The sequence below is a fragment of the Sulfoacidibacillus thermotolerans genome (assembly GCF_003144315.1).
GTDB lineage: Bacteria > Bacillota > Bacilli > Alicyclobacillales > SLC66 > Sulfoacidibacillus > Sulfoacidibacillus thermotolerans.
Map to the genome: position 1 here is coordinate 1 of NZ_MPDK01000006.1, position 115,343 is coordinate 115,343.

114 protein-coding genes, 1 tRNA gene and 4 pseudogenes (1 of these 119 running past the window's edge) are annotated in these 115,343 nt (G+C 46.9%); 29 read left to right on the plus strand and 90 right to left on the minus strand.

Going from position 1 to position 115,343, the window contains the following annotated elements:
• Positions 1-140: 140 nt before the first annotated feature.
• The 5 genes from BM613_RS04970 to BM613_RS15645 all read right to left on the minus strand — a co-directional run bounded on the left by BM613_RS04970 (position 141) and on the right by BM613_RS15645 (position 5,411).
• On the minus strand, positions 141-1,799 hold the full coding sequence (locus BM613_RS04970; protein ID WP_109430068.1) for a glycerol-3-phosphate dehydrogenase/oxidase: 1,659 nt from the start codon (positions 1,797-1,799) through the stop codon (positions 141-143).
• Positions 1,800-1,906: 107 nt separating this feature from the next.
• Positions 1,907-3,400, minus strand: coding sequence for a glycerol kinase GlpK (glpK, locus tag BM613_RS04975; protein WP_109430069.1), 1,494 nt, complete (start codon positions 3,398-3,400; stop codon positions 1,907-1,909).
• Between the two features lie 20 nt (positions 3,401-3,420).
• Positions 3,421-4,164, minus strand: a complete 744-nt coding sequence (locus BM613_RS04980) for an ABC transporter permease (protein ID WP_109430070.1) — start codon at positions 4,162-4,164, stop codon at positions 3,421-3,423.
• Complete coding sequence (locus tag BM613_RS04985) at positions 4,161-5,045, minus strand: ABC transporter ATP-binding protein (protein WP_245926256.1); 885 nt, start codon at positions 5,043-5,045, stop codon at positions 4,161-4,163. The genes BM613_RS04980 and BM613_RS04985 overlap by 4 nt, the downstream gene beginning before the upstream one ends.
• Positions 5,046-5,276: 231 nt before the next feature.
• Positions 5,277-5,411 carry a hypothetical protein gene (locus BM613_RS15645; RefSeq protein WP_281267820.1) on the minus strand — a complete coding sequence of 45 codons (135 nt, stop codon included), beginning with the start codon at positions 5,409-5,411 and terminating at the stop codon, positions 5,277-5,279.
• 257 nt (positions 5,412-5,668) lie between these two features.
• Between BM613_RS15645 and BM613_RS14975 the strand changes: the two genes are divergently transcribed.
• Genes BM613_RS14975 through BM613_RS04995 form a run of 3 tightly spaced genes read left to right on the plus strand, consistent with a single transcriptional unit; the run spans position 5,669 to position 7,799 of the window.
• On the plus strand, positions 5,669-5,839 hold the full coding sequence (locus BM613_RS14975) for a hypothetical protein (protein ID WP_181362896.1): 171 nt from the start codon (positions 5,669-5,671) through the stop codon (positions 5,837-5,839).
• Positions 5,836-6,177, plus strand: coding sequence for an ABC transporter permease (locus BM613_RS04990; protein ID WP_109430071.1), 342 nt, complete (start codon positions 5,836-5,838; stop codon positions 6,175-6,177). Before BM613_RS14975 ends, BM613_RS04990 begins: the two co-directional genes overlap by 4 nt.
• 14 nt (positions 6,178-6,191) lie before the next feature.
• Positions 6,192-7,799: a gamma-glutamyltransferase family protein gene (locus BM613_RS04995; protein WP_109430072.1), complete on the plus strand. Its 1,608-nt coding sequence runs from the start codon at positions 6,192-6,194 to the stop codon at positions 7,797-7,799.
• An 89-nt stretch (positions 7,800-7,888) separates the two neighbouring features.
• Here the strand turns inward: BM613_RS04995 and BM613_RS05000 are convergent, their stop codons facing one another.
• The 3 genes and pseudogenes from BM613_RS05000 to BM613_RS05010 form a co-directional block, all read right to left on the minus strand.
• Positions 7,889-9,157 (minus strand): sensor histidine kinase, encoded by a 1,269-nt coding sequence (locus BM613_RS05000; RefSeq protein WP_109430073.1) that lies wholly within the window; start codon positions 9,155-9,157, stop codon positions 7,889-7,891.
• A 91-nt stretch (positions 9,158-9,248) separates the two neighbouring features.
• Positions 9,249-9,926 (minus strand): annotated as a pseudogene (locus BM613_RS15760) (response regulator transcription factor).
• An 85-nt stretch (positions 9,927-10,011) separates the two neighbouring features.
• Positions 10,012-10,359: a hypothetical protein gene (locus BM613_RS05010; protein ID WP_109430074.1), complete on the minus strand. Its 348-nt coding sequence runs from the start codon at positions 10,357-10,359 to the stop codon at positions 10,012-10,014.
• Positions 10,360-10,607: 248 nt separating this feature from the next.
• Between BM613_RS05010 and asnB the strand changes: the two genes are divergently transcribed.
• From asnB to BM613_RS05030, 5 genes are all read left to right on the plus strand, one after another.
• Positions 10,608-11,996 carry an asparagine synthase (glutamine-hydrolyzing) gene (gene asnB, locus BM613_RS05015; RefSeq protein ID WP_181362897.1) on the plus strand — a complete coding sequence of 463 codons (1,389 nt, stop codon included), beginning with the start codon at positions 10,608-10,610 and terminating at the stop codon, positions 11,994-11,996.
• Positions 11,997-12,048: 52 nt separating this feature from the next.
• Positions 12,049-12,357, plus strand: a complete 309-nt coding sequence (locus BM613_RS05020; RefSeq protein WP_109430076.1) for a transposase — start codon at positions 12,049-12,051, stop codon at positions 12,355-12,357.
• Positions 12,358-12,598: 241 nt separating this feature from the next.
• Positions 12,599-12,841, plus strand: a complete 243-nt coding sequence (locus BM613_RS15495) for a hypothetical protein (RefSeq protein WP_245926257.1) — start codon at positions 12,599-12,601, stop codon at positions 12,839-12,841.
• Positions 12,825-13,844, plus strand: coding sequence for an IS110 family RNA-guided transposase (locus BM613_RS05025; protein WP_245926263.1), 1,020 nt, complete (start codon positions 12,825-12,827; stop codon positions 13,842-13,844). Before BM613_RS15495 ends, BM613_RS05025 begins: the two co-directional genes overlap by 17 nt.
• 135 nt (positions 13,845-13,979) lie before the next feature.
• Complete coding sequence (locus BM613_RS05030; RefSeq protein ID WP_181362898.1) at positions 13,980-14,702, plus strand: IS3 family transposase; 723 nt, start codon at positions 13,980-13,982, stop codon at positions 14,700-14,702.
• Positions 14,703-14,744: 42 nt separating this feature from the next.
• Here the strand turns inward: BM613_RS05030 and BM613_RS05035 are convergent, their stop codons facing one another.
• From BM613_RS05035 to BM613_RS05065, 7 genes are read right to left on the minus strand one after another with little or no spacing between them, the layout of a single operon-like run.
• The gene (locus BM613_RS05035) at positions 14,745-15,089 is read right to left on the minus strand and encodes an ArsR/SmtB family transcription factor (protein ID WP_281267825.1); all 345 of its coding nucleotides are present in this window, start codon (positions 15,087-15,089) and stop codon (positions 14,745-14,747) included.
• A gap of 17 nt (positions 15,090-15,106) precedes the next feature.
• Positions 15,107-15,769, minus strand: coding sequence for a formylmethanofuran dehydrogenase subunit E family protein (locus tag BM613_RS05040; RefSeq protein ID WP_245926264.1), 663 nt, complete (start codon positions 15,767-15,769; stop codon positions 15,107-15,109).
• 59 nt (positions 15,770-15,828) lie between these two features.
• Positions 15,829-16,182: a hypothetical protein gene (locus BM613_RS05045; RefSeq protein WP_109430080.1), complete on the minus strand. Its 354-nt coding sequence runs from the start codon at positions 16,180-16,182 to the stop codon at positions 15,829-15,831.
• Positions 16,179-17,108 carry an ArsA family ATPase gene (locus BM613_RS05050; protein WP_181362899.1) on the minus strand — a complete coding sequence of 310 codons (930 nt, stop codon included), beginning with the start codon at positions 17,106-17,108 and terminating at the stop codon, positions 16,179-16,181. Before BM613_RS05050 ends, BM613_RS05045 begins: the two co-directional genes overlap by 4 nt.
• The gene (locus BM613_RS05055; RefSeq protein WP_219930637.1) at positions 17,092-17,967 is read right to left on the minus strand and encodes an ArsA family ATPase; all 876 of its coding nucleotides are present in this window, start codon (positions 17,965-17,967) and stop codon (positions 17,092-17,094) included. The genes BM613_RS05050 and BM613_RS05055 overlap by 17 nt, the downstream gene beginning before the upstream one ends.
• Complete coding sequence (arsD, locus tag BM613_RS05060) at positions 17,964-18,269, minus strand: arsenite efflux transporter metallochaperone ArsD (protein ID WP_109430083.1); 306 nt, start codon at positions 18,267-18,269, stop codon at positions 17,964-17,966. The genes BM613_RS05055 and arsD overlap by 4 nt, the downstream gene beginning before the upstream one ends.
• 30 nt (positions 18,270-18,299) lie before the next feature.
• A complete protein-coding gene (locus BM613_RS05065) occupies positions 18,300-18,575 on the minus strand; it encodes a carboxymuconolactone decarboxylase family protein (RefSeq protein WP_181362900.1) in 276 nt (91 codons plus the stop codon).
• Between the two features lie 790 nt (positions 18,576-19,365).
• Here BM613_RS05065 and BM613_RS05075 point away from each other — a divergent pair.
• The gene (locus tag BM613_RS05075; protein ID WP_109430086.1) at positions 19,366-19,728 is read left to right on the plus strand and encodes a carboxymuconolactone decarboxylase family protein; all 363 of its coding nucleotides are present in this window, start codon (positions 19,366-19,368) and stop codon (positions 19,726-19,728) included.
• Between the two features lie 39 nt (positions 19,729-19,767).
• A complete protein-coding gene (locus BM613_RS05080; RefSeq protein ID WP_109430087.1) occupies positions 19,768-20,514 on the plus strand; it encodes a TSUP family transporter in 747 nt (248 codons plus the stop codon).
• A gap of 474 nt (positions 20,515-20,988) precedes the next feature.
• On the opposite strand, the gene BM613_RS05085 is transcribed toward BM613_RS05080, so the two are convergent.
• The 9 genes from BM613_RS05085 to BM613_RS05120 form a co-directional block, all read right to left on the minus strand.
• On the minus strand, positions 20,989-21,438 hold the full coding sequence (locus tag BM613_RS05085) for a tyrosine-type recombinase/integrase (protein WP_342767155.1): 450 nt from the start codon (positions 21,436-21,438) through the stop codon (positions 20,989-20,991).
• Between the two features lie 103 nt (positions 21,439-21,541).
• Positions 21,542-21,626, minus strand: a tRNA-Leu gene (locus BM613_RS05090).
• Entirely contained in the window at positions 21,591-21,716 is a 126-nt protein-coding gene (locus BM613_RS15650) for a hypothetical protein (RefSeq protein WP_281267822.1), read from the minus strand. The genes BM613_RS05090 and BM613_RS15650 overlap by 36 nt, the downstream gene beginning before the upstream one ends.
• A gap of 66 nt (positions 21,717-21,782) precedes the next feature.
• A complete protein-coding gene (locus tag BM613_RS05095) occupies positions 21,783-22,358 on the minus strand; it encodes a lytic transglycosylase domain-containing protein (RefSeq protein ID WP_245926258.1) in 576 nt (191 codons plus the stop codon).
• Positions 22,359-22,410: 52 nt separating this feature from the next.
• Positions 22,411-23,076 carry a dephospho-CoA kinase gene (gene coaE / locus BM613_RS05100; RefSeq protein ID WP_181362901.1) on the minus strand — a complete coding sequence of 222 codons (666 nt, stop codon included), beginning with the start codon at positions 23,074-23,076 and terminating at the stop codon, positions 22,411-22,413.
• 51 nt (positions 23,077-23,127) lie between these two features.
• Positions 23,128-23,985, minus strand: a complete 858-nt coding sequence (gene mutM / locus BM613_RS05105; protein ID WP_109430090.1) for a DNA-formamidopyrimidine glycosylase — start codon at positions 23,983-23,985, stop codon at positions 23,128-23,130.
• Between the two features lie 18 nt (positions 23,986-24,003).
• On the minus strand, positions 24,004-26,748 hold the full coding sequence (gene polA, locus BM613_RS05110; RefSeq protein ID WP_245926259.1) for a DNA polymerase I: 2,745 nt from the start codon (positions 26,746-26,748) through the stop codon (positions 24,004-24,006).
• A gap of 130 nt (positions 26,749-26,878) precedes the next feature.
• Positions 26,879-28,231, minus strand: coding sequence for an aspartate aminotransferase family protein (locus BM613_RS05115; RefSeq protein WP_281267823.1), 1,353 nt, complete (start codon positions 28,229-28,231; stop codon positions 26,879-26,881).
• A 72-nt stretch (positions 28,232-28,303) separates the two neighbouring features.
• Positions 28,304-29,932: a sodium:solute symporter family protein gene (locus BM613_RS05120; protein ID WP_109430092.1), complete on the minus strand. Its 1,629-nt coding sequence runs from the start codon at positions 29,930-29,932 to the stop codon at positions 28,304-28,306.
• A 119-nt stretch (positions 29,933-30,051) separates the two neighbouring features.
• Here BM613_RS05120 and BM613_RS05125 point away from each other — a divergent pair, with 119 nt between their 5' ends.
• The gene (locus BM613_RS05125; protein WP_181362902.1) at positions 30,052-30,981 is read left to right on the plus strand and encodes a LysR family transcriptional regulator; all 930 of its coding nucleotides are present in this window, start codon (positions 30,052-30,054) and stop codon (positions 30,979-30,981) included.
• A 56-nt stretch (positions 30,982-31,037) separates the two neighbouring features.
• On the opposite strand, the gene icd is transcribed toward BM613_RS05125, so the two are convergent.
• The 26 genes from icd to BM613_RS05255 form a co-directional block, all read right to left on the minus strand.
• The gene (icd, locus tag BM613_RS05130) at positions 31,038-32,333 is read right to left on the minus strand and encodes an NADP-dependent isocitrate dehydrogenase (protein WP_425450686.1); all 1,296 of its coding nucleotides are present in this window, start codon (positions 32,331-32,333) and stop codon (positions 31,038-31,040) included.
• Between the two features lie 128 nt (positions 32,334-32,461).
• Positions 32,462-33,364 carry a DMT family transporter gene (locus BM613_RS05135; RefSeq protein ID WP_109430094.1) on the minus strand — a complete coding sequence of 301 codons (903 nt, stop codon included), beginning with the start codon at positions 33,362-33,364 and terminating at the stop codon, positions 32,462-32,464.
• A 22-nt stretch (positions 33,365-33,386) separates the two neighbouring features.
• Positions 33,387-33,800 (minus strand): acyl-CoA thioesterase, encoded by a 414-nt coding sequence (locus BM613_RS05140; protein ID WP_109430095.1) that lies wholly within the window; start codon positions 33,798-33,800, stop codon positions 33,387-33,389.
• Between the two features lie 74 nt (positions 33,801-33,874).
• Positions 33,875-35,626, minus strand: a complete 1,752-nt coding sequence (gene pyk / locus BM613_RS05145; protein ID WP_109430096.1) for a pyruvate kinase — start codon at positions 35,624-35,626, stop codon at positions 33,875-33,877.
• 26 nt (positions 35,627-35,652) lie between these two features.
• The gene (gene pfkA, locus BM613_RS05150; RefSeq protein WP_109430186.1) at positions 35,653-36,648 is read right to left on the minus strand and encodes a 6-phosphofructokinase; all 996 of its coding nucleotides are present in this window, start codon (positions 36,646-36,648) and stop codon (positions 35,653-35,655) included.
• Between the two features lie 159 nt (positions 36,649-36,807).
• A complete protein-coding gene (locus BM613_RS05155) occupies positions 36,808-37,827 on the minus strand; it encodes an acetyl-CoA carboxylase carboxyltransferase subunit alpha (RefSeq protein ID WP_109430097.1) in 1,020 nt (339 codons plus the stop codon).
• The gene (gene accD, locus BM613_RS05160) at positions 37,817-38,686 is read right to left on the minus strand and encodes an acetyl-CoA carboxylase, carboxyltransferase subunit beta (protein WP_109430098.1); all 870 of its coding nucleotides are present in this window, start codon (positions 38,684-38,686) and stop codon (positions 37,817-37,819) included. Before accD ends, BM613_RS05155 begins: the two co-directional genes overlap by 11 nt.
• Positions 38,687-38,712: 26 nt before the next feature.
• Positions 38,713-38,913 carry a glutamate decarboxylase gene (locus tag BM613_RS05165; protein ID WP_109430099.1) on the minus strand — a complete coding sequence of 67 codons (201 nt, stop codon included), beginning with the start codon at positions 38,911-38,913 and terminating at the stop codon, positions 38,713-38,715.
• A gap of 80 nt (positions 38,914-38,993) precedes the next feature.
• Complete coding sequence (locus BM613_RS05170) at positions 38,994-40,223, minus strand: NAD(P)-dependent malic enzyme (RefSeq protein ID WP_109430100.1); 1,230 nt, start codon at positions 40,221-40,223, stop codon at positions 38,994-38,996.
• Positions 40,224-40,334: 111 nt separating this feature from the next.
• Entirely contained in the window at positions 40,335-43,754 is a 3,420-nt protein-coding gene (gene dnaE / locus BM613_RS05175; RefSeq protein ID WP_181362903.1) for a DNA polymerase III subunit alpha, read from the minus strand.
• A gap of 5 nt (positions 43,755-43,759) precedes the next feature.
• Entirely contained in the window at positions 43,760-45,148 is a 1,389-nt protein-coding gene (locus tag BM613_RS05180) for a sensor histidine kinase (RefSeq protein ID WP_109430102.1), read from the minus strand.
• Positions 45,145-45,843: a response regulator transcription factor gene (locus BM613_RS05185; RefSeq protein ID WP_109430103.1), complete on the minus strand. Its 699-nt coding sequence runs from the start codon at positions 45,841-45,843 to the stop codon at positions 45,145-45,147. The genes BM613_RS05180 and BM613_RS05185 overlap by 4 nt, the downstream gene beginning before the upstream one ends.
• A 2-nt stretch (positions 45,844-45,845) precedes the next feature.
• On the minus strand, positions 45,846-47,150 hold the full coding sequence (locus BM613_RS05190; RefSeq protein WP_109430104.1) for a DRTGG domain-containing protein: 1,305 nt from the start codon (positions 47,148-47,150) through the stop codon (positions 45,846-45,848).
• Between the two features lie 119 nt (positions 47,151-47,269).
• Positions 47,270-49,183, minus strand: a complete 1,914-nt coding sequence (locus BM613_RS05195) for a bifunctional homocysteine S-methyltransferase/methylenetetrahydrofolate reductase (RefSeq protein ID WP_109430105.1) — start codon at positions 49,181-49,183, stop codon at positions 47,270-47,272.
• A 45-nt stretch (positions 49,184-49,228) separates the two neighbouring features.
• Positions 49,229-49,981 (minus strand): TSUP family transporter, encoded by a 753-nt coding sequence (locus BM613_RS05200; protein ID WP_109430187.1) that lies wholly within the window; start codon positions 49,979-49,981, stop codon positions 49,229-49,231.
• Between the two features lie 59 nt (positions 49,982-50,040).
• On the minus strand, positions 50,041-50,493 hold the full coding sequence (locus tag BM613_RS05205) for a hypothetical protein (protein ID WP_181362904.1): 453 nt from the start codon (positions 50,491-50,493) through the stop codon (positions 50,041-50,043).
• Positions 50,494-50,535: 42 nt separating this feature from the next.
• Positions 50,536-51,003 (minus strand): helix-turn-helix domain-containing protein, encoded by a 468-nt coding sequence (locus BM613_RS05210; protein WP_109430107.1) that lies wholly within the window; start codon positions 51,001-51,003, stop codon positions 50,536-50,538.
• Between the two features lie 132 nt (positions 51,004-51,135).
• Positions 51,136-52,866 carry a phospho-sugar mutase gene (locus BM613_RS05215; protein WP_109430108.1) on the minus strand — a complete coding sequence of 577 codons (1,731 nt, stop codon included), beginning with the start codon at positions 52,864-52,866 and terminating at the stop codon, positions 51,136-51,138.
• 48 nt (positions 52,867-52,914) lie between these two features.
• Positions 52,915-54,303 carry an amidase gene (locus BM613_RS05220; protein WP_109430109.1) on the minus strand — a complete coding sequence of 463 codons (1,389 nt, stop codon included), beginning with the start codon at positions 54,301-54,303 and terminating at the stop codon, positions 52,915-52,917.
• Between the two features lie 102 nt (positions 54,304-54,405).
• A complete protein-coding gene (locus BM613_RS05225; protein WP_109430110.1) occupies positions 54,406-55,611 on the minus strand; it encodes an aspartate kinase in 1,206 nt (401 codons plus the stop codon).
• Positions 55,612-55,747: 136 nt separating this feature from the next.
• The gene (locus BM613_RS05230) at positions 55,748-56,356 is read right to left on the minus strand and encodes a PspA/IM30 family protein (RefSeq protein WP_109430111.1); all 609 of its coding nucleotides are present in this window, start codon (positions 56,354-56,356) and stop codon (positions 55,748-55,750) included.
• A gap of 59 nt (positions 56,357-56,415) precedes the next feature.
• On the minus strand, positions 56,416-57,231 hold the full coding sequence (locus tag BM613_RS05235) for a heavy metal-binding domain-containing protein (RefSeq protein ID WP_109430112.1): 816 nt from the start codon (positions 57,229-57,231) through the stop codon (positions 56,416-56,418).
• A gap of 30 nt (positions 57,232-57,261) precedes the next feature.
• On the minus strand, positions 57,262-58,254 hold the full coding sequence (locus BM613_RS05240; protein WP_109430113.1) for a heavy metal-binding domain-containing protein: 993 nt from the start codon (positions 58,252-58,254) through the stop codon (positions 57,262-57,264).
• Positions 58,255-58,300: 46 nt separating this feature from the next.
• Positions 58,301-58,681, minus strand: a complete 381-nt coding sequence (locus tag BM613_RS05245) for a hypothetical protein (protein ID WP_109430114.1) — start codon at positions 58,679-58,681, stop codon at positions 58,301-58,303.
• Between the two features lie 98 nt (positions 58,682-58,779).
• A complete protein-coding gene (locus tag BM613_RS05250) occupies positions 58,780-59,610 on the minus strand; it encodes a ferritin-like domain-containing protein (RefSeq protein WP_109430115.1) in 831 nt (276 codons plus the stop codon).
• Between the two features lie 118 nt (positions 59,611-59,728).
• Positions 59,729-60,031, minus strand: a complete 303-nt coding sequence (locus BM613_RS05255) for a hypothetical protein (protein ID WP_109430116.1) — start codon at positions 60,029-60,031, stop codon at positions 59,729-59,731.
• 178 nt (positions 60,032-60,209) lie between these two features.
• Between BM613_RS05255 and BM613_RS05260 the strand changes: the two genes are divergently transcribed.
• The gene (locus BM613_RS05260) at positions 60,210-60,527 is read left to right on the plus strand and encodes a DUF3243 domain-containing protein (protein WP_109430117.1); all 318 of its coding nucleotides are present in this window, start codon (positions 60,210-60,212) and stop codon (positions 60,525-60,527) included.
• 112 nt (positions 60,528-60,639) lie between these two features.
• Here BM613_RS05260 and BM613_RS05265 read toward each other — a convergent pair whose 3' ends face one another.
• Both BM613_RS05265 and BM613_RS05270 read right to left on the minus strand, forming a co-directional pair.
• Positions 60,640-61,323 (minus strand): metal-dependent hydrolase, encoded by a 684-nt coding sequence (locus BM613_RS05265; RefSeq protein ID WP_109430118.1) that lies wholly within the window; start codon positions 61,321-61,323, stop codon positions 60,640-60,642.
• A 33-nt stretch (positions 61,324-61,356) separates the two neighbouring features.
• A complete protein-coding gene (locus BM613_RS05270) occupies positions 61,357-61,701 on the minus strand; it encodes a YlbF/YmcA family competence regulator (protein ID WP_109430119.1) in 345 nt (114 codons plus the stop codon).
• Positions 61,702-61,928: 227 nt separating this feature from the next.
• On the opposite strand from BM613_RS05270, the gene tkt reads away from it, so the two are divergent.
• Positions 61,929-63,944: a transketolase gene (gene tkt, locus BM613_RS05275; RefSeq protein WP_109430188.1), complete on the plus strand. Its 2,016-nt coding sequence runs from the start codon at positions 61,929-61,931 to the stop codon at positions 63,942-63,944.
• Positions 63,941-65,035 carry a transaldolase gene (tal, locus tag BM613_RS05280; protein WP_109430120.1) on the plus strand — a complete coding sequence of 365 codons (1,095 nt, stop codon included), beginning with the start codon at positions 63,941-63,943 and terminating at the stop codon, positions 65,033-65,035. The genes tkt and tal overlap by 4 nt, the downstream gene beginning before the upstream one ends.
• Positions 65,036-65,118: 83 nt before the next feature.
• Here the strand turns inward: tal and BM613_RS05285 are convergent, their stop codons facing one another.
• Positions 65,119-66,525, minus strand: coding sequence for a purine-cytosine permease family protein (locus BM613_RS05285; RefSeq protein WP_109430121.1), 1,407 nt, complete (start codon positions 66,523-66,525; stop codon positions 65,119-65,121).
• A gap of 183 nt (positions 66,526-66,708) precedes the next feature.
• Between BM613_RS05285 and BM613_RS05290 the strand changes: the two genes are divergently transcribed.
• Both BM613_RS05290 and BM613_RS05295 read left to right on the plus strand, forming a co-directional pair.
• The gene (locus BM613_RS05290; RefSeq protein ID WP_109430122.1) at positions 66,709-67,134 is read left to right on the plus strand and encodes an Hsp20/alpha crystallin family protein; all 426 of its coding nucleotides are present in this window, start codon (positions 66,709-66,711) and stop codon (positions 67,132-67,134) included.
• A gap of 62 nt (positions 67,135-67,196) precedes the next feature.
• The gene (locus BM613_RS05295; RefSeq protein ID WP_109430189.1) at positions 67,197-67,373 is read left to right on the plus strand and encodes a DUF1540 domain-containing protein; all 177 of its coding nucleotides are present in this window, start codon (positions 67,197-67,199) and stop codon (positions 67,371-67,373) included.
• Between the two features lie 57 nt (positions 67,374-67,430).
• Here BM613_RS05295 and BM613_RS05300 read toward each other — a convergent pair.
• A pseudogene (locus BM613_RS05300) lies at positions 67,431-68,069 on the minus strand (SpoVR family protein); the annotation flags it as partial.
• A gap of 116 nt (positions 68,070-68,185) precedes the next feature.
• Here BM613_RS05300 and BM613_RS05305 point away from each other — a divergent pair.
• Positions 68,186-69,583: a cytochrome ubiquinol oxidase subunit I gene (locus BM613_RS05305; RefSeq protein ID WP_109430123.1), complete on the plus strand. Its 1,398-nt coding sequence runs from the start codon at positions 68,186-68,188 to the stop codon at positions 69,581-69,583.
• Between the two features lie 47 nt (positions 69,584-69,630).
• Entirely contained in the window at positions 69,631-70,644 is a 1,014-nt protein-coding gene (cydB, locus tag BM613_RS05310) for a cytochrome d ubiquinol oxidase subunit II (protein WP_109430124.1), read from the plus strand.
• A gap of 101 nt (positions 70,645-70,745) precedes the next feature.
• Here cydB and BM613_RS05315 read toward each other — a convergent pair whose 3' ends face one another.
• From BM613_RS05315 to BM613_RS05325, 3 genes are all read right to left on the minus strand, one after another.
• Positions 70,746-71,870, minus strand: a complete 1,125-nt coding sequence (locus tag BM613_RS05315; protein WP_245926260.1) for an MBL fold metallo-hydrolase — start codon at positions 71,868-71,870, stop codon at positions 70,746-70,748.
• Between the two features lie 134 nt (positions 71,871-72,004).
• Positions 72,005-73,228, minus strand: coding sequence for an NAD(P)/FAD-dependent oxidoreductase (locus BM613_RS05320; protein WP_109430126.1), 1,224 nt, complete (start codon positions 73,226-73,228; stop codon positions 72,005-72,007).
• A gap of 53 nt (positions 73,229-73,281) precedes the next feature.
• Positions 73,282-74,790, minus strand: a complete 1,509-nt coding sequence (locus BM613_RS05325; protein ID WP_109430127.1) for a recombinase family protein — start codon at positions 74,788-74,790, stop codon at positions 73,282-73,284.
• 131 nt (positions 74,791-74,921) lie between these two features.
• On the opposite strand from BM613_RS05325, the gene BM613_RS14865 reads away from it, so the two are divergent.
• Positions 74,922-75,179, plus strand: a complete 258-nt coding sequence (locus BM613_RS14865) for a hypothetical protein (RefSeq protein WP_146192766.1) — start codon at positions 74,922-74,924, stop codon at positions 75,177-75,179.
• A gap of 25 nt (positions 75,180-75,204) precedes the next feature.
• Here the strand turns inward: BM613_RS14865 and BM613_RS05330 are convergent.
• The 7 genes and pseudogenes from BM613_RS05330 to BM613_RS05360 all read right to left on the minus strand — a co-directional run.
• Positions 75,205-76,020: pseudogene (locus BM613_RS05330) on the minus strand (SpoVR family protein); the annotation flags it as partial.
• Positions 76,017-76,175 (minus strand): annotated as a pseudogene (locus BM613_RS15500) (sporulation protein YhbH); the annotation flags it as partial. The pseudogenes BM613_RS15500 and BM613_RS05330, both read right to left, overlap by 4 nt.
• Positions 76,176-76,198: 23 nt before the next feature.
• Positions 76,199-78,331: a PASTA domain-containing penicillin-binding protein gene (locus BM613_RS05340; protein ID WP_109430129.1), complete on the minus strand. Its 2,133-nt coding sequence runs from the start codon at positions 78,329-78,331 to the stop codon at positions 76,199-76,201.
• A 171-nt stretch (positions 78,332-78,502) separates the two neighbouring features.
• Positions 78,503-79,852: a bifunctional folylpolyglutamate synthase/dihydrofolate synthase gene (locus BM613_RS05345; protein ID WP_109430130.1), complete on the minus strand. Its 1,350-nt coding sequence runs from the start codon at positions 79,850-79,852 to the stop codon at positions 78,503-78,505.
• A 90-nt stretch (positions 79,853-79,942) separates the two neighbouring features.
• A complete protein-coding gene (locus BM613_RS05350) occupies positions 79,943-81,841 on the minus strand; it encodes a penicillin-binding transpeptidase domain-containing protein (protein WP_181362905.1) in 1,899 nt (632 codons plus the stop codon).
• Between the two features lie 133 nt (positions 81,842-81,974).
• Positions 81,975-83,156: an MFS transporter gene (locus tag BM613_RS05355; protein WP_109430132.1), complete on the minus strand. Its 1,182-nt coding sequence runs from the start codon at positions 83,154-83,156 to the stop codon at positions 81,975-81,977.
• Between the two features lie 56 nt (positions 83,157-83,212).
• Entirely contained in the window at positions 83,213-83,419 is a 207-nt protein-coding gene (locus BM613_RS05360) for a hypothetical protein (RefSeq protein WP_109430133.1), read from the minus strand.
• A gap of 104 nt (positions 83,420-83,523) precedes the next feature.
• On the opposite strand from BM613_RS05360, the gene BM613_RS05365 reads away from it, so the two are divergent.
• A complete protein-coding gene (locus BM613_RS05365; protein ID WP_109430134.1) occupies positions 83,524-85,071 on the plus strand; it encodes a recombinase family protein in 1,548 nt (515 codons plus the stop codon).
• Here BM613_RS05365 and yhbH read toward each other — a convergent pair.
• Both yhbH and BM613_RS05375 read right to left on the minus strand, forming a co-directional pair.
• Complete coding sequence (yhbH, locus tag BM613_RS05370) at positions 85,048-86,160, minus strand: sporulation protein YhbH (protein WP_109430135.1); 1,113 nt, start codon at positions 86,158-86,160, stop codon at positions 85,048-85,050. The genes BM613_RS05365 and yhbH overlap by 24 nt on opposite strands.
• A 119-nt stretch (positions 86,161-86,279) precedes the next feature.
• On the minus strand, positions 86,280-88,178 hold the full coding sequence (locus tag BM613_RS05375) for a PrkA family serine protein kinase (protein ID WP_109430136.1): 1,899 nt from the start codon (positions 88,176-88,178) through the stop codon (positions 86,280-86,282).
• Positions 88,179-88,285: 107 nt separating this feature from the next.
• Between BM613_RS05375 and BM613_RS05380 the strand changes: the two genes are divergently transcribed.
• Positions 88,286-89,053 (plus strand): TetR/AcrR family transcriptional regulator, encoded by a 768-nt coding sequence (locus BM613_RS05380; protein ID WP_109430137.1) that lies wholly within the window; start codon positions 88,286-88,288, stop codon positions 89,051-89,053.
• On the opposite strand, the gene trmL is transcribed toward BM613_RS05380, so the two are convergent.
• Both trmL and BM613_RS05390 read right to left on the minus strand, forming a co-directional pair.
• Positions 89,030-89,503 (minus strand): tRNA (uridine(34)/cytosine(34)/5-carboxymethylaminomethyluridine(34)-2'-O)-methyltransferase TrmL, encoded by a 474-nt coding sequence (gene trmL / locus BM613_RS05385; RefSeq protein WP_219930639.1) that lies wholly within the window; start codon positions 89,501-89,503, stop codon positions 89,030-89,032. The two genes, BM613_RS05380 and trmL, sit on opposite strands and share 24 nt — an antisense overlap.
• 42 nt (positions 89,504-89,545) lie before the next feature.
• Positions 89,546-90,490, minus strand: a complete 945-nt coding sequence (locus tag BM613_RS05390) for an amidase domain-containing protein (RefSeq protein WP_109430139.1) — start codon at positions 90,488-90,490, stop codon at positions 89,546-89,548.
• 127 nt (positions 90,491-90,617) lie between these two features.
• On the opposite strand from BM613_RS05390, the gene BM613_RS05395 reads away from it, so the two are divergent.
• Both BM613_RS05395 and BM613_RS05400 read left to right on the plus strand, forming a co-directional pair.
• Positions 90,618-91,388 (plus strand): IclR family transcriptional regulator, encoded by a 771-nt coding sequence (locus tag BM613_RS05395; protein ID WP_109430140.1) that lies wholly within the window; start codon positions 90,618-90,620, stop codon positions 91,386-91,388.
• A gap of 94 nt (positions 91,389-91,482) precedes the next feature.
• Positions 91,483-92,946, plus strand: a complete 1,464-nt coding sequence (locus tag BM613_RS05400; RefSeq protein WP_109430141.1) for a CotS family spore coat protein — start codon at positions 91,483-91,485, stop codon at positions 92,944-92,946.
• A gap of 3 nt (positions 92,947-92,949) precedes the next feature.
• Here BM613_RS05400 and queG read toward each other — a convergent pair whose 3' ends face one another.
• Together queG and rnhA are read right to left on the minus strand one after the other, a co-directional pair.
• Entirely contained in the window at positions 92,950-94,086 is a 1,137-nt protein-coding gene (gene queG / locus BM613_RS05405; protein WP_109430142.1) for a tRNA epoxyqueuosine(34) reductase QueG, read from the minus strand.
• 26 nt (positions 94,087-94,112) lie between these two features.
• The gene (rnhA, locus tag BM613_RS05410; protein ID WP_425450687.1) at positions 94,113-94,556 is read right to left on the minus strand and encodes a ribonuclease HI; all 444 of its coding nucleotides are present in this window, start codon (positions 94,554-94,556) and stop codon (positions 94,113-94,115) included.
• 143 nt (positions 94,557-94,699) lie between these two features.
• On the opposite strand from rnhA, the gene BM613_RS05415 reads away from it, so the two are divergent.
• On the plus strand, positions 94,700-95,536 hold the full coding sequence (locus BM613_RS05415; protein ID WP_181362906.1) for a polysaccharide deacetylase family protein: 837 nt from the start codon (positions 94,700-94,702) through the stop codon (positions 95,534-95,536).
• Here BM613_RS05415 and BM613_RS05420 read toward each other — a convergent pair.
• The 9 genes from BM613_RS05420 to bioB form a co-directional block, all read right to left on the minus strand.
• The gene (locus BM613_RS05420; protein ID WP_109430144.1) at positions 95,525-95,707 is read right to left on the minus strand and encodes a hypothetical protein; all 183 of its coding nucleotides are present in this window, start codon (positions 95,705-95,707) and stop codon (positions 95,525-95,527) included. The two genes, BM613_RS05415 and BM613_RS05420, sit on opposite strands and share 12 nt — an antisense overlap.
• A gap of 13 nt (positions 95,708-95,720) precedes the next feature.
• Positions 95,721-96,917 (minus strand): GerAB/ArcD/ProY family transporter, encoded by a 1,197-nt coding sequence (locus tag BM613_RS05425; RefSeq protein WP_181362907.1) that lies wholly within the window; start codon positions 96,915-96,917, stop codon positions 95,721-95,723.
• 32 nt (positions 96,918-96,949) lie between these two features.
• Complete coding sequence (locus tag BM613_RS05430; RefSeq protein ID WP_109430146.1) at positions 96,950-98,839, minus strand: spore germination protein; 1,890 nt, start codon at positions 98,837-98,839, stop codon at positions 96,950-96,952.
• Between the two features lie 149 nt (positions 98,840-98,988).
• A complete protein-coding gene (gene nth, locus BM613_RS05435; protein WP_109430147.1) occupies positions 98,989-99,711 on the minus strand; it encodes an endonuclease III in 723 nt (240 codons plus the stop codon).
• Between the two features lie 27 nt (positions 99,712-99,738).
• On the minus strand, positions 99,739-101,175 hold the full coding sequence (locus tag BM613_RS05440) for a bifunctional metallophosphatase/5'-nucleotidase (RefSeq protein WP_109430148.1): 1,437 nt from the start codon (positions 101,173-101,175) through the stop codon (positions 99,739-99,741).
• Positions 101,176-101,205: 30 nt separating this feature from the next.
• Positions 101,206-101,781, minus strand: coding sequence for an HDIG domain-containing metalloprotein (locus BM613_RS05445; RefSeq protein ID WP_109430149.1), 576 nt, complete (start codon positions 101,779-101,781; stop codon positions 101,206-101,208).
• Positions 101,782-101,794: 13 nt separating this feature from the next.
• Positions 101,795-102,442, minus strand: coding sequence for a DUF1054 domain-containing protein (locus BM613_RS05450; RefSeq protein WP_109430150.1), 648 nt, complete (start codon positions 102,440-102,442; stop codon positions 101,795-101,797).
• An 18-nt stretch (positions 102,443-102,460) separates the two neighbouring features.
• The gene (locus BM613_RS05455; RefSeq protein WP_109430151.1) at positions 102,461-102,814 is read right to left on the minus strand and encodes an ANTAR domain-containing protein; all 354 of its coding nucleotides are present in this window, start codon (positions 102,812-102,814) and stop codon (positions 102,461-102,463) included.
• A gap of 65 nt (positions 102,815-102,879) precedes the next feature.
• Positions 102,880-103,875, minus strand: a complete 996-nt coding sequence (gene bioB / locus BM613_RS05460) for a biotin synthase BioB (RefSeq protein WP_109430152.1) — start codon at positions 103,873-103,875, stop codon at positions 102,880-102,882.
• Between the two features lie 189 nt (positions 103,876-104,064).
• Here bioB and BM613_RS05465 point away from each other — a divergent pair, with 189 nt between their 5' ends.
• Positions 104,065-104,355: a Dabb family protein gene (locus BM613_RS05465; RefSeq protein WP_181362908.1), complete on the plus strand. Its 291-nt coding sequence runs from the start codon at positions 104,065-104,067 to the stop codon at positions 104,353-104,355.
• 63 nt (positions 104,356-104,418) lie between these two features.
• Here the strand turns inward: BM613_RS05465 and BM613_RS05470 are convergent, their stop codons facing one another.
• Positions 104,419-105,246: a Cof-type HAD-IIB family hydrolase gene (locus tag BM613_RS05470; RefSeq protein ID WP_109430154.1), complete on the minus strand. Its 828-nt coding sequence runs from the start codon at positions 105,244-105,246 to the stop codon at positions 104,419-104,421.
• Between the two features lie 137 nt (positions 105,247-105,383).
• Between BM613_RS05470 and BM613_RS05475 the strand changes: the two genes are divergently transcribed.
• The gene (locus tag BM613_RS05475) at positions 105,384-106,004 is read left to right on the plus strand and encodes an RsfA family transcriptional regulator (RefSeq protein WP_109430155.1); all 621 of its coding nucleotides are present in this window, start codon (positions 105,384-105,386) and stop codon (positions 106,002-106,004) included.
• Positions 106,005-106,018: 14 nt separating this feature from the next.
• Here the strand turns inward: BM613_RS05475 and BM613_RS05480 are convergent, their stop codons facing one another.
• From BM613_RS05480 to mutY, 9 genes are all read right to left on the minus strand, one after another.
• Positions 106,019-106,579, minus strand: a complete 561-nt coding sequence (locus BM613_RS05480; RefSeq protein WP_109430156.1) for a DUF402 domain-containing protein — start codon at positions 106,577-106,579, stop codon at positions 106,019-106,021.
• 57 nt (positions 106,580-106,636) lie between these two features.
• Entirely contained in the window at positions 106,637-107,761 is a 1,125-nt protein-coding gene (gene ytvI / locus BM613_RS05485; protein WP_109430157.1) for a sporulation integral membrane protein YtvI, read from the minus strand.
• A 14-nt stretch (positions 107,762-107,775) separates the two neighbouring features.
• Positions 107,776-109,161, minus strand: a complete 1,386-nt coding sequence (locus BM613_RS05490; RefSeq protein WP_146192767.1) for a sensor histidine kinase — start codon at positions 109,159-109,161, stop codon at positions 107,776-107,778.
• Positions 109,162-109,231: 70 nt separating this feature from the next.
• The gene (locus BM613_RS05495; RefSeq protein WP_109430159.1) at positions 109,232-109,951 is read right to left on the minus strand and encodes a response regulator transcription factor; all 720 of its coding nucleotides are present in this window, start codon (positions 109,949-109,951) and stop codon (positions 109,232-109,234) included.
• Between the two features lie 54 nt (positions 109,952-110,005).
• Positions 110,006-110,185, minus strand: a complete 180-nt coding sequence (locus tag BM613_RS05500; protein WP_109430160.1) for a hypothetical protein — start codon at positions 110,183-110,185, stop codon at positions 110,006-110,008.
• Positions 110,178-110,924: a FadR/GntR family transcriptional regulator gene (locus BM613_RS05505; protein ID WP_109430161.1), complete on the minus strand. Its 747-nt coding sequence runs from the start codon at positions 110,922-110,924 to the stop codon at positions 110,178-110,180. The genes BM613_RS05500 and BM613_RS05505 overlap by 8 nt, the downstream gene beginning before the upstream one ends.
• A gap of 7 nt (positions 110,925-110,931) precedes the next feature.
• Positions 110,932-111,582 (minus strand): Bax inhibitor-1/YccA family protein, encoded by a 651-nt coding sequence (locus BM613_RS05510; RefSeq protein WP_109430162.1) that lies wholly within the window; start codon positions 111,580-111,582, stop codon positions 110,932-110,934.
• 100 nt (positions 111,583-111,682) lie between these two features.
• Entirely contained in the window at positions 111,683-111,859 is a 177-nt protein-coding gene (locus BM613_RS14980) for a hypothetical protein (protein WP_181362909.1), read from the minus strand.
• Between the two features lie 133 nt (positions 111,860-111,992).
• The gene (mutY, locus tag BM613_RS05515; protein WP_109430163.1) at positions 111,993-113,087 is read right to left on the minus strand and encodes an A/G-specific adenine glycosylase; all 1,095 of its coding nucleotides are present in this window, start codon (positions 113,085-113,087) and stop codon (positions 111,993-111,995) included.
• Between the two features lie 90 nt (positions 113,088-113,177).
• On the opposite strand from mutY, the gene BM613_RS05520 reads away from it, so the two are divergent.
• Positions 113,178-113,357: a hypothetical protein gene (locus BM613_RS05520; RefSeq protein WP_109430164.1), complete on the plus strand. Its 180-nt coding sequence runs from the start codon at positions 113,178-113,180 to the stop codon at positions 113,355-113,357.
• Between the two features lie 71 nt (positions 113,358-113,428).
• On the opposite strand, the gene BM613_RS05525 is transcribed toward BM613_RS05520, so the two are convergent.
• Positions 113,429-114,547 carry an aminopeptidase gene (locus BM613_RS05525; RefSeq protein WP_109430165.1) on the minus strand — a complete coding sequence of 373 codons (1,119 nt, stop codon included), beginning with the start codon at positions 114,545-114,547 and terminating at the stop codon, positions 113,429-113,431.
• Between the two features lie 36 nt (positions 114,548-114,583).
• Here BM613_RS05525 and BM613_RS14870 point away from each other — a divergent pair, with 36 nt between their 5' ends.
• Both BM613_RS14870 and BM613_RS15655 read left to right on the plus strand, forming a co-directional pair.
• Positions 114,584-114,946 (plus strand): hypothetical protein, encoded by a 363-nt coding sequence (locus tag BM613_RS14870; protein ID WP_181362910.1) that lies wholly within the window; start codon positions 114,584-114,586, stop codon positions 114,944-114,946.
• A 152-nt stretch (positions 114,947-115,098) separates the two neighbouring features.
• Positions 115,099-115,343, plus strand: partial view of a GntR family transcriptional regulator gene (locus tag BM613_RS15655; protein ID WP_109430167.1) — the 5' portion only. It continues 493 nt past the right edge of the window; only the first 245 of its 738 coding nucleotides appear in the window; the start codon lies at positions 115,099-115,101; its stop codon lies beyond the right edge, outside the window.

Consider the following 115,343-nt stretch of genomic DNA (forward strand, 5'->3'; position numbering starts at 1 on the left):
ACGGTAGGTTTGTCGCCAACCCCCGTTCGGGACTTACACCCTAAAGATTCCGCCCATGCCGGGCGTACAATCGAAACGGGCGGATGCGACGATTGTCAAATCCGCCCTTTCACATGCAAGAAACTGCGCATTTTCCTTTGCTACACCACTTCTGTGGCTTCACGAATATGCTGCTGTAGCTGATTGCGAAAATGTGCCACCTGCTCCTCCGACCATTCAAAAAAATGGGCCATATACTTCATAACTGGATCTTGCCACTGTTTGACCCATTGGATATTAAAATACATCGCCCCTGTGCGCCGAATAAAGAAATCAGAGGGTGTGACCACCATCTCATAGAGCAGTCCGTATAAAAGCGCGCCAAATACTTCTGCTGGAAGTTGAAATTGTTGTGCCTCTTCGCCCCGCTCTTGCAGAAGTTCATATATTTTCTCAATGTTTGTCCCATAGCGATGGACCAGTTTCTCAGCTTCACTAGCTGATACCCCTAGTTGTACACCTCTTTGAACATTCCCTTGAATAAAGTCAGCGAAATGTTCGGACCCGCCAAAATCTCCTCCTGAAAGAGAGATTTTATCTGTATTGCAAGCCTTAAACTGCACGGTTTTATCAATAAGCGCCTTTTCTACAATCCTCGTGACCACTTTCTCCGCCATTTTGCGATATCCAGTCAATTTTCCACCCGCAATTGTAATCAACCCACTTTGTGAAACAAAGATCTCATCTTTTCGAGAAATCTCCGAAGCCTTCTTCCCCTCTTCTTGAATCAAAGGTCGGATTCCTGCCCATAAACTTTCGACATCTTTTGCGGTAAGCGCAACAGATGGAAACACGGAATTGACACAAGAAAGCAGATACGCACGATCTTCTTGGGTCACTCTCGGTGCCAACAAATCTCCTTCATAGTCCGTATCTGTCGTTCCAATGTACGTTTTTCCGTCCCGGGGAATCGCAAAAATCATGCGACCATCAGGAACGTCAAAATATACTGGTTTTTTCAGGGGAAAACGTTGGCCATCAACGACAAGATGAACTCCTTTTGTCAGATGAAGGGTTTTGCCAAATTTAGAATGATCCCAGTCGCGCAATCGATCGACCCATGGTCCTGTCGCATTAATTACATACTGCGCTCGCAGGGAAAAAGTTGTACCCGTAAGCAAATCGTTAACTTTTGCCCCAGCAATCTGATTGTTTTCATAAATCCACGCATCTGCTTGAGTATAATTTAGCGCATAAGCTCCACGTTCTACCGCTGCCTTTACAATCTCCAAGGTAAGCCGCGCATCATCTGTTCGATACTCCACATAGTATCCTGCTCCTCTTAGACCTTCTTGACGCAATAAAGGTTCGAGTTCCATCACTTCAGATATAGACAGCATCTTACGACGTTCGCTCGACTTGACACCTGCTAGTCGGTCATAAAGGGAAAGGCCAAGTGAACTGGTAAGTCTTCCAAAACTTCCATCACGGTAAATAGGTAGAAGCATCCAAAGAGGAGTAGTTACATGAGGCGCATTTTCATATACAATCGCTCTTTCCCGGCCAACTTCCGCGACCAAGGCGACCGCCCCCTGTTTCAAATATCGCAATCCCCCATGAACGAGTTTTGTTGAACGACTCGACGTCCCTGCTGCAAAGTCCTGCATTTCAACAAGTGCCGCTGTCATTCCCCGCGCTTTGGCATCAAGTAAAATCCCCGCTCCCGTTACACCTCCCCCAACAATCAGGAGATCCAACTTCTCTTTTTGCAACTGCTCAATCCATGAATTTCGCTGCCTCATAGAGAACTGTACCGCCATTTAATTCACTCCTTCACATAAAAACCACAAGCCCATTCCCAAACGAGGAAGACTTGTGGTTGCTTGCACTTTCTATCTCGCAACACGCATAAAATGATACCCATCGCTTATTTAAATGCTCGCGTGGCAAAAACAGCCTTTTGCCATCCTAAGTATAGGCGACTTCGAACTTCATTGTCCATTGTATTTAGAAACGTTTGATCCAACATCCAATTATCGGAAATTTGCATCCTGTCAGTCCAAAATCCCACAGCTAACCCAGCAAGATACGCTGCGCCTAATGCGGTGGTCTCAAGCACCAATGGACGTTCTACAGGTACTCCAAGAAGATCACTTTGAAATTGCATCAAAAATTGATTTGCCGCCGCTCCGCCATCAACGCGCAATTTTTTTAGAGAAATCCCCGAATCCGCTTCCATTACAGCGAGAACATCCTTCGTTTGATACGCGATTGATTCCACAGTCGCCCGTACAAAATGTTCTTTTTGCGTCCCTCTCGTGAGTCCAAAAACCGCACCTCGTGCTTCACTATCCCAATACGGCGTTCCTAGGCCAACAAAAGCTGGCACAACGTACACTCCTTCTGTTGAATCCACACGTTGCGCATACGCCTCACTCTCTGCAGCAGTAGTCAACATCTTTAATCCATCGCGCAACCACTGAATGGCTGATCCCGCAACAAATATACTCCCTTCTAAGGCATACTCAATCTTCCCAGAAATTCCCCAGGCGATCGTTGTCAGTAAACCATGAGTTGAACGCACAGGTTGCTCCCCAGTATTCATGAGCATAAAACATCCCGTTCCATACGTATTTTTCACCATCCCTGGCTCAAAACACGCTTGCCCAAAGAGTGCTGCCTGCTGATCTCCAGCGATCCCTGAGATTGGTATCGCTGCACCGAAAAATAGAGTTGGGTCTGTATATGCATAAATCTCCGATGAAGAGTGGACCGTTGGCAACATCGACCTTGGGACCGTCAATAGTTCGAGCAAATCATCATCCCACTGTAGATCATAAATGTTAAACATGAGGGTACGAGAGGCATTCGTATAATCTGTGATATGCACTTGTTCGCCCGACAACTTCCACAAAAGCCATGTATCAATCGTGCCAAACAAAAGTTGTCCTTGCTCAGCCTTTGCTCTTGTTCCCTCTACATGATCCAAAATCCACTTGACTTTTGTACCCGAGAAGTATGCGTCGATCAGTAAACCTGTCTTCGCTCGCACAACATCAGAATAACCAGCTGCTTTGAGTTCTTCACAAAGATCAGCCGTTTGGCGCGATTGCCATACAATTGCGAAATAGACAGGCTCTCCCGTCACACGATCCCAAACAACCGTCGTTTCACGTTGATTGGTAATACCGATTGCCGCAATTTGCTCAACACGAATCCCTTGATTTACAATTACTTGTGCAATAACATTTTGCACTGACTCCCATATTTCCATCGCATCATGCAAAACCCAACCATCTTGTGGGAAATATTGCGGGAACTCTTTTTGTGCCACCCCACGAATAGTCCCAGCTTGATCAAACAAAATCGCCCGTGAACTCGTTGTCCCTTGGTCTATGGCCAGAATAAATCGCTCACTCATTCGATCGCTCCCTCTCCCAATTACTCTTGCTGATGAGCGTCCCCTTTGCGTTCAATCCATGCCGCGAGTCCACTAAAGATCCCTGCATAACCAAGTAAAATCGCGACACTCACCCAACTAATGGGACGCTCCGCCAATAACTCCCACGCTGGTTGTGCAAAGCGATAGGTCGGCATCCATTGGGCTACCTCCTGCAGTGCACGAGGTAATGCTTGAATGGGAGTCCAAAGTCCTCCAAGCATCGAGAGCACGAGATAGACAAGCGTCCCTAGTACTTGCGCTGCATTCCCAGCCATGCCAATGAACACACCTAGCGCTGCAAATGGGATCGAGCCGATCCACAGCCATAAAAAGATCTCGAACCAACGCATAGGTGGCATCGTAACATGCGCTGAAAATTGCGCGACAAAAAATACTACAAAAATAATGAAGAAGGATAAAGACAATTGAGTGAGAATTTTCGCTAGCGTGTAGCCTGCACTCGATAAAGGAGTTGTTCGTAAAAAGCGTACCCATCCACTCTTACGTTCCGTAGCAAGTCGCACTGCAAGGGTATTGACAGACGATCCAACAACGCCAAATGCCGCCATTGAGACCATAAAATACGCATTCCAAAATGTACCTGAAATGCGCGCGTGAGTTCCCACTTGATTCATAAAGACAAAATAAAAGATAATAGGCATCCCGAGTGTCAACGTGAAAAACCTGCGGTCTCGCACGGTGCGTAGCAACTCAGCTTTCCATAGTGACCACATTGCATTCATACGAAGGTACCTTCCGTTTCTGTAGTTAAGCGCATAAATGCCTCCTCAAGTCCTCCACCCGTCACTTGAATATCGCTTATTTCCCATTGTTCCATAATCAATGTGCGCAAAAGCCCATCTGAATTATTTGTACGAATTGTGACCTGTCTGCCTGCCGTCTTGATTTCAATCACATCAGGAAGTTTAGTGAGTTTTTGAAGATCGAGATGCACACCAGCAACGAATGAAATCTGTCGTCCAGCAAACTGCATCTTAATACTTTCTGGAGCTGCATCAGCGATGATTCTCCCCTTATTCATGACGATCACTCGGTCAGCGACCAAATCCGCTTCTTGTAAATCGTGTGTTGTGAGCAGTAACGTTTTCCCCGACGCGATAAATCGGCGCAACTCATCCCAAAAGTGGCGCCTTGCCGTAACATCCATCCCCACAGTAGGCTCGTCCAAAAACAGCACCTCTGGATTTCCTGCAAGCGCTAAGGCGAACTGTAAGCGGCGCATTTTACCACCCGAAAGCCGGTTAGCCATAACGCGGGCATCCTCTTCAAGTCCAGCAGCAGTAAGCAAGCGATCGATTGCTAAAGGCTTCTTATAAAATCCGCGAAAAAGCTGAATCGTCTCGACAACCGTCAACCGATCAGGCACACTCACACCTTGGAGCATGACGCCAATGTGTGCATGTTGTTCGGAAGCAAGAGGATCACCCCCAAACAATGTCACTACTCCACGCGTCGGACGAATAAGACCTAGCATCATTGCAATACTGGTCGTTTTCCCAGCCCCATTTGGTCCTAGTAATGCAACGGCACTTCCCTTTGCAATCTTCATTGTCACGTCGCGCACTGCCGTTTTTTGACCAAACTGTTTTGTAACGTCCTTCATTTCAACTATCGCCTCAATAGGATCCACTTCCCTTCACTAACTGTGAATTACTCTGTAAAAAGGCGCTCCCTTGATAATTTTCATCCCTTTCCCATTCTACCAAAGGAAGGCTTGTCGTGTCAGCGCTGACAATCCCCATTCGCAAACCCACAAATTCTTCATAACCAAACAGCACAAAAGCGTTCCGCCGCAACGGTGACGCCTTTGTGCCACAGGTTGGTTACAGGAAATTTAATATGCGACTGCAGAAGCAGAAGCTGCTGGTGCAGAGCCATAACCATACCCAGGAACAAGTAAGAAGAATAAGACGAAAATGATCAAGAACACAACAGCCCAACGTGTGTAACCCCCAAAGACTCCGTACATCTCTATGACCTCCTCTCTCTTCGTCGTACATTTTTAATACATGCAGTGAACGAGAAGAAGGTATGGATAGATGCCTTATCTTTTCAAGAAAAAGTACACGTGGAGATTCCGCTTATTATCAAATCCTTTATGAAATTTTCTACCGCATAAAAAAGTTATATTGCATGTGTTATTTGCCTAAAATGGAACGAATGAATGCAAAAGATAGAGAACTGTAAACCAACTTTTGCATGATATGCTGAATAAGGAGATAGCACATGGAGAAAAAAGATCACCAAAAACCGAAAAATCAAGAACTAGACCGCCTCGCCCCTGGGCTCGATGGAGTAGAAGGACTTGAAGAGGAGGCCAGTTCAGAGGAAATTGCAAAAGGTGATTCAACAACTGTAACTAAACTTGTATGGGATGAATACGAACCGAGCGAATGAACGGGCAGGGGCCAGTCCCCTTCCCAGCAGTTGCGATTGGAATTGGCTATATTCCGATATTTGTCTGCACTGTACGAGGACAAGTGTTAACAGAAAAAAACAAAGAATATATTGAATCAGCACGCATGATCGGTTGTCGTCCAATACGTTTAATGGTAAAGTACATTTTTCCTAATGTAATGATGCCATTGTTCGTGCAAGCCACCCTTGCAATTGCCAATGGAATTGTTACAGAAGCTTCACTCGGCTGTTTAGGATTAAGTGCCCAACCTCCCACACCGAGTTTCGGATCCATGTTACAGGTGGACCAAGGATATATTTCTCCAAATCCACTATAATTAAGGAGGATTTTATGAATTTCAACATACACGAGTATCCGTATTCCTCAAAACGTTCTGTGGTGGTTGCAAAACGAGGGATGGTGGCAACTGGTCAACCACTAGCTGCACAAGCAGGTCTAGCGGTGCTTCGACGTGGCGGCAATGCAGTTGACGCTGCCATCGCCGCAGCGGCCTGCCTCACAGTAGTCGAACCCACAGCAAACGGCATTGGAAGTGACTTGTTCGCAATCGTCCACTCAGCAGGTAAACTGTATGGATTAAATGCGAGTGGTCCAGCTCCTGCAGGATTGACTGCAGAAAAAGTGAGGCAAGCTGGTCACCTTGAAATGCCGCGATTTGGTGTATTCCCTGTCACTGTACCTGGGACACCACTTGGCTTAGCAACACTTTCTCAACGTTTCGGGAAATTACCGCTTTCAGATGTCATGGCAGATGCGATTTTTTATGCAGAACACGGATTTCCTCTTTCGCCCGTTCTTGCGCAGATGTGGAGTCATGCATTTTCAACCTATAAGACTCATTTGCAAGGTGCAGAATTTGCGGAATGGTTTCGTACGTTTGCCCCTTTAGGAAGAGCACCACAAGCTGGTGAAGTCTGGAAATCCCCCAATCACGCTCGAACATTACAAGCAATCGCAGAGACGAACGCTCGAGCTTTTTACGAAGGAGATTTGGCGGAACGCATCGAAGATTTTTTTCACAAACATCATGGATATCTAACTGGTGACGATCTTGCAACGTATCAACCAGAGTGGGTCGAACCCATCCATGTGTCATATCGCGGATATGAGGTGTGGGAACTCCCTCCAAATGGTCAAGGCCTGATCGCCTTACTCGCGCTGAACCTCCTACGAACCGACGAGTTTCCTACAAAAGAGTCGATAACTACATATCATCATCAGATTGAAGCGATGAAGCTAGCTTTTGCTGATGGATTTGCCTATATTACTGATCCGCGACACATGTCGGCAGACATTTCAGAACTATTGTCCTTAACATATGCGCACCTACGCCGGAAAGAAATCGCGGAATATGCACGTGAACCTGTTGCTGGGTCCCCTGTAAAAGGAGGAACTGTATATCTCGCCACGGCAGATGAAGAAGGGATGATGGTCTCCCTCATTCAGAGTAACTATATGGGATTTGGATCAGGAATCGTCATTCCAGGTACCGGAATTAGCATGCAGAATCGAGGGCACTTATTTTCTTTAGACTCACAACACGTAAATTTCTTACAACCAGGAAAGCGTACGTTTCATACGATTATTCCCGGGTTCCTCACACAAAATGGACGCGCCATAGGACCTTTTGGCATTATGGGCGGCTACATGCAACCACAGGGCCACCTGCAAGTCATCATGAATTTACTGCAGTTTCAGATGAATCCACAAGCTGCATTAGACGCACCGCGTTGGCAGTGGATCAAAAGCAAGACCATCGAGGTAGAGCGGTCCGTTCCCGAAACCGTTATACAAGGGTTACAAGCGCGTGGACACGATGTACGGATCGCGACCTCCTCCACCTCATTTGGACGCGGTGAGATGATTTTACGCGATGAGCATGGTGTGCTGTTTGGAGCCACGGAACCCCGCACTGATGGTTCGATTGCTTCCTTTTGACCTATGCATCAATATCTCTCACTGAAACTTCAAGCGCTTTACGAAAATGATCAATTCATATTCATTTAACAAGTCATAACATCAATCGGTTAGTAACGCTTAAATTGTACACTGATCTCTGTACCTTTATCTACGGTGCTTGAAACTGTTAGCGATCCCTTATATAAATCCACCATCTCCTTCGCGATAGCCAAACCTAAACCTGCCCCCTTTTTACGATCACGCGAGGAATCTACGCGATAAAACCGCTCAAAAATGTGGGGTAAGTTTTCTTTTGGAATGCCATTTCCTTCATCTTGTACAGTAATAATGACTGAAGTTGTAGTTACCCTCAGTTTAATAAAAATCCTATCTTCCTTTGTTGTATGTTTAACCGCATTGTCAAGAAAAATCATAAGCAATTGCTGTAAATGTTCCGCATGCATGGCAATGGACGCTTTCTGTTCACACCCAACTGAAATAATAGGATGTTGATATGCCACTTCGATATTAGAAATTACATCTTGTATAACTTCGCCAATCTCAATAATAGGCGCTGGAACCGTAAGAGTCTGTAAACTAGCCAATTGAAGCAAATCGTTTGTCAGATGTCGCAACCGGGAGGATTCTTTCTTTATCGCTAATAAAGCGCGCTCCATGACTGCTTGATCACTCTTTCCCCAACGATCAAGCAGGTTTACATACCCCTCAATCACAGTAAGAGGAGAGCGTAATTCATGCGATGCATCTTCAATGAACTGATTTTGCCTTTCCATCGTAAATTCGATTCGCTCCAGCATCTTATTAAAAGATTCAGTGAGCTCGGCAATCTCCTTCGTGTTGTGCAATTCAGGTAAGCGATAAGAAAGTCGATTCGGATCCACTTTACGAATCGATTGAATAATACGATCGAGCGGCCCAAGAGCTGTCCATGCCACCGCATATCCACTAATACCTGCTAGCGCAATTGCACCAAAGGAACTGAGAAGTAAAATTTGAATGAGTGTATTAATATAGGCGAAAACCGTATCAACTGAAGAGTACAGAATGACCCAACCTAGTAGCCTCTTCCCTTCACTGACGCTCGGATAAACCGTGCGAATATAGCTGTGGCCCTGAATGGAAATGATGCTCGCCCCTTCGCGTAAAGGACCTACCTGCAAACCAAAATTTATTGATTGCGGAATAGTAAGTGAGGTGATTCTAATCCCTTGACGATTGATCAATTCTACACCTTGATCCTTTGCCAAATATGCTTGTAGCCACCGAAAGTTTTGCTCACCTTTGCCTTCCTGTATATTATTTGAATAGGCTGCTGCAATTTGTTTTGCTTGGGTCAGAATGGATAATCGTTCACGAGCAATCAGCCAATTGGACAAAAAAAGTACACAAAGATCGTGAACAATAACAAAATTGCCGACAAAGAAAGAATGGACAGAAATGAGATTTTTGCCTTGAATGTCCGTTGTCTCATACGTCTTTTACGATATATCCCATACCACGAACTGTTTGAATGAAGGAAGGTGAGTCACCATGGTCAATTTTTGAGCGGAGATAGCGAATATAGACATCAACTATATTCGTATCTCCAACAAAATCATATCCCCAGACGTGTCGAACAATCAGATCGCGCGATAGCACATGGTTTTTATTTTCTAGCAAGTATTGTAGTAACGCAAATTCTTTCGCTGTCAAATTAATTGGTTGTTGTCCCCGCATTACTTCCCTTGTTGTTAAAGACAACTCCAGGTCTCCTACTGTCAATGTTGCCTCTTTAACTTCTCCATAGGCAGCACGCCGAATCAATCGACGAATACGCGCCAATAACTCTTCAATTGCAAAAGGCTTGACTACATAATCGTCCGCCCCATAATAACCCTGCGATGCGGTCTGGAATTGAGCCGCGGACAGTAATGATCAAAATGGGAACCTGGCTCTCTGCGCGCAACCTTCTGCATAATTCAAACCCATTGATCCCAGGAAGCATCACATCAAGTAAAACGATATCCCATTCCTGCATAGTCGCCTGTTCTCGGTACGCCCATCTCCATTCACGGTGACAATGTACCCTTCATGTTCTAATTCAAGTTGCAAGAAACCAGCAATATCCTCATCGTCTTCAATTAACAATAGCTTGTAGGGTTCCATCGAACCCATCTCCTGACAACCGTATCATACGATACGCATTACACTGATAACAACCCATCTTAGCCAAGAGGATTGTGTATACAGATTATTCTTGTTGCCCAGAATCTAGTGTGTTGTTGTCAGTTCCACTCGTATTCTGACTCCCCGATTGCACTTGCAGATTCGGTCCAAGATCGCCCGTTGTCGCGGAACGTTCCTTTGTTAATTGATTATTTTCTGTTTCCGGAAGCTCTGATGCAGTAGATTCATGATCTCCTCTCCCGTACTTAAGCTCACTGCCAAATTGATATTGAACGTTCGGGCCTACATCATGCATAGAAGGCGCTGAAGAAACCGTTGGCTTTGTTGCTGCAAATACAGCCGAAGACCCAAGCATTGCGATACCTCCAGTTAAAACCAATGCAGCTGTTGTTCCAAATAAATACTTTTTCATACGAAAACCTCCTTTGGTTGTATGCGTTCAATATAGCCTTCCATTCTGAGAAGGACTTTGGATGAGCATTAGAAAGTCGTCATATTCTCCTGTGAACGCTCTCACCAAAAGATTGATCTCCATTTTTACACATTAATTTTTTCTAATCTAATTTTCATGCACTCTTCATTCTATCCGCACTCTGATCTCAGTTAACTCTTTTATACTAACTATCATTTGCTGCACGTTACTTAGGAGGCTAAATGACGATGTGCGGGATTGCAATTCTCGTATCAAAATCAAATTCTTTATCTACTAATGATGCACTGTTGACGCATATGCTTGATACAATGCAGCATCGAGGGCCTGATGATCGAGGAACTCTGATTCAAGCAGGCATTCAAATGGGAATGGTTCGCTTATCCATCGTCGATATATCTTCTGGAGCGCAGCCAATATACAATGAAGACAATTCACTGGCCATCGTTTGCAATGGAGAAATCTACAATGCAAACTACTTACGCAATCATTTACTTGAAAAGGGACATATCTTTAAAACACAGTCAGATGTTGAAGTCATTCTTCATCTCTATGAAGATATGGGAGAGCAATGCGTATCACAGATTGAAGGTATTTTCGCATTTGCAATTTGGAATAGACATAAAAATAAATTGTTTTTGGCCCATGATCGAGTTGGAGTAAAACCATTATATTACTCCGATTTAGGGACTCACTTTGCCTTTGCGTCTGAATTGCGGGCTTTGAGTTGGATATCGGAAATAGATACAAACATTCACCCAACCGCGTTTTCAGATTACCATACATTTCGCTATATCCCCGGGGAAAAAACGATATTTACCGGTATTCAACGACTGCTTCCGGGACATTTTGCTGAAGTTACCCGAGGAACGATCCATATTCATCGTTACTGGTCACCTCACCCTCACTCAATTCATTTAAAGAATGATAGAAATCCTGCTTATGAGCTGCAAAAATTAATGGATGCTTCCGTTAAAAGGCAATTATCTACAGAAGTTGATAGTGCAGTACTGTTAAGCGGCGGACTTGATTCAACTGGTCTACTTGCACTACGGAATCGCTATGTAAAAACAGATCAAGCAATAACCATTGCCTTTGAAGCGCCAAGCGATGAGACCCCACAAGTAGAATATTCAGAACTAACTCATGCCAAACAAGTTGCAGACCACTTTCATATCGAACATGCTGTGCAAGTTGTCAGTGCAGATGAGGCATTAGAAGCACTCCCCCAAATTATTGCCGATCTGGACGAACCAATAGCAGATCCAACCTCAATCCCATTGTGGTTTGCCTCTCGTTTCGCACATTCTAAAAACATAAAAGTTGTCTATAGTGGGGAAGGGCTTGACGAATTATTTGCTGGTTATGAAGTCTACGGACATACGCGATGGCTTAACCAATTAGTTAAGCTACCCATATCATGGCGCCTATTTCTACGTGATCAGATCGCTCGTCACCATTTACGAGGAGCTGGCTTATTGCAGCGATCCCTCAGTCCTATTGAAGATTGGTATCAAGGGGTCGGAGGATTATTTACACCATCTGAATTACCCACGATCTTACGAGTACCTCCAGACCATCATGCCATCTCAGCTCTTAAGCCCCAAAATTGTATTTGAGTCTTTATCCCATATCTATTAATCTTAAATTATTAGTAAAGGGGATTTGTTTATGCAGAGAAAACAATACACCTTGGAATTCAAACAACAGGTGCTTCGGGAAGTACATGAAGTGGGCAATGCCGCCCAAGTTGCACGCCGCCACAGTCTTACCCCGAAGATGGTCTATAACTGGATGGAAAGATCCAAACACCATGACTGGCAAACCACATCTCCTGAGGCAAAGAAAGTTGCCAGTTATATTGCCTCTTATGCTGAGTTTAAGGAGCTTGAGACAGAGAACGATAAGCTCAAGAAAATCTTAGGCGACAAAGATCTAGAGATTGCAATCCTGCGTGACATGTTAAAAAAACCGTCATGACCGGATTTGGACACAAGCTATGATGAAAATGAATGGACTGTACCCTCCATGTTCCGGTTCCGTCATAATGAGACTGAACCCGATCAGTTCGTAACTGCTTTGTGGTGGTTCGACCCCGATAAAAAAACTGAAAGGACAATCCTCGAAGCACAAGATATTGGACTGCGAGTCCGTGTAAAAAATTTTTATATGTCGGGTTGTCTTCGGGTTCATCATTCTGTGAACGGAGGCATGAAAGACGATGATGGAGGCGATTTTGGAACGGTGTGCCGGACTTGACGTTCACCAAGAGACGGTTGTGGCCTGTGTATTGGTTGACCCGCTGGATCGCACCCCAAAGTCAGAGACCCGGACGTTTGGAACGATGATGAAGGATTTGCTGGCCTTGGGGGACTGGCTTGTTGAATTGGGATGTACGCATGTCGCTATGGAAAGCACAGGGGTAATATTGGAAACCTGTGTGGAATGTGTTGAAAGGCTTTGACCTCGAGTTACTCCTCGCGAATGCACACCATATGAAGAATCTCCCTGGCCGTAAAACCGACATGAAAGATGCGGAGTGGCTAGCAAAATTGCTCCGAAGCGGACTGGTCGATGCAAGTTTTGTTCCACATCAAGAGACCCGAGAACTGAGAGACCTGACACGTTATCGAAAGAAGCTTGTCCAAGAAGCAACTGCAGAGAAAAACCGCATTTATCGACTTTTGCAGGATGCAAATATCAACTCACCTCCTACATGTCCGACCTTTTTTGGCGTATCTGGTCGGCGTCTCCTCGAACAAATCATCAACGGTGAAGTGATTACTGAAGAATTCCTGCAAGCAGAAATGCGTGGTGCGTTGCGACGCAAGTCGACTGAACTTCTGCTCGCCCTGGAAGGACGCCTCCACCGACATCATCGAGACATGATTCGACTGTCGTATGAGCACATACAGTTCATCGAACAGATGATTCTGGAAGTTGAGCAAGAGATTGAGAGGCATTTAGCGGATCGACAAGAGGCTGTGGAACTGCTTACAACCATTCCAGGCATCAACATGAATGCTGCGGCGATTATTTTAGCTGAAATCGGAACAGACATTGAGCAGTTTGGCAGTGATAGTCAACTTGCTGCGTGGGCAGGTCTCAGTCCTGGCAACCACGAGAGCGCGGGCAAGAAAAAGAAAGTTAGTTCTCGAAGTGGGAATAAGGCCCTAAGGACCGTACTGGTCGAATGTGCATGGGCTGCAGCCAGAAGTAGACAAACCCGCTTGTCATCACGGTACTGGTTGTGGGTCCGCAGAATGGGCATCAAAAAGGCACTTGTCGCACTTGCGCATACAATGCTCCGTATTGTGTATCATGTGCTTCACCGCAGACAACCGTATGAAGAGTTGGGTGCAGACTATCTCGAGAGGTTTCGAAAAGATAGTGAACAAGGTCGGGAAGCCGACATGATTCGCAAGCTTGCAGCCAAGGGCTACATGATCTCGCAACCAACCATCTAGCCTGCTATTAGATACTTCCAGTGAAGCTCGAGACTCTCGAAGCTTTATTCCTGCCTGCCCATTAATCGCCTCAATGAATCCATTTTCGTAAAAAAGCGAACCCCGCTCAGTGATGAATAGATAAAAGAATGGCTGTTGGAAGCGATAAGCAAAGAGGAATCGAGCTATGGCTACAGAAAACTGTCTATATATCTGAGACGGCACCATCATCTCGTCGTGAACAAGAAGAAGGTGTACCGACTTTGTGCAGAGCTGTATATTCTAAAGCCGCAGCGTAGAAAAAGAATTCAGCATCCGAGGCGATTGGCGAACAATCGGGAGATCTCGGGATCAAACCAACTCTGGGAAATGGACATCAAGTACGTTTACATCACTGGTGAACATCGATTCTTCTTCCTGATGAGCATGATCGATGTGTATGACCGTGCCATCGTAGACTATCACATCGGACCTTCCTGTGAGGGGCAGCATGCGGCACAGATATTGCAACGTGCTTTGTGGAAGAGGCAGCTGTTTGAGAACGATAGCCGACCTGTCATCCGAACGGATAACGGACCGCAATGTATTAGCCATGCCTTTGAGGAGGGCTATGAGCGGCTAGGTGTGACACATGAGCGCATTCCACCGAAGACACCAAACAAGAATGCACACATTGAATCGTTCCATTCACAGTTAGAAAGCGACAGACTGTCTGCTGCAGAGTTTGAGAACTATCAAGCAGCGTACGCAGTCGTGACAGAATATATTTCTCTTTACACCCAGCGCCGAATTCACGGCAGTCTGTATGATCTTGCACCTGAGCAGTTCATTCGTGCAATCGCAAATCATGAAGGTAATCCATTCGTTGTTAAAGTCTGACCAAGCAATCTTGCGATTGAGTGAGATTAAGGGGGCAAGACTCTAAAATTGAGGGGTTAAACCGCACTGCACCCGTAATCCTTTCGATTTTAAGAGCTCAATCTCATTCTCTACATCGGGCAAAGTGTCTACAATGTTCTGCAGTAACGAGAACTTCGAGTTGTCCAAGGAGTAGTAGACCCATTGTGCCGTTTTGCGTTCTTTGACCAGTCCTGCTTGTTTCAGTTTGCGCAGGTGTTGTGAGATCGCCGGTTGAGACATGTCAAAAATGGCGACTAATTCACATACACATAGCTCTTCAAGCGCCAACAGCGCGAGCATGTGTAGCCTGGACTTATCTGCAAGGGCCTTGTAGACTTCTGCTAATTTTTCAAATGTGCTAGTCAGTGGTTGTTCACCTCTGTTTACGGAACATCTTTATATAGAACATCTGTCCGTGTGCCTTTGTGTGAATAAGGCACGTCTTCCCATACAAAATCAATCTCTTGAACCATATAGTGTTCCTCTGGATGCGACGGAAACAAGCTGTTTCGTAGCCAGTCCTCTTGCATTTGTTTGAGAGTCGTCACGGCTTCACTTTTTTCCTGTTGCGAAATGTGGGAAAGTCGTGCCTCCATGTCCATAATCTCGTGCGGAAAAAATCCCTCTTCTTCCACAACTTCAACGGTCTTTCCTGTGGAAACCCGTTGGACGATGTACCATACTCCCGGTCGATTGCGCACATCTTGCGTTCCAAAACGCACCCGTCCTCCCGTGAGATAGGCCCCTACATCCCCGAGACAGGGGCTATTTCGAGACAGAAATCGCAAGTCTGTTCGGTCCACCACTCCGTCAGGAAAAAGAAATTGTAAAGCGAGTGACATGGCATACATTCCGCGAAAGAGACCATCACAGGCGTGGCCGTGAAACCGAACGAGGTCGATGCCGTGAATTTGCTTGATTCCTTTAGCGTATCGGCCATGGCTCGATTCCGTATCTCGCACTTGAAAAACCGGGAGATAGGGTGCGGTCTGCGCGTCTACACTCCAATACCATAATTCATCATCCATTTGCGTCATTCCATCCACACTCTCCAAGATCTTTGTTGGACAAAAGGCCCGACCACTTCAGTCGGGCCTTATTCGCCTTAGAACGTTAAGACGGTATATCCTTCCCGAGCGTAACGGGAGAAGGCATCACGAGCAAATTCCAGGTTAATGCTGTACTTGGTGGCGGGATCCGTCAGTTTCCAGTTGTTCACTTGATTCGAGCAAGCGCCAACCATAAGACCCGCTTCCCTTAGTTCGGTCAAAGTCTTGTCTACTTCTGGTGGAACGGATTCGAGTAACTTTACGGCCCCCGTAAACAAGAAGACCTCCACGGCATCAATCTGATTTTCTTCCCTCGCGTCAAAAATCCGTTTGGCTACATGCATTCCGGACGTTACCTTATCCTTTTGGTCCCATCCAGAGTTAATCACAATCGCAATTTTCCCACTCATCGTATCGTCTCCTTCGATGTTACAATCATTTCATTCGCGAATCGTTTCAACAGATCGGCTCCGATGATTTCATCGTCTTGCAAGGTCGCAACAGCAATGGTTCGGTTCGTGTTGCGTTCTGTCAGTCGGTTAATATGTCCCATTTGTAATTCCAGACGCTTACCAAATAGTCGACTCGTTGCAGCTTCTTGCGGAAGCACCTGATTCACTACAATGCCTTGCGTATAAATGTGAGTTCGTTCCAAGTCCGCAATCGCACGCTCCATTTCCGCAATGGGTGTCGATTCCGGCAACGTAACGAACAACATCGCCGTTTCTTCTTTATCCTGTAACGTACGGATTGCTGCATTCATCCGAGCCAATTGCGCATCGTTCAGGGCTGCGGTTTCCGCCGTAAAGGCATCCTTATGCTCTAGCTCTTCTTCGTAATCCCAAGACAACTGCAAAAGGCGGACGGTGTGGCCCGTCGGGGCGGTATCAAACACGGTCACATCAAACTCGTTGGAGAGTACGTAGTCAAGGAACTCCTGAAAAACGGCCACTTCTTCCGTGCACGGGGAGTTCAATTCTTCACTGACACGTTCAACGGTCTCAGTGTCTTGAAACTGATCTTCCAGAGAGCCCAATACTTGATTCCGATAGGCATCAAACGCCACCTTTGGGTCAATTCGCACCAGCCATAGATTCGAGCCGGAAATTTGACGTGGGACTGAGGTAACCGTTTCACCGAATACATTCCCAATATGAGCTGCTGGATCTGTGGTAACAAGTAGTGTCTTGAACCCTTGTTCCGCTGCAAACAACGCAGTTGTAGACGCAAGCGTCGTTTTACCGACGCCCCCTTTTCCCGCCAGGAAAATTCTCCGGCGCTTACCGCCCCGAGGAAGCAGTAGGTCGGCAGGCAGCTTATCATAGTTGAATGGCATTTTGTAAATCCCTCCCGACTTGCTCCAGCATCGCAATCCCTTTGACCTCATCTGCATACAGAGGCATGTACCCAATTGGGCCCTCAAAGCGAGATTTCAGGTCTTGAATATACGGCTTTTGCTTCTGCCACCTGCGACTAGAATAGGGATGAGTGCGCTCGTCTTCCGGAATGACCCCGTTCACAATCGCGACTTGATTTGAAATCTCCAGTTTCTGTAGTTCATTCGCTGAGCGCAGCATCTCATCCATTGGCAGTCGTGCGGGTTGTGTGACAAACACAAACGTGGTTCTTTGCGGATCTTGCAGCGCCCGCACCGCATTATCATATTGTTCTTTAGAAGCAGCAAGTGCATCCACACTGCCGATGCAGGTTTGGCCGCTTCCTTGTGCACTTTCTTCGATGTGCAAACTCCAACTGCTCGGCAATTCCAGTAATCGTAACGTGTGGCCCGTCGGTGCTGTATCGAACACCACCCATTCATAATCAGGCTGATGCATACACGCGATGAACTGATCAAAGGTTGCGATTTCCTCAGTGCAAGGCCCATTCATCTTTTCTTCTGCGGCCTCTACGAATTCTTCTGGGAACAATTCCCGCAGCGGAGCCAATGCCCGGTCTTTGTAGGATTGCAGGGCTTGGTCTGGGTTTATCTCCTGAATGAACAGATTAGCAACACCTTGGACGGCTCGTGCGTCCAGTCCGACTTCTTGCCCAAACACGTCTCCTAAGTTCGAAGCCGGATCCGTGGTGACCAGCAAGGTTCTCGCACCACGTTTAGCTAACATGACGGCTGCTGCCGAAGAGAGGGAAGTCTTGCCAACTCCTCCTTTCCCAGAAAAGAAAAGATACTTAGTCATGATTCGGACTCCTTTGCTGCAAACAATTCGTCCATCTGCGGATAACGACCCTTAGTTCGAATCTCCCCATCCACGGTTACAATCGGCAATACTTTCATGCCTTGCTTCAACATGATTTCATATACGTGCTTGTTCGAAGTGAACGCCGTCGAATCCCGGCTCAGCATGTGACGGGCCACGGTATGTCCTTCTGTCTTAAGCTTCTCTACCATTTCCCCTACACGAATCAATTCCGGGTCTGGAGAGGTCCCGCACACACCCGTCGAGCAGCACATTTCCGGATCAAAAAAGTCGATTTTCATCCCCAATTCCTCCTCTTTCAAACATCCTTATTAGGAGCAACAGCTTCCCGAGCCACATCCGCAAGACGAGCCTTCCGAAACCACGTTCAATTCCGTTTCCCGAGAACGAAACATGTCCTCCGCAAATTCGTCCACCTTCATGGTCGCGATGAGTTTGACCGGGCGAACCAGAGCAAGGACCTCTTGCAAATCTGCGTCACTCGCTCCAAGCTCCCTCGCTTTGGGTACGTGATACTCCATACAGGAAGTACATCCCACAGCCACCGCTGCCGCCACCTGAATCAGTTCCTTTGTAAGTTCATTCACTCCGAACGCCATCCTTTAAACGTAATATAAAAATATACTTATATACTATGCGACTCGAATTTGGTTTGCAAGACCCTTCGGAAAAAAATTTCTTTCTTGTCGGGACTATTTCTGAAATCGTCCGAGGTACACATTGAGCAAGAGTTTTGCGAATTATGAGGGCATCTTCCATTTGAACTTCTCCATGTATGGATCGAACAACGACTTCATAAGGATGAGGGACCTCTTTATCTTTGACACGTGTCCCGGAGGGGATTGGTCCAGATCCAATCAAAATGTTCGCTTGCTCGAATTTCTCTATGGCCTTGAACAGACGCAGGGCGAGAATATCCGTACAAACAGGAATAGCCGTATTCTATGAAACCCGGTACCGACTCAAAATCCTTCTTTCCACCCAATGCAATCACGAGAAAATCATACGGCACACTTATTTCATCGTCTAAATACACCAGATATCATTTTTTATGTATTTAAATGGGTTTTTATAGAAAAAATCAAATGTATATGCTGATCGTCAATAGTCCAAACGTACTATCGAGAAAATGGTTCATTTTATGACTATAAAACTAGAAATATAGTTGTATAATGGACCACGAAAGGAGGAGACACGTATCCCAAATGATCGATTCCAACCAAGACGATCAATCACCACTTGAGGATCCTAGAGCGAGGAAGTTGATAAAAGGACTGCGGGAAGAGAAATATATAGTCTATTCCCTTGACGAAACCAAATTGGATCGGATTCCATTAGTTCACTATGAGGACAACGAATTTTTAGGAGGAAATGAAAATGAAGATTGAAGAATTGCTTTCCGCGATGGAAAAAGAGGGCGGATCACGCCCAGTGACGATGGAACTGCTTAGTCAGTTGGACGAGAGTGCCGTGTTTGAGCATGCCAGTAATAAGCAGTGGTTATTTAGCAAGACAGCGGTTCCAAATAAATACAAGCTCTTGATGAGCATCACGGCAGCGGCAGCAGTCGGACAAGAGAACTGTATTAAAACCTATGTGAAGAGTGCTTTACGACAAGGGATACAGAAAGATGAAATCATGGAAGCCTTACTTGTAGCACGATTTGTGAACGCAACAACCGTAATTTCCGCTTCCGTAGACGCCATGAAACTTCTCGTCGAAGACGGTCAAACGAGTTAGTAAAAATAAAAAATAGCAGTCTTCTGGGGGTTCAGCATTATGACACATGGGTTATTAGTCATCTTAATCTCCTTAATCGTGGGATTGGTAACGACCTACCTTAAAATTACCATCGATCGTATTTTCTTGGTATTGCTGTTGGTGCTTTGGATGGGATTCGGCATTCAACAAGCTGTCGTGATCAACGCACTCGTCATGCTCTTGGCCTCGTTACTGTTCTTTCGCGGAGCGAGAGCACAGCTATCCAAGTTACCTGGCGCAGTGAGATGGAGCGTTGTGATTCTCTCCTTCGTCGGTGGGATCGTTGGACGATGGCTCGGATTGCATACGTCCAGTCGCGGCTTACTCCTCATTCTCGGCATCTATGCCGTTTTCGTTGGGCTGCGTCTCTTGATGATCAAACCTAAGATGGTCCCGGATGGAAAGATACATGCAGGAGTCAGCATCGTTACATTCATATTTAGTATCCTCACAGGGCTGATTAGTGCCGGTGGGAAACCGTTGCAAATTCCTATTTTTGTTAAATGGTTTAAGTTGTCGATGCCCCAAGCCTATTTAGTGGCATCACTGGGTAATATTTTTTCGACCGTTGGTTTTCTCGTCGGAGAACTCTGGTTTGCTAAAGCAATCCCACTATCGAATCTTGCCTGGTCCTGGATATATTTCGTGGGAATAAGCTTGGTCATGTTCATCTTTGAACCAATGTGGAGTCAGAAAATCCAGAAGTGGGTGACTTTGCTCGTAGGCATTTTGTTAACTGCAGTGGGCATTAAACTCATGATATGATTGTCAACTACTACAACTGGAGCATAATATCACAACGCTATTGGAATTTAGGCCCAACCCCGCCTCCTAACGAAAATGGATCGGGGTTGGACCTTAGTTTCAACGCAGAGGTACCTGGACCAAGGATTTCGGAGCACGATAGTTAGAGCAATACGCACCTCCAGTTATCCCCATATATTCTCTGGTTAACCTCAGTTAACTTAATAATAGTAATTAAATATAATTTTTTAATATATAATAATATGAATAACCCGTTGCCAACTCTATTGATAGGAAATTGCAACTCCAGAATAAAGCCCATATCTGTACCAGTGTCCTTGGTTAGCTTGTGGGTTGGGTTGTGTTAACGACTGGGAATCTTTGAACATCCTACAGCATTAGCATTTTGGACATTATGAGGTACTAAATCGTCCAGATACTCGAATCAGAGAACACAGAGGATCGGAAACATTTTGCCGACCATCTGTTCATGAGTCAACTCAGCCGATGCTCCACGAAGCTAAACTTGCTGTGTTGCAAGTTCACATCGTGCGAGAACATCTCTACATATATGCGAACCGTCTCCATACTGCTATGACCAAGAATCCGCTGAAGTGAAAAGATGTCTCCACCCGCCAAGATGTAATATTTATCCATCGTATGTCTGAAAGTATGAGGTGACACGCGAACATTTACAATCCGCGCTTGTTCCCCATATTGCTTGATGAGCTTTTGAATCGTGCCAATGGCAATGGGCTCGTTGTCGATGGTCACGAACAAGGCATCTGCCAACGAAATGATCCGCTCTTCCGGTACAGCCACCTCTTCCACAAAATCAACCGTATTTTTTCTCCGTTTCGCCATTACCCACACGTCTCCTTTTCCGAGACGTGTGGGGGACTCCGGCCCATTTGCCCGCACTGTTGCGGACGTGTGTGCCCACACGCTCCTGCAAAATCCTGACCAAAATATCCCCCCAAAATGGAAACAGGGTTCTTGAGCTCAAAGGCTCAAAAACCCTGCGACACTGCCGAATATTAGACTCTTCTGGTGTCGAGAGCGGGACTTGAACCCGCACGGGTTACCCCACACGCCCCTCAAACGTGCGCGTCTGCCAATTCCGCCATCCCGACATGCTGGTTTACATCGACTTTCATAATATATCCGATTTTAACCGCTAAGTCAAGCATCGTGTTCGGTTTATCCACGACATCTGTACTCAAAAACGACGGCTTTTGACTTCATGAAAAAATCTAAAAGTAATCCCTATCTGTTTGATTGCATTGCATTTACTTGCGATAAAAACGACTAAACGTTTCATATGTGTAGAGTACACGCGCAACAAAATGTCTGGTTTCGCGAACGGGTATGTCGTTAATCGTCATTTCTTCTCCCGACCAAACACCTTTGCGCAACCAGCGACGAACCCGATTGGGGCCTGCATTATAGGCGGCAAGCGCCTCCGGTAAGTTCCCGTGAAACATGCGCAGCAAGTAAGCCATATACCACGATCCCAGACGAATATTGATGGATGGAAGCGCTAAATCTGCACGAGTATATTTCTTCATGCCTATTTTTTGTGCTGCCCATGAAGCTGTATCTGGCATCAATTGCATCAGTCCAATCGCACCCGCGTGAGAGATATCATCTTCTCGAAAATGACTCTCTACGCGAACGAGCGCTGCAATAAGGAAAGGGTCAACTTGTGCAACCTGCGCCTCTCGTTGAATGACCGGATAATAATAGATGGGATAAACAAGGTTCCAGAAGGAGGGGATAAAAGTGATACTCACGACGCCTACGAGTAGAGCTGCCGCCACAAGCGTTCGCATGCGAATCGCTAGAATTAAATTGCGCCCTATCACGAGTTCGTCGTCTCCTTTCCACAGTACATCACATGCTTCTAGTTCAACTCATTCATTGTATAACAAATGGCTGAACAACGCTGCGGTCAAATTTCCCATCTACTTGCGCACCTTTTTTTGCTAAATATTTTAAATGTTGATAGAGCGTGTGGGCGAGTCTCGGCACCTCCCGCTCTTCTCCTTGATTGTTCACTAGGATATCGGCGTACGCACGCTTTTCTTCTATCGAAATTTGTGCTGCAATGCGGCGGCTCGCATTTACCTCATCTAACCCATTGCGTTTCATCAACCTTTTCAACTGCTCTACTGCCGATGCATAGACAAGTACGGTCACATCGACTTGCCGATGTGTTCCCCCTTCGATTAACAAGGGTACGTCAAGAATCGCGATTCGAGATGCATCTTTTCCTACATAATCGCGCGCGCGTCGCCACATCTCCGCGCGCACCAAAGGATGAACAATCTCATTTAATTTGTTACGAGCTTCCTCATCTTGAAAGACCAATTGACCAAGTCGATCTCGATGTAAGCTTCCGTCACGCTGTACATACATAGCTCCAAAAGTGTTCACAATTTGCCGTAACCCCTCTGTTCCCGGTGCCACGACTTCGCGCGCGATGACATCCGCGTCAATGAGGTACGCCCCTAGCTCTACAAGTGCAGCAGAGATTGAACTTTTTCCTGTGGCAATTCCACCTGTAAGACCTACAATCACCACAATGTCCCCCCTTCCATTCTTGCAGACCCCCTCCAATCAATTGTAGGGCCTCTACAATCGCATTTTACTCTTTGTACAACTGTATGGGGGGCGCTGACACTTCGTACACACATGTGTCCCTCTTCCAGCCACACGCAACTTTACAATCGGTGCTCCACAGACTGTACATGGTTGTGCAGTCCGACCATATACATGAAGGGCAAGCTGATACTGTCCCTCTTCTCCAAAGCCGTTCACATAGGATCGCACCGAACTCCCACCATGCGCAATCGCTTGCCTCAAAATCTCGCGCATCGCCACGACAATCCGTCTAGCTGCATGAAGAGAAAGATCTTGTGCATACTCCGCAGGGTGAATGCGCGCGCGAAAGAGAATCTCATCGACATAAATATTCCCAAGACCTGCAATGACGCGCTGATCTAGTAATACCGCTTTGACAGAAGTTTTACGATGTTGAAAGATCGCCTGTAGATATTTCGCTGTCAATCGTTTGTCAAACGGCTCAGGACCTAACTGCAAAAGCGGAGAAAATTTCTCCAATGCAAAAGACGGAATCAAATCCATCGTTCCAAATTGACGTACGTCCTGGTAACGCAGTTCTTGCCCTTGATCCAGATGGAAAATGACATGCGTATGAGGAAGCTGCGCTTCCTCTGCTCTATAGAGACCGTAGCGCCCTTCCATGCGCAGATGAGTGATCAACGTCTGCGCGCCCAAATCGAACAAGAGATACTTCCCACGCCGCCGCACCTCATGGATCGTCACTCCCAAAAGCTCCTGTGTAAACTCATCAACACTTGGCGTTCGCACAATGCGGGGCAAACGCACTTCTGCTCGCATAATCTTTCGTCCCGCAACTAAGCTTTGCAATCCCCGCCGCACAGTCTCCACTTCGGGTAATTCCGGCATATAAACGTTCACCTTCAATTATTTTGCATCATACCATGTTGATCCATAATGAACATCTACCTTCAGCGGGACAGACATTACAACGGCATGTTCCATCTGTTCTCGCACAAGTTCAGAGAGCAAAGTGAGTTCTTCCATAGGACATTCCAAAATCAACTCATCATGTACCTGCAGCAGCATCTTTCCTTGAAACCCTCTCACTTTTAGCTCCTGGGCCAACTTAACCATCGCAAGTTTGATCACATCCGCCGCTGTTCCTTGAATCGGCGTATTCATTGCTGTACGCTCCGCAAAACTGCGCTCATTGAAATTCCGACTGTGAATCTGCGGCAAATAACGTCTTCTCCCAAGCAATGTCTCCGTGTAGCCAAGTTCACGTGCCTTTTGTATCGATTCTTCCATATAACGCTTTACCCCTGGGAACTTTGCAAAGTATTGCGCAATAAACTCCCCAGCCTGTGCGCGTGAGATGTTCAGATTTTGCGACAACCCATAATCGCTGATTCCGTAGACGATGCCAAAGTTCACGGCTTTTGCCTGCCTGCGCATAAGAGAAGTCACCTGATCTAACGGCACTTCAAATACATCGCTCGCGGTGCGCGTATGAATATCCATATCTGCTAAGAACGCATCAATCAAGGCTTGATCTTGCGACAAATGTGCGAGAATGCGCAACTCTACTTGCGAATAATCCGCTGAGACGATCACCCACTCACGATAAGTAGGTACAAACGCGAGTCGTAGTTTTCTGCCCTCTTCCATGCGAATTGGGATGTTTTGCAGATTGGGATCTGCGCTTGATAGTCTTCCCGTCGCGGTCATCGCTTGGTGAAATGAAGTGTGAACACGCGATTGCGGCTGCCGCACGACACGCAAGAGCCCTTCGACATAAGTCGATTGCAGCTTTGTCAACTGCCGATACTGTAGAATGTGTGTCACAATCTCACTGTGTGGCGCCAATTTTTCTAACACGTCGGCGCTGGTAGAGTACCCTGTTTTTGTCTTTTTCACAGGTGGCAAGCCCATTTTATCGAATAGAATTTCACCTAATTGTTTAGGTGAATTTATATTAAATTCGGTCCCCGCAAGCAAATAGATTTGTTTTGTCAATTGATCGATTCCCTCAGCTAATTCCTTGCCGATCTGACGCAATCGCTCCGTGTCCACCTTCACTCCGTATAACTCAAGTTCCGCCAAGACAGCTGCGAGCGGCAATTCTAGATCTTCATACAGTGACTGCAGTTGATACTGCACAAGATCCGCTTGTAAGGCAGAAAAGCGATTGAACAGCTGAGCGGCACAGTAAATAAGCGCACGCGATCGATTTTCCCCACCTTTTTCAATCGCTTGACGAACCCACGAAGGAACCAAACGATCAGCATCTGCCGCCGAACTCTCAGTCGCTTTTTCGATCACATCAAGTAAACTTGGCTCTCCCTCTGATGTATGAATCAAATAGGTCGCTAAAAGTGTGTCAAACAAAGGGCCAACCACATTCGTCACATCACTTGCAAGCCCTAAAGAGACACCGTGCACCATGATCGCTTTCGCATCGTACACAATTTTTGTCACCCGTTCATGCCTTAAAAATGTCATCAATTGTGCGCGAATCTGCTCGTTCTGCAAATTCTGTTCAGACAGCGGTACATAAAATGCGGCATGCGCACCCGCAACGGCCATACCTCTCCATTCACCCGTCTGATAATCTCCTTGTAAATCAAATAACAATGCACAACGCTCCCCAAGCTGTGGCAGAAGATCTTGTAGATGGGAGAGTTCCACGATCTGCTCCTTCTCTATTTGTGCAAAAACGGTAGGGGAGGATGTATTTTGTGCTTCCTGCACCATTTGCTGTTCATTCGCAGCCCCTTGATCCACACCCTCTACTCGACTGAGCAGAGAGCGAAATTCGTACATACGAAATGCTTCTCGCACGCTTGCCACATCATATCCCTCATACAACAGCTCATCGAGCGTCACATCAAGAGGCACCGCGCGATCAATCGTCGCGAGTCGTTTCGACAATAGTGCTAACTCACGGTGTTCCCGTAAGCGCTCTTGCAGTTTTGCGCCAGTTACATCGCCAATATGCTCAAATACTTCTTCTAACGTACCAAATTGCGCAAGCAATTTAATCGCCGTCTTTTCCCCCACTCCAGGAACTCCTGGGATGTTGTCTGAGGAATCGCCCATAAGTCCTTTTAGATCGATCATTTGCTGCGGCGATAAATGGTAACGATCTCGCACCGCAGCAGGATCATACCTCACGATGTCCGTCGTGCCTTTACGCGTCATGCCAGCAGTAACTTGTTCGGAGACGAGTTGAAATAAATCTTTATCCCCTGAGACAGCAAATACTTCAAAACCTGCCATGCTTGCCTTTGTCGCTAGTGTTCCAATAATATCATCCGCTTCATATTGTTCCTTTTCGAGAGTTACAATTCCAAAAGAGCGCAGCAGTTCGCGCGCCATCGGAAATTGCCCAATTAATTCAGGAGGCGTACTCTGACGCTTCCCTTTATACTCTTCAAAGAAAGCGTGACGAAAAGTCTCTTTTCCCTTGTCAAACGCAACAGCAACATGACTGGGTTGTTCATCTTGGAGCAATTTTAATAACATCATTGAAAACCCATAAATCGCATTTGTATATTGACCAGATGAGGTCGATAAGAGCGGAACCCCATAAAATGCACGATACAAAACACTATTTCCATCAATTAGTAAAAGCTTGTGTTTGGGCGCCTGTTCGTCCAGTACAGCCAAAATTCCCCACTCCATTTCGACTCATCGAATCCCGTTCGACATTTCTTACGCCATTTTAGCACATTGCGTTTCCCGAAAAAAAAGAAGCCGCAAACGGCCCCTTCTCTTTCTCTCACACCTTCTTAAAATCTCAGGAACCCACTTCCGTCAACGCTTGCACCACGGCATCGACGATAAGATGTAATTCTTCTTCCTGAATCACAAACGGCGGGCACAACATCACTACATTGTTATAACCTGCCACCGTATCCCCATTTTTCCCAACCAGTACACCTTGTCGTTTACAGGCCGCTACAACTTTGCTCACAAACTCTGAAGAGGCTGGCGCTTTTGTCTTTTTGTCTTCCACCAGCTCAATTCCAGCTAAAAAGCCAAAAAAGCGCAAATCTCCGACATTCGGATGCTCCCGTAAGGCAGCTATCAGTTTTTCTTGTAACTTCTCACCAAGTTGTGCAGAGCGAACAATCAGGTCACGCTCCTCCATCAACTCGAGTGTCCTTACAGCTACGGCGCAAGCTGCCGGATTCCCGCCAAATGTATTGACGTGACGAAAGTGCACATATTCACGATCATCTCGAAAGACTTCAAATAAGTCTGCACGCACTGCCGTGGCAGAAAGCGGTAAATATCCGCTCGTTATCCCTTTAGCCATCGTAACGATGTCTGGTTGCACCCCGAATTTCTGATAGCCAAACGGTTGCCCAGATCTGCCAAACCCGCAGATTACCTCGTCCATAATCAGCAGCACACCATACCGATCGCAAATCTCGCGTACCTGTTGTACATATTCTAACGGGGGTACAATCATCCCTCCGCCCGTAATGACCGGCTCCATGATCACAGCCGCCACTGTCTCAGGTGTTTCCCAGTTGATCACCTGCTCATACATCGCCGCACACTCAAGATGACAAGATGCACGCTCCTGCCCAAAGGGGCAGCGATAGCAATCTGGCGGTGGCACGTGTAAAAATCCTGGCGCGAGTGGTTCGTACTTATATTTACGCTGGAATTGCCCTGTCGCAGCCAAAGCGCCCATTGAGTTCCCGTGGTATGCGCGATAGCGGGAGATGACTTTCCAGCGCATCGGTTCACCATTTTGCGCATGGTATTGCCGAGCGATCTTAAACGCAGTTTCATTGGCTTCTGATCCGCTATTGGAATAAAAAATGCGATAATTCCCATGAAGCCATTGATTTAACTTTTCCCCTAGTGCAATTGCTGGTTTATGCGCATGGCTCAGTGGATAATACGGCATCTGCCGCAATTGCGAAGCTGCGGCATCCGCCAATTCAGATTCTGAATATCCAAGATTTACACACCACAACCCAGACATCGCATCGAGATAGCGATTCCCCTCTTCATCGATGATCCAAGCTCCTTCGCCCCCGCTGACTAACATCGGGTTTTGACTTGGCGTATAGGGCATCATATGATGCCACATATATTCCCTATCTTTTTGCAGCCACTCTTCGCGCGTCGACACCCTACCGCCTCCATGACACTTGTTTCATGAAAGCAATTCTACACTCGTTTTTTCGGCTTTGCTACGGTTTTTTCATAGAATTCCTACATTCTCGACGATTCTTTGTTCGGAGTGTGATTGCGAAGTACGCGTGTCAATAAGTGCAATTGCTGCAAAGAATTCGATGAAAACCGCGGTGAAAAGTAAAACACCCAAAAGCGAATGCCCCCCGTGCTCATTGAGCCACAGTGCCATTCCGAATAGCAACGCACCAAGTACGGCCATCTGAATGCCTCTTTGACGTTTACGCGGTGCCTGTGTGAGGATAAGTAGTGCACGGTTCTCAATCAGTGTGCCTGCGACAATCACGAGCAATGAGCACCCTGTCCCAACCCACATCGGGTTAATTCCAAAAGGAAAGCGACTAGCCGAAAATGCTGTCAACGCATTCCACAAAAAACCGCTAAGAACACCGACGCCCATCGAAACATAGATCGTACGCTCTTTCACCAAAGGCCACAGCAAAAAAGTCAAAGTAGGGCCAACAATTGCCGCGTTGCGCAGTGTCAAGCCAAAAACTGCCCACCATGCCAAATGATCAGGGCGCAATAAAGCGTAAAGCACAATCATGGCCCCTTGGATACACATCGAGAAGCGTGTAAAACGGCGAATCGCATGTGCGCCCCGCGCCTGATCTGGCTTGCAAAAGAGATCCAACCCAAAACTAGCAGCGCCAGAAAACATCAGGGGTGCACACCAAATCAACGCGGCTGACCAAAACCCGAGTCCGACTAGCAAGACGGCAGCAGGGGGTGCGACCATTTCTAAATAGCGCGGAAAAGCGACGAGTCCAGTCCATGTACCCACCATATGTTCTCGAGCTGCCATTCCAAGTAATGTAGGCACCACTGCGAAAGCGACAAGCACCACAGCAGAAAGATACACACCCCACTTGCCGGCACGATCGGTTTTCGCTGCGGCAATCGTCTGAAATTCCGCCTGCGCACTCACAGAATTTAAAAGACTCATGCCAAACCACACGAGAATTGTTGAAATCCCTACTCCTGACAAACTATAAAATCCTGTTGCAGTAGGAACTGGCGATGTCACTGGCACAGGGAAAACAGGGGATTTCCGCAACACATAATATGCTGCTACGGCCAACCCGAGCGTAAAAACGCCTAGATTCAAAAGCTGTACGTAAGCAAGTGACCATAATCCTCCAAGAGACACATACAAAATCACGATCAGCGTCGTCACGATTAGCAAAACAGGCAGACTCCAGCCCAAAACCACATGCAAATAAGCAGCAGCAGCTAACACATTTTTCATTGCAAAGATGGGAAACGTCAACCCGATCACAAGCGCTGAAAAATTTCGAGCTTTTGCCCCATAGCGACGCCCAATGAGATTAGAATTCGTAAGATAACCGATCTTGCGAAACGGACTAAGCAAAAACATCGCAATAAACACCGTGGATACGACAGTGGAAATGCCAAACCACACTGCAGAGACACCGCTTGTATAGGCCGTATCAATTTCTACAGAAAACATCGAGGCTCCCCACATCGCTGTCATTAGATAAAAAACCGTCCATAGACTAAACTGACGTCCCCCGTCCAAAAATTGACCCGCCTCATTCGAACGGCGACGTGATCGGTGACTCAATAGCAACAACAAGATCGTATACCCACCAAGCAATCCAGCAAAGAGAACTTGCATTTCCCGACCCCTTTCTTATTTGATACAGTTGCATCGTGCCATAATTCACATCTATAATTCCAATATCAATTTTTATATGTATGCATAACATTTTTGTTATCAGTGGAGGGTCGGTCCGCATGAATACTAGACACCTGGCACTCTTTCGCGAGGTTGCATTGACCGGGAATTTGACGCAGGTGGCACAGCGGCTACACATCAGTCAACCTGCTGTTTCTATGCAGCTCCATCGACTAGAAGAAGAAGTTGGTGTCCCATTATTTGCATTACTTGGGCGACAAATGACGCTCACAGATGCTGGACGAGCTTTTTTAGAATATACAGAAGAAATCTTATCGCTTGAGGAACAATTGACGCGGGTCATGGATGAATTTAATGAAGGGCGCAGAGGACGCGTGGTCGTTGGGACATCTCTTGGAGTTGGGACTTATCTGCTTCCACAGGTTATCCAGGAGTTTGCCCAATCTTATCCAAAAATCGTGATTGACCTGCAAGTTTGTGCAGAAGAGGAAATTGAGAAATTTGTGCGAAATGGCCATTTTGATCTTGGATTTACGATGCGGATGCCAATGGAACATTTCTCCTTACGGGTTACAAAATTTACAACAGACCAGTTCATTGGAATCCGATCTCCTGCAATCACCCCACAAACGAAGCTCTGGATTCCAAAAGATATCGCAGGATTATGTCCAGCCTTTCACGAGATGCGAAAAACTGCGGATGAACTCCCTAACAAATTCGCTGCAACCACAAATCGCCATACTTCTCCTCTATCCACTGGGCTCATCGAACGTCATATAGAGATCGGCTGTTTAGAGTCCATGGAACTTGTAAAACGCTATGTGGCAGCAGGTCTTGGTTATGGCCTAGTCCTACGATCAGCCGCGGCAAAAGATTTGGAACAAGGCCAACTGAGCCTGTGGACAGGATATGTTGAGCAGGCAATTACAATCAATATGGTCACGCGCCCTGCCGAGCATCTTGCGCGCAGTACATGGATTTTTCTCCACCATGTCCGGACACGATCTACCCATAAAGAAAAAGCATGAGCACTCAGCGCTAGACTCACGCAAGAGATCTCATGCTTTTTCAAATAATTTAACCTCTAGAGGTTTTTAATGACAGCGTCTGCAAATTGCGAAGTTTTCACTTCTGTCGCACCTTCCATTAAGCGCGCAAAATCATAAGTGACGATCTTTTGTTCAATCGTTTTTTGCAGTGCATTGACGATCGCGTCTGCTGCCTCTTGCCAACCAAGATGTTCTAACATCATGACCCCAGACAGAATTACAGAACCTGGATTCACTTTGTCGAGATTTGCATACTTAGGTGCCGTTCCGTGAGTCGCTTCAAATACCGCATGTCCCGTCACATAGTTAATATTTGCCCCAGGAGCAATGCCAATCCCACCCACTTGTGCCGCCAACGCATCTGAGAAGTAGTCGCCGTTTAGATTCATTGTCGCAACCACATCAAATTCTGCAGGTCGTGTCAACACTTGTTGTAAGAAAATATCTGCGATCGTATCTTTTACAATAATCTTGCCAGCCTCTTCTGCCGCTTTTTGCGCTTTATCTGCCTCAGCTGCCCCAGATTGCTCTTTGATCCGATCGTACTCTGCCCAAGTAAATGTCTGCTCTGGAAATTCTCTCTCTGCCAGCGCATAGCCCCAATTTTTAAAGGCTCCTTCTGTAAATTTCATAATATTTCCTTTGTGGACCAAGGTAACACTCTTGCGCTTATGTGAAATCGCATATTGAATTGCCGCACGCACAAGCCGTTCGGTACCTTCCTTGGAAACAGGTTTGATGCCTATTCCTGATGTTTCTGGAAAACGGATCTTCTTCACGCCCATCTCATTTTGCAAGAAGTCAATGACTTTCTTGACTTCTGGTGTGCCTTCAGCCCACTCAATTCCCGCATAAATGTCTTCCGCATTCTCACGGAAAATCACCATATCGACCAGTTCGGGATGCTTCACCGGAGACGGAACTCCATGAAAGTAACGAACGGGTCGCAGACAGACATAAAGATCTAGCTCTTGGCGCAACGCCACATTTAAACTGCGAATCCCTCCACCAATGGGTGTAGTTAAGGGTCCCTTGATGCTCACGAGATATTCACGCAATGCGACAAGCGTATCATCAGGCAACCATTCACCAAATTTGTGAAACGCTTTTTCCCCCGCATACACTTCAAACCACTCTAGTTTTCGTTTCCCACCATATAACTTTTCTACCGCCGCATCAAATACGCGAACAGAGGCGCGCCAAATATCCGGACCTGTTCCATCACCTTCGATAAATGGGATAATTGGGTGATCAGGGACATGCAATCCCGTATCTTGCATTTCAATTTTCTCACCGCGAGTTGGCATATCCAGTTTTTTAAACAAGGACATCCCGAACAACCCCTTTCTATGTAAAAGATATAAGCACGTTGCAGCTATACCGTTGTTCCTCGACAAATCCAGTGATCATCATACCACACTGACTACTGCCAGGCAACGATTTTTCCCGTACTACGAACCTATGTTTCACTTGGTGGTACATTCGTAGAGTGCATAGATCGTAAAAAGAGTACCACGCCCCCCACAACAAAAACAGCGCCGACATACCACAGCAATGGAATCGACGCGTGCAAAAGAAAATAGGATAGTACCGTAGCACCAATTGGCTCCCCTACAATCCCCATCGCAATCGTGGAGGCGGGAAGATATTTTAGGAGTGTATTAAACAACGTATGTCCAAAAACTGTAGGAATAAGCGTCAACAATACAAATACTTCCCAATCCGCACGAGAATAATCCACAAAAGAATAGCCTTTCCACACACTGTATCCGGCTAATAACACACCAGAGACCAGATAAACGAGAAAACTGTAGTGTACAGAAGACACTTTACGTCGCAAACTTTGCCCAGCAATGAAGTAGATCGAAACAGCCACCGTGCCAAAAACCGCGAGCAAATCGCCTAAAAGTGCAGTTTTTCCCCCATAGAGATCATGCCACCCAATCACCGCGGTGCCAAAAATCGCAATCCACGCATACAGCCATGTTCGAACCTTTACACGCACGCCAAAAAAAATGCGATCGAGGAGAAGAACAAAAATTGGCTGCAGCGCTAACACAAGCGTTGAACTAGCAACTGATGTATAAAAGAGTGACTGGATCCAAAAAATAAAATGGATGGTTAATGCCACACCACTCAAAACAAAAAGCCATCTTTCACGGTACGTTAAACGCATAACCGCGTCACGTAACCCCCTAAAAGCAAAAGGACTGAGCAGTACGGCGGTCATAACCATCCGATAAAACGCCGTGATCGCTGCCGGCGCGGTCGTCATCTTAATGAAAATCGCAGCAAATGAAATGGCGACAATTCCAATACAGAGCCATATGTACGCAACAATCGGCCGCGCCGAGGAAGACATATGCCCCCTCCTCCCAAGCGCTTTATCCCAACAACAACCGATGAAGATACGGTGCAGATCGAGCTAAACGAATCGGTTTTAAATTGCGATCTGTAAAGACGTGCTCCGTCTCTCCCTTTGCTAATAGCTTCCCTTCTCCAGACAACCAAACCGTATAGCGAAATGTTAAGCGCAGCCCATTATATTCTTTGAGCGCTGCATCCACATACAAAAGCTCATCATAATGGGCGGACTGAACATATTCGCATCCCACACGCAGCACAGGCAACATGATTCCCTGCTCTTCCAGTTCACGATAGGATAAATCCGCTGTGCGTAACCAATCTGTACGCGCCACTTCAAACCACTCGATATAATTCCCATGCCAAGCGACGCGCATTTGATCAGTCTCTTGATAGCGCACGCGGATCTCTGAGCGAGAAGTCATCTGATTCATGAGTTCGTCCCCCCAAGACCAATTGTATCATGCGCTACAGTCTAATGAGCAGAATCTCTTGAGAAAACATAAAGTTATAAAACCTGTGTCTTCCCGCGATAGATAAACCCACGCGCCGTATCCACAGTGATAATTTCCCCGTCTGACACCACTTGTGTGACACCAGCAGCTCCAACAATAACGGGTATACCAAGGGATAAACCGACAACTGCTGCGTGGGAAGTCAGTCCCCCTTCCTCTGTAATGACTGCTGAAGCCCGTTCAAACGCAGGCATCATATCGCGATCTGTCATCACAGTGACCAAAACATCCCCTTCTTTGACTCGCTGCAAAATCTCCTCCGCCTTTTTGGCAACCACTGCGCGGCCTACGACACTCTTCGTACCTACACCAACTCCGCGCGCCAAAACATCACCAATCGTATGAATCTTCAACAGATTCGTTGTCCCCGCTTCTCCAACTGGAACGCCAGCCGTGATTACGATAAGATCACCACTGCTCACAATTCCGCTAGCTAATGCCCCGTCCACGGCAACTGCGAGCATTTCATCTGTCGAGCGCGTTGGCTTGACTAAAACTGGGTATACACCCCAACACAAAGTGAGTCGCCTTGCGACAGCCGCGTGCGGCGTTACCGCGATAATTGCGCTTTGCGGCCGATGTTTTGAAACCATCCGCGCTGTAAAGCCGCTCTCTGTCGAAGTGACAACGGCGCGCGCTTCTAGTTCTTCTGCAATACTGCGCACAGCATTGCTAATCGCATCCGTTTGTGTGCGTTCCACCGCATCACGATGGCGCCCCATGACTTCTCTTGTTTTGATCGCCTGTTCAGCACGCACGGCAATTTGCGCCATCGTCGTAACCGCTTCAACTGGATATTTGCCTGCGGCAGTTTCGCCACTAAGCATAATTGCATCCGTACCGTCAAAAATGGCATTCGCTACATCCGTTGCCTCGGCACGTGTTGGTCGAGGATTGCGTTGCATCGAATCCAACATTTGCGTCGCTGTAATCACGACTTTCCCCGCTTTATTGCAGCGCTCAATCAACAACTTTTGTACAATCGGAACCTCTTCTGTTGGTATCTCTACCCCAAGATCACCGCGAGCAACCATCAGCCCATCAGACACCGCAATGATTTCATCGATCAAATCTAATCCTTCTTGTGCTTCGATTTTTGAGATAATATCACACTTTGCTTGATGATCCTCGAGCAACTTGCGAATTTCAAGCACATCAGCGGCTTTTCGAACGAAAGAAGCTGCAATAATATCCACACCCTGTTCAATGCCAAAGAGGATGTCTTCCATATCCTTTTCTGTCACGCCAGGCAAGCGCAACCGCACACCTGGGGCATTGATTCCCTTGCGATTTTTTAACACCCCACCATTTGTTACCACACAATGAATTTCCCGATTTTCTATCTTTACGACGCGCAATCCGATTAATCCATCATCAATACGAATCACAGACCCCACACTCACATCTTCTGGGAGTCCCTCATAGCTAATCGAAATCCGTTCCTTCGTCCCTACTATGTTTTCTGTTGTCAAGATAAGTGAATCGCCATCATGAAGTTCCACTGCATCATTCTCAATTAAGCCAGTACGAATTTTGGGTCCTTTAATGTCGAGCATAATTCCAACAATTTTATGTTCTAGACGAGCGGCCTCGCGAATCGTTTCAATCATCTTCCGATGATCCTCATGCGTCCCATGTGAAAAATTAAGTCTTGCCACGTCCATGCCCGCACGCACAATCTGCCGCATGACCGACAAGTCACTCGTTGCAGGACCCATTGTACAAACAATTTTCGTTTTCCTCATATACCCATTCCCCCAAATACAAAAAATTATATGGATAGTACACCCGCCAATTCATAAATTGAAAGATCAATCTCGTGCGCCGTATCGAGCGCCTCGTCGATATCGGTCGCAATCAATTTCGTCCCTCTAATTCCAACCATCTTGCTGGTTTCGCCACGAATTAATAAATCCACAGCCATTGCTCCCATTCGGGAAGCCAAGGCACGATCAAATGCAGTCGGCGATCCTCCGCGTTGTAAGTGGCCAAGTACAATTACACGAACTTCCCACCCAGTACGCTGAGCGATCTGTTCGCCAATCTTCATCCCCTTACCTACACCCTCTGCGACAAGAATAATGCTATGACGCTTTCCACGCTCCATCCCGCGTTCCAGTTTTTCTAAAACTTGCTCCATGTTAAAGGGAGCTTCAGGAATCAAGATCGATTCGGCCCCTCCGGCAAGCCCAGCAATCATCGCAATATCTCCCGCATTTCGCCCCATCACTTCGATGACAAATGTACGCTCGTGGGAAGTCGCTGTATCGCGGATCTTGTCAATCGCATCAATCGCCGTGTTGATCGCAGTATCAAATCCAATTGTATAATCGGTGCATGGCAAATCATTATCAATGGTTCCAGGCACCCCAATTGTGCGCACTCCGCGATGAGAAAGCGCTCGGGCCCCGCGAAATGAACCGTCTCCACCGATCACGACTAGTCCATCAATGTGGTGCTGGCGCAACATCTCAACCGCTTTTTCCTGTCCTTCAGAAGTTTGAAACTCGGGACAGCGAGCCGTATACAACTTGGTCCCGCCACGTTGAATGATATCAGCAACAGAACCTACATCTAATTCTTCAATTTCTCCTGCAATCAATCCTGCATATCCGTGTCGAATCCCGGAAACTTTAAGTCCATGATAAACGCTTTTTCGCACGACTGCGCGTATAGCCGCATTCATACCAGGAGCGTCCCCACCACTTGTCAACACCGCAATATGTCTAACTGCACCCCTTGCAACTTCATTTTCCGCTGTCGTCATCTCTTTTTTCATCGATTAACCCTCCATTCCATGACAAGCATTGCATATTAGTGACCCTTATGGACATTTTATGTCCCGCCGCATGTATAGGACTGCTATATCCTTATATAGCGGGCATCCTATCGTTAAATTGCAAAGAAAACACAAGACTCCTCTGCATTAACGCGTCACGATGTTTGAACTTGCATTCGCACGCTCTTGTCCTTCAGCCAAGAGTGGAGCTTCACTCTCTGTAAAAACGCCTATCTTGCGATATTTTTCATACCTTAGAGCTGGTAATTCATATCGAGAAACTGCCTTAAGTTCAATCAAGGCGCGCAAAACAGCCTCTTTCACTGTGACGATCATCTGAGCAGGATCGCGTTGCGCACCGCCAAACGGCTCTTCGAGTATCTCGTCAACAATCCCAAAGCGATACAGGTCCTGAGCCGTGATACTCATCGCATCCGCCGCACGCTGTCCTTGTGAAGCATCTTTCCACAGCAACGCCGCCGCCGATTCGGGAGCGATCACAGAATAGTAAGCGTGTTCGAGCATCAACAAACGGTCACCCACACCGAGCCCGAGTGCCCCACCGCTGCCACCCTCTCCTGTCACAACACACACAATAGGGACCGTCAACGCCGCCATTTCAATTAAGTTGCGCGCTATCGCTTCGCCTTGCCCGCGTTCTTCCGCCGCTGCTCCCGGATATGCACCCGCTGTATCAATAAACGTAACAATCGGACGCCCAAACTTTTCAGCCTGCTTCATCAGACGCAAGGCCTTACGGTAGCCCTCTGGATGAGCCATGCCAAAATTGCGAAAAATATTCTCCTTGGTGTCTCGCCCTTTTTGCGTACCGATCAAAGTGAGCGGGATTCCCTCCATGCGGCCGATCCCACCCACGATTGCAGCATCATCGCGAAAAGAGCGATCCCCATGCAGCTCGATAAAATCGTCACATAGGCCACGAATGTAATCAAGCGTTGTGGGGCGTTCTGGATGCCTTGCAATTTGCACCTTTTGCCAGGGAGTCAAATCGCGATAAATCGCCTCAGCAAGCGCTTTTACCTTTGCTTCTAGCGTTGCTACCTCTTCACTCATATCAATTCCCTTTTCTTCTGTAAAGCGCTTTAACTCTTCTATTTTCAGTCGCAATTCGACAAGCGGCTTCTCAAAAGGCAATTCAACGGCCACTCCATTCTCCTCCTTTCGCGTGCAGTGAGAGAAGCGTCGCGAGCAATGCTCGCAAGTCTTTACGATGAACCACTTGGTCGATCATCCCATGCTCAAGCACAAATTCAGCAGTCTGAAATTCATCCGGTAATTTCTGCCGTATTGTTTGCTCAATAATCCGACGCCCTGCAAAGCCAATTGTCGCACCAGGTTCAGAGATATTCACGTCTCCTTGCATCGCAAAACTCGCAGTCACTCCCCCTGTCGTCGGATGCGTGAGCACTGAGATATAAAGCAACCGCGACTGTGCCAAGCGCGCTAACGCAGTAGAGATCTTCGCCATCTGCATAAGGGAAAAGATGCCTTCTTGCATGCGCGCTCCACCAGAAACTGAAAAAATAATGACTGGAACAGAGCGTTCAATTGCTTGTTCGATTGCGCGCGTAAGCTTTTCACCCACTACGGACCCCATACTTCCCATAATAAAACGCGAATCCATCACGCCCACAACGACAGGAAATCCGCCAATTGTACCTGCCCCCGTAACAACAGCATCCGCCAAACCTGTAGCCTGACGACTGCGTTCCACGCGCGCTGAGTAGTCTGGAAAGTGGAGTGGATCACCCGATACAAGATTTGCATCAAATTCCTCAAATGACCCTTCATCTAGAGTGACCTGGATGCGCTCTTGTGCGGTTAACGTAAAATGATAACCACAATGCGGGCAAGTCTTCACTTGCTTATCTAGTTCTTTTGCAAATAAAATTTGCCCACACTGCTTACACTTCTCCATTAAACCTTCCGGAACCTTGTCCCGCGCGCTTGGATTCGGCGCAACTGTTGCGTACCGCTTTTTCTTTGGAAATAAGTCCTTTAACACTCCGTCACCCCAAAGTTTCTAAAACTTCAATTCGACAGGGAAGAATGCAAGATCACGTTCCATGATTCGCGCACATCTTCGAGTTCCGACTCGGGCACCAAAATCTCATATTGCTGTTTCGAGGCGTCTGACTGTCTATACTTGACTAAGAATCCTTGCGCCGCCAATTGCTCGCAAATCTTTTCCGCTAGCCGCAAACTAGGTGCTATGTAGATAACCGTCCACATATCGTACAAATAACCTCCTAGTGGGCCCCATTCAATGTATCCATCTTAACACTAAGAATTGAATAGGCGCAACCAAGACACTAATCGCGCACACTCGCCATTTGTCTCGTCCGCTCTGCCACGTCGCGCGGATTTACGCGCACTCGCGCAACTCCGCTAACGAGTGCCGCCTCGGCCACCGCTTGCGCAACCGCTGGCGCTACTCGCGTGTCAAACGGTCTGGGTATGACGTAATCAGGTTGTAATTCGTCATCTGCAATTAAATTTGCAATGGCATATGCCGCCGCAACTTTCATCGCCTCATTGATGGTCGTAGCGCGTGTATCGAGTGCGCCGCGAAAAATCCCCGGAAACGCCAACACATTATTTACTTGATTGGGATAATCAGAACGCCCTGTGCCAATCACCATGGCACCAGCCGCTTTTGCATCCTGCGGCAGAATTTCCGGATCAGGATTCGCCATTGCGAGGATAATCGGGTCACTCGCCATCTCTTGCACCATTGCCTGAGTCACCGTATTGCCTACGGAGACACCTACAAACACATCTGCGCCCTGCATAACTTGTGCAAGAGTACCTGTGCGATGCTCGCGATTTGTATTTTTTGCAATCCAATCTTTCAGAGGGTTCATGTGGTCGCGTCCTTCGTAAATCGCCCCTTTTGTATCGCACATCACAACATCGCGCACGCCGCAAGAAAGCAATAACTTGACAGTGGCAATCCCTGCTGCACCTGCCCCGCTAACTACGACACGCACCTCAGACAGCGTTTTGCCAACGACTTTCACCGCGTTGATCAAGGCGGCCAGTGTGACAATCGCCGTCCCATGTTGATCATCATGAAATACAGGAATAGACAATTCCTTCTTTAATCGCTCCTCAATTTCAAAACAGGCAGGAGCCGCAATGTCTTCCAAATTGATTCCGCCAAACGAAGGCGCCACCATACGTACAAAATCGACGATGCGATCGACTTCATTTGCCGCAATACATAATGGCCACGCATCAACACCAGCAAAACTCTTAAATAAGATGGCCTTACCTTCCATCACAGGCAATCCCGCTTTTGGCCCAATATTTCCAAGTCCTAGAACGGCCGTGCCATTTGAGATCACCGCAACCGTGTTGCTTTTTGCGGTGTACTCATAGACTAAGTCCTCATCACGATGGATTTCTTTGCACGGCTCGGCCACACCTGGGGAATAAGCTAAACTCAAATCTTTTGCGTTCGCAACGGCCACTTTTGCTTGCAGTGCGACCTTTCCCCGATGTTCACGATGTAACTGTAACGCTTCCTCGTACAAATCCATACGCTTCATCCTTTCCCCTTTGCCGTTCCAAAACAGCGTTTTCACATTTGCGTGTATTTTGTCATTATATCACGAGAGATTTAGACCCGTAGATACAAATTGCAGACACTGTTACGCTTCACCCGATGCGCCATAAACGCTTATCCCCTCGCGACCTACGAACGTCGTTACTGCGTCAAGTAATTCAGCAGTTAAAGCTACTTTTACCACATCTAGCGTTCGCTGCTTTCCAGATGCATAGATCAGTGTAACTGGCACGTTTCCCGGGTGCTTGAGCAACGTCTGACGCAAAGCAATCAGACGTTGCCGATCGCGTTCTAAATCGGCACTGATTCGGATAAATAACTGCGGTTTTCTAGCAGCAACTGAAGAAGGTGGGATTTCCTGAAATTTAACTGCAATAAACACATTCTCCCGATTCGGATCACGTCTAGCTGCCACTTGCAAAAGATCCTCGCCTTGTTGAAACCGCATCCAATCCTGAAATAATACAGGAAATATGACAAGTTCAACCCGGGCTGTGTGATCCTCTAGTGTAAGAAAGCCCATCGGATCCCCTTTTTTTGTTGCAACTTGACGCATCACTGCAACTTTTCCTATCATCTGAACTTCTGTGCGAACGCCTTTTTCCTCTATAATTTGTTGGATCGACGGCAGATGCAGGCGCTGCTGTGCCTCGCGAACCGCTTGAAAAGGATCATAGGAAACGATAAATCCAATCAATTCTTGCTCCCACAGCGCACACTGTTTCGGATCATCTGGCAATGCTTCCCCTTGTATCATTTCTACTGAAGACTGGGTTGGTTCATCAAATAGCGTGCGCATCGTCAACTGTCCACCTTGCATCTTTGCTTTGACAGAACCTACCAATCGGTCGAGTTCAAGTAGCAATTTCCGACGGGAGATTCCAAATGAATCGAAAGCTCCGCTCTGAATCAAACTTTCAATCACCCTGCGCGTCAACGCGCGCGCATCGACACGTTCATAAAGATCCTGCAAGGAAGAAAATGCCCCACCTTGTTCCCGCGCATGTACGATTTGCTCAACAGCCGCCACCCCAACATGTTTAACCGCAGCGAGACCTAATCGAATCGCCACTTCCCCATTAGCTCTTCGCTCTGGTACACAGGCTGCTTGACTGCGATTGAGATCGGGACCTAAGACAGCAATTCCCGCCCGTGCGCACGCCCGCGCATATTGCTCCAACTTGTCAGGGCGCGACACAGCGTCAGTCATTAAGGCAGCCATGTATTCCGGTCGGTAATTTGCCTTTAAATAAGCCGTTCGATGTGCGAGCATAGTATAAGCAGCCGCATGTGAACGATTAAAGCCATAATCTGCGAAACGGACGATCAGATCATAGACCTGATTACCTAATGACTCAGAATAACCATTTGCCAAACAACCTGCGACAAATGACGCTCGCGCCTGATCCAGTACATCGCGCTGTTTCTTGCTCACGGCTCTCCGTAGGACATCTGCTTCCCCTAAAGAAAATCCAGCAAGTGTCGCTGCAATCTGCATGATTTGCTCTTGATAAACGAGAATCCCATATGTTGATCGCAAAATCGGCTCTAATTCAGGGACTTCATAGACGACAGGAAGTTCCCCTCTGCGCACTTTGATGAACGTTCCAATCTGTTCCATTGGACCAGGTCGATACAGCGAGATAACCGCAATCAGATCTTCCAATGTCGTAGGGGCTAACTCTCGCAAAACCTGTTTGACCCCAGCAGATTCTAGTTGAAAACAGCCATCCGTATCTCCCGCTGCGAGCAATGCGATTGTGTTCTGATCCATCGGCAACTTGTCAAATCGCACCTCAATTTGACGAATCGCTTGGATATATTCTCGTGCACGATCACAAATCGTCAGTGTCCGCAGACCCAGAAAATCCATTTTAAGCAGACCAATCGCTGCAATGTCATCCATCCCATACTGTGTTGCAACTACTTCTTCACTACCTCGCATCAGTGGAACGAGCTTTGCTAAGGGTTCTTTGCTAATGACAATCCCTGCCGCATGCAAAGAAGCATGACGCGGCAATCCCTCTATACGCAAAGCGAGATCTACGACACGTTGCAAATGCGGGAATTTCGTCAATAACCTCTTTAGTTCTGGCTCTGCGGCTATCGCAGCTTGTAACGTTATGCCAGGAGTCGCTGGAATCGCGCGCGCCAGTCGATCAATCTCCACTTGCGCAGTACCAAGTACTCTCCCAACATCACGAACCGCTGCTCGCGCAGCGAATGTCCCGAGTGTTCCAATGTGCCCCACACACTCTTTGCCGTACTTCTGTGCGACATAGGCGATTACTTCGTGTCGGCGCTCAGCCTCAAAATCGATATCAATATCAGGCCATGACACGCGTTCTGGATTTAAAAACCGTTCAAATAAAAGGTGATTTGCAATCGGATCAACATCTGTAATCTGCAGAACAAAAGAAACAAGACTACCCGCTGCTGACCCTCGGCCAGGGCCTGTAGAGATCCCTTGCTCATGTGCAAATTTCATAAAATCCCAAACAATTAAAAAGTAGCCCGAAAACCCCATCCGCGTAATCACGCGCAACTCATTTTCTAGACGTTCTTGATAGACTGGTTGATCTGCCAGTTGGCGCGCGATTAACCCTTGTTTTGCCTGAAAAGCTAGTTCTTCTTCCTCTGATCGCCCCTCAGGCAAAGGGAAGCGCGGCATGGACCATTGTTGAAGCGGAAGTTCAAACTGTGCCTGCCTGGCAATATCGACCGTGGCACGCAAAGCATCCGGAAATTCAGCGAAGAGTTCGCGCATTTCTGCCGGCGAACGCAGATCATACGTCGCTCCTTTTGCACGCAGTCGCATCGCCGCCTCGCTGCTTATCCCTTCACGAATCCCTGTCAGCACATCGAGCACTTGTAAGTCCGTTTTTTGTACATACCGAACTTCACTTGTTGCTACAAGAGGAAGTTGTGCAGTCTTTGCCAGCTCAGCAAGAAAACGATGTTCCTTTACTTCCTCTAATAATCCCTGACCTTGTAATTCAACATAAACACGTTCTGTGCCAAAGATCCGCATAAGTCCCTGAAGTATTTTTTGCCCACGTGTTATATCTTGTCGCTGTACGGCCTCCTGTAATGGACCTTTTATCCCGCCAGTTAGACACAAAAGTCCAGTACTATGCGCAGCGAGTTCATCCCATGTGTTATATTGCAACCCATCTTCTTCCTGTAGTGTGGCTAAGGAAGACAATTTCGTGAGTGAACGATACCCTTCCATAGAAGTCGCGATCAACACGAGTTCAAAAAGCGACTGCTCTGCTCGCACGAGGCGTTCCTTTCCTACTTGAATGGTTTGTCCAATGATCGGCAGCAGACCCGCCTCATGAATTGCTTGGTAACAGGTAAGCGCTCCATACATACCCCGCCGGTCTGCCACACCAAGCGCCGACATCCCATGCTGCTTGACTCGCTGTACAACTTCTGTGATGCGGGCAGAACTGTATAGTAAGCTGTACTCAGAGCAAACGCGCAGATGTACGATCTCGTCCACCATGTTCACTCCTTCTTCAAAACATAGGCAGGGAACATCATTTCTACTTCTGTGCCTTGTCCCTGTGTGACACTACGCACTGTAAACCGTCCGCGATAATGTTCTACAATTTCCCGACAGATCGCAAGGCCAAGTCCCACACTTCCCTCTTGTCGACTGCGCGCTTTGTCTGCACGATAAAACCGCTCTGTGACATGAGGTAAATCCTCTGGCAAGATTCCTTCTCCTTCATCTCGTATCCGCACATACACCTGATCCTCCATCCGCCAAACGGCCACAGCAATGCCTTTTTCGTCTGGCGTATACTTACAAGCATTATCGAGCAGTGCACGAAGAACCTGTTCTAAACGGACTTCATTCATCTGCACCAACGTCTCTTCTGGCATCGCATTCTCAAACTCCCAACGATGGCTTGAATGAATCCGTTGCCATTTACGCACAACGCGTTTTGCAACATTCGCCACAGCAATCACTCCACTATCAGCAAGTGATTCTTGATCAATCGCCGCTAGTGTAAGTAATTGATTGGTCATGTTGCGTAGATGACTCACTTCTTCCTCAATCGCAGTCACAGCTTCTTGACGTATTTCCTCATCCTCCCAGCCCCAGCGACGCAACAACTGCACATACCCCTCGAGTACAGACAAAGGGGTGCGCAATTCATGAGAGGCATCCGCGACAAATTGACGCTCACGCAAGAAGCCTAAAAAAATGCGATCCAACATCGCATTGTACGTATCGGCAAGTTCTGTGAGTTCGTCTTTGCGACGCGGTACTTCGATGCGACTGCTTAAATCCCCGGGTGTAATTGCACGCGCTGTGGCGATCATCTCGCGAATCGGCAACAAGGAGTAACGCGCCAAAAAATAGCTACTTACAGCAGCTAAGGCCAGTCCACCAATGGACCCTGTCAATAACAGATAAAAGACAAACGCGATGCTGTGATCAAGCGAAGCCACATTCTCCAACCATTGCAACGTCACATCGCCATTTTTCAGATGCAAATAAACGCTCGCCACCAAGATGCGATGGTTTTCGTAATCATAAAGCGTCACCCCAGGCCCCAACGTCTGACTCGCATCAAATTGCGTAGGAATCCACTGTGCTCGGAAATACGTAGACGACGCAGTCATCACTTGTCCATGCGGGCCCAGTACCCGAACCATCTGCCGCGGATCCGGGACAATCTGTTTGACGCGCATGATCGCCTCTTCAACCGTACCTTCGTCTAGACGCCGCACCAAATCAGACAACCGCGCCACCACGATTTGCTTTTCATTTTCGATCGTGACATTCATAAATTCAAGGTAAACAAATGCGTTAAATAGAAAGAAGATAATCGCGACGACAAGCGTAGATAAGGCCACGAACCGAGCGGTAATCGTCAGTTTCATGGCCTTCGCAACACATATCCAACGCCTCGTATCGTATGAATGAGAGGGACGGCAAAAGGCTCATCGACTTTCATTCGCAAATATCGAATATAAACGTCGACCACGTTGGTCTCTCCTTCAAAATCATATCCCCAAACGCGCCGCAAAATGACATCGCGGGATAGCACTTTATCGACATTGCGCAATAAAAATTGCAATAGATCAAATTCGCGCGTCGTAAGTTCGAGGGTTTTCCCCGCGCGAATCGCCCGTCGTTCCTCTGGATAGAGTTTCAGGTCCGCCGCTGCTAACTCCTCCCGAGCAGTACCGCGGCGTAAGGCTGCGCGCACACGAGCCAGCAACTCCTCCGTCACAAAAGGCTTCGTAACGTAATCATCTGCCCCTGCATCAAGTCCTGCAACCTTATCATCTGTACTATCTCTAGCTGTGAGAATGATAATCGGGGTTTGCTTATGCTTGCGCAACATTCTACAAACCTCAAGACCGCTCATCCCAGGAAGCATCACATCAAGTAAAATTACGCCGAAATCTTTTTCTAATGCGAGGCGTAGCCCTTGCACACCATCAGATGCAATCTCTACATGAAAGCCCTCATGCACAAGTTCTAACTCAATCAACCGCGCAATGCGCCTTTCATCTTCCACAACGAGCACCGAAGATGTTGTCACAGGCACGTCCAACCTTGCCACTCCCATCTTTAGCGCTCCAATACCTGAATTGTGACAAGCGCTTTCCCTACCAGTTCATTGCCCCGATATAATTCCACGTCCACCTTGCCCATTTTGCGCCCCGAATCAATGACGCGCGCGCGCGCATCAATTCTCTGATCAATTTGCACCGGTTTAAGAAAATAGAGCGTACTATTCTCAATGAGCATATTCGCATCTTTGATTTTGCGTAAAGCTTGCATCGCAGCTTCGCCAATAATGGTTGTAAAGGCGCCAATTGACAATGAGCCGTGTGGCGTGGACATTTGCGGAGTCACTTCACCAGAGAGCAAAACTGCCTTATCCTCTACATTAGCCACGAAGCGTCCAAGCACGATGTCTTCGATCGTATCGCCAATTTGCGGCTGCTTTTGATTGTACTGAAGTGCCTTGATCACATCTTGACGACTAATGACACCCACAAGTCGCTTATACTCAATGACCGGGAGCAGTTCGAGACCCTCCCAGACCATCATGTGCGCGGCTGCAGCAACTGATGTTTTTGGCGTCACTGAGATGGGTTGTTTCGTCATCACTTTTTCAATTACCGTATCTGAATCTTGCCCATACCCGTCCCGTGCCGCAATGACCCCAACAAGTTTCCCGTCTTCTTGCAATACTGGGAAACGGGAATGCCCTGTCTGCTTAACGAGCTCTCGATAGTCACCAATCGTTCGATCTGCAGTTAAAATAGCTGGCGGCTCCTGACTGAGCAAATCTTCGACCAGTAACACTTCTTTTTTAATCAACCGGTCATAGATCGCCCGATTGATTAAAGATGCTACAGAAAATGTATCATACGCTGAGGAAATAATCGGTAAATCTAAACGATCCGCGAGGTGAATCACCGCGGCATTCGTCGTAAATCCTCCCGTAATCAGCACGGCAGCCCCATGCTCTAAAGCAGCCATATGCACCGCTTCACGGTTGCCCACGATCACCAGTAACCCAGGATCTACGTATTTGACCATGTCTTGAATTTCCATTGCCGCAATCACGAACTTTTGCAATGTCTTGTGCAATCCACTTCGTCCGCCAAGGACAGAGCCATCAATGATGTTCACGACTTCAGCAAACGTCAGGCGATCAATATCGCGCCGCTGCTTCTTTTCAATGCGCACCGTGCCCACTCGTTCAATCGTTGTAACGAGTCCTTGACCTTCCGCTTCTTTAATCGCGCGGTAGGCTGTTCCTTCACTTACTTGTAGTTGTTTAGCAATCTGCCGCACCGAAATCTTGTGGCCGATCGGCAAATCTTCAATGTGTTTCAATATTTGATCGTGTTTTGTCGACATACTGTTCCTCGCCCTCAGGTCGCTGTGTCTATTATACAACAGACAGAAAAAAAGTGCCCTTTTCATAAAAAGGCACCTTCTGTCTTTGTACCTCTATGACGCAGTGGTACAGGGATTCACTAGTGATCATTGTGCATCATTTTTGCTTTTTCTTTTACATAACGCGTTAAATCTGCTGTCATTTCATAGCGCAACAACGGAGTAATGAGATAAATGCCATGAAAGTGTTCCATAGCTGCATCAATGAGTTCGCGCGCAATTGCGACACCTTCTTCGCGCGCCCTCGCACCCTGAAATAAAGACATGCGCCGCCTTGCTTCTTGCGACAACGAGATTCCTGGGACTTCATTGTGCAGGAACTCCGCATTGCGTTGGCTTAAAAGTGGCATGACACCTACAAAGATTGGCACCGCAAGATGCTTTGTCGCATCGTATAACACCGCAAAAAAGTCAGGATCAAAAATCGGCTGTGTCATAATAAAATCGGCTCCCGCCTCCACCTTGCGTTCAAGCCGTTTGATCGCTTTATCAAAGTGCCGTACATGTGGATTAAATGCGGCTCCCACAACAAACGTGGCAGTTTCTTCGAGTGTTTTCCCCGAAAACGCAATTCCCTGATTTAATTGTTTCACCATACGAATCATATCAAATGACGAAACATCAAAGACTGACGTTGCACCCGGCAAATCGCCAAACCGAGAAGGATCTCCTGTCACGACGAGGATCTGCGAAATCCCAAGCGCATGCAATCCCATTAAGTGCGACTGCTGACCAATCAAATTGCGATCACGACAAGAAATATGCAACAATGGTTCAACCCCACGTTGTTTCATAAGCGCCCCGAGCGCCATATTGCTCATGCGCGTCATGGCAAGGGAATTGTCTGCCAGTGTCACTGCATCTGCACCAGCATCCCGCAATGCTTGCGCCCCCACTAAAAATTTTTCAGCAAAAAGGTCTTTAGGCGGATCAAGTTCTACAATAACTGTATACTCCCTGCGCACCTTTTCTGAAACGGGTTCTATCCCGACATGGGCGCCATCGTTACGAAAAATGGTTTGCACTGGCTGTGAACGCGTTACTTCTGCTGTGACTATGGGCTCAACTTGCTGAATTCGCTTTTCAGTCAAGACCTTCTTTGCAGCAGGAGCAAGCGGGGACAATTGCCCGACAGCCTGCGCCATAGCCCGCACATGATCCGGTGTAGTACCACAGCACCCCCCAATGATGCGCACCCCAAGAGCGCGAAACTGTACCGCTGCTGCTGCAAAATATTCCGGTTCTGAAGGATAGGCATATTCTCCATCTGTCATACTGAGCAACCCTGCATTAGGGTATACAGAGAGTGCCGCGTGTTCTGGCACCGTAATCGCTTGTAAAACACGCTGCATATCGGCCGGTCCAAAACGGCAATTCAAACCAATTACATCTGCCCCTTGTGCATATAACCTGCGAAACGCTTCTTCCACCGCCACTCCATCGCGCGTGACGTGCAAATCGAGTAAAGCAAGCTGCGCCATGATGGGCTTATCTGTCAAATTGCGAACCACGCGCAATGCTGTTTGCAACTCGCGAAAATCTAAAAAAGTCTCTAGCAAAATCGCATCAGGGTCTTCTTCTAACAGTGCACTCGCTTGTTCTGCATATGCTCGTTGCAAATCAATTGGCGGAGCTAGTGTTCGCCTCGCGCCCGTAACCGATCCGATCGTACCCACAACAAAGGCGTCGTCTTTTGCTGCAGCACGCGCTAAACGGACAGCAGCGCGGTTAATCTCTTTGAGTTGTCCTTCCAAGCCATAGCGCTCAAGACCTGCTCGATGGGCGCCAAACGTATTGGTCTCAATCAACTGCGCCCCTGCTTCAACATAGGAACGGTGAACCGTTGCAACCACTTCAGGTTTTAGCACACTGAGTTCCTCATAGCACACACCTACAGGAACACCCAAGCGATAGAGTTGAGTGGCCATGGCTCCATCGCCAATCACGAGATGGTCTTTTATAAAATCACGTAGTGATTGTTTCCCCGTTCCCATAGCTCTCCCCTTCTTGCGAAAATCCCTTTGTTCTCGAAGATTTATCTAAAATATAGAGACTGCCATCTTGATCGATAAAACCACTGCCGCCGCAATAAACAGAGGTCGGATCAAGCGCGCTCCTCGTTTGATCGCCATGCGGGAACCAACCCGTGCACCCAACATCATCGCGAAACCCATGGGCAGCCCAAACATGTACATGACTTTGCCTCGCGTAGCAAACAGCAAGAGTGCCGCCACATTACTTGTAAAATTAAGGACACGCCCATTACCTGCTGCTGATAGAAAATCAAAGCGAAAGAGCGAAAGAAACGCAAACAGCAAAAACGAACCCGTTCCTGGCCCGACAAATCCGTCATAAAAACCCAGCCCAAAGGCTACGACAATTGCAAGAACAATTCTTTTTCCAGTCAATCCGCGAAATGTATTCGAAGCACCTAAATGCCTTTTCCAAAGTGTAATTGTCGTGATCAAAACAATAGCTATAAAAATGATCAATTTTAGATAGGTCTCATTGACTTGTAACACCGTGTTTGCACCGATAAGAGCTCCAATAAAAGTAAATGGAATCATCCAACGCAATAACGGAAAGTACAGATTCTGCGAGCGCAAATACGTAAATGAGCTCGTAGATGAGGCAAACGTCCCAGCCAATTTATTTGTCCCAAGCGCAAAGTACGGCGGCATCCCTGTCCACAGCAAGGTAGGTAAAGTAATGACACCCCCACCCCCCACCACTGAATCAAACAATCCAGCGATAAAACCGCCGAAGATCAGCGCAAGGAACACAAGCACCATTTGATGCACGATCCGTCCCCCTTCACCGCACTACAAGCATTGAAATGCTCCCATTTTGCTTAGTGAAGCGGCACGCGGACATCTTCGCCAATTAACGTTACACAACCATCTTCTAGCGTCAAGGTGGCAACAGACAGCGCAAAAAGCGGCTGCAAAACTTGCACGAGATCAATCAAGACGACCGTCCCTACTACCTGAACCGCAGACCCAAACGGAGCTGTAACATGCTGCAGTGCACGAGTCAGCAAAGGACGCGGTACACGGACCCATTTTGATACGGCCACATCAAAGGCAACCACGCTCCCGCCCATGCGCACAAGCGCATCAGCGAGAGCCTCTTGGTTTCGTGCAAGCCACTCCGACAAATCCACTTTTTGCAGGGTAACATCAAAATCGAGCCAACTCGTTTGTAAGGTCGCATAGATGCTGTGTGTGAAGACATGCACGTGCGCCAACGCATAACCGTCCTCCAACTGCTCATTTAGCGCATCTTGCAAGTCTTCTTGATTCATCGACAAGGAGATCGAGCGAAATCTCAAACGAATCCCCTCCGTCTATGGGCGAAGCAATTTTTCGCGAATCTCTTTTAATTCACTGATCCCAGATTCGATCTTCTCTTTTTGCTCTAGAATAATCTGTAGATTTTCTTGTAAGCTGCTAATGCTCTTATCAATCTCATCGATCATGACAGACAATTCATCCGCACCAACCGTTTCAATCCCAGATAACACTTTATACAGTTTCAATCCGGAAAGTGCAGCTGTCGTCGCTAGATTGGACGCTGCATACGCAACTCCCGGCGCTGCCGCACGCACACCCGCTCCCCCGATGCTCGCAAGCCAACTAACCGCTTTGCCAGTTCGTGAGCCACGGCGGCTTAAAAACGCCTGTAGATCTTCTTCCTTAACCAGGTATTTTCCACTCGAATCGTCTGCTTTAAGTTGCCCGGTGCGAATCCACCGACGCACGGACTCTTCTGAAACATTTAGGCGATACGCAATTTCATAAGTCGTAAATTCCATTTGTGCAACACCCCTATGCGAAAATTTACGCAGCAGCGAGCTTTTTTAAAGAAGAGAATCGGTCTCCCTGTTCCGTCTAACACACATTATACACCACATACATGTGTGCGCATACGGGCGTGTGCACAGATTTCATTGTAAATATCGACTTACGCGTTCTTCTACTGCATATAACAAGCGTTGGCGCTTATCCTCTGCCTCTTTTTCAGACTCTGCACGAACACCGATGTACACTTTTAGCTTCGGCTCCGTACCAGACGGTCGTATGGCCACCCAATCTCCCGAGACAAATCGAAACTTAACAACATCTGACGTAGGCAAATCCAATGAAGTCGCTTGTTTTGTCGCTACTTCTGTACAGACCAGGGAAAGGTAGTCTTCCAGAAATTCTAATTGAAATCCCTCTACTTGCAACCCCTGCTCCCGAAACTCACTCATCAAAGCCTGCATGCGCATTTGTCCATCAAGTCCCGAAAACTGATACCCAGCAAGATGGTCTTTAAAGAACCCAAATTGCTGGTACAGATTCTTCAGTCGCAAAAGCACACTGCCTTCTATACGTTTGCACGCAGCAGCCATATTCGCAATCGCGACAGCACCCTGCACCCCGTCTTTATCACGAACAAACGGCAATAAGAGATACCCGACACTCTCTTCATACCCAAAGACAAAGGTGTGCTCGTTTGTCTTCTCATACTGCGAAATTTTATCACCAATATATTTAAACCCTGTTAAAACCCGCTCAGTCGCCACGCCATAAGAGGCAGCCACCACTTCCCCAAAGGTAGAAGTAACAATTGTCGTAATGGCAGTTTGTTTTATCCCTTGATCCACCTGTGCAGGGTGAACAGAAAACAAGTCATGCAACAACAATGCTCCAACTTCATTCCCAGTTAGCAAAGTATAAGATCCCTCATCCCCACGCACCATCATTCCTACTCGATCACAATCTGGATCTGTCGCGAGAATGATGTCCGCGTCCACCGCTTGCGCTACTGTAAGGGCTTCCGTAAACGCGACTTGCTCTTCTGGGTTTGGACTTTGCACATGAGTAAACGCTGCATCTAAGGACATCTGCGACTGCACAGGAATGACTTGCGAGAATCCAGCGAGGGCTAACGCTGTCGCAACAGGCTCCGCACCCGTACCGTGTAAGGGAGTATAAACAATTTTAAGCGCTGCTTTACTCTCTTTGGGTTCAACCTCAAAAAGAGGCGATAATTCGAGATAATAACGGGCTTCAAGCTCTGGCGAGATGTCGTGAATAAAAGGAGATTCCTCGACTTCTTGCAAAGTCATAACAGGGATCGCAAACAAGTCTGAGATATGCTCCATCTCAGCGACAATTTGCTGCGCATCCGCCTCTAATATCTGCCCACCCTTGCTGTTGTAAACTTTATATCCATTATACACAGGGGGATTATGGCTTGCAGTCACCATGACACCACCCCCACAGTCGAGTTCACGAACCGCATAGGAAAGAAATGGTGTCGGACGTGCAGTTTGAAAGATATGAGCGTGAACCCCGCATGCAGCAAATACCCGAGCAGCCTCTTTTGCAAAGTGTTTTGAATTACGTCGACCATCATAGCCAATCGCCGCACTCCACTTTTGTTCTGGATGCGTTTTTTTTATCCACTGGGCGACCCCATAAGACGCCCTGCGCACCGTGTATCTATTCATGCGATTTGTGCCTGGTCCCATTTTTTCGCGCATGCCGCCTGTACCAAACTGCAAATTCTTTGCAAAGCTATCTAGCAATTCATCCTGTCGTTCCGATGCAATCAAAATCTCTAATTGATTGCGCAAATCCGGATCTAATCTCTCATTTTGCATCCAGGCCATCCACAATGGCTCATTCAAAAAAAAAACCTCCCTACAAAGAGCCCGAGTTTCCCTTAAGCTGAGCTGTCAAGAAAAAAGCGGTGGGACGTGCAACGGAAATGCTTGCTCCAAGTAAGACCCGACTTGAAATAAGCGTGCTTCTGAAAATGGCGCACCAACAAGTTGAACGCCTATTGGCAAACCTTGTTCTGAATGCCCACACGGTAGAGATAAGGCAGGTAATCCTGACAGATTAAACGGATTAGTAAAACGCGTCAAGTTTGGACGAATCGCTTGCGGTTCCTCTCCTACGAGCACTTCATAATCACCAATCGGCGTGGCTGTAAAAGGAATCGTAGGTGTGATCAATACATCGATCTGCAAGAACAGCTGTGTCATTGCTCGTCGAAAACGATCGCGAAATTCCATTGCCCGCGCATAATCGACAGCCGTATATTGTTGACCAGTCGCTAATCGCTGCCGCACATCTTCCCCATACAATACGGCTGACTCTGCCAACCACTTTTCATGAACGAGTAGCGCTTCTGACGAGATAACAATCGCCTGATAGGTTGCCACTTCATAAATCATCGGAACATCAACCATTTCGAGCATTGCTCCCGCTTCCTCGCATAACTTTAGCACTGCACGTACACGTTGTTTCACTTGCTCGTCAGTCTGCGCAAAGAAAAAAGATTCGTCGTAACCAATCCGCAATCCGCGTAAAGAAGTTCCCAAAAGACGATCGTATTGCTCTTTTTCCCGTTGCACGGTCGAGGGATCCTCCACATCGTACCCTGCGATCAATTGTAAAAGTAACGCTGCATCGCGAATAGACCGCGTCATTGGACCAACGTGATCAAGAGAATAAGCGAGCGGGAGCACACCGCGTTTGCTGACCAATCCATAAGTTGGTTTTACCCCCACAACACCCGAACAAGCTGCTGGGATACGAATTGATCCCCCAGTATCTGTACCAAGGGCGGCTGGCGCTAAATCTGCAGCCACCGCCGCCGCGCTGCCTCCACTCGATCCTCCTGCAATGCGCATCAGATCCCAAGGATTATGAACAGCCCCATAATGCGGATTCTCCGTCGTAGTCCCATAAGCAAACTCATGTAAGTTTGTTTTCCCAAGCAGCAAAGCACCTGCATCCTTTAACCGCTTCCACACCACGGCATCCTCTTGTGGAAAGGAATCCTGCAATACTTTTGAACCGGCTGTCGTGGGGGCTTCCCGTGTGAAAAATAAATCTTTGAGCGCGATGGGTATGCCCTGCAAAACCCCTTTTGCTTGCCCAGACGCCAATTGCTGATCCGCTGTTTTTGCCGCTTCCAGCACGTCATCTGCACATATTGTAATATATGCATTTAAGACCGGATCATAGGACGCAATGCGTTCTAAATAACGTTGTGTCACTTCAACACTTGAAAGTTTCTTTGCGTAGATCAGTGAACTCAATTCTGTCAGGTCCATGCTCGTTTCAACCTCCCAGACTGTTATCAGCTGCTACAATGCATGGGGCCATATTCGAAATGATTACACTCCTATCATATCGCAATCCTCATGTTTCAACTACTAAAGTTCAAACGCCTGATGTACCTGATTGACCGCTGCATGAAGATGACTCTTTGGAATGATACAAGAAACCTTAATTTCTGAAGTGCTCACCATTTTCACATCTGCTTGGGCAGCCTCTAGTGCAGCAAACATTTGTGCGGCGACACCCGGATTTGTGATCATGCCTGCACCAACAATTGAAACTTTAGACAATCCAAGTTCCTGTAAAACTTCGCGATATCCTAACAACGGCTGTAACTGTTCACAGATTTGAATTGCGCGTTCTACATCGGCTTCGGAGACTGTAAAAGAAACATCCACTTCCCCCGTCTTTACGACACTCTGCACGATCACGTCCACATTCACTTGTTCTTTTGCGAGCGCAGTAAACATTTCGCTTAAATGTTGTTTCATCGTCGGAATTCCGAGCACTGCGATACGAGCTACTTCTTTTTCCGTAGCTACACCTGTAACGATCCGCATTCCTTCCATTGTTTCCATATCCCGAATCACCGTTCCCTCTGTTTGAGTAAAGCTCGATCGTACGACCAGTTGTACACCATGTTGTTTCGCTGTCTCGACGGCACGCGGATGAAGTACTTGCGAGCCAAGTGTTGCAAGTTCTAACATTTCTTCATAAGAAATCATAGACAGTTTTCGTGCCTTGGGTACTATTCTCGGATCTGCCGTATAGACACCTTCTACATCTGTATAAATCTCGCACTGTTGTGCTTGCAACGCAGCGGCAACGGCCACCGCCGTCGTATCAGACCCTCCGCGCCCAAGCGTCGTAATCTCACCCTCGTGAATACCTTGAAACCCTGCAATAACAGGAACGATATCTGCTTCTAACAGCGCCAACAAACGCGTCGTGTCGATCGCCTCGATGCGCGCGGCGCCATGCACAGGTTCCGTGTAGATCCCTGCTTGCCAACCTGTCATCGATTGCGCTTGCACCCCTCGCTCCTGTAATGCCATCGCGACAAGCGCAATGGAAACTTGTTCGCCCGTGGCTAGTAAAGCGTCCATTTCGCGGCGATTCGGAACACGCGCGACTTTATTTGCGAGCGTCACAAGCTCATCTGTCGAATGCCCCATCGCTGACACAACAACTGCTACGCGATCTCCTTTGCGCACGGTCGCCGCCACGCGATCAGCGACTGCGCCAATACGTTCTGGAGAACCCACAGAGGTCCCACCATACTTTTGCACAATTACTGCCATGATTCCACTCCTATCTCTCTTGCATGGAACTGCATAGTTATGCAAAACATCCTATCATATTTTTATCTATACGCTAACCCAGTTTTTCATTATAAAAAATAACAGCAGGCCTCCATTCAGCCTGCTTGTCAGATCTCTACGGTTTCCTTTGTGTCTCTCGCAACAATCGATCAAATTCCTGATCGATCGATTCTGTTACTTCGATTCGCGCTTCCGCTACTCGCGCTTCATCTTGAATCTGTTCCAACGCGTGGGATTTTGCATCATTTGCAAGTGTCAGAGCCGTTTGAATAGCAAGTGCGCCATTTGCCGCAGCGAGTCGCATCTGCGCTTCATCGCGCGCCTCGCGAAACGCTTGTACCTGCTCACTTAGCTCATTTTTAGCATCGCGCAATTGCTCAAGTTTGCGCCTGATCATTTGTTCTTGTTGGCTGGTTGCCGCAAATTTGTTTTTTACACTCTGGCGCTTTCGCAAATGTTCACGCGCGCGTGGTTCATCTCCTTGTTCAAGCGCCTCTTTCGCCTGTGTTTCATAATCGGCCATGCTCTCTTCTAAACGCTTCAATTCATGTTCTAAGCGTACTTGATAGGCGGCAACCTCCCCGATCAATCGCTTGACTTCCCCTACTTGAACGAGCATATCTTGAAACACTGCTTGCAACTGGTCACGTGGATCACTCTGCTGCAGATTTCGCTCCTCCACACTTGCCTGCACAATTTTTGCCACCCGCTTAAATAATCCCATCCCACACGCCTCCAAGTCCTGTAGTCAGAACCAGATGCCCATCTTACCCTATCACTTCATCAATCATTTAATGAAAGTACAATTTGCGGCGTGGGAATGCTGTGATCACTTGACGTGGGGACAACCGCAGTTCCTACAGCAAAAAATTCAATAACATGACTTCCCCAGCCGTGACTCTTCTCATGCAAATGAACACCTACAATTCCTTCTGCCTTTGCACTATGCGCTTCCATCTGCATCCGCTCCATTGCAAGTTCTCGCGCATCGTATAACGCCTGTGTGTAATTGGTCATCTCACAATTTTGCCCAACTGTTCGCAAGAACTGACGGAATCCTTGATGGGCTACATGATATACACAACTTCCCATCACAAGCGAGAGTGGACGATACCCCGCGCGCAATAGCGCCCAAAAATCCTGTCCCGACAAGTCACTTGTAAAGGGCTTCCCATTTGCCATCCGATAATTCCCTTTTGTGCGTGCGGCGACTGCTGTTCCGATCGCGATGAATTCGGCGAGATCTTCCCCCCACTCATAGCGCCCTACTTCCAACCTGACTCCAACAACACCATCCGCACCAAGCGCCTGTGCTTCTTCTTCCATACGCGACATCGCCAACTCGCGCGCATGGTACATCGCCTGACTGAGCACCTGAAGCTCTTCATTATTGCGGTAATTCGCTTGTTGAAACCCAATATGGTAAATAGAACTCCCCACTACCATCCCAATCGGCTCAAAGCCGGCTTCTCGCACAAGCAAAAATTCATTGACTGTCAAGTCACTTGTAAAAACACCACCTGGATGATTTGCATCACGCAATCCGGCAAGGCGCTCCAATGCATGTTTCGGTAAATCATTTAGCTGTTGATCTGCCATCGTTCGACCTCCTGCTCTCACAAGCATCATTTATGAATTCAGATCAAATACGGGGGTGATCGCAATCCGCTTCGCGAACGAGGCATCAACTTGCAAAACAGCCGTCCCCAACATCACAACTTCAAGAATGTGATCCACAATCTCCTCACCTTCCTCCGTTGCGATTCCGCGCGCAACTTCTTCCACACGAAGCGTAAAATCGGCGCCTACAACCCCTGTTGCCCCGAGGCGCGCCATATCTTCTCGCATTTTCCTCGCCGCAAGATGGCGCGCTTGATATACCCCTTGTGTAAACCCTTGCATCTCTTGATTATACCAACTGTGTTCTTGTTGCAAATCATACCAATCCGTCTGCAAATAATAGACTGTTGCCCCTAAAGCTAATCCTACTGGCAACTGCCCTGCAGCAAGTAGACGAACAAAATCCTGGCCCGATACAGAACAGATCACGGGTACATCCGACTTTGGCAACCCGTCTACACGCACCGCAGTCCCATAACAAACAAACTCGATCAATCCGTCTTTGGGTTCATATCCTTTTTCATCCATTCGAAAGCCAACTACAGCATTTGCCCCAAGCATCGCTGCTTCTTGCAACAAACGCGCAATTGCGCGCTCTCGACCTTCATACAGGGCGAGTGTAGGCGCCTGTAATTCCCGTGAAGCAGAGGAATATCCGCTAAAACCCGCATTCACGGGAATCTGCACATAACCAATTTGATAATATGAACTCCCCATCACTTGACCTACAGGTTGTAACTTATAGCGTTTCAATGACAGCCACTCGTTGACACTCAAGTCACTTGTCCAGGGGAGTTGGCCTTTGCCTTGACTCGTTAACCGTTCGATGACATTTGGTGGCAACTGTCCGCGCTCGAGTGCATCCAAAGAACGAGCTGCGCGTTCTAGGCCTTGCTGTCGTAATCGTTCTAGATCCAACTTAGGCGCAAGTGAAACCTGAGCAACCTCTGATTGCGCCCCTTTTTCCCGATCTTTACGTAAGCCAAATGGCCAACGGAACATCTACCCATCACCTCCAGCGAATCTTTGCAATGCCAATTCCCCTGTGTTAGAGCAAAAAATCCTCCAGTGTTTGCCGCGTCTCCTCGTGTTCATTTGCAAAGCGGCTTAGTGCCCGTGAGAGTTCATCGAGCCACTCCTTTAACGACATCACTTCGCTAGAAAGTGCAATTCCGCGCACGACCTTCGCTTTGCGAGCAAGAAAACGAGCGCCTTCGCGAGCCAATAAAAACGTATCCGACCCCAGCGAAAGTTCAATTTTTACGACATGATGCACTTTGCTAAACCATTTTCGATCGCGTGTCACCACAACCAAATCCGGAAGCGATCTTTCTAAGCGAGTCGCAAGTGCTTCAATATATGCGAGTTCATCTTCATGATTATGACGCCATGAAGCGGCGTTTAGATCAAACTGAAGATCGTCCTCCATCCCATCTCACCACCCCGACTCCTGTGATATCTAATAGAAATTTCCACTTTGTAGAATAAAATCGCAGCGCCCCGAATCCAATATAGCGCAATTTTTACTTAAGAGCTGGTATTTTTCGCCTCGATCTCCCTTAATAAGCGATGCTCCTCTTCTTCTTCTGCACGAAGTGAGAGTTCGCGTTCTTCTTTATCCAACCCCATAATATGTACTTTTTTCTCTATATCATGTGTCAATTCTTGCAAAATCCCATACCCGTCAATTCCCACAATACTCGCGTCATCCTGTAACTTCTTAAGCATAGCATGCATAATAAAAAGTAAATCATCACGCATTTCGAGCAGACGGTCTCGCACTTCATGAGGCATTTCATCGCGTAAAGCGCCGATATAGTGTTCAGCAAATGCTTGATGGCGCGCTTCATCCAAGATAATCCGCGTAGATAATTTTCCAAATAGCGTATCAGGAAACGTTTTGCGAAACGCGCCATAAAAATTTTTCGCAAATAAATCACTAATTAAGATGCCAAAAAGCCAATCGAGTCGATTTTTTGATTTAAGTAAACGATAATGGTATCGGAACATTTCCCGCAAATCGCGCAATTCCAGTGGCTTACGCCCTAATAAACGATATACCTTCGTCAACATTTCAAAATGCCGAGCTTCATCCAGCATAAATGTCGTGATATAGAGTTGAGCACTCGTTTCATGTGCTTGCACAAAATGGGGCAGAATCGTCGAGGCACCGAGCATCGCAGTTTGCTCACCGAGGTATACGGGGGTCAAGACACGTGCAAATGCATTTGCTTCCGACTCATCCAGATGAAACGGGATTTCCCAATCAAATTCACTGGAGGACCACTGGCCTTTTACCCCCTTATGGAAGAGCTGCAAGATCGGATCGTCTTCTTTTAGATCAGGATAAATGCGCAACGTGACCGTCCCCCTCACAGAATCTAAATCTTGTCATTTCATTGTACTCTGTGGACGGTTGACAAACAACATCGCCATAGAACAAAGTCCTTTGGGCACGTTGAAAGAATCATGAATTTTAACCTCTCAACGTTCGCTGCTCTTTTGACGGTTCTGATCTCTTCACTCGCATATTCAGCAGTTTATGCCCTTTGCTTATCCTCTGACGCTGAACTTTGCGCTCTTTGTCCGCTCCTACAACAAACCACAAGTTAGCCCCTACGATAAGCAGCGCAAAAATAATCCATAAAGCAGAAAACATTCCTGACTTTCCCCAAACAAAGCGCGGCAATTTCGGAATCATTAAATATAGCATGCCAATGACCCCAACTACATATAAACTCGATACCCCTGTTTTTGCTTTTTTCGTTGGACGAAACATCACAATCCCCCATTTTCTCAACAAACATGTTCTTGGAAGATACTTATGCGTAAACTTCCTCACTTGAGACCTCAAAAGTGCTCTTGCTGTGACGCACACAACAGGTGCGCATAAAGACCACCAGCGCCGCAAACACTAGCACAGAACCTGAGCATGAAGTTTGAGGAGGGTAACTTGGATGAATCAACCTACGGAAAGCAGTATCAAAAATTCTGTTGAGCAAGCGGTCAACTCCGGTGCCGTCCTAGATGATTTTAGCACCTGGCGTGAATTCCTTGGGGATCATGTAAAACATGCGGAAAGTTTAGGGATCTCTGAGGAACGTATTGATGACGCCGCTTTCAGACTGGGAAACTATCTTGCCGACAAGATCGATCCCAAAAATCCACAGCAACGCCTTCTAAAGCAAATGTGGGATGCCAGTCCGAAAGAAGATCAACGGGCATTGGCACGAATTATGGTCAATATGGTGTCCAAACAACCTACCACGCATTAACCGACGTTGCGAATCGTCTTACTTTTTCACTTCTTTACTTCGCAGCGATTACAACACGATGGGCAGAGAGATGCAAGCCCCCTCTGCCCGTTGTTTTGCAGTTTTAAACGATTTAAAAAGACAGAGATTGGCCTGGTGCTAAGACCTGACCCTTTATTCCTTTATGTGCTAACTGACGCACAAAAGCAGTTGCATCTTGGCTGATCAACGGGAAAGTATCATAGTGCATCGGAATCACCATCTTCGCTTTAACCCATTCCGCCGCGAGTACTGCATCCTCTGGACCCATTGTAAAATTATCACCGATCGGCAGTGCTGCCACATCGATGCGATTCAATTCCCCGATGAGCTTCATATCTCCAAAAAGCGCAGTATCCCCGGAATGGTAAAACGTCTTTCCTTGCGCCGTAAATAAAATGCCTGCTGGATTTCCTCCATACACCAACCCTGCAGGAGTCTCAATCCCGGCCCCATGAAATGCAAGGGTAAACTTCACGCGTCCAAACGGAAAATCGTGCGCTCCACCTAGATGCATGGGATGAGTGCTCACTCCTTGAGCCGCAAGCCACTGTGCCAATTCATAGACCGCTACAACAAGTGCACCCGTGCGCTTTGCGATCGCAATCGTGTCGCCCACGTGATCGGAGTGTGCATGTGTCAATAAAATGGCATCAGCTTGTACTTCATCTGCTCGAATCGATGCCTTCGGATTTCCTGTGAGAAAAGGATCAATCAGCACATGATGCGTTGCAGTCTCAAGCATAAAGCTGGCATGGCCTAAGTATGTCACCTTCACCCTATCAGCGCCTCCTCTTGTCCGCAGATGCCCTCATTGCGGATCAAGCGTCACTTCTTGTAATGCATCTGCAATGATTTTTTGTATATCTTGCACGATGACGCCAAACTGATACTCCGCTCGCAGATAATCGCGCACTGCAGTATGCAACTGCAGGACGTCGTATAATTTTTGTAAATCCGCTTGATCCTGTTGCGAAGTTTCTTCACCGAGCAAGCGCTTGCGTTCAAATTCCAACTGTTTCATGTGGAAATCTAAAATCATACGCTTCGCCTGCTCGTCACTCCCTACTTGCTCCACAGCTTTTTTCATTGCACGAAACTCCTCTGATTCGCGCAGTGCGCGAACGAGTTCATGCGCTTTATCGTAAGGATTCATCAAATGCCCCCTCACAGTCTTACTCTTTCGTCAATACGAGTATAATCCATGTCTCGTTTACAACAAAGTGCACAAACTTCCCTTCTATTGTTCAGTTTCACATAATTCCTGTGTCAAAATCACGCGATCGACTTTGTCCCGCCCTTTATTTCTGGCATAATGGAAGCAATGTGGCGAAGTATCGCCTTGGAGGAGGACGACAAAAATTTATGTCAAATCACTTAGCGATGACATCCATTGATGAATTAACTGTGTCTACCCTACGCACACTGTGTATCGACAGTGTTGAACAAGCAAATTCCGGGCACCCAGGACTTCCCATGGGCGCTGCCCCGATGGCTTATACGTTGTGGAGCCGCTTCCTCCGGCATAATCCAAAGAACCCATCCTTTGCAAACCGAGATCGATTTATTTTATCTGCTGGGCATGGTTCGACACTTCTCTATAGCTTACTCCATCTATTTGGTTATGATCTAACGCTCGATGATTTAAAGCAGTTTCGCCAATGGGGAAGTAAAACACCTGGACATCCCGAACGCGGGCATACACCAGGCGTTGAAACCACGACAGGCCCGCTTGGCCAAGGGATCGCTAATGCCGTGGGTATGGCCATGGTCGAACGGTTTCTCGCCACAAAATACAATCGCCCGGAATTCCCTTTATTCGACCATCGCACCTATGCATTAGTGGGCGACGGCGATCTTATGGAGGGAATTTCTTACGAAGCTGCTTCACTTGCTGGACACCTTGCCCTTGACAAACTGATCGTATTGTATGATTCAAATGATATTTCACTGGATGGACCGACCGAAAACGCATTTACTGAAGACATCGTACAAAGGTTCACAGCCGCCAACTGGAACGTGCTGCGCGTCGAGGATGGCAATGACCTAAACGCAATTGCACAGGCTCTGCAGACCGCTCAAGAACAAACTGGTCGCCCCACACTCATTGAGGTGCGCACGACCATCGGATACGGAAGTCCAGGGCGCCAAGGAACTGCAAAAGCGCACGGTATGCCACTTGGCAGCGAAGAAGCGCGTTTGGCAAAAGCTGCATATGGTTGGCATTATGAAGAAGCATATACGGTGCCTAAAGAAGTTCGTCAGCACCTCGCTCCATGGATTGAACAAGGTGAACGCATAGAGCGTGCCTGGAATGAGCAATTCAACCGCTATAAAGCAACTTATCCTGAGCTTGGTGAAGAAGTCGAAAAAGTTTTGTACGGCCAACTGACAGACAACTGGGATGCTGAACTCCCAACTTTCACGCCGCAGTCCGGCGAATTTGCCACACGCCAAGCCTCCGGTCAAACGATCAATGCACTGGCAAAGCAGATCCCAAACCTGTTAGGTGGTTCTGCAGACCTCGCTTCTTCCAATGAAACAACCATAAAGACAGAAGCCACCTTTTCTCGCCACAATTACGCGGGTAGAAATTTGTGGTTTGGAGTGCGTGAACACGCCATGGGAGCTATTTTAAACGGGATGGCAGCACATGGCGGCGTCCGCGTCTACGGGGCTACCTTTCTTGTCTTTTCAGACTATCTGCGACCTGCAATTCGTCTTGCCGGGCTCATGAAATTGCCAGTGACCTACGTCTTTACCCATGACAGCATTGGAGTAGGCGAAGATGGTCCAACCCATCAACCGATTGAACATTTAGCGTCTTTGCGCATCATCCCAAACGTCGTGCTCATTCGCCCCGCAGACGCCAATGAAACTGTCGCTGCATGGCGCTATAGCATAGGTCAAAATGAACATCCAGTAGCGCTCGCCTTAACTCGCCAAAAACTACCAGTTCTTCCCGGAACAGATCAATTGGCGCAAACAGGTGTCGCTCGAGGTGCTTATATCCTGAGTAAAGAAGCTACTGAACGGATTGACGCAATCCTACTTGCCTCAGGCTCTGAAGTCAGTCTTGCCTATCGAGCAAAACAGCGCTTAGAAGCGCAGGGACTCTCCATTCGCCTTGTGAGTATCCCGTCTTTTGCACTCTTTGACATGCAGGATCAAGCATATCGTGACGAGATCCTCCCTCCACACATCACCGCTCGTGTGGGTGTAGAAATGGCACATCCTTTTGGGTGGGATCGCTATCTTGGAAATGCTGGAGAAATGGTCGGCATTGATCACTTTGGCGCGTCTGCCCCAGCGCCAGAACTCATGAAACACTTTGGCTTTACAGAAGACGCTGTGATCAGCGCAACCCTGCGTAGCATCGAAAGGAGTCATCAAGCATGAATCACCGCTTGCAAGAACTGATCGCACTAGGTCAAAGTCCTTGGCTTGACTATATTCGAAAAGACATGTTGAACAACGGTGATCTGGAGAGACAAGTCGCGTCTGGCCTGCGCGGCGTCACCTCCAACCCCGCCATTTTTGAAAATGCCATTGCAAAAAGTGATCTCTATAAAGAAGCAATCCAACAACTCGCCAAGTCGGGTGCTTCAACTGAAGCAATCTATGAAGCATTGACAACATCTGATATTGCGCAAGCGGCAGATATTTTGTCGCCTGTATTTAAAGCGACTGAAGGTGCAGACGGATATGTGAGCCTCGAAGTGCCCCCTGATTTGTGCGACGACCATGAACAGACTCTCATCGAAGCGCGACGTTTATGGCACATGATTAAGAAGCCTAATTTAATGATTAAAGTGCCGGCAACCGCTGAAGGTCTCATCGCTATCGAACAGCTGATCAGTGAAGGGATCTCCGTAAATGTCACATTGATGTTTACGATGACAGACTATCAACAAGTCGCAGAGGCCTATTTACGCGGACTTGAACGCCGCGCAGTAAATGGCCTACCCCTTTCGACCGTCGCATCGGTTGCAAGTATTTTTGTCAGCCGTATAGATAGTGCAATCGAGACGCTCGCGCCACGCATCGATGTTTCTACCCTCATTGGAAAAGTAGCTGTAGCAAACAGCCGAATGATTTACCGCGAATTTACTCGAATCTTTACGAGCGAGCGATTTGCTAAGTTACAAGCTCTCGGCGCTCGTGTACAACGCCCTCTTTTTGCGTCGACTGGGACAAAAAACAAACAACTTTCTGACGTGCTTTATGTCAATGAGCTGATTGGACCTAATACGGTGAATACGATGCCACCTGCAACACTTGAGGCATTCCTAGATCACGGAGTCGCTTCACGCACTGTCGATCAACATCAAACAGAGGATGCAGCGATTTTGAATCAATGTGCAAGCCTTGGCATCGATCTCGAAGCAATTGGACAAGATTTAAAACAAAAAGGACTTGTACAATTCAAAGAAGCTTTCACCCGCTTACTGGCAGCTATTGAACATGAGGTTGCCAAAGTAAACTCATAAATAGAAGAAAGGTCGAGCGGCATCAAGATGATTGAATGCCACTCGACCTTTTCACTGTAAAATCGAATTCTAGAATGAAAAAACTAAGCTACCCTTGCTGCTTGCTTCACTTGCGTCTTTTGCCCTAACTTCGTGAACAAGATATACAGCACAGCCGCCACTACAAACCCTACATAATATGAGATATCACCTAACTGTGGGAGTTTTGCGGCAATCAAACCCGTAAAAAGCGTCTGATTAAAGAAGAAACTTGACGCTGCAATCGCTAAGACAAATGCCCATAACCCCGCTTTAATACGTCCACTTCCCTCATAGAAGTCGGCAATCCGTTGACTGTGACGCCGATACAGAACATAATCCACTAAAACAATCGCCAGCCAAGGACTGACCCAGTAGCCCAACAACAACAAGAAATTATTATAACTATTATAGTATCCTTCCGCGCCTGCAAGATACGACAGCACGCCTCCTAAAATCCCTAACAGCATCGCCGCGACCCAACGTTTCGGAGCCAGCGTGCGCACCCATTTCACATCAATGGCCAACAACGAGAGTGATCCGGAGTAGATGTTCAATACATTTGCCGTAACAGTGCCTAAGATGATCGCTAACATCGCAAATACGACAAGAACGTGCGGCATCAAACCCGTCACGAGATCTGTCGGGGTCGTGATGTTCTTTACCGTCGCCAATCCAGCCCCCAACAATTCAAGCCAAACTGCTGGTATGACATTCCCCCAGAATGCCGAATGAAACGCTTTTTTAAATGATGTACTCTGAGGGAGATAGCGACTATAGTCTGAACTAAATGTCAACCAGCCCATCATATAAGATAAAGAAGTGCCCATCGCAAGAACAAATGATCCAAAGAGTCCACTATAGAGAGGGGCTTTCATATTTACAGCAATACCAAAATGAATATGGCCAAGTGCATAAACACTTACGATTAAAAAAATCACAGCTAAAAAAACTGCAGAAATACGCTCGACAAAATGAATTAAATTATGTCCATAAATACTGACCACTGCCTGGATCACAATCATAATCAGCAAATCGCCAACAAATCCAACGGGCAATAACCATTGTAGAGCATATACACCAAGAACTGTATTTACTGCATACCAGCCAATCCCCGAAATAAAATTAAAAAAGGCAGGTACAAAATTCCCATAGAAGCCAAATGCTCCGCGAGATTGAATCAACTGCGGAATTCCCCATTTATAGCCAAACATTGTGAGAAATCCAATCGCCGCTGCTCCGAGCGCTGTCCCCACAATGATTGAAAGGGCTGCTTGTGCCAAATTGAGACCAAACAATCCGACAGACAGTGCGCCAAGAGTTAATGTCGCAAATTCCAAATTGGCGCTAAACCATAAGGTAAATAGGTTGCGCGGCTTCCCGTGCCGCTCTTCTGTGGAGATCGGATCAATGCCGTGGGGCTCAACATGTAAAACCTCATCCCCATAATAGTTTACCTCTGTTGACTCCATGAGAACCTCCCTCATCTACTTTTCAATCAGTGCATGATGCTACTTATTATGATACGGAACTATACGATTCAGTCAATAGAAAACACGAACATATCCCAACAAAATTTCCTAAATGTTCGTATCCGCATGTGCCCACACTTCGTGCTAAAAATGCCATAAGACATAAAGGAGGAGGGCGATTTTATGCGGAAATTACGTGACAGTGATGGCCAGCCTAGTCCATGGCAAGATTTTCTCCAATTCCCCTTCGATCCGAGTATTAAAAAATGGTTAGCGTGGCTCGACCCCAAACGTCTCGATGCATTCTTTGCTGAATTTGAACAACAAGTCGTTGTAACAGAGACGAAAGATCATTATGACATTATTGTAAATTTGCCAGGGGTGAAAAATCCGGAGGACATTACTGCGACCCTGCAGGGGCAAGTGATCCATTTAAAACGTCAAGTACAGCGAGAAACACGCGTAGATCGCGATCATAGCACAATATCTTCTTTTTATTACCATCATTTCGAACGAGCTGTACACCTTGAAAAAGCGGTTCGCTGGCGCGATCGCACCATCACCTGTACATCTGGCCGTTGGCAATTGCGGCTACCTAAAAAGAACTAGGCCCACTTCGTATAATGAACCCGTCACTTGTAGAATCTATCGCTAGGGGAGGTGATTCAGTGATGTTGAGTGGAGTAAAATGTCTTGTCGACCAGTGTGTATACAACCAATCCCTGCATTGCACGGCTGCATCCATTTTAATTAAATCGCAAGGGAATGACGTTGTGGGAACAACTCGTGGGACATTGTGTGATACATTCTCCTATCGTAATCCGAATCACCCCAAAACCCAATCTTAAGTAAAAGAGCGCCAAAGCTTTTGTCCCCTTTGGCGCTCGAACTTACAGCACTAAAATTTATAGAAATTTCCTCGTCATCTTTTTCCCATCATAGGTAAAAAGAACTGATCTCCCTTCCACAACCGTCTCTAAATGGATCGACCTGCCCCACAATCGATATACATAAGGGAGCGTCTTTTCCGTATACTTCACATCCAGTTCAACCCCTTCATAGGCATGTCGCAAATAGAGTTCCCCTGTCAATTGGTAATCCCCATCTTGCACCAAAATCACTGGATATCCACCATTCACGCGTGATGCACAGAGTTTATCACGCACCTTTTCCCAATCTTTTTCGACGATCCGCCACTCATTCCCAACTTTTTGATAGAGATATAAGTCCAACTCTTCGACTAAATCTCTTGTCAAATAGTTGCGAATAAAAGAAGCATCACTTTCCGTTTCACGTACCTCAAAAATCTTCGCACGCCCCTGACCAGGTTGTAAGCCAAATCGCTTTTGCTCTTCTGCGCTTGGGTGATCGTAGTGTTTTTCAATCGCTTCCCACAATTTTACACCCAGTAAATACGGGTTGAGACTAGTGCGCGAGGGTAAGACGACGCCTGAATGTGTGTGTGCAAAGTCTAATGCTTCTGCATCGGTCAATTCCATTTCACGCATGATTCGTAAATGCCAATACGTAGCCCAGCCTTCGTATCGCAAAAGAACTTCCTGCAAAAAGTCCACCCCATATGAACGGAGGAGTATAAATACAGGACAACCGCACACAATAAGTTTGTATTGAATTAAATTTCAACACTGGTGGTGTGAAGGTGGAAACGATCTGGCTTGACCGATGGCAATTTGGCATCACAACCGTCTATCACTTTTTCTTTGTCCCTTTGACCATTGGACTTGCGTTCCTCATCAGTATTATGGAGACCCTCTACGTCGTCAAAAAAGATACCATGTATCGGCGCATGGCGCAGTTTTGGGCAAAACTATTTCTCATCAATTTCGCCACAGGCGTTATTACAGGGATTATGCAAGAATTTCAATTTGGGATGAACTGGGCTTCTTATTCACGTTTCGTTGGAGATATTTTCGGTCCTCCACTTGCGATTGAAGCACTGGCCGCCTTTTTTTTAGAGTCCGCGTTTGTGGGAGCATGGCTATTTGGGTGGGATAAATTACCCCCTAAAGTGCATCTCTTTACGATCTGGATGGTCACGGTCGGTACCAGTCTTTCTGCCTTCTGGATTCTCGCCGCCAATTCCTTTATGCAAGAGCCAGTAGGTTACGTTCTGGCTCATGGACGTGCAGAAATGAGAAGCTTTGGAGCGGTCATTGTCAATCCACAACTACGCCTTGAATTTCCGCATGTTTGGCTTGGTGCCATCACAACCGGAGCCTTCTTTGTCGCTGGCGTAAGTGCTTACTATTTGCTGCGCAAGCGCGAAGTCGCTCTGTTTGCTCAATCATTTCGACTCTCTATTTTTACAGCAGTGATCTCAAGTGTATTAGTACTTGTCGTGGGACATGCTCAAGCACAACACCTGATGAAAGCTCAACCCATGAAAATGGCTGCCGCTGAGGCGCTCTGGCACACGAGTCCCTACCACGCTCCTTGGACATTGGTAGCTTGGATTGACTCGAAACACCATAGCGATCCATTTACGATCAAAATTCCCTACGTGCTAAGTATTCTTTCCTATAATCACACATACGGCAAGGTTCCTGGCATCGATGAACTACAAGCTAAATATCAGAAACAATACGGGCCAGGGAACTATGTGCCTTCCGTATGGGTCGAATTCTGGACATTTCGCATCATGGTGTTTGCAGGTACGATCATGATTTTCCTACCATTATACGGAACATTTTATGGACTGCGCCGCGATGAACTATTTGTGACGCGACGAACCTATCTGCGATGGATGCCATGGGCGATTAGCTTGCCGTACCTTGCGAATACCACAGGTTGGATTATGACCGAAATGGGAAGGCAACCATGGGTTGTTTACGGATTGTTAAAAACTAATCATGGGATTTCTCCAACTGTTGGTTCACCCCTCATTTGGATGTCAATCTTAGGGTTTGGCGCAATCTATACGGTCTTTGCGGTAATTGATGTATTTCTTTTCGTCAAATTTATCCGCAAAGGGCCCGATCCAGAATTCGCATCTGATGAAATGGACGCAAAGTCGGTTCGTCCGTTATTTGAATCTTGACCTTGCGATTACCAAGACCTATGACGTCTTTTACGAGGTGAACCTTGATGGATCTAAACACATTGTGGTTTATTTTAATCGCTGTACTGTTTATCGGTTTTTTCATCTTAGAAGGATTTGATTATGGTGTTGGGATGATTACACCTTTCTTAGGGAAAACAGATGAAGAACGCCGATTGCTGATCAACAGTATTGGTCCCTTTTGGGATGCGAACGAAGTGTGGTTTATCACAGCAGGTGGGGCACTATTTGCCGCCTTTCCAAATTGGTATGCCACTTTATTTAGCGGCTTTTATGTTGCGCTGTTTCTGCTGTTAATTGCGCTCATGATGCGCGGGGTCGCATTTGAATTTCGCAGCAAATTGAGTCATCCAAGCTGGCGTAGCTTATGGGATTGGGCAGCCTTCACTGGGAGTTTGTTGCCCCCGTTTCTTTGGGGTGTGGCCCTGGCAAACTTTATGCATGGCGTACCAATCGATCAACACATGAACTTCACAGGATCTTTCTGGGATTTGCTAAACCCCTATGCCCTGCTTGGCGGGATTAGTTTAACTCTGATGTGTCTTTTGCACGGCGCCTTATTTCTCACCTTGCGATTTCATGGAGAACTTCAGGAACGAGCAAGAAACGCAGCAAAGCGCATTGGAATTTGGACCACTCTGACCATGTTTTTCTTTGTGATTTACAGTTACTACGAAACAGACATCTTCCAAAAAGTCGGTTTGGATCCCGGAAGTTTACCTGTCTTTGCCGGAATGTCTATTCTCTCTGTCCCCTTTTTGATTTTTACAAAACACGATGGCTGGGCATTTTTATTTAGCTCCTCCACCATCGCCTTTTCCGTGGCTACTGTCTTTTTTGACTTGTTCCCACGTGTGATGATCAGTTCTCTGAATCCTGCATGGGATTTAACCATTTACAACGCCGCAGGCAGTCACTATTCTCTAACCATTATGTCAATTGTAGCAGTAACCATTCTCCCCATTGTGATCCTCTACCAAGCTTGGACTTACTGGGTTTTTCGACACCGCCTACAACCAGGTGGACATCTGGATTACTAATTACAAACACTCACCAAAAGATCGAGGCCTACAATACCAGTACGATTTGGTATAGGCCTCGATCTTTTGGTGCGATCAAAATGAGTGAAACGTGAGATTTGCTATGCGAGATGTTTCACTGCACAGCGATTCGGGCCAATCTCGAGTTCTGTCGCCTCTTCATCTCCTACCGAAACTTCACCGCGATTAATCTTCACAATGGTTTCATAGTTTGGCGGCGTGGCTGCCCCTGTTTGGCCTGCAACAGCTTCCGTAAAAACGGACTCTTCTCCACCTCTGACGAGTTCATTTGTAGCACGCAGTTCACCAAGTGTTGCCCCAATATAACCAGCTTTTGAAACCTCTCGAAAATCCGAATAATGCGCTGGCAGCACGATCACATCGTCGGATAGCTTGTTAATGCGCTGAATCACTGTTTCATAAAGCATTTTTGCCCATTCCCTTGCTTTTCCCCCAAGATCAGGTCGACCTAAGCCGCTGACAAAAACCGTATCTCCAGATAGCAGAAACTTCCCATTTACTAAAAAGGAGGTACTCCCGGGTGTATGACCAGGCGTCGGGATCGCAAGAACCTCTAACGAAGATTCCCCAAATTTCAGCACAAGACCATCCGTTAAGGCTTCAAAGGGAATTTCGCCCCCCTGCATCTCACTGGCTGCAATCCAATATTTCCCCCCAGTGCGAACAGACAATGCATGCCCTCCTGAAATATGATCTGCATGAAGATGCGTATCTAGAATATGTCGAATCTGTACTCCTTTTGCTTTCGCTAACTCCAAATACTCTTCAATGTGACGAGCAGGATCAACAACCAGCGCTTCCCCTTGAGAGTATAAAAAATAAGACAAACACCCTTTAGCTGGTCGAATCACTTGTAACATCTCAAGAGCGGCTGACGATGTGACTTGAACTTTACGATAAAATTCACTCCACGCCTCCATTCCGCCTTGTAAATACACGACAGCGTAACCTTTTCCTTTTAGAAAATGCGTAACCTCCTGCGCGGACTTCCCTTTTGCACAAACGACTACAATTTCTCTATTTTTAGGTAATTGACCTTCTGGAATGCCTTTTTGAAGGATTGAACCAGCAATATTTACAGATTCCACTCCATAATCTTCAATATGCCATTCTAAATAATCACTTGCTGACCTCACATCTAAAATAAAGACACCGCCAGGTGACTGAATTCTGCGATTCAATTCTTCAACTGTTATAAAACTCAACATAGACGCCTCCTATCATGTAAATTCCCACAAGTCATCCATCGACTCGCGCTTTATTCTCCCCCTTTACAAAAAGAACAATTCCACGCGCAACACCGCGGAATTGTCCTTTTCCTTCTCCTTTTCTCGTTTATCTACCGACTCTCAAAGCGACCTAAATACACGTTTAACAATCGCTGTGCAATCTGTGGCGGCATCTTCCCTTTAAATTTAACCATGTAGTTATCAAAAGACGTTTTCATCATGTGTGACATCGTGCTATGGTACGAAATATCCATCGTACCTCCCCACAACGTATTCGAACGAATGAGCATGGCTTTTCTGTGTCCCATATTCATGATACAAAATACTTCAGGCTCATAATCATAACGAGATCCTTCTCCTGTAATACGCTGGCGAAGAATACTCGCCACAAGGTTCCCTTGTTCTACTGCCAAATGCCCGAGTTTTGGGACGGTGCGTGATGCGACATCGCCAATTGCATAGATATTGTCATAATCGAGATGCTGAAAATCCTCATTTGTGGGAACAAATCCCGCTTCATCCCCAAGACCCGACTCTAGGATGATATCGGGTCCCCGATATGTAGGGATAAGGATGGTCAGTGCAGATGAGATTGTCGTGCCATCTTTAAAACGTATCTGATCTTGTTCAATACTTGAAATCACTTTATTCGTCATGACTTCTACTTCATGTTTGCGTGCCAATTGCTCAAATGCTTCATGTACTTTGTCCCCCACATCTTCAAAGAAAATCTCCGCAGGACTGAAACAAATAATACGCGATTGATCCCTTGTTCCACGTTTGCGCAACTCGCTATCGATCATAAAAGCCACTTCACCAACAGGTCCCTCACAAGCCGTCTCTAAATGGGGGACGTCCTTTAGCCGCGTCCCGGACAGCATTGGGCCTGAACCAATTAAAATATTCCCCTTCTCAAATTTTTCAATCGCTTCCCACATGCGCGGGGCCAAAATATCTGTACAAACGGAATAGCCATAACGGTCAAAACCAGGAACAACCGAAAAGTCTTTCTTCCCTCCCAATGCAATAATGAGAAAATCATAGGTGATCCGTGTCTCATCTTCGAGGTAAACGATTTGTTCCTTAGGATCAATTTTCAGTACTCTGCTGCGAATGAAGCGCCCGTAATTTTCGATCACGGGCCGCAGAGCAAATGTTACATCACGAATATCCTTTTCTCCAAGCGCAACCTCAGGGAGAGAAGGTTTTAACAAAAATGTTTCCCGCTCATCGATCACCGTCATTTGAACATCGCGTGCACTCGCCCATGTAGCAAGATGATAAAAAACAGTCAGGCCGCCAAAGCCCGCACCAACAATCACGATGTGTTTCATCTGCTTCCCTCCATTGCCCACTTGATTCTCTTAGGTTTCGTATTAAAAAAGGATTATATACGCATAGAACGGTGATTCTGCTCGTTTCCACGCAAGACGAGATGTAAGTGAATTTCCATTTCTTCGCGTCCCAAGAGAACCACCTTATCAATGAAAGTTCGTAACTTTGCCTTTGCTACGTCCATAGGAAGTTGTTCTAGGGCACAAATAGCATTTCTTGCCTTCTGTTCCAAGATGCGCGCGAATGTCCCATCTTCTAAGGTGTCTAGTCGCTTTTCCTGTAGTTCATGAGCTTCAGCTTCATAGCGCTCTAACGCGATCTTCTCGCGCTGAAGATCGGCTAATTCAATCAATCCTGCTGTATAAGCTTCTACTTGTCTTTGATAGCGCCGTTTTGCCGCTTCCATCTGCTGCTTGCGTCGTGCCTCTGCGGCATCGCAAACTTTTTTTATTTCTACCTGTATATACGTCCGATCAACATCTTGTAAAAGTTGGTCAATCCCTTCCTTAAACCACTTCTCTACCTCATCTGCCCGATAAGACGTGCTTTGACAGGTTCCTTTATTTGCATATCCTGAACAACGATATACACGATAACGCGTAGCGCCACCAGACCATCCGATGGCCATCGAAGACCCACACTGCCCACAAAAAAGGAATCCCCCTAACAAATGAGGACTCGTTTTTGCTCGGGGGGCTGTCGGGGAGACCTGATTGTGAAGAATGCGCTGCTGCACATGATCCCATAATTCTTGATCAATGAGCGCTGGATGTGAATTAGGAAGTACAACCCAGTCTTCTTCATCGCGCACTCGTCGCGTTTTCGTACTCGAATCGACGCGGTTCCACACTAAAGTGCCGCGATAGGCTGGATTCGTTAAGAGTAACTTGATGGCGCGAACAGACCACTGTTTATTCTGACGGGATGGAATCGCTTCTTTGTTTAATTGTTTCGCAATTGCGAGATACCCGAGTCCTTGCTCCCAAAACATGCGAAAGACCCGACGCACGACTTGTGCCTCTGGTTCGTACACCACCAGTTGTTTCTCTACTAAACGGTAGCCATAAGGATGCTGTGTCAACCAACGGCCAGATTTTGCAGCATGTAGCATATTCTCAAACACGCGCTCACGAATGCGCTCACGTTCAAATTCTGCAACAGCGCCAAGTACCTGCAATGTCAGACGACCTGCCGGCGTATCTGTATCAAACGCTTCACTTGTCGATACAAATGCAACCTGATGATCATGAAAAAGGTCAATAAGGGTAAGTAAATCGAGTAACCTTCTACTGAGTCGATCCAGTTTCGTCACCATCAACTTCTCGATGGTTCCTGCCCGTACTTCACGCAAAAGTCTTGTTAGAGCTGGGCGATCTAGATCTTTAGCCGAATATCCATCATCAATAAACTCCACGATTTCGACATTCCATCCCATCGCGCGACAGTATGCAATCAATCGTGTACGTTGTTCTTCAAGTGAAACTCCTTCTTTCGCCTGCTCATCCGTTGAAACTCGGCAATAGATCGCGACACGTGTAAGTCGTTGTTCTTGTAGTGCCAACGAATCGCCTCCTCGTCCACCCCTCTCAAAATGTATATGAGCAATACCTCAACACGAGTAGGAATCAATTGCAAAATGGAAGGTCGATCTCTTCTGTATCGCTCATAGACTAGACTCGAGGAGGGACGATTATGAGTTTGAACATACGCTTTACTACATTTTATAAAGGAGAACAAGTATCCTTTACTACGCTTGACCAAATCACCAATCCCTCACTGCACGACATCCTGCAACAAGAGTTGCTGACCTTTAGCCAATCACTGCGCGAAATGGCCCTGCGTTCACTGATTTCTGACACCGCTGGCGAATCCCTAGCACAAATGGCCCATATCTCTTTTTTCTCTACAACCCCAGCTCCCATTTCGAGCGAGCACGATCCGGATGCATGACAAAAACCCCTATAGCACTTTTGCGATACGAAGGCCAGCCTTCGTTCATGATTTTCGTTTCCACCTGTGGCCAGAAGTAAAGCATTTCTTCTCGAATCACCGTCAAAATATCGCGTTGCCAGTCTTCTAAGATTTTACTATGCGTGATCAGAAAAAGTACGAGGTCTTTGTCTGCTTGCGCAAACACCTCTTTTCTCGATTTGTTTACTGTCTGTGCACCTGTTTCCTGTCCACTTAATCTCTCATCAAGTGCAAACAAATCTGCATATGGGTCGGCGAACTCTCTTTTTTCTGCTAGCTCGCGTCTCTGATCGCGCAAACGCTGGCGGCGCAGCGTAGTTCGTGAAGCGTCCACATGCTCTTGAATCGCCAGCGCCGCATCAAGAATTTGTTCCACCGCCTCTTTGCCGTATTCCATTTCATATGCGCGAAAGCGTTCTGCACTCGCTGCCATTGAATCGACGACATTGCGCGCAGTATGGGCAAAGAGTGCGTTATTTTTAAAGAAATCACAATGAGCCAATACGTGTGCGCTCACCAATTTATTTTGGACTAACGAGTTACTGTCAAGCAAAAATGCATAGCAGGGGTCGGAATTAATCACAAGTTCATAAATGCGACTCAGACCCAAATCGTAATCGAGCTTCATTCTATGGTAAGCTTTACCGAAAGACCAATGTGAAAACCGTGTGGGCATTCCTTGATACGCACCAAATGTGTAGAGTACATCCGCTGGAACAATCTCAAAGCGCATGTCGTAAAAATCAAGCCCAAAACGCCTGGCGATATCCGTCATTTCCTCAATCGCCCGCTCAAGTTCGCGCACTTCCTCAGGACTCATGCCGTTTCACCACCTTCGCGCCCCGGCTCTGTACTAAAAAACGTTCGCAGAGCTTTATAAACTTCACTTTTTTCGTGAATTAAAGCATTGCGAAAACGGGGTGTACGAAAATGCCGATAGGCGCTCATGAGCGTGGAACTACGATTGTATTGATTGAACTACACACTCTATCCCCACATTAGTTCACCTCAGCTGCAAAATCCACTTTCACACTTGTCCCAAGCGGCACAAACCGCCCCGGTGCAAGACTTTGATTTACCGCAAAGCCAACTCCTGAGGGGATGAGCCGCAGTCCCAGAGAGGAGCATAGTTTCATCACTTCCGTCATTAACATCCCTTGGAAATTCGGCAGACGCACCTGTGCAACCTCTTTCCTTTGTACTTCGACAGCAACAGTTGTTCCAAACGGCACACGTACACCAGCATGTGGCCACTGATCGATAATTGTCCCACTTCCCCCAATCACTTGTTCCTTTAATCCTATATGATGTAAAAACTGAGCAGAACGCCCGGTGTCTGAACCGATAAGCGAGGGTACAGAAACATATTGTATCGCAGGATGGGACGCTAAGTTCCCTGATTGTCCATGTAGTTGCGCTGTCACATGGGGAGGAATCCCTAGATAGCGAAGTGTACGTAACAAGACATATCGGGCCGCCGGCGTCGCGACCCAATCCCCCCACTGGGCTGTATGATGAGGTTCATTGACCGTGACATAGATTTCAACGGCAGGATGATCGGCTGGGGCGAATCCAATAAATGATAAGTTATATAAATCTTTATAGTATCCGCCGCCTGGTTTAGGAATTTCCGCCGTCCCTGTTTTGCCTGCAACCCTGTAGCCAGGAATCATCCCAACATTCCCTTGGGGGTCATCATCCACCACTTTTACCATCACATTCGTCACTTTTTTCATAATCGAACGCGGTGCGACCCTGTGCACAATATGCACGTGGTGTTCATAAATAACCGCACCCGACGGAGAAACAATTTTCTGTACTACATACGGAGTAAGTAGGTCCCCGCCGTTGGCAATGGCTCCAATCGCCGCAATTTGTTGAATTGGAGTCACAGCGAGTCCTTGCCCAAATGTCATGGTTGCAAAGTCTACAGGGTTTATATTTTTTTCTGGAAATATAATCGAGTGTCCTTCTCCGGGTAAATCAATCCCCGTGCGGTGATTAAAGCCAAAGAGATCTAAGTAATGATAAAAATTTTTAACTCCCTCTGCTTGTCCAATATGAATCAACCCCACATTGCTCGAATAAATGAGAGCTTGTTCATAGGTAAGGCGTCCCCAGCCGTAAATATTCCAATCATGGATGGGTACACCGTCCACAACATCCACACCTGACATATACGTTTGATTGAGTCGTATGCTGTGCGTGGCAAGCGCCCCCGTCAATACTTCCGGTTTAAATGTCGACCCTGGTTCAAATGGATCGCTAATCGCCCAATTGGTATAGAGCGTGGACGCTGGATACTTCCAGTATTCATTTGGGTTGAAGGTTGGCAGTGTGGCCATCGCGAGAATCGCACCCGTGTTCGGATCAGCAACAAGAATTGCAGCCCTTTTTGGCGTAAAACGTTTTTGAATGATCGCCAAGGCCTTTTCCGCATATCGTTCAATGACAGGATTTATCGTGAGGTAGACATTATCGCCATTTTGTACGGGTTTTGTCTGAATTGGATAAAACGGAATCGGATTCCCTGAGGTATCTTGAATAAATTCGCGATAACCGGGTTTCCCAGCGAGATACTGATTATAGCTACGTTCAATTCCCGTCGCCCCTTGGCCGTGTTCATCAGTAAATCCTATGACGTGACAAGCCAAAGTTTGGTCTGGATAAACGCGGACATACGCCTTGTAAATTGTATAGGCATTCGAAAGCCCCAAATGTTGAAATAACTGGACTACGCGCTCTTTCGTAAAAAGCGAAACGTGAATTAAATACGGATAGAGTTGTAACCAGATCACATGTGGACGTTGTAAATCTGCCGCTAAACTCGTTTGATTTACATGTAAAATACTAGACAAGCCACTCGCCACTTTAGCTAATTTATCCTGATTGCGAATGGCTTGTAAATTGATATCGACCGTATACGCAGGGGCGCTATAAGCTAAAATCCCACCTGTCGCATCATAAATCGTTCCGCGAATCGGCTCAATCACATCGTCTGCATCCCACTCAGCTGTTGCGCGCGAAGCGAGAAACGCATCTGCAGTTTGCACGTACCCGATCCGCGCGAGCACCACGAGAACCGCCACCACAAAACCTATTTGTAAACCACGCACGCGCAATTTCCGCACAGATCATCTTACCTGCCTTTTTATGGATATCGTGTTCACAATTGTGCCACAACAGCTCCACTATAGGCCATGCAGATCGTCCTATGCTCATAAAGCACTCTATCATAAATGAACTTTAATAAAAACATATAACAGGTACTATATCCATTTTAAGGATTTCGTTTTTGCTGCTTATCGATTTCTCGTATCGATCGCAAAGTACGCGAGCGCTTCCGCAACGAGTGACTGGGTCCCAACAATCGCCACTAGCCCGTCATCCCCTACCGTCGCCATTGCCTGAGCAATTGCGTCATCGACCGTTGCCGCCTCATGTACCCTAGCAAACTGAGCAGCAAACGCATTCGCATCTTGCGGAAATGACAAGTGCGGATTTTTCAACTGTGGAAGCCACAATTCTTGACAAAGTGGCGCTAGCACTTCAAGCAAACCACGATAATCCTTATCTTTTGGAACTGCCACGATGAGGTGAAGGCGGGCATACTGCATCAGTTCGAGCAGTTCACGCACATATTGTGCGCTCTCACGGTTGATCGCCCCATCGATGAAAATGCGAGGCGGCCCAGAGAGCACTTGACAACGACCCGGAATTTGAACTTCTTGCAGTGCCTGTCGCACTTTTTCTGGATCTAAAGCCCCCCCGACAAACCACTCGGCAGTAGCCATTGCAACAGCTGCATTATCCGCTTGATGCCGTCCGAGCACACGCATATGTAGTGCACTATACTCCCGACGTCTTGTCTGTACTGTAAAATGCGTTCCCATTTCCATCGCACGAATGTCACGAACAAAAAAATCATCATCTAAACTTTGCATCAAAACGCCTTGATTGCGACTCTCCTCACGTAAAATCTGCGCAGCCACTGACTGTTGCCGACCCACCACAACTCCTGTCAATTCTGCAGTCACAATGCCTGCTTTATTGTAAGCAATATCTGATAAATGTGGTCCGAGCTGTTCTGGATGTTCAAACAATACAGGAGTTATCACCGCAAATTCCCCTTGTACTGCATTCACATCATCATAGCGAGCGCCCCGCCCAAGCTCAATCACATTCACATCTGTCTGCTCTTGTGCAAAATACAACATCGCAACTGCGGCAGTAACCCCGACAGGGCCAAAATATTCATGTGGTGCCATACGCTTTTCCAACTCGACAAGTGGCACCTGAACCTGTGCTAACAAACGCATGAAATCCTTCTCCGAGATCGCTTGGCCGTTGACGCGAATGCGCTCTGTAAAGTCAATCAGGTGGGGACTTGTAAAAAGCCCCACCCGGTAACCATGCTGTTCTAATACTTGCGCAATCATCCGGGAAGTAGACCCTTTCCCCTTACTTCCAGTCACTTTGATATTACGCTGATGCCGATCCGGACTCCCTAATGCATCAAGCAAGCGGCGTGTATGTGCAGGATTACGTGTATCCCGATCTAGCCCTTGACTTCGGTAAGGCTTCGATCGTGTATAGCTAGAAAACACAAAAGAGACTGCATCATAAAAGCGAGTGAACACTCGACTCCCCAAATCCTTTCTTCATCCATATTCCATCACCCTAAAATATGGATCTATTAGTAAAGAGAAAAACGAGGGTTTGACGCAAATTAAAAAAAAATTTTAGGGGTGCTTCGTCACGGTTTGTGCTGCATGTTGCGCCTGCTCAGCAAAATAAGCATCAATGACGGTCTTAGACATCGGAGCTGCAGCGCGGAAACCTTCTCCCGTAACATTCGGAATGACAGCAGCAACCGCAATTTGCGGATTGTTATAAGGAGCAAATCCGATAAACACAGAGTTGTTGCGCCCCGGTATTCCACTCTCTGCTGTCCCCGTCTTTGCCGCCACATTGATCGGATCATTGCCAAAAAAGTAGGTTGCAGTGCCAAGTGTCCCATGTGTAGCAAGTTCCATACCTTGTTTAATCAATTGTAAATAATACGGGTTCACATTCACTTTATCAATTACATGCGGTTGAATGACTTTAATCACCTTCCCAGACGGCGAGGTAATCTCATGCACGACTTCAGGCTGATAACGATACCCCCCGTTTGCAATCGCTGCTACATACGTGGCGAGCCCAATCGTCGAATACGCTTCCTCTTGACCAATCGCCGCAGCGGGAAGATCGTAGAGCGTCGGTGGATTCGCGATTGTGACATACCCTGTCGCTTCATCCGGAAGGTCGATGCCTGTAGGGCTTGTAAGGCCAAACTCTTTGCCCATCGCGTCAATTTGCTTTAACGCCGCAACCCGCGGCCCAGTCAACCAGCCTTCAATATTTTGCGGAGGGTTATTTACATTAAAGTGCCCCATGTCAAGACCCACTTGATAAAAATACGTGTCGTCCGAAACTTCAAGTGCCTCGCGCAACCCGATGACACCGAATCCTGCCTGATTCCAGTTGCGCATATAATAGGTTCCAATTTGTAGCCCACCTGTATCGTCGACTTTTAACGTAGGGGACATTTCATGATTCATCAGTGCAGCAAACGCGGTGAGCGGTTTTTCTGTCGAACCCGGCATATATAGGCCTGACACTGCTCGATTTAATCCTGCGTCATTTTGCAGAAAGTCTTGGTAGTGTTGTGGTGAAATTCCACCAATCCACCATTCTGGCTTATACGAAGGATAACTTGCCATCGCTAGGACAGCACCTGTATGCACGTTCATCACGACAATCGTACCCGAATCGACATTCGTTTCTCCGATGGAACGCAAAAATTGGATTCTGTGTATCAGCGCCTGCTCTGCCACTTGCTCAAGCTGTCCATCGAGATTCAACACAAGATTGTCTCCAGCCTTTGCGGGCAAGCGAATCGTTCCTCCCGACAAGGGCACACCCGCTGGATCAACCGGAATTTTCTCAGCCCCTGCCTTTCCCCGCAGAACACTTTGATATTGCTCTTCAAGCCCAGCTAATCCAACGAGAGAACTCGGATTATAACCTTGTTTTTCATATTGCGCCACATCCTGAGAAGGAATGGGCCCGATGTAACCGATCTCATGAGCTGCCAGATAGCCATCTGGATATACACGCACAGGAGTAGTGATCATCGTAATGCCCGGAAGGGAATTGCGATGTTCTGCAACATAAGCAAGTTCAACTGGTGTAGCATTTTGCACGAGCGTCACGGTTGCAAAACCGGGCTTTGCCGTTGTCATGTCATAAAGTAAGGTGCTAGCCTTTATATTCAATACAGGTGATAATCTTTTCGCAATCAGAGAAGCAGAGGCAAGATCGTTCGGATAGCGAATAAAAACAATGTTAAAATCTGCCTTATCTGCTGCTAATACGTTACCTTCACTGTCATAGATCCAACCACGCGGGCCAGGAATCGGAATCGTGTCGTAGTTTTGCACAGAAACTTGTGATTGAAACAACTGATTTTCTGTGATCTGCATGTATCCTAAACGCACCAAAAGTGCAGCACTTGCCAACACGGTTGCGAGAAACATGCCCTGAATTCGCCTTGGTGCATGGCGCTTCACCGGACGTTCTTCGCGCCGGACACTCACACTCTTAGCCCCCTTGGTCTGCATTCATGAATTGATTCACTCATTTTACCGTAACTCTATCAGACTGTCATGGGACTATCCTACAATTCCCCAATGAAACTTGTAGCAACCGTGTGATTCGATGATCAACCCATTATGTCCGTCGCGCATTAAGAACGACATTCCCTGTTGCGAGAATTAAAATCGCGAGCGTGATCACTCCAAACCCAGCCGGAAATGTGATCACCAGCGGACCAACCAATGGAGGTAGAAGCGCAACCCCCACATTAGAAGCCATACTAAATCCCGCCGTTTGTACTCCTGCCTTATGTATTTCGCGCGCCATTTCTGCAGTAGCCCCAAGCGCAAGCGCATAGCAACCATTCCCAAAAAAACCAAGCAACAAAAAGATCCACTGTAGAGTGCTGACACTCACAACAAATCCCCCTGTAAACTCCAGTACGACAAACAGACTAAATAACGTTGTTAGTCCCATCAGCACACTTTGCCATATGCCTGAATGCCCGAAAAAATCCGCCAATAGCGGGAATCCAATCGCACCAATCCCAGAACCGATAAAAGTGAGCGCAGTTAACGTTCCTCCTAGTTTTACCGCATCCGGAATGTGTAAGTGTAACAAGACACTTACTGCGATCCCGCCAAACATCACACTCGTTGAAGCAATCGCAAATCCCACCCACCACCAGCGCGGTGAACCAAAGACGATACGCTGCTCATCCACCTGCCGCTGCTCTTTGTGCGGTAAGTGATTGAGTGCGATAAATAAAAAGACCCCTGCCACGAGATTCACTGCACTAACAATCGCAAGCGCACCTGTAAATCCGAAGTTTTGTAAAAGGGTTGGCCCCACGTAAGAACCTGCCGCCATCCCTAAAAAAAGCATTCCGATTGCCAACCCAGTAACTGTTTTTATGTGCTTGATCTGAACCTGTAAAATAACCGCGCCAATTGGTGAAATGAGCAGGGGATAAGCAACGGCTGCAATTGCTTGCGCCACGAAGAACCAGTCGTATGAAAAAGCAAATATGCGCCCAAAAAGCCCGATAAAAGAAAGAACAATTGCCGTGCGCAACACAGGGGCGATCCCATCTTTACGCGCCCACCAAGCTGCAGGGAGACTAAATACAATCATTGCAAACCCATAAAGCGATAAAAACAGCAGCACAGAACCGAGTGATGTGTGCAGTTGGCGGATGAGTTGTGGAACCATCGGGGCCAATACAAACCATGCTGCACCCACAGAAAAGGCAAATCCTACATACGCAGCGGTAAACAAACCTGGCGAAACTTCTCGAGCCTCAAAACGGGATTCCATAAGCCCCCTCCTCGCAATGTTTTTATTTTATGACAATACCATGAAACTCCCTTCAATCACTTAGTTTTTTTTTGCTCATTTCCTTCGCTTGGGGTCTGAACCATGCGCACGACCACATCCATAAACGCCCGCGCCCAATCACTTTGCTCTTCCACTTGCCGCAAAAACCATTGAAACTGCACTTCTGCAGAGTGTCGCAACAGATCTGAACCATGTATCGAAATGAGACTGTTGCCAATCTGAATGGTTTGTTCTTTGCTCATCGCTCACGCCTCCACATCTCTACTATATGAATCTGTTGCGCTTCACCGACCTCAGAAATAATTTTGTGAATTTGTGCGTAAAGTGATCATGGGAGGAAAGAATGATGGCCAATTACCCGTCAAACTTACATGCAGTCGCTCTATACTTGCGCAAATCGCGAGCAGATCTAGAAGCAGAAAACCGCGGAGAGGGCGAAACACTTTCAAAACACCGCCGTACCCTCTATGCATTTGCTGCCAAATATAACTACTCTATTCTCGATGTTTATGAGGAAATTGTTTCAGGCGAGCGCATTATCGACCGACCAGAGATGCAACGCCTGCTGCATGCAGTGGCAGACGGTCGCTACCAAGCTGTCTTATGCATGGATATCGATCGCTTAGGCCGTGGAAACATGGTAGATCAGGGGATGATTCAAGACCTCTTTAAGCACTCGCAAACTCTGATTATTACACCGCGCAAAGTATATGATTTACAAGATGAAATGGATGAAGAATGGAGTGAATTTGAAGCTTTCATGGCGCGCCGAGAGTTAAAATTAATCACCCGTAGAATGCAACGAGGACGCCGGCAAAGCGCATTGGAAGGGAAAAGTGTGAGTCGCAAACCACCTTATGGCTATCTGCGTGATCGCACACTTCACCTACAGCCAGATCCCGCGACAGCCCCAATCGTGCAAATGATTTTTGCACTCGCTGCAAAAGGGGAAGGAGCACAGCGAATTAGCACTCACTTGACCACACTTGGCATCCCCTCGCCAAGCGGGCAGAATCATTGGGATCGCTCAACGATCTATTCGATTTTGCAAAATCCTGTATATCAAGGACACATTCGCTGGGGTCACTATCAATATCAAAAAACCGCGCAACGAAAAAATGGATATTCACGAAAACTTGCTGCTGAGCACACAAAAGTAATGAAATACGATGCGCATGAACCTCTTGTAGATCCAGTCACTTATGCGCTGTACAAAGAGAAGAGCAAACGGCATCCGAGCGTACCTATGCGCAAAACATTATCCAATCCACTGGCTGGACTGATCGTCTGTGCGCGCTGTGGACGCACAATGATGCGCAAAAAAACGTATCACCGTCCTTATAATCGACTGCTCTGCCCTACTCCTGGATGTTCAACGCGAGGCACGCATTTTGAATTAGTCGAGCAACGCATCCTTCATACCTTACAATCAACGTTATCAGGCATCCACTTCTCTGCAGACAAAGAACAACACTCTTTATTGATTCGCCAACTCAGCGAACGAACGGGACAAACACGCAAGTTTGAGTCCCTACAAGCCACCCATTTGCAAATACAAAAACAACTAAACACTCTCTACGAACTTGTCGAACAGGGCATGTACGACTCCACTACATTTAAAACACGCCGCTCACTGCTTTTGGATCGCTTAGCCAAACTTGAACAGGAACTATGCGAAGCCACAAGCGAACAAGCACATTCCCTAGAAACTGCCGCCACCTTGCAGTCATCTTTGGCAACCGTGCACGATCCCTGGGTGCTCTATGAAACACATACTTCAAGCGAGTTGAAAAATCAGTTGCTCAAGCTATTTATCGCACACATCACGTATCGTCGCGAACAAGATTGGAAACCACCTGATCACTTTGAGTTAATAATCACACTGCGATTGTAACGACAAACTTACCGCTCTTTTGCAAGCGATCTCTCCTCTTGTTGACCCATCGCGTGGAATACGTGCTGAACTGTATTGATTGATCTCACCGTAACCAAACACATTGCATACGTCCATCAGCTCTGTCACGAGTTTGACGCATCGTTCATTGTCTGAAGATAAGTTATCGCCATCAGAAAAGTGAACAGGATAAATGTTGTACAACTGCGGCGAGTACCGCTCATCAATCAGATCCAGAGCCAATTGGTACGCGGATGAGCAAATCGTACCGCCGCTTTCTCCTTTTGTGAAAAATTCCTGCTCACTAACCAGTTTTGCTTCTGTGTGGTGAGCGACGAATTCGATCGCAACATGTTCATATTTCGTCCGCAAGAATCGCACCATCCAGAAGTAAAAAGTGCGTGCGATATACTTTTCAAACGTTCCCATTGAACCAGAGGTGTCCATCATTGCGATCACGACAGCTTGCGAACGTGGAACTTGCACATCGTCCCACGTTTTGTAGCGCAAATCTTCCGGCGTAATCGGGTGCAAACCCGGATGACCAGATCTCGCGTTGCGCTTTAAAGTCTCTAAAATCGTTCGCTTTTTATCGATATTACTTTGTAAACCCTTCTTGCGAACATCGCGGAATTCCACATCATCAGCAACCAGTTGATCTTGCGATTTTTGCACTAAATAAGGGAGTTCAAGCTCTGCAAAAAGTACATCTTGGATCTCATCGACAGACACTTCCGCCTCATAATAATCAATACCTGGTTGATCGCCAGCTCCATCACCTTGACCAGGGCCTTTGGCATTCCCTGGTTGTGGGTCGCGGGCTATTACATCGCCGACTGACGTATTGCCATCTCCTTGACCTGCTTGCTGACTCTTGTTGTAATTAAAACGAAACCGATACTCATCCAAAGAGCGAATGGGCACTTTAACAATTTGTTTGCCGTCTGTCATGATGATACTCTCTTCACTGACGAGATCGGGAAGATGATTGCGGATCGCCTCTCTTACCTTTTGCTTGTGCCGCGCTTGATCCTGCTGGCCCTTGCGGTGAAGGGACCAGTCATCTTGACTCAGTGTAAATACACCCATGTCTCTCACCTCTTCGGATAGTTGCACAGATGGATCAGAAAGATGCGAGCAGGGCGTGTGTCAGTAGACGCACACCCTTCACAAGCACCTTGTAAAACGTTGAGCAGCCTAGTACCTTCCTACCGATTTAGTAAGCTGCCTGTATACTGCAGTAATTCATTGGCACACGATGCACAATAGCCGTATTCCTCCATGAGACGCCGACTGACTTCATTAATTTTCTTTAATTGATTGGAATCTGGCGTCTTCGTAGAGGTTGTTATTTTTACAACATCTTTAAGATCTGCAAACAACTTCTTCTCGATCGCTTCGCGTAAGCGTTCGTGTGAGTGATAGTCAAACCGCTTTCCACGCCTTGCGTACGTTGAAATGCGAATTAAGATTTCCTCACGAAAAGCGCGTTTTGCATTTTCCGAAATGCCAATTTGCTCTTCTATCGAACGCATCAATTTTTCATCGGGATCCATTTCCTCCCCGGTGATCGGATCCTTGATTCGCTGCCAATTACAATACGCCTCGACGTTGTCTAGATAGTTGTCCAGCAATGTTTTTGCGGATTCTTCGTACGAATAGACAAACGCTTTTTGCACCTCTTTTTTCGCCATTTCATCATACTCTTTGCGAGCAATCGCAATAAAATTCAGTAATCTTTCGCGATCCTCTTTACTAATTGATGCATGCTGATCAAGTCCATCTTTAATCGCACGCAAGACATCCAGTGCATTGATACAACTTGTATCGCGCCGAATCAAAGCACTTGAAATTCGATTGATCACATAACGCGGATCAATTCCAGACATCCCCTCATCCGGCGCTTCTGCTCGCAATTCCTCGACATCTTTATCCTTAAATCCTTCCACACTGCGGCCATCATAAAGATACAATTTTTTCAAGAGATCCATTCCCTGTTTCTTCGATTCCTTTAAGCGCGTGAGCACAGAAAAGATTGATGCGGTCATAAGTGCATGAGGCGCGATATGCACATCACGCAGATCACTTTGCTGCACTAATTTTTCATAAATTTTCACTTCATCGGTGACGCGTAAATTGTACGGGATCGGCATGACGATCATCCGCGACTGTAACGCCTCATTGCGCTTATTGGAAACAAATGCTCGATACTCAGTCTCATTTGTATGTGCAATGACCATTTCGTCGGCGCTAATCAGGGCGAATCTCCCCGCTTTAAAATTGCCTTCCTGTGTTAAGGAGAGAAGGTGCCAGAGAAACTTTTCGTCACACTTTAACATTTCTTGAAATTCCATTAACCCACGGTTGGCCTTATTGAGCTCACCATCAAAACGATAAGCCCGCGGATCACTCTCGGAGCCATACTCCGAAATGGTTGAAAAATCAATGCTGCCAGTCAGATCGGCAATATCCTGAGATTTAGGATCAGACGGGCTAAATGTCCCAATCCCTACCCGATCATCTTCTGATAAGAGAATGCGCTCGACAACAATATCTTCAATTCGCCCGCCATAATCTATATCCACCTTCATGCGACAACTCGGGCATAAGTTCCCTTCGATGCGAACGCCAAATTCCGCTTCAAACTCCGGTCGCAGTTCCATGGGGACTAAATGCAATGGCTCCTCGTGCATAGGACAACCTTTTATTCCATACAGTGCACCGTCAGGCGTTCGCGAATAACGTTCAAGGCCCCGTTTTAACATGGTCACAATGGTTGACTTACCCCCACTGACAGGTCCCATGAGCAATAAAATCCGCTTGCGAACATCCAGACGCTTTGCTGCAGAATGAAAATACTCCTCGACTAAACGCTCCAGAGCGAGATCGAGCCCAAAAATTTCATTTGAAAAAAATGGATAACTTTTATGCCCATGGTCATCCACATGAATACCTGCTGCTTCGATCATGCGAAAAATTCGTGAATGTGCAGATTCGGCAATGGTTGGTTGTTTCCGTACTAATTCCAAATAATCGATAAAAGTCCCTTCCCACGCAAGTTCCTCTTCTTTAGCTCGGAATGCGGCCAACCGATTAAGAATATCCACACGTTTTCCCCCTTTTCCGAGGAATCGACAACACTTTGCCGATCTCCTAGAATCCTGTGTCAGTTGCAACTCTGCTCAGGGCTTTGCGACTGGAAAAGAGATTGCACATGAGCGAGGCAATCCTCGCTGTAGTGTGTTACTATGCTTATGCGATGGTCAAGCTGTGGTTGCTCCAAACTTTGTGGGCACTTACACATTCGCAATTTTTTCAAAAAGGTAGGGATGTGAGCATGCGCGCATCGAAAACTCGGGTGATTTTTGAAGCAGCCATCGATATTTTCTCTGAGCGTGGCTTTGAAAAAGCGACCATGGACGACATAGCAGCCAAGGCCAATGTGGCAAAAGGAACAATTTATTACCATTTCAAAAGCAAAGAAGAATTGTTTGTCTTTTTGGTTGAGCAAGGAACGGAAATTCTCCGCGAACACGTTCTGGCAAAATTATCGGATCAAATGACACCAACCGATCAAATCCGAACGATTATTCACGAGCAACTGACCTTCTTTACAGACTATCGAGACTTTTGCATAATTATTCTTCGAGAAGCTTGGGGAGAAGAGCAAAGACAACGACAATTTCGAAGAATGCTCGTACATTACGTTCGCGCAATCGAAGAAGTCGTGTTAGCAGGAATTCAAACAGGGGAATTTGTAGAAGTCGACACCACGACGACTGCTTGGTCTATTTTTGGAGGACTTAGTATTACAGCTTTGCATCACTTATTTGCTGACCCGAGTGTTGATTTGACGAGTTTGCAACCTCACTTTGAAGAGTTACTTTTGCGCGGTCTAATTCGCTCCGTGCCAAATACACATTCCTCAACTGCAGAAGATGGCAATGCGCCATCTCCACTAACTGAGTCCGGGGAAATCTAACTGTCGCAACGCCTCATACAGAGCGATCGCTACCGTATTTGACAAATTTAAAGAGCGCATCGCTTGTCCCATAGGCAAGCGCAAACACGAGGAAGCATACTGCTCATGAATGAATGGGGGAAGGCCTGTAGTTTCCTTCCCAAAAACAAGATAGTCCTCCCCGTGATATGAAACTTCCGTATAAGAACGCTTCGCGAATTTCGTAAAAAAATACATCTGTGCGCCCGATTGTTGCGCTTCATCGATCACCTCATGAAGATCCTCATGAAGTCGAACATCTACCAGATGCCAATAATCGACGCCAGCACGGCGCAAGGAACGATCATCAATGTGAAACCCAAGCGGTTGCACAAGATGCAAAACGGTTCCAGTAGCTGCGCAAGTTCTCGCTACATTTCCCGTATTGGGCGGAATCTGTGGTTCGAATAAAACGATATGCACGAGAGGCACTTCCTTTATTTAATCATCTTATTTATGGACTTTATCCTATTTTTAGTTAGCTATGTGCAAAAACAGATAGCGTGTGTGCTCTGTCCAAGCATAACTGTCTTCATAGGAGTAATGGCGCATGCGACTATTCACAGTATGCGCATTGACCAACGGATCGCCATTGGCATCAAAGTTCGTGACGACAGTCATATGGTGATAAGTTCCCGATCCAGTCCAATCATACCCGATTACATCACCGATGTGCAGTTTTTTTGGATCATCCACCACATGGACGCGAACACCAACTGACGCCTTACGTAAAAACTGAATCAGTGCATGTGCCACAGACCATGAGTAACTCCACTCCATTTTTGGCGCAGCGCGAAACCACCATCCCGATTCCCTGTTATCGGTGAAAACGAGAGGTATGCGACCCGCGTGCAGCACTTGTGAGATAAAGTTTGTGCAATCCTCAGCAAAGCTCGGATACTCTGGATTTGCGCGATCCCACCAAAGTTCAGCATATCGGTGTGCCAAGATCCGCTCATAGCGAGTGATTGCCGATTCAGTGCGAATCCAGTCGCCGTCAGGCAACAGATCCCCACCCTCATCTTGCATGTTAGGTGCGGATTGTACCTGCTCATTGCGATGACGATGCGAAACTAGTTTTACTTGTGCATCGTCTACTTGCCAGGTAAACACATGATCAATCACACGTTGTTCATGTTCTAATCTTCCGCACAGCTCGTAGATAAAGCGGATAGATTCACGTGCGACGACTTGAGTTTGTGTTGGGTCAAGAGCGGAAGATAACTTCAGTTGGACATCCGTGATCGTTTTTTTATCGACAGCTCCACGCTTTGCAAATAGTTGATCGCGGCGATTCATCTCAACAACGGCAGGCTGTATACCGCCTGTAGTGTACAATGTTTCATAGTCCCGTTCAATCCACATCTTGTTTCGTCTCGCAAACCAATCTTTGGTTGCACGAATTAACTCACTGCGCACAGTGTGTCCCCCATTCCTAGGATTTCCCTAGATACATCGTATGCAGAAGAACAACTACTTAGCGATGTTTAGCAAGTCCAAGTTGTATGATAAACTAACTTAGAAGAAGTGTTGTGAGGTGAAACCGATGGCCGACTTACCTGCTAAAGATCAATCCAATGACCGCAACACAGTTCGTGCTGTCGAACGCGCCCTAGATATTTTGCTTTGTTTCGGAAACGATCGAGATCTAGGTTTGACAGAAATTGCAAGCCGGGTGTCACTTCACAAAAGCACAGTTCATCGTTTACTTGCTTCATTAGAAGCTAAAGGATTTGTACAGCGCCATCAGCAGTCGGAGCGCTATCGACTCGGTTGGGTCGTGTTAGAACTAGCGAGTCAAATGTTCCAATCCGATGATCTCGTAGCTCGCGTTTTGCCAGCAATGACAGAACTGCGTGATCAAATTGGAGAAACTGTCAGTTTATATGTACGATCGGGCATTGAGCGAATTCGCATTCAGGCGGTCGAAGGAATCCACCCCGTGCGCCGCGTAGCTAATATTGGTAAGCGTTTCCCACTTTATGTCGGAGCATCGGGCAAAGTTTTGCTTGCCTTCTCGGATGAACAACTTCTTGATGAATTGCGCTCACTTGGCGCATTTCCAGAAGAACTTGACCTTGCAGAATTAAGACGCCACTGTGATCAAATTCGATCCCAAGGATACGCGGTGAGCATTGAAGAACGTGAAGTGGGTGCCGCAGCAGTCGCCGCTCCCATTTTTGACCGCCAACATAAGTGCATCGCAGCCTTATCCATTTCTGGTCCTGCAGATCGCTATACGCCTAATCAAGTCTTACACTTTGCGAAAGCGTGTATGCAGACGGCTGAGTCCATCTCGCGGTACATTGGTCTTTGATTTGATCTATCTGCACACAAAATATCTTTGTGAATACACTACCCAAAGAAGCCCCTGCGCGAGCATCTGCGCTGTTTCTTTGGAGGTGAAGTCAATGGATAAACATGCTCTACCACCATGGCTGCGACAAGTATGGCAGGAACTTACAAAGCCTCCCGCAGTCTTACAAAAGCCAGCAAATAAAACTAGATCTTCTCGTCAGCCCACGCAGCGGGATGTTGATGATGACGAATCTGACCCTACACTCTATGATAGTCCGACAGATCCTCCCTTAACTCCAAAGGAACCGATTGGATCCATTCAAACGGCTACTCGCGCATCGCGCAGATATTTCGTTGCGCGTAAGACACCACAGCATCGCACCAAAACTAAACCGCGTCCGCGCAAAAAAGCACGGCCAGCAAAACAGATCCAAACACTCCCTCTTATGCAAGGTATCATGCAGATGGGACAACCCCAGCAACACGCGATTCAAACAACTGCTCCTAAGACTTCCGCACAACCACTGCGTACCTTACGTACCAGTGAATCCACTAAAACAAAATCAGAAGTCTTAAGAGCACGACAATATTTTGAACATATTCGAACGGTAGAACCTATTCAAAACGTTTGGAAGGTCACCACAACAAATGACCGACAATACGCCTTAAAACAAACTACTCTGCCGATTGAACGCATTGCATTTATGGCGGACGCACTCGATGAGTTACATCGTCGCGGATTTAAACGCGTTTCTCGCATCGTGCGCTCAGCACAAAGCAACAAACCTTATTTGATCGACAGCGGACATACATTCTACGCTTCGGAATGGATGCCTGGACTCCCCGTACAACTTGCTTCGATGCGCCAATTAAACGCCGCAGCAAAAACGCTCGCGCAATTCCACGAGCACTCACGGAATTATGAATATGAACCTTATCAACCTGCAAACGCATTTCACATTTTTGACCACTTATTGAATCGCAAACAAGATTTAATACGCCTGCGCAAGCGGATCGAACAACAACAAAATAAAACAAAGTTCGATGAACTCTGCCTGCAACAATTCGAGAAAGCAGACAAGCAGGCCAATGAAGCTCTCGCCCTATGCAAGCTCCCTGAAGTCGAGACGCATTTAAAACAGGCGTTACAACATCCTGGACTTTGCCATCTCGATGTGACACGCTCAAACTTAATCGTACATCCAGCCGGTTTTGTTCAGTTAATCGACTTCGACACCATGACGTTTGGTCCGCGTACATTAGACCTTGCACACCTTCTACGGCGCGCGATGCAAGCATATGGTGCCTGGTCCAACGAAGTAGCACTGATCCCACTGATTGCTTACAATCGCGTACAACCACTCGTACAAGGTGAATATCTATTACTCGAATCCCTTTTAACTTTCCCACACCGCTTTTGGCGAGTGGTTAACGCTTACTATAATGACTTGCCAAATACAGACGAGTCTTTTCAATTTCATCTTAAACATCTTCAGGAATCTCTGGCTTTAGAAGGACAGCGAGAAACGTTCTTACAGACGTTTGCCCGGCAGGTCACACGCCGTATCCATTCCTAAAAGCTACTCCACATCAGGTACATTTGCCCACTCCATATCTTGTTTGACGAGTGGGTCTTGTTCCTGTGCATAAGCGAGCGCAACAAAAGGCTGTGTACCGCCCGCGTCGATCTGCTGTAACGCCCAAGCTGTTACTGCGCGAATTTCTGGTCGCACATCCGACAAAAATGGCAATAAATCGGGCACTGCTTCCTTTGCCCGCAGATTTCCAAGAGCCAAAATCGCGTTACGTCGCCAAACATAATATCCCCGCCAAGCTGCCGCAGTATGTCCAAATTCACGCAAAAAGGCGCGACGAGATAATTTAAGAATATGTAACAATACAGGGTAACTTAGATCTGCCTGCGGAGTAAACGCTTCAAGTTGGCCGAGCAAACTCACTTTATTTTTCGGGCATACATTTTGGCAAATATCACAGCCCCATAATTGTCCACCCATTGATTTGCGATATTGTACAGGAATGATTCCTTTACTCTGTGTTAAATAGGACAGGCACCGTTGTCCATCCAAAATATAAGGTTCGACCAATGCCCCGGTAGGACAGGCAAGAATACATAAGTTGCAATCGCCACAAGAATCAAGCTCATCAACGGAAACATTAGGCTCAATCAAGATATCTGTAAGTAAACACCCTAAGAATACAAATGACCCGTATTCTTTAGTGATAAGCATTCCATTCTTCCCGATCCAACCAATTCCTGCACGCTCTGCCACAGCGCGATCGACAAGAGGTGACGTATCTACAGCAATCTGATAAGCGATCTCACGTCCCACTTGGCGCGAAAGTGCGTCTGCAATCACTTGTAACTGCTCTGTCAAAACCCGATGATAATCGCGTCCCCACGCATAGAAAGAGACCCTGCCACGCAATCCTTTAGGACGTCGCAACGCGCGCGTCGCTTTTGTAAGATATGGAACGGCAATCGCCACAATGCTTTTCGCCTCAGGCAAGAGAGCAGTAGGGTCAATACGCAATCGCGAATAGGGGTGTTCAAATCCCGTCGCACGCCCCTCGCGATAATACCGATATAATTTTTCTGCTAAATCCGGGAATTCATCGGCTGTTGTCACTCCCACCACATCTACTCCCGACGTGTAGGCGATCTGCCGCAAACTCGCAAAAGAAATTTCATACACCATGGCTCTCACTCGTTTGTACTTGCAAATTAGCGCGGAATCGCTGCGCGCGCGAGTTCATCACAACGCTCATTGTAATGATGCCCGCTATGCCCCTTTACTTTACCAAACTGCACCTCATGCAAAACTACTTCATCGATTAATTGCTCCCATAAATCTTTATTCTTTACAGGTTGACGATTGCTATTCACCCATCCGGTTTTCTGCCATTTAACATACCACTTTTGTGTAAAACAATTGACCACATAAGCAGAATCACTATAAACTGTCACCTTACAGGGCCGCTTTAATGCCCTCAACCCTTCTAGCACAGCTCGAATCTCCATGCGTTGATTTGTCGTTTGTTCTTCTCCGCCAGACAACTCGAGTTCACGTTCGCCAAAAACTAATATCGCAGCCCAGCCACCTGGACCTGGATTTCCACTACAGGCACCGTCCGTATAAATGGAAACTGTCGGTAACTCAATCCCCACGTTTATTTCCCCCGCGCAAAAGACATCTTAAGTATTATCTGTTACCTGTCACATTGACGCAAGCGCAATTGCACAGCATCTGATCTTCGCGCACAGATCATGAAGAGGGCGGTGTCTGCTTTGTTTCCATATCTGACTTCGTATTGGGGTTGCTTTCCCCGCGTCTCTATAACTCTCCTTGTGACAATCAGTTATTGGGGATTGGATTGATGAATGGCGCAATCTTATTCGGGCTTTTCACCGCATTGACCTTGGGCCCATTTGCACAACACGCGGCGCCTATCCATGGACACCTTTACTGGGAAAAGCGTTCACCTGGTCATATCGTGTATTCAGTACAAACCACAAAAAAATGGGTTGCCCTGACGTTTGATGATGGGCCAAATCCTAGATACACCCTTCCGATGATGAATATTCTCGATCAACAACACGCACATGCTACCTTTTTTGTGCTGGGTAAATTGGTGCGACAGTATCCTCAAATTGTGAAAGAACTCGCAACTCACGGTCATGAAATCGGCAATCATACCGATCAGCACTTGAAAATGGACAAGGTAAGTGCCGCAGACATTACCGCATGTGACAACGCAATTTTACAAGTCACAGGCAAACGTCCACAATTGCTGCGCCCCCCTGGCGGAGGTCTTTCTGAACACCTCGTAACCGTCGCTGAACAAACAAAACACATTATTGTCATGTGGTCTTGGAACGTCGATCCGCGAGATTGGTCACAACCTGGCGTTCAAAAAATTGTCGATCGTGTAGTCAAACACGTAACACCAGGAACAATTATCCTGCTTCATGACGGAGGAGGGCCAAGGTCGCAGACTGTCACCGCCTTAAAAGAGATTCTGCTACAGTTGAGTAAACAAGGTTATCAGTTTGTAACGATTGATCAATTGTTAACTGAGTGGAAGGAGTATCGCCCTTTCCCCCCAGACGAAACTCACATGAGTCGAAAAGCTCCGCTAGGACAGTAGTTTGGTGAGAAAATAAGTCAAAGTACCTCCACAGGAGACCACCATCAGAACGGCGCCGCCAACGGCGCCTAACCGATATTCATGTCGCCATAGCCACCTGATAAAGCTCCACAAATACACGATTAAAAGCAGTGGAGCAATCAATGTAATCAAAATATCGCTTGGATTCACCGCTTTTCCTCCTTTAACGCACAATGGCGCGACGACGGAAACGATAACGCCCAGTCCCTTTACGGATGGAACTTGTTGAATCCTCTTTGCTGCGAGGTCGCCGTCTATGTTTAAGATAATCTATAAAAGCAGCCAAGAGTGCGAGGAACACAGGGAACGCAACACTAACCGTCCATCCATAGGGTTCAAACACATGTGCAGACAGAGCAAGAACAGTAGGAAAATCGGGTGGGAGAAACGAAAGCACGTACAGCAACAAGGCAAAAGGAAAGAGGAGCGGGCGATAAACTGGCATGTGAAATGCATATGCATACAAATAAGCAGACAGCCAGAGCCCAAATCCCATCTTAATAATCGCCGCTGCCACCCAAAGAAATACGAAAATCGACTCCAACCGTTGGATAAAACGCCCAACGTAAATGACGCGAGCTAACTGATAGAGCGGAAAAGGTACGCGACCAAGTGGAGCCACGGCAAACGTACCAATAAAGACGACTAAAACAACGCTAAAAATAAGGGCTGCCGCAAGGATGCTCACCGCCCCGATATAGACAAACTGATTGCGATTGCGAATGGATGGGTACATAAACGACAAAATCAACACATTGCAAAACAAGCTCGTGTTCATCGTCCCAAACCATAATGTCGCTTTCACCCCTCTCCCCCAAAGCGGAAGCAACAAACTGGAATCAAACCACGACAGTGGCAACAACAGCAAAAGTCCCAACCCAATTACGAAAATATAGGAAAAAATCATGGCTGTGCGTGTTAACCCCTCGAGTCCTTTATGGGCGTAATACACGACAACAACAAGAAACGACAAGGCAATAAGTGCAGTGGGAGTTGAAGGCAGCACCGTAGTAACCACAGTTTCTGTAAATTCACGCATGACAAGTGCCGTTTGCGCAATAAAAAAAACAGTAAATATAAGCGCAATGGGAAGAGTTACAACCCGACCAAAAAGACGTGTAAGAACTTGTAAAATATTCTCTCCTGGAAAGCGAGTAAAGCAAAAGTGAACAATAAAAAATGCAGCCAAAACGATAACTCCTGAAACTAACGGAATTGCCCATGCCATACTCTGTCCCTCATAAGCAACGCGGGACGGAAAACTTAAAAACACATCCGTGGCAGTATAAATCGTCAGTAAAGCAGTGAGTTCGATGACACCGACGCGTCCGGTTTCGATCTCTGTAAGCGGTTTGCTCATTTGTAACCACCTATTCATCCATCAAGATTCAGCTAAGTCCGATTCCGCTTGTCCGCTTTACGAAGTGCTTCAATTCGTGCGCTCCACGGCCGCGTAATCCTTTCTTGGCGCTTTGTATCCTGTGCACCAAACGCAGCCGGACGCGTTTCCATTGTAAAAACTTTGCCGCGTGCAATGATATCGGGGGCTGACTTTTGCCAAGGAGCAATTGGAGATAAGAGCGGTACCCCGAAACTGCGCACACTTACAGTATGCATGACGAGCACCATAAGCCCCAGAGTAATTCCATAGAACCCAAAGAATGCCGCAACGACAATAAATGCAAAACGCAAGACGCGGATAGAAAAGGATAAGTTGTAGTTTGGCATTGTAAATGATCCAAGTGCGGTAACAGCTACAATAATAATCAAAAGCGGACTGATAATACCTGCTGCTACCGCGGCTTGTCCGAGAATCAAAGCGCCCACAATGCCAATTGTCGGACCGATCACAGAAGGAATGCGGATTCCTGCTTCCCGGATCAACTCCAATGAGAATTCCATAATTAAAACTTCAAATACGACTGGAAACGGAACACGCTCCCTAGAAGCAGCCACAGCTAACATCAAATCCGTTGGAATCATTTCTGGGTGGTAATTTGTTACAGCTATATAGAGTGCCGGCAACAATAGGCCGATCACAAGGGAGAGCATTCGAATCGACCGGATAAACGTTCCAAACGGCCACCGCAAATACGCATCTTCAGAAGTGTGCAACAGGGACCAAAACAACACGGGAGCTAACAGCGCATAAGGACTCTGCCCCACAAAAATTGCCACCTGTCCTTCTGTCAAGCCATAAGCGACACGATCAGGTCGTTCGGTCGAGAGAAACCGCGGAAAAACACTAATCGGGTCATCTTCCATAAACTGTTCGAGAAGTCCACTGTCAGGCATATAATCGACTTTGATACTCTTAATCCGCCGCTTTACTTCAGCAATCAATCGTTCATTAGCCAATCCATCTATGTACATGATTGCAATATCTGTACTCGCCAACTCACCGATCTGTGTGATTTCAGTAATCAACTTGGTGGAACGTAGACGAGAACGCACAAGTCCGGTATTCGCACGGAAATTTTCCGTAAACGCATCATGCGGTCCCCGCACCACCGCTTCAGTCTGGCTGACTCCCACCATACGATGTTCCCAGCCCTTTGTTTCTACGGACAAAGCGGTCGCAACGCCCTCGAAAAAAACAACTGTGCTGCCGGCAAGGATGCTCTCTGTGACCTCCTTCCAAGTTTTCAACTCCATCACTTGATTCCCTGGCAGTAAATTTTCCTTGATCCACTTCATCGCAGCTATGCCTGATGAGTGTGATTCAAGTGTAGACAATAGCATAAGTGGTTCTAGAATGTGATTATTAATAATCGTCTTATCAGCCAACCCATCGACAAACACTGCAAATGCTGTTAAATGAGGCGACCCTCCAATGCGGAAATTGCGTATGACGATGTCTGCATTTTTGGGCATGTGAAAAATGTGTTCTACAATATTGCGATTCCCTTGAATATCATATTGCACATGGGTGGGGAGTTTTTCTTGCCAAGCTGCATTGACTTTACGTTTTTTGGCACGCGCCTGTGCCCGCGCATGCAATGCAGCATAGGTTACAGGGGTTATCTGTTTCTTACCAAATACGTCAACTCCACGTTTTCCATTTTCTATTTGATCGGTATGACGTTCTCCATAATAAGCGTATGCAGCCTTTACATGCAGACGCAAATGGCGTGCCCTTCGCGCATTTCCAACCTTTTGCTGTCCCTTCGCGCGTTCTTCTATCTGTTGATGTTCCGCCTTATTTTCTGGAGTTAAGACGAACTGATGATCGAGCAATGAATCATCCACCGTCAGCCAGCGCCATAGTTTATGCATTTGCATAAGCGCACACTCCCACCCGTTTCTAAACTCCGTATCCCTTGTGACCCGCTTGTTCTCTCTTAAGATTCCCTTAAATTCCTTTATTATACAAATAGACAGCTCTTCACGAGCTGTCTCTTCTTCTTTACATATCTCCCGTTAAAAAGGTTTCACATCGTTTTCGATCCAACGTCATTGCCTGCATCATCCATCAACGATGCCGCTTTCGCTCGACTGCGCGCCTTGCCACGCAATTTTGCCTGTGCTTTAAAATATCGACAATAAGTCGCTAACGAACAGAGTTCACACTTTGGACTGCGTGCCAAACACACTTGTCGCCCGTGCTCAATCAACCAATGATGAGCGGATGACCATCTGTCTTTGGGAATTCGTTTCATCAGTTGTTGTTCCGTTTCAAGCACATTGTCACTTTGTGCAAGTCCAAGTCGATTGGAAACGCGCTGCACATGCGTATCTACAGCAATTGCTGGAATTCCAAAAGCATTTGACAAGACGACGTTTGCTGTTTTTCGACCTACTCCAGGTAACTGTGTTAACTTTTCCATATCACGCGGGACTTGTGAATCGTAGTTTGCTACGAGCGCCTGGCTTGTCCCCACAATGTTTTTAGCTTTCATCTTAAATAACCCGCATTCCATAATCAAGGACTCTACTTCACTGATATCTGCTTGCGCTAGATCTTTAGGGGTAGGGAAACGCGAGAATAGCTTCGGCGTAATCTGATTCACTCGTTTGTCTGTACACTGTGCTGATAAAATCGTGGCTATGAGCAATTCAAATGGATTTTGATGATGCAAGGCGCATTGTGCATCCGGATATAGTTCTTCAAGTGTACGAAGAACATCGGCAGTGGCAATTCGGGGTAACGCCATCCCTACATCTCCCCCCTCGTCTACGTCCTATACCCAATGATATCTTGGTTTTTGTGCAGCGATCACCCGCTGTGGATTGGCCAACGCACGGCCTAAAAAAGCCCGTAAAATAGGTGCATAATAGGAAAACTCAATCCCGCGAAGTGCTTTGTACATTGGAGATAATGCGACATATTCAGACGTTGCAACGGTGTACACTCGTTCGGGGTCAAGAGTCTCTTCGCCAATCTCCATTCGAAGCACACGCGGTGCAATCTGCTGATCTGTAGCTGTCGTTTGTGCCATATAGAGAGTCGCTCCAGAAACGTGCAACCTCCCGACAAAATGGCCACGAAAGCCAAAACCAAAACCTTGTCGACGAACTAACTGCTCCTGATTTCCCTCTTCGATCAACCGCAACAGAGTCTCCCCAGTTACAGACAAACGCACAGGACGCATGGGAGTGGCACAAATCGCCAAAAGGTCTCTTCGTCGAATCGTGCCTGCTAAATATCCTCCAGTGATCACTCCACCATTTAAAATTGCAAGATCTGAAGACAGTTCCGAGCGCAACTCATCACAGAGCAAATTCACGATTTCCGATTCCCCAAAAAGTGAATGACTCAAATGCACGGGCAATTCGGCAACGGGGTGATCTAACCACATGAGAGCTTCTTCTTGCATGGAATCCATCGCTTCCACGACATGTCGGTCCGCAACCCCTTGCGCGTCTGTATACACAAGTGTTGCTGTCACACTTTCTAAGCGCCGCTTTGCGTTGATTTGTAAAACTGCATGCCCAAATGCATGTGCGTGTTTCCCCGCCTGCATAATCCAGATCCCTGACCGGTACTCCCCGCCATCTAAAAAATGATGTGTATGGCCACCAATGATTACATCGACAGGCAGACCTTCATCTGCTAACGCTTGATCCAAATGCAATCCAAGATGCGAAAGCAAAATCACAAGGTCAGCTCCGCTTGCTCGCAGTTCTCTCGCAACTCGCCATGCAGTTTCAAGAGGATCTTCAGCCTCTATCCCAAGCGTCGCAAATGATTTTTCATAACGCACGGTAACACCAAATACCCCAATTTTCACACCAGCAAATTCGTATAGTTTCCCGTTCCGCAAATTTCCATCTACATCGTCATCTAATCCAGGTACCGTGAGATTCGAACAAAAGAGTGGGATCCCAGCTATTTTCGCAAGCCGCGCCCATTCACGTTTGTCAACAGTCAATGTTTCGTTATTCCCTAACACCCAGCCATTATAGGGAAGAGTGTGTAAAATGTGCGCATTGATCGCACCTGCCGTTGCATTTGATAATGGATTGGAGACATCAATGTGATCGCCCAAGTCAAAACACAAAACGTCTCGCCCCTGCGCCCGCAATTCGTCATACCGGGCGCGCAAGCGAGTCGCCAAATGAGAAAATCGCTCTAATTCACTGTGTACATCGTTCGTATGCAGGATGTGAAGTTCCAAGTTGCTTCACCCCCATCTATCAAAATCAATTCAGACAAGGGTACCTCGCAATTCGAGATCGTCTGCTGCCTTTTGTAATGCTGAAATGACAAAGGCAATATGTTCATCAAGCGAAATACCCAATTCCTCTGCACCGCGATACACATCTTCACGGTGAACGCCTTTAGCAAACGCCTTATCTTTCAACTTTTTCTTTACACTCGCGACATCGACATCAAACACACTTTTACTCGGGCGAACGAGAGCAACTGCAGTGATAAATCCACTCAATTCATCACACGCAAACAATGTACGCTCAAGTAAAGTCTCCCGCTTTATACCATTGTAGTCAGCATGAGCTTGGATAGCGCGAATCACATGTTCTGGATACCCTGCTTCAGCCAAAATTTTCGCCCCAACAATCGTATGTTCTTCAGGAGAAGGGTAACGTTCATAATCGAAATCGTGAAGTAACCCTACGACGCCCCACTCTTCCACATCTTCACCGAATTTATCTGCATAAGCACGCATAGCCGCCTCAACAGCCAAAGCATGTTTAATCAAACTCTTGTTTTGCGTATACTCAAGCAATAATTGATACGCTCGTTCGCGATCGCGAAAGTTCAAATGTACAGCCTCCTTACAGATGCGCCACAGTCAGCAGATAAAGTTGCGCGAGTGGCTTCACAGCCGTTTGCAATTGCAATCCCAGTTGCTCTGCACTCATTTTCAGGACATCTTCTCGCGGCAGAGAAACGCCAAAAAGCAAATCTGCATTTTTCTTTTCGATGACACGCGTCGTCAATTGTTCAAATTCTGCTTTTGACAAAGTTTGTAGTTCCGTACCTTCTGGTTTCATGTAATCCGGATACAACAAGTAGTGACTCGGCAATAAATCAAGCACACGCGTCACCTCGCGTTGTATGGCCCGACCAAAATCCGCTTTATAAGGTGACTCATAAATAATCCCAAACTGCACAAATAGGTGAGTCTGCCACGCGCCAATCAGAAACGACGGCCACTTTTTATAGCCACGCGGATCAATGGAAAAGGCAACCCACGAATCTGTCGGAGGATTTGTCTTTCTGCGCGCATGCTTGGCGACATGTGCATAAAAAGGACGTTGCGTCAAATCTGTCAAAAACGGAGCGATATACTCTCCGATCGCTGTGAGTTTAGGACGCAGATGTGCCTTTAGCGCACCCATTCTAGCCTCAAGTCCGGGAACAGCAAAAACATCAAAATCTTCCTCATGCAACTGCAAAATTGTCGCCGCATCTCCCGTCATACTCTCACCTCTGCAAATTTACAACCATTCCTGCAGAATTGTCTCCGTCTCCATTTTAAATTTAGCATTAGCGTAAGCAGCGTCACACCCAGCACGCAAAGCTCGTGCCAAGCTCTCTTTTTGCGCATGCGGAGCAAATCCAATCACTTTGCTGCCGCTTTGCTTACTTACTTGCACCATCTCCTCAAGATCACTTCCAATTGAAGCTAAATCGAGGATCACTAATGCCGGTAGCACCTGGCCGATACGTGTTTTAAACTCCTGAACATTAGACGCAAAAGCAATGGTACCGTCTAACTTAGCCACTGCTTCCCGCAATTGAACAGAAAACATAGAATCTGGGACAAACGCGAAAACTGCCTGGCCAGCCATCTCAATCCCTCCATTTGGCACCCTGTTTTAGCGTAGTGTATCACAATTCCCACAGGGAAGCAGATTTACTGGGCATATTCTTCAATCTCAAACCCCAAATCCTCGATCATTTTCCAGTCAGATGTAGGCTCCTGTCCTTGCGTAGTTAAGTAATCTCCTACAAAAATTGAATTAGCTGCGTACAGAGCAAGCGGTTGCAGACTCCTTAAATTGACTTCACGTCCGCCAGACACACGAATCTCTTTCTCAGGATTGACATACCGAAACATGGCTAACACTTTTAAACAGTATCTTGGATCAAGCTCTCTGACACCTGCTAGCGGCGTGCCTTCAATCGGGTTAAGGAAATTGACGGGGATTGAATCCACATCCAGCTCATGTAGCGAAAAAGCGACATCTACTACATCTTGATGACTCTCTCCCATCCCTACAATGACCCCGGAGCAAGGAGACATCCCTGCTTGTTTTACATGTTCTACTGTATCGATGCGATCTTGATAGGAATGCGTATGACAGATTTCCTCGTATCTATTTTCACTCGTATTTAAGTTGTGATTAAACCGTTGCACACCCGCGTCTGCCAATTGATTTGCATCCTCTTGTGAAATCAGCCCCATACAAGCGCAGATTTTTAATTGTGTGGTCGCTCTGATCTCACGAACAGCCGATGCCACTTCAGCCACTTCGCGCTTGCTCGGCTTACGGCCTGACATCACGATACAATAAGTGCCAGCCTTACGCTGAAGCGCTTCCTTTGCACCAGCGAGTAAATGCTCTTTATCCAGTAACGCATATTTCTCTACAGGCGCTTCAGAAACACTAGACTGTGAACAGTACCCACAATCTTCTGGACAAAGTCCACTTTTCGCATTAATAATCATGTTCAATTTTACTTTATTCCCAAAATAATGTTTGCGGATTCGATAGGCTGCAGCTAATAAATCGAGTAACCGCTCATCTGGAGCTTCAAGTAACCTGAGTGCCTCTTCTCTGGAAATTTGCTTCCCGGCTAAAACTTTTTCGGCTAGAGCGCCATACTCTTGATGCAATTCACTAATCATGCAGAATCGTCTCCTTTACATCGCTTGACTCTATTCATACGCGTCCGAGATACTATAGAGGCATTCTCGCACGGAGACCCCAGATCTTTTCACATTTTCGGACAATCTGCAGAAAGAGACAGCCTATCGCTTATTTCTTGTTATACTATACCAGAATAAAGCACATAGCTTAAGATGGAGGTTTTTTGCATGGTTGAACATGTAGTTCTTATTAAATGGAAAGCCGATGTATCAGAAGCGGAAAAACAACATCTTCTAGAGTCATTAAAGGCATTGCGAGATCAAATAGAAGGAATTCAAGAATTGCGTGTCGGCCATAATTTTTCTGCGCGCAGTCTTGGCTATGATGCAGGCCTCGTCGTGACTTTCGCTGATGTAGAAAGTCTTAGCTCTTACGGGCCGCATCCTTTGCACCAAAAGGTGGCCGTACGTCTAAATCAAGCCGCCGATCTACTTGCGCTAGATTTCCATCCCCTATAAAAGTAGAACATCCTGTGCGCTTTCTCATTAGCATCGTACGCAGGATGCCAGCAAAAACTTGTTCTAAGGCAAAGAGGCGGCATCCTGTTGTACATATACGTATTGCTCAAGAAATTTTGCAATTCCTTCGCGATCACATGAATCTGTCACAAAATCTGCAATGCTTTTCACTGCATCGCGCGCATTCCCCATCGCTACGCTTTTCCCAGCAAAAAGCAACATGTCGATATCATTCATTTCATCGCCAAACGCAATGATCTGCTCAGGTTCATAACCCAGCTGGTCGGCCACGTATGCGACTCCCCTTGCTTTTGAGGCCGCTTTATTTAAAATTTCAATCGTCCTTTGTGGATCTCCCCATTCGCGAATTGTGAGTGCTTCCCCAAATCTTTTCCGTAGTTCCCTTACCAAGACATCAACAGTAGACAGCTTCGGATAGACGGCAAAACTCGTAACATCCTCGCGAATCGCATAGCGCAAATCGCCAACCGCAACGGCAGAGAAACTCTCCACGGATAGCGCTAGGTTGATTGGGCCATACTTGTGCAAATAAAATTGCTCCCCTACTTCTGCCAACACGTTCTCTATTCCGATCTCATAACAGACGCCAAGTGCCGCTTTCACAGTCTGATAGGGAATCGGAAGGTGAAGTTCGCCGTATACACCGTGTGGATCATGAACAAATGCGCCATTTAGATTAACAAGGGGAGTACGCAATCCCAATTGGCGATGATAAGAAAGACTCGTTCGCTTCGGTCTGCCCGTTGCGATGACCACGTCATTTCCTAATTGCATCATACTTTGCAAAACTAACTTTGTACGTTCTGAAATGTGCTTTTGTGTATTCAAAAGAGTTCCATCTAGATCAAGTGCAAGTAAATATCGGCTCACCTTGCATCACCTCCCCGAAAGATGCACCAGTTAGGTCTATAAACATACCATATCTTATAGGAGTTCAACGTACCATGTATCTTTCTTCCAAAAACCGGACATAAAGATACTATCAAGGTTTGGAGGGATTATTCAAAATGGAACTGATGGAAAGGTGGGCATCGCGATCAGATGCGTGGACACCCGAAGATGATGTCACTTTAGCAGAACTTGTACTCAAACACATTCGAGAAGGCAGCACACAACTCGTTGCCTTTGATGAAGCGGCCAGCCTGCTTGGGCGGACGTCAGCTGCTTGCGGCTATCGCTGGAATGGAGTCGTTCGGCGTCATTATGAAGACGCAATTCGCGAAGCCAAGCAAATTCGCAGACGCACACTCGAAGATCGACGCAATCGACGGCCTACTCGCACACAAATCACACTTGGCACTGGTGAGGAACACGAATTTACATTAGATCTCTTAATCCGCGGACTGCGTGATTTTGAACGCCGTTACCACGAATTACAAGATACGATTGTAGCCTTGACAGAACAAAAGCGCGCACTCGAAGAACAATTGGAGCAATCGCGGCACAAAACCATTCGGGAACATGTCTCGATCCCTGCAACACCAGAACAAATTGAGGAAGATTCACGCATGCTTCTCGCGATTATGGAACGCGCGCGAAAGCTGATTGAAGCGGAAAGTGATTTGCCAAAAGCACGCTTTCGCATGGACGCTGACGGCAATGTAGAGCGCATTTCACAACAAGAATGAGGGGCATGCCCCGATTATTGATCGGCGTCGTCAGAAAGTCGCAAATTCTTTCGACGCCATTCACTTCTATTTATAGAAAAGACACCCTTACGCCCTTGCGCCATTTGTTGTAATTCCCCTAAATCCTCTTGAACACGTAACATGATCTCTTCTGGATAAGCATACTCCACCGCATTGCGCAAAAACTCACTCTGATCGACAACGCGCATCGTACCTGTAGCATCGACCAATAAGTCAAGATCCAGGTCAACAAAGCGCACCTCTCGCTGCGTGATGTCAATCTCGGGGGGAGTGCAGCTATTACAATAATATTCTGTTTTGCCCTCTTTCAGAAGAATCATGACTTGATAAAACTTCGAAGAATAAAAACATGCAATCACATCGTAGGGACTATCCCACGTAACTCCAGTGGGTTCAAGGACTTTCTCCCCCGCCGGGATCCACATCGCAAAAGTCAACGCATCACCTCTCTGCTCTTCTTGCTGAGTTTGTAATGGATAGGCGCAAGTCCATAAACGGTGAAAACTGCCATCATATTTGATGCTACGAATACGCCAGCAAAGTTCGCGCTCCACCTTCACCGTTCCTCCTCGCACTGGACACTGCGCAATCAACGCGAAAAACGCTACTCTTTATTTGTGCTCATGCTCTCCCCACCGCAAAGAAGCACCTACCCAGCGTTGCGGCAGAAAATCGCGAAACATATGCGCGCGTAACAGAGAGCGAATGGCAATGAATGCAATCGGTCCTACTAAAAGTCCTAAAAAACCAATACTCGTAAGCCCTACATACATTCCAAAAAGTGTAGCAAATGTCCCAAGCCCCATGTTTGACGCGAGGATTTTTGGTTCAATACTATGGCGAATAAGAGAGGCGATCGCTTGGAGTAAAACGACTTTCATAGCGATCACGAAGTGCCCTAGCGCAAAAGCTCCGATTGCCCAAGGAAGAGTGATTACGCCTGATCCAAGGATAGGCACCCAACCAGTAAAGCCAATCGCAATCCCAAGAATCAATGCATAGCGAATATGCATGAGGGTTAACCCAATCACACAAATCACGCTTGTGACTGCAATTAAGACAAGCTGAGCGCGCAGCAATCCAGCCATCGCTCTGCCAACGTCTCCTGCTACACCTTCAAGTTTTATTCCCCACCCGGGAGGTAGGAGAATGCGCAGTCCGTGAATCAGTTGGGTCCGCTCTGCCATAAAAAAATAGGCCGCTACAACGGAGATCACGATAATAAACACAAGATCTGGTAAAAGAGCTGCGCCACTAATTAACGCACTCAATGCTGTCAATGCAAGCGCTCGGCTTTGTTCAATGAGTGAAGCGACGGAAGCTTGCATCGCACTAACCATTTTTGCAGGCAGATGTGCATAAACGATCGCACTCTTGTCAATCACTTGTTCAACCCAAGTTCTCCACGACAGAAAATACTGTGGAATCGCTTGCGAAAGGCTAGTGGCTTCCTCTGCCCCTTGCACAATGAGAAAAAGCAGCAACAAAACGAGTCCTCCGAGAACCACAACCAATGTAAGTACAATCGCAACTTTACGTGGAATTCCCTGATGTTCAAGGAAACGAGCGATCGGCAACAACAAGATGGCAATCAAAAAGCCAATGACAAACGGCGCAATATAACTTAGCACTCGCAAAAAAATGAAGGTGCTGACAGCTAGAAATACGAGCAGCACCGCTACTTCGAGCACATGAGTCAGATAGATCCGCAATTCTTTGCGCGGGGGTGTGGACATCCATTGATTCTCCTCTAACGCGGCAGTTCAATTGTGAAACGCGCGCCATATTCATCCGCATTTTCAGCGTAAATCTTTCCATGATGTTTTTCAACAATCGCCTTGGCAATGGAGAGTCCCAGCCCAGTGTCGCCTTTTGCCCCATGAAAAAAACGTTCAAATACGCGCGCCGACTCACCAATTGCAAGCCCATCCCCATCATCTTCGACAAGTATGATATTGCATTCCTGAATGATCAGTCGAATAAACACTTGGCGTTTCGAGTGGCGAATTGCATTGCTGACTAAATTAATCAGTGCTTGTACCATTTTATCCCGATCAACATACGCTAAGGCGGGTTGTTCGGGGATATCACACAATAATCGAACGCCTTTGTCTTTCGCTAAAGGATGAATACGCTCAATCGTCTGATAAATTAAATTGGCTAAATCCATGCGAGAAAACGTGTAAACCTCTTCCAATGTCTCCAATTTAGATAAATAAATCAGTTGATCCACAATATTCTTCAAGCGCACACTTTCAGAAGCTACAATCTCGAGAATACGCGGAGTTTCCGTAGGGGCAAACACACCATCACGCAATCCTTCCGCGTATCCGCGAATCGCCATGAGAGGTGTTTTTAACTCGTGCGAAGCATTTTGTAAAAAACGCTTTTGCCCTTCGTCAAACGCTTGTAATGAGCGTACCATACGATCGAATGCCGTCGCGATTTCCTCAAGTTCATCCCCCGTTTGAACTGCAATTTCCGCACGAAAATCACGATTTTCAACACGTTTAATTGCTGCTTTAAGTTGGCCAAACGGGTGCAGAATGCGGCGCATCATGACAAGTCCGACAATAGCCGCAACCAAACTCGATATGATCAATCCTTTTGCAACTGCCAACCAAATTTGTGAAGTAATTCTTTGTAAATCAGAAATGCGGGCAAACAATACGATCACTTTCGTCTTATCACTATTTGCCTCTCCCCCACCAGGCAAAGTAATCGTCTGTGGAGCACCAGCTCTTAGCATCTGCGGCACAAAGTTTGCAGTTTGAAGTTCAAAGGGGATCGCAGCAAATTCGAAAACCGGGTCACCCTTAGGATATGTACCGGTAGCAACTTGACCGTTTAAAGCTCTTGCGATCACATCTGGGATTTGATCCAAAAGTGGATAGTCCGCTTTGCTAAACGTGTCCCACAAAATCGTGCCCGATGCATTGACCACAACGTATTCACGAGCGAGGGGATCCTCAACCGCTACAACTGTCTTAGAATTCTGAATGTCTTGCTGAGAATGGATGGCGAGTTGTGTGAACTCACGGTGCTTTAGATTCGCAATCAAATTGTGTCCATCGCGAATCAAGCTATTTTTCGTAGATGTAAGTACGTAATTCTCAATCGCTCCATTTGCTAACAATCCATTGAGAGCTAGTCGACAACAATGAGAAGATAAACAAAGACCACTTTAACCGCTATCGAGGTTTTTATCACATGGGGTACTCCTCACCTTCGAGTTTGTAGCCAAACCCCCACACCGTGACAATCTCTGCTCGAGAATTCGCAGCTGCTAATTTTTTGCGCAATCGTTTGACGAGATCATCGATTGATCGTTCATCGCTGATAAACTCATATCCCCATACTTGCGTTAAAAGTTGTTCACGAGTAAACGCCTGAGACTTATGTCGGATGAAATGAGCAAGTAATTCATACTCTTTTGTCGTCAGTGGCAGGTCGTTCGTTCCGCTCACGATGCGATGTTCACTATCGCGCAAAATAAGGCTGCCACACGCAGGCAAAGAAGTTTGCTGTTCAGCATCCAGAAACTGAGCACTCGGCGGTCGTATGCGTCGAAACACTGTTCGCACACGTGCAACTAACTCGCGCGGAGAGAATGGTTTTGCCAAATAATCATCAGACCCAAGTTCTAAGCCAAGAATGCGATCTACTTCTTCATCGCGTGCAGAAACCATGATAATAGGTAGATCACTGCGAGCGCGAATCCACTTACAAAATTCATACCCATCCATACCCGGTAACATCACATCTAAGATCACCATATTTGGCAATTGCGCTTCCATTGCAGCAACAGCTTCTTCTGCACCCGAAAAGATTTTTACAGAAAACCCCTCGCGAATCAGGTAGCGATCTACAACCATTTGCACATTCTCATCATCATCGACCACGTAGATCAGCTTACGCGGTTCCATCGGCGGCCTGCCTCCCCGCAGCGAGCACTTCATTCGAGTGATTATTCATTCATGTTATTGCATCCGTACTACCTTCGCTTTAATCACAAAGCCCAAAGCAGCTAGAACACAGCCTATTCCGACCACCAATAACCCATAGGTCATTTGTGTTCCCATCAAAATAGCTCCCCCTGCAAGAACGGCCATAACGAATAAAGAGAAGATGAAAAAACCAATTTTAGCACGCTTATTCAACATTTATCACTCCATCGGATTCGATTTGATGTGCGATCGGAACTTGGCGCAATTGTGCCACGCGATCCTGCAACGTTCGTCGATACAATTCGATCTGGCGCGCTGCCGCCTCGGCATCCATATTTAAAATACTTCCATAGAGTGCACGATGCATTCCGATCATGAGATCATGCAACTGAATTTCTTTCCCTAGAAGAAGCAATACACTCGATAGCGGATGGTATAAGATACGTAACAAATTGCTGGCCATCGCATTTCCGCTCGCATCGACCATGCCCATGTGAAACATGCGTTCTCCTTCAACAACCAATTCAGGATTCCCGCGTCCAGACTCCATATAGAAGAGTGCCTCTGCTAAGTATGAACAGTCGTTTTCCGATCTGCGCTGCGCTGCAGAGGCGGCAATCCCTTGTTCTAACCACAGCCCTACCTCAAGCAACGCACGCAAATCAGACTGTCCTAACAGTAACGCCGCGTGTACTGGGCGCAAAACCGTATCAAGAGTAAGCATCTTTACATAAGTGCCATCCCCATGACGCAACTCAAGAACCCCAGCGCCAACCATCAAACTGCAGGCTTCGCGTATTACCGCTTTTGACACGCCAAAACGCGTGGCGAGATGGGAAAGCGGAGGTAGTTTTTGCCCCGATGTCCATTCGCCACGCATAATCGCCGCCTCAAGCTGTTCCGCCACTTCGCGATACAGCACTTTCCCCGTCAGTTCTTTGTTTTTACTCATTCGAGCTCTAGTCTCTGCTTGAACGAGCGTTTAGCCCGAATAAGCGCAAGATGAAGAGGAATAGATTCACAAAATCCAAATACAACTGAAGTACAACAAGTGGGACTTGATCAACCGTGACCCCATAACGAGTCAGCCTGTTTACGTCAAAGAGCATGTAGCCGACGAAAACAGCAATTCCTAGATAGGTATAGCCAAAAGAAAAGCCCGTAGAAAATGGCACAAAAATATTTACCAAGGAAAGGCCTACAAGAACCAAAATCCCTGCAAACAAAAACTGTCCAAGCCAACTAAAATCCATCGATTTGCGCGATGCCACAAATGCTGTGACGCCAAACGTAGCCGCAGTGATTAAGAAAGCTTCTTGAACAATCCGCACACCGAGCATTTGCGTATAAGCAAAAAGCACTGGCGTTAATGTCATTCCTGAAATAAATGTAAAAGCGAGGACAAACCCCCATCCTGCCACTTGCCTCCGCCTAACCATAGACGCCGCAAACAGCATCACAAACTCAATGATGACAAGCGGCATAAAAAAGCCGGCAGGTACAAACTGACCAACGTAAGTTCCGACGCTGGCAGACAACAATGTGGCAAACAAACCAAGTAAAACACGGCTCTTTACAAACCGAGCCTCAACATTCGGATACCCATACATAGTTGCTTCCCTCCTTTATCATGCCATGCCGTCCAAATTACATTGTACATCGTTTGTGACAGCATGTCACTTCCCGTTTTACAGTTTACCCAATAACTGTTTAACAACCACTGTCTCCAATGCCTTGACTGTAAATGGAGAAGCTGTCCTCATACTCATCATATTCAACAATCAAAGGTTCTTGCGCAAGAGATGCCGTAAATGGATCAAGAATAACGGGCACGCCGTGGACTTCAATGACTACATCTCGTTCCGATCGCTCATCCAGAGCCATCATAAAACGCACCCCGCCTCAGCCAGGAGCAGCAGAGATACGAATGTCATACGATTCGGCGTTTTCTTCACGGCGTATTTCGAGGATTCGCTGGGCCACCTTTTCATCCATGATGACTTTCGCTTCTAACATGTTGTCACCGCCTTTCTGACATTCCCTCTACTTTTACATCCATCCACATTTTATTAAATACCTGTCCAAATGTATATCGCTCTCGTTGTTCTGCGCTGACCCACTGATAAGGCGCCTCGAGTACTAACCCCTCAGTTGCTTTGAACACATATAGTGATAAATTCCAGATGACATGAGAAAATAGGTGTACATATTTACGTATAAAAGTGATTTCTTGGGGTACATATCCGACAATCTCCCGAGCCAACATTCCGATCTGGCGCAAATCGCTCGCATCTACTTCTAAAGCAACGGCACTTGACATGAGCACATGGGGAAATTCCCACAAATTAGCCAATAGCCCTTGTTGCGGACGCTTCCTTATCAAGAATTCACCACTTTGACTTTCAATCAGAAAGACTGCGCGTTCCTCTATACGCTGTGGTTTTTTACCTTTCTTATAGGGCAGTTCATTTTGTCGACCCGTCGCTCGCGCTTTACAGTATATTGTAAGAGGACACTCTACACACTTGGGTGTACGTGGAACACATATCCTTGCGCCTAGCTCCATGAGCGCTTGATTAAAGTCGCCTGGACAATCACGAGGGATGAGTTCAGTCACGATCGCCTCTACACGTGTTCTTGTACGTGCACTCGCCACATCCTCTTCAAGTGCGAAGACGCGCGCCATCACACGCAAAACATTGCCATCGACTGCCGGAAGAGGAACCCCATAGGCAATCGAGAGCACAGCTCCTACAGTATACGGCCCTACTCCTGGAAGTGCGCGCATCTGCTCATAACTGCGCGGTATTTCCCCTCCATACTTGGAGGCGACTTCCTTTACAGCCAAGTGTAGATTGCGTACGCGTGAGTAATAACCAAGTCCCTCCCAATTCTTGACCACTTCTTGTTCATCTGCTGCAGCAAGCGCATCAATTGAGGGATAACGCGTTATAAATCGCTCAAAATATGGTACTACCGTCTCCACTCGTGTTTGTTGCAACATCACTTCTGACACCCAGATTGCATACGGGTCTTTGCTTCTGCGCCAAGGCAAATCCCGCTGAACCGTGCGATACCATTGGACTAACGCCGATGCGAACTCTTGCTTTGCCATCAGATCTCCTCACGAACAAATCATATGAAGTATACATTGTCGCCGCATATGTCATACTGGTAAATAGTTCAAAACAGGGGGAATCACTACTTGAATCCATCCACTGATTATCAAGCTGCGCCGCTTTCCGCGCAGACTCTGTCCACACTTAAAAACATGGAGCAAGATTTGTCGGCGCAAGAAGGACAATCCATTATTCTCGTCGCATACACTCGCAACTCCTCAAGCACCCGTACCGACTCTTCTACTCCCTCTGCACCTTCACATTAGACATCTGTTTTGAGACGATTCCCTTGCGTGCATAAGCATGTCTTTCGCACGCAAGAGAGCCGTTTGATCTTTTACTTTAAGTGCTCAGGATTTAGTTTTTCCAATTCCGGAACGACAAACCGACCATCCTTGCGGATCAGACGGCCGTCAAAGTATATCTCTCCTCCTCCATACTCAGGGCGCTGAATACACACAAGATCCCAATGAATTGCAGAATGATTGCCGTTGTAGGCTTCATCATAACAATTCCCTGGTGTAAAGTGAAAACTTCCATCGATTTTTTCATCGAACAAAATGTCTTTCATTGGCTCCTTGATGTATGGATTCAGACCTAAACTAAATTCTCCCACATACCGGGCACCTTCATCTGTGTCAAAAATTTGATTTATGCGTTCCGTATCGTTGGCCTCTGCTTTTATGATCTTCCCCTTGTCAAACGTCAAGCGAATTTGCTCAAAGACATATCCTCGATAAGGGGAGGGAGTATTAAATTGAATAACTCCCGAGACTGAATCGCGTACAGGTGCTGTAAACACTTCCCCATCAGGAATATTCATTTCCCCAGCACACGGAATCGCAGGTATGCCCTGAATACTAAAACGCAAATCCGTAGCACCTGGCCCCACGATGTGCACTTCGTCTGTCTGTTCCATCAGTTGTTTTAATGCCTGCATCGCATCTTTCATCCGCCCATAATCCAGGGTGCATACTTGGTAATAAAAATCCTCAAATGCCTCCGTACTCATATTTGCAAGTTGTGCCATCGAAGCATTCGGATAGCGCAATACGCACCACCTCGTCCCCTTGACACGCGCTTCACTATGTACCGGTGTCCCGTACAACTTATCAAATAACGCCATTTTTTCACTAGGTACGTCTGCATACTCGTTGATGTTGTCATTTCCTCGCAACCCGACATAACAATCCATCTGCTCCATCAGTGTGCGATCCATCTCTGTCGCGAGCTGTAATTGCGACTCCGTGATGTCCATGAACCACTCCCGCCACACTTGTTGATCGCGAATTTGCACAAAAGGCAGTGCACCTTGCGCATAAGCCGCTCTAACAATCTCTTTTCCTAAGTCAATCGAAGGCCCAAACATTTCAATCAAGATCTTATCCCCCGGCTTTGCAGCACAGGAATAGGCAACGATCGTTTGAGCGAGCTTTTGTGCTCGTGCATCACGCATTTTTATTCCCTCCTCGATTTGTTTCATTGATATGATATGTATTCTTTGCGTTCCTCACCGAATTGTATCATATCGACAGATAGCAAGCCGACTCACTCACACTACATCTCTGCTGCAACTGCAAAGACCGCCAATTGGTATAAGTCTCCTTTTGTCAGCACGCATGGGGTTTGGCTGTTTGCACAAGCTAGTGGTGGAGGTGTTGCGACCATGTGGGATATGATGCAAAATGCACGACATCAAATGATGGGTCCGTCAAGACGGCAATCATCTTTTGGAACGCTTCCGGCCTTACTCCTTGGAGCAGGGGTCGGCATCGCCACTTGGGAACTTGTACGACGGCGCACACTAGCAACACCGCAGTCCGCTTCTTCTCCGCTTAGCGCCCATATGGAGTAACTTGATAGACCCGCTAAGCGGGTCTATCATTTCATAGATTGTTCACAATTCATTTCATTCCTTCTCGGCACTTTGCCATTACAATAGAAATGAAACGTTATAACAATATAATGTTACATCCAATTTAGACGAGTGAAAGGTGGGGGAACTGCTTGGTCATCGCGCGCGCCGGATATCCGCTGTATCTTCAGCTCAAATCCTGGCTAGTAGAGCGCATTGAATCAGGGGAATGGCCGGAAGGAACCATGATCCCTACTGAACAAGAATTGATGGCACAACACGGCGTTTCACGCACGACTGTGCGACAGGCGATTCTGGATCTTGTCGCTTCTGGCGACCTCGTTCGTCGCCAAGGAAAAGGGACCTATGTTGCCCGTCCCGATCACGTCATTACTTC

Bases quoted from the DNA above. Each gene is read 5' to 3' on its own strand.
- BM613_RS05505 (WP_109430161.1), bottom strand. From the start codon at position 110,924: ATGAGTAAAAACAAAGAACTGACGGGGAAAGTGCTGTATCGCGAAGTG.
- BM613_RS04970 (WP_109430068.1), bottom strand. From the start codon at position 1,799: ATGGCGGTACAGTTCTCTATGAGGCAGCGAAATTCATGGATTGAGCAG.
- BM613_RS05190 (WP_109430104.1), bottom strand. From the start codon at position 47,150: ATGTCGACAAAACACGATCAAATATTGAAACACATTGAAGATTTGCCG.
- BM613_RS05430 (WP_109430146.1), bottom strand. From the start codon at position 98,839: ATGCAAATGCATAAACTATGGCGCTGGCTGACGGTGGATGATTCATTG.
- BM613_RS05200 (WP_109430187.1), bottom strand. From the start codon at position 49,981: ATGGTGCTTGTGTTCCTTGCGCTGATCTTCGGCGGTTTTATCGCTGGA.
- BM613_RS05270 (WP_109430119.1), bottom strand. From the start codon at position 61,701: ATGAATCCTTACGATAAAGCGCATGAACTCGTTCGCGCACTGCGCGAA.
- BM613_RS14865 (WP_146192766.1), top strand. From the start codon at position 74,922: ATGAGTTTGAACATACGCTTTACTACATTTTATAAAGGAGAACAAGTA.
- BM613_RS04995 (WP_109430072.1), top strand. From the start codon at position 6,192: ATGAATTTCAACATACACGAGTATCCGTATTCCTCAAAACGTTCTGTG.
- icd (WP_425450686.1), bottom strand. From the start codon at position 32,333: ATGTCCTTGTTTAAAAAACTGGATATGCCAACTCGCGGTGAGAAAATT.
- mutM (WP_109430090.1), bottom strand. From the start codon at position 23,985: ATGCCGGAATTACCCGAAGTGGAGACTGTGCGGCGGGGATTGCAAAGC.
- BM613_RS14870 (WP_181362910.1), top strand. From the start codon at position 114,584: ATGTATTCTTTGCGTTCCTCACCGAATTGTATCATATCGACAGATAGC.
- BM613_RS14980 (WP_181362909.1), bottom strand. From the start codon at position 111,859: ATGATGGCTCTGGATGAGCGATCGGAACGAGATGTAGTCATTGAAGTC.
- BM613_RS05260 (WP_109430117.1), top strand. From the start codon at position 60,210: ATGAATCAACCTACGGAAAGCAGTATCAAAAATTCTGTTGAGCAAGCG.
- mutY (WP_109430163.1), bottom strand. From the start codon at position 113,087: ATGGCAAAGCAAGAGTTCGCATCGGCGTTAGTCCAATGGTATCGCACG.
- BM613_RS05055 (WP_219930637.1), bottom strand. From the start codon at position 17,967: ATGACTAAGTATCTTTTCTTTTCTGGGAAAGGAGGAGTTGGCAAGACT.
- BM613_RS05455 (WP_109430151.1), bottom strand. From the start codon at position 102,814: ATGGCTGGCCAGGCAGTTTTCGCGTTTGTCCCAGATTCTATGTTTTCT.
- pfkA (WP_109430186.1), bottom strand. From the start codon at position 36,648: ATGACGACAGCGGAAAATGAAGTTGCAAGGGGTGCAGTTAGACATATT.
- BM613_RS04980 (WP_109430070.1), bottom strand. From the start codon at position 4,164: ATGAATGCAATGTGGTCACTATGGAAAGCTGAGTTGCTACGCACCGTG.
- BM613_RS05205 (WP_181362904.1), bottom strand. From the start codon at position 50,493: ATGAATCAAGAAGACTTGCAAGATGCGCTAAATGAGCAGTTGGAGGAC.
- tal (WP_109430120.1), top strand. From the start codon at position 63,941: ATGAATCACCGCTTGCAAGAACTGATCGCACTAGGTCAAAGTCCTTGG.
- BM613_RS05225 (WP_109430110.1), bottom strand. From the start codon at position 55,611: ATGGCAGTAATTGTGCAAAAGTATGGTGGGACCTCTGTGGGTTCTCCA.
- BM613_RS05245 (WP_109430114.1), bottom strand. From the start codon at position 58,681: ATGGAGGACGATCTTCAGTTTGATCTAAACGCCGCTTCATGGCGTCAT.
- BM613_RS14975 (WP_181362896.1), top strand. From the start codon at position 5,669: ATGGAGAAAAAAGATCACCAAAAACCGAAAAATCAAGAACTAGACCGC.
- BM613_RS05050 (WP_181362899.1), bottom strand. From the start codon at position 17,108: ATGCCATTCAACTATGATAAGCTGCCTGCCGACCTACTGCTTCCTCGG.
- BM613_RS05220 (WP_109430109.1), bottom strand. From the start codon at position 54,303: ATGGACCTGACAGAATTGAGTTCACTGATCTACGCAAAGAAACTTTCA.
- BM613_RS05295 (WP_109430189.1), top strand. From the start codon at position 67,197: ATGTTGAGTGGAGTAAAATGTCTTGTCGACCAGTGTGTATACAACCAA.
- BM613_RS05010 (WP_109430074.1), bottom strand. From the start codon at position 10,359: ATGAAAAAGTATTTATTTGGAACAACAGCTGCATTGGTTTTAACTGGA.
- BM613_RS05495 (WP_109430159.1), bottom strand. From the start codon at position 109,951: ATGGAACCGCGTAAGCTGATCTACGTGGTCGATGATGATGAGAATGTG.
- BM613_RS05210 (WP_109430107.1), bottom strand. From the start codon at position 51,003: ATGGAATTTACGACTTATGAAATTGCGTATCGCCTAAATGTTTCAGAA.
- BM613_RS05180 (WP_109430102.1), bottom strand. From the start codon at position 45,148: ATGAAACTGACGATTACCGCTCGGTTCGTGGCCTTATCTACGCTTGTC.
- tkt (WP_109430188.1), top strand. From the start codon at position 61,929: ATGACATCCATTGATGAATTAACTGTGTCTACCCTACGCACACTGTGT.
- BM613_RS05020 (WP_109430076.1), top strand. From the start codon at position 12,049: ATGCAGAGAAAACAATACACCTTGGAATTCAAACAACAGGTGCTTCGG.
- asnB (WP_181362897.1), top strand. From the start codon at position 10,608: ATGTGCGGGATTGCAATTCTCGTATCAAAATCAAATTCTTTATCTACT.
- bioB (WP_109430152.1), bottom strand. From the start codon at position 103,875: ATGATTAGTGAATTGCATCAAGAGTATGGCGCTCTAGCCGAAAAAGTT.
- BM613_RS05075 (WP_109430086.1), top strand. From the start codon at position 19,366: ATGAAGATTGAAGAATTGCTTTCCGCGATGGAAAAAGAGGGCGGATCA.
- BM613_RS05425 (WP_181362907.1), bottom strand. From the start codon at position 96,917: ATGAGCAAACCGCTTACAGAGATCGAAACCGGACGCGTCGGTGTCATC.
- BM613_RS05465 (WP_181362908.1), top strand. From the start codon at position 104,065: ATGGTTGAACATGTAGTTCTTATTAAATGGAAAGCCGATGTATCAGAA.
- BM613_RS15645 (WP_281267820.1), bottom strand. From the start codon at position 5,411: ATGTACGGAGTCTTTGGGGGTTACACACGTTGGGCTGTTGTGTTCTTG.
- pyk (WP_109430096.1), bottom strand. From the start codon at position 35,626: ATGAGGAAAACGAAAATTGTTTGTACAATGGGTCCTGCAACGAGTGAC.
- BM613_RS05475 (WP_109430155.1), top strand. From the start codon at position 105,384: ATGGAACTGATGGAAAGGTGGGCATCGCGATCAGATGCGTGGACACCC.
- BM613_RS05320 (WP_109430126.1), bottom strand. From the start codon at position 73,228: ATGAAACACATCGTGATTGTTGGTGCGGGCTTTGGCGGCCTGACTGTT.
- BM613_RS04990 (WP_109430071.1), top strand. From the start codon at position 5,836: ATGAACGGGCAGGGGCCAGTCCCCTTCCCAGCAGTTGCGATTGGAATT.
- BM613_RS05450 (WP_109430150.1), bottom strand. From the start codon at position 102,442: ATGACGGGAGATGCGGCGACAATTTTGCAGTTGCATGAGGAAGATTTT.
- BM613_RS05120 (WP_109430092.1), bottom strand. From the start codon at position 29,932: ATGCAAGTTCTCTTTGCTGGATTGCTTGGTGGGTATACGATCTTGTTG.
- BM613_RS05125 (WP_181362902.1), top strand. From the start codon at position 30,052: ATGAATACTAGACACCTGGCACTCTTTCGCGAGGTTGCATTGACCGGG.
- BM613_RS05365 (WP_109430134.1), top strand. From the start codon at position 83,524: ATGGCCAATTACCCGTCAAACTTACATGCAGTCGCTCTATACTTGCGC.
- BM613_RS05400 (WP_109430141.1), top strand. From the start codon at position 91,483: ATGGATAAACATGCTCTACCACCATGGCTGCGACAAGTATGGCAGGAA.
- BM613_RS05285 (WP_109430121.1), bottom strand. From the start codon at position 66,525: ATGGAGTCAACAGAGGTAAACTATTATGGGGATGAGGTTTTACATGTT.
- BM613_RS05290 (WP_109430122.1), top strand. From the start codon at position 66,709: ATGCGGAAATTACGTGACAGTGATGGCCAGCCTAGTCCATGGCAAGAT.
- BM613_RS04985 (WP_245926256.1), bottom strand. From the start codon at position 5,045: ATGAAGGACGTTACAAAACAGTTTGGTCAAAAAACGGCAGTGCGCGAC.
- ytvI (WP_109430157.1), bottom strand. From the start codon at position 107,761: ATGTCCACACCCCCGCGCAAAGAATTGCGGATCTATCTGACTCATGTG.
- BM613_RS05525 (WP_109430165.1), bottom strand. From the start codon at position 114,547: ATGCGTGATGCACGAGCACAAAAGCTCGCTCAAACGATCGTTGCCTAT.
- BM613_RS05230 (WP_109430111.1), bottom strand. From the start codon at position 56,356: ATGGGATTATTTAAGCGGGTGGCAAAAATTGTGCAGGCAAGTGTGGAG.
- BM613_RS05355 (WP_109430132.1), bottom strand. From the start codon at position 83,156: ATGGAATCCCGTTTTGAGGCTCGAGAAGTTTCGCCAGGTTTGTTTACC.
- BM613_RS05045 (WP_109430080.1), bottom strand. From the start codon at position 16,182: ATGAGTGGGAAAATTGCGATTGTGATTAACTCTGGATGGGACCAAAAG.
- arsD (WP_109430083.1), bottom strand. From the start codon at position 18,269: ATGAAAATCGACTTTTTTGATCCGGAAATGTGCTGCTCGACGGGTGTG.
- BM613_RS05395 (WP_109430140.1), top strand. From the start codon at position 90,618: ATGGCCGACTTACCTGCTAAAGATCAATCCAATGACCGCAACACAGTT.
- glpK (WP_109430069.1), bottom strand. From the start codon at position 3,400: ATGAGTGAGCGATTTATTCTGGCCATAGACCAAGGGACAACGAGTTCA.
- queG (WP_109430142.1), bottom strand. From the start codon at position 94,086: ATGGTGTATGAAATTTCTTTTGCGAGTTTGCGGCAGATCGCCTACACG.
- BM613_RS05195 (WP_109430105.1), bottom strand. From the start codon at position 49,183: ATGGGAACGGGGAAACAATCACTACGTGATTTTATAAAAGACCATCTC.
- BM613_RS05360 (WP_109430133.1), bottom strand. From the start codon at position 83,419: ATGAGCAAAGAACAAACCATTCAGATTGGCAACAGTCTCATTTCGATA.
- BM613_RS05140 (WP_109430095.1), bottom strand. From the start codon at position 33,800: ATGAATCAGATGACTTCTCGCTCAGAGATCCGCGTGCGCTATCAAGAG.
- BM613_RS05255 (WP_109430116.1), bottom strand. From the start codon at position 60,031: ATGTTTCGTCCAACGAAAAAAGCAAAAACAGGGGTATCGAGTTTATAT.
- BM613_RS05135 (WP_109430094.1), bottom strand. From the start codon at position 33,364: ATGTCTTCCTCGGCGCGGCCGATTGTTGCGTACATATGGCTCTGTATT.
- BM613_RS05510 (WP_109430162.1), bottom strand. From the start codon at position 111,582: ATGTATGGGTATCCGAATGTTGAGGCTCGGTTTGTAAAGAGCCGTGTT.
- yhbH (WP_109430135.1), bottom strand. From the start codon at position 86,160: ATGGGTGTATTTACACTGAGTCAAGATGACTGGTCCCTTCACCGCAAG.
- cydB (WP_109430124.1), top strand. From the start codon at position 69,631: ATGGATCTAAACACATTGTGGTTTATTTTAATCGCTGTACTGTTTATC.
- BM613_RS05185 (WP_109430103.1), bottom strand. From the start codon at position 45,843: ATGGGAGTGGCAAGGTTGGACGTGCCTGTGACAACATCTTCGGTGCTC.
- nth (WP_109430147.1), bottom strand. From the start codon at position 99,711: ATGGCGTTACCCCGAATTGCCACTGCCGATGTTCTTCGTACACTTGAA.
- BM613_RS05165 (WP_109430099.1), bottom strand. From the start codon at position 38,913: ATGTGGACGGTTATCTACATAGCACCTAGTTTGCGGCTAGCGGAAAAG.
- BM613_RS05170 (WP_109430100.1), bottom strand. From the start codon at position 40,223: ATGGATTTGTACGAGGAAGCGTTACAGTTACATCGTGAACATCGGGGA.
- BM613_RS05235 (WP_109430112.1), bottom strand. From the start codon at position 57,231: ATGGCAGATCAACAGCTAAATGATTTACCGAAACATGCATTGGAGCGC.
- BM613_RS05240 (WP_109430113.1), bottom strand. From the start codon at position 58,254: ATGTTCCGTTGGCCATTTGGCTTACGTAAAGATCGGGAAAAAGGGGCG.
- BM613_RS05080 (WP_109430087.1), top strand. From the start codon at position 19,768: ATGACACATGGGTTATTAGTCATCTTAATCTCCTTAATCGTGGGATTG.
- BM613_RS15495 (WP_245926257.1), top strand. From the start codon at position 12,599: ATGATGGAGGCGATTTTGGAACGGTGTGCCGGACTTGACGTTCACCAA.
- BM613_RS05380 (WP_109430137.1), top strand. From the start codon at position 88,286: ATGAGCGAGGCAATCCTCGCTGTAGTGTGTTACTATGCTTATGCGATG.